The sequence below is a fragment of the Shewanella sp. Isolate8 genome (genome assembly GCF_022398495.1).
Lineage (GTDB): Bacteria > Pseudomonadota > Gammaproteobacteria > Enterobacterales > Shewanellaceae > Shewanella > Shewanella aquimarina.
Map to the genome: position 1 here is coordinate 1,439,889 of NZ_JAKEVI010000001.1, position 115,343 is coordinate 1,555,231.

Sequence of the window (115,343 nt, forward strand, 5' to 3'; positions counted from 1 at the left end):
TGCCACAGGGTATGCAGGTTACCGATGAGGCTCGTGGGTAACTCGCTGAGCGCCTTGAGTGGCAGGTTTTTAAGCGTTTCAGGCGAGTAGCGTTCAAACAGCAACGCCAGCATGATACGGCGAGGGTCTTTAATGGCCTGCTCGCCGCCGATCAGCGCCATGGGGCTCAGATGGGCGACGCGCTGGTAACCGGACACATCGGCGATCATGGCTTCACCGCCCCAGAGCTGGCGCCCATCGCCGAGGCCCGTGCCGTCGAAACTAAAGCCCAGCACCTTGTCGCTAGTCTGGTTGACGGCCATGACGCTCAGGATGTGGGCATAGTGGTGCTGCACCTGAGTGCAGGGAATGCCTAGTGCTTCCTTCTGCGCTAGCGCCCAGACTGTCGAGGCGTAGTCGGGATGTTTGTCGCTCACCAGATGTTTGGCACTGAACTGGTAGAGACGCTTAAAGGTCGCCAGGGTGTCGATAAAATATTGCTCTGCCTCCAGGCTGAAGAGATCGCCGATATGGGGGCTGAGTACCAGGTTATGATCAAACCCGAAGGCGATGCTGTTTTTCTGCTGGGCGCCCACCGCCAAGGTTTCCTGAGGCACAGCCTGTGGCAGCGCCAGGGTCAGCGGCGCATAGCCGCGCGCCAATCGAATAACCTGCAGCTTGTCATCCACCATCTGCACTACGCTGTCATCGCAGCCGTTGAGGATCTCGCGGTTGTGATCCAGCACGGCGTCGACCACCTCGCCAAGCAGCGCGAAGATATCCTCGGCATGTGTGATGATGGGCTCACCGCTGCGGTTGGCACTTGTGGCCACCAAGGGGCGGTTTAGCCTAGTGAGTAGCAGATGGTGTAAGGGCGTATAAGGTAGAAACAGCCCGAGTCGGTCTATGCCGGGGGCCACTGCCGGGCTGAGCAGATCGCAGCTGGGCGATTTTTGCAGCAGGGTGATGGGCCGCTCGGCGCTTTGCAGCAGTTGCCACTCGGCGTCACTGCCTGTCGCCAGGTTCTGGGCCATCTCAACTGAGGCGCACATCACGGCGAAGGGCTTGGCCGGACGCTGTTTGCGTCTGCGTAGTCGCTGCACCGCTTCATCATTGGTGGCATCGCACACCAGGTGAAAACCGCCCAGTCCCTTGATAGCCAGGGTCTTGCCCTGGGCAAGTAGTTCTACCGCCAGATCCAGTGCGTCGTTTCTTTCTGCCAGCGGCATTTGCCCTGCGTCTAACAGGCTTAGCTGCGGGCCGCAATTTGGGCAGCTTACTGGCTGGGCGTGGTAGCGCCTGTCCAGCGGGTCTTGATAGGCCGCGGCGCAGGCATCGCACATGGCAAATTCGGCCATGGCTGTGTTGGGCCTGTCGTAGGGCAGGGCGCGGATCAGCGTGTATCTGGGGCCGCAGTTAGTGCAGTTGGTAAAGGGGTACTGGTAGTGGCGGTTGCTGGGATCCATGATCTCATCGAGACACTCCTGACAACTGCTCTTGTCGCTCGATACCGCCACCACAGCCTTGGCGTCGGCCTGGCTGTGGGTGATTTCGAAGCTGTCACAGTCCTGTAGTGGGATCTCGACCTGGCTCAGGCTGTCGATGCGCGCCAAAGGTGGTGGTGTTTCGTTAAGCGCCTCGACGAAAGCCTTGATGGCTTGGGTTGTACCCTGTAGCTCTACGGTGACGCCCTTGCTGTGGTTGAAGGTCAGGCCCAGCAGGCCAAGCTCGGTGGCCCAGCGGTAAACGAAGGGGCGAAAACCGACCCCCTGGACGATACCTGTGATGTCCAGTCTGACTCGCTTGGTCGCCTCGATGGACGCTTGCAGCTTGGCAGACATGCTATAGCCTACGTTTCTTCAGCAGTAGGGCACCGATAGCATGGTTGTTGCCATCAATTTCCAACTGCTGGTTGTGTTTGAGGGGGAAGTTTTTGCCCACACGCAGTGCGACGCGCTGACACAATACCGGGTTAGCCCATTCGCTACCGGCCAGTGCCACCGACTTGACCCCCAGGTTAAGATCCAGATGTTCAATCCAGTTGGCTAGGTAGTCGGCGAAGGAGTCGTGCATGCCAAAGGCCAGTTTTTGGCTGTCCCTGTCGTCGGCCAGACGGAAGCTGATCAGCGTCCCCAGCGTCTTACACCAGTTGAGGCTGCGATAGGCCTCGCCGCGGGTGAGCGGATAGTCGATGCGCGGCGAGTTGCTGCCTCTATGGGCCTGGGCGGCGGCCATCAGGGCGTCGTTGAGATCGCCTACACTCAGGGAGCGGCTCTCGAGGCCCAAGATCACCGCACCAACGGCCCAGAGGGCGCTCAGGCTATGGCGCTCTGCGGGAAGTTTCAGGTCCAGCAGCCTGAGGTAGTCTTCGGGATAACGCTGCTTAAACTTCTCCAGCACCTTGCGCTGTGGGCTCTGCTCCAGCTGATGATAGATGTCGTAACCAGTCTCGGGCAGCTCGGGCAGGGCGAAGAAACGCTCGGCTTCACATTTACCGTCCAGGGTGTAGATGTGCCCGCCATGATCGCGGCTGAGATAGATGATGGCGCTGTGCTTACCTAAGCCATGCTCGAGATTGACGCTGTGCAGGGCGCACATTGCCAGCTCGTCATCACTCAGGGTACTCGGTGTCATTGCGCTGTGGCGCGTGTTCACATCGCAGCTTTGCTCAAGTAGGTAATGGCCACCCTGTTTGTCGCTGTGGCTTGCGTAGTAACTCGTGTCTTTGCCGTTGAGCAGCACAGCGTCATGTAGCGGCTGTTTGGGCGAGTCGATGCGCAGGCTGTTTGGCGCTTTCGTGTGGATCTCAGCCCATTGGCCATCGATATAGGCCAGCGCCTCACACTGGGCGGGATCGTTCAGGTAGACCCAGTCTGTGCCATGCTGGCGTAGATGCTCGGCCAGGATCACCAAGAGGCGGTTGTAGGCAAAGCAGAGATCGTACAAGGGCTGCTTGAGTTTTGGATGATCTTTGATGGGCCGCACGCAGATGAGAGGTTTCTCTATGCTCGACAGTGCCAGCACCTGAGGATCGCTGAGGTGGAACTGGGCATTTAAGGTGTTGGGATTACAGATAAGCAGGCGAGGGCGCGCCGGGCCGTCAATTGGGCTAAGGCATAGATGAACGCCGCCTGCCAGCTTGAGTTCGCCCTGGGTGAGCAGGCGCTGATACATGGCCTGAATATCACCTGCGGTGAGGCCGCGATACGCCTCATGGATGCGAAGCTCGCCGTGGCAGCAGTCACAGCCGAGATCCAGTTGGCCAAATGCTGCAGCCTGATTGTCGCCAAAGTGGGGCGCACACTGCTGGCAGAACTCCTGGGTCAATGGCTGGGTTGCCAAGGGCTCGGTACTGCCGCTTGGCGCGTCGACCAGGGCGATGCGCGAATCTGTGAGCCAGACTGAGATCAGAAAGTCCTGGGCTATCTCATCGGCCAGGGTTTCCAGCTCGCTCTGTTTGCCCTCGGCCTCGATAAAATAGGCGCCGCCCTGGTAGCCGATATGGATGTTTAGTTCACCGTAATTTAGGTATCGGTTACATAAATGCGCGTAAAGCGGCACCTGCCGTGAGCAGGTAAATTCAAATTTGATTGTCTTCATCTAGGGTTACACCGCGCTTATAAGAATCTGGAATGAGCGTTTCTATAGCCAAGTCGTTGATGCGTTCGATCTCGAATCCGAGGGACTTGAAATGGGTGAGTATTGTCGTTTCCATCAGGGGAACGGCGGCGGCGACACTCGGGGTGAGTCCCAGTGTCATAGGTTCGAGTACGGTTGGCGTACAGCCAAGTACGAAGGTTTTCGGTCTGTCTCCGACCATCTCCATCATGGTCAATGTTTGTAACATCTCCACCTCATGTGCGCTTCCTTGCCAATCGATTTCACTGGGAGCCTTGTCGAAATCGAAAAAATAGACCTCTCCTGGGCCGACGCCGTGGGCGTTGACCGTATCTACCACCACAAGATAGTCGTATTTACAGATAATGGGAATTAGCCCTTGGGCTAAGGTGCCACCATCCATCACATCGAGTTGATGCGACGGATGGCTAAAGCGATAGTTTTCTTGCAGGTAATTGACAAAATGTACGCCGATCCCTTCATCGGCGTACAGCACATTACCAATACCGAGTAACAGTATTTTCATGGCGCCCTTATTTAGTGTTTCTTAGGATGGTAGTCATAGCCAGAGACGATGGAATCTACCGAATTATGTTTAAATCTGATGCCGGTCCAAACCGCCATATAGACGTGGATCACCACAAAGATAATAAACACCCAAGTAAAGTAATGGTGCCAGATCCGTACCTGGGCCAGGCCACCCATGGCACCGGTCACCCAGGCCGCCATGTCAGCTAACATGCCGCCAAGGCCGAGATGATAGACGTTGGCGTACAGTGCCAGACCAGTGATGCAGATCAGCACCGCAATCACAGACACGGCAAAGTAGGTGACAAACTGCAAGGGGCCATACACGCCTTTCTTGTCCAGGTGTCCCATCCAGAGATAGGACTTGAGCTGCACTATCCAGCTGTTGACGCTGGTGACGTCCTTGAAGGAGCGCCGCTCAATGTCACTCTTGCTGAAGAAGAACAGGTAGGCCCTGGCAATTGTGATGGCACATAGCACGAAGCCGAAGATCAGGTGGGCAAATCTTACCCACCCCTGTACCAACACATCCGTGCTGCTCGGCGCCACCAAAAACGGCCAGGCAATATAGAAGCCTGTTATGACAAGAACCAGTATGGAGAGCGCTCGCAACCAGTGAAAAATCCTGATCGCGGCGCTGAAGATAAAGGCTCTCTCATAGGGTACATTGGTTGTAGCCATGAGTTGCTCCTTAGTTATTGCCGTTTGGGTCGATACGGAACTCACCCAGATCTTGGCCCTTATAGTCCATCACATGTACCGAACAGGCCATACAAGGGTCGAACGAGTGAATGATACGTATCACTTCCAGTGGTTTAGTCGGGTCTTCCAGCTTGAGGCCTAACAGGGATGCCTCATAGGGACCTACCTTACCGGCAGCATCCACAGGGCCCGCGTTCCAGGTGGTAGGCACCACAGCCTGATAGTTCTCGACCAGACCGTTCTTGATGCGGATCCAGTGGCTGAGCATGCCGCGTGGCGCCTCGATCATGGCGTGGCCCACATACTCCTTACTTGGATCTATCTCAGGCTGCACATAGGTGGCTTCGTCTACCAGCAGGTTGTCGATCAGCGCATCGAAGGTTTTGAGGCCCTCTTCGGCCACAATCACCGTCTGTAACATACGCGCCGCGGTGCGGCCGAGCGTAGTGAACAGGGCTTCAACCGGCAGGCCAGTGGCTTCCAGCAGGCCATTGACCGCATCGACCACTACCTTGTTACCACGGGCGTAGCTGACCAGCAGGCTAGAGAGCGGACCCACTTCCACCGGCTCGCCTTGGTAGCGAGGCGACTTCACCCAGCTGTACTTGCCGTCGCCATCTAGGGTAGGCAGCTTGCCGTAGACGGTGTCGCGCTCCACAAAACCTGTGTAGTTCGGCACTGTGGTACCGTCATAAGGATGCTGTGGCTCGTTGGCGTCATACCAGGCGTGGCTTACGTCTTCTTTAATCAAGTCTGGGTTGATGTCGGTGACATTGGCCAGATCGCCGTTCATGATCACGCCTTGGTCGAACATGTACTGACCATCGGCAAGCACGAAGTCGTTGGTGGCCAGGAAGTTCTTCACGTTGACGCCGCCCAGTACGCTAGGCTCGCCGCCGAAGGCTTCGGCCGCCATGACGATATCCGCCTTATAGGCGCGGTGAATAAAGTCGGTCACGATCGCGTGTTTTTGTTTCCACTCCTGCAGGCGGGCAGGGCTGAGCATGTCGCGCACCGAGGTGACACCACCGACGACCAGTGACTGTGGATGCGGCTGCTTACCACCGAAGATGGCCAGCATCTCGGCGGCAACGCGCTGTACTTCCAATGCCTTGAGGTAGTGTGACAGGGCGATCAGGTTCTGCTCTGGGGTAAACTTATAGGTGCCGTTGCCCCAATAGGCGTTGGCGAAGGGGCCAAGTTTACCGGTTTCGACGAAGCCCTTGACGCGCTCTTGTACCGCGCGCAGCTCTCCCTCGCCGGCGGCGATGGGGTTGTGGGTATATTTCAGGGCAACCTGGGCGGCAGCGGCCGGATCGGCGCTCAGGGCCGAGACCACATCTACCCAGTCCAGACCATGGAGGTGGTAGAAGTGCACTATGTGGTCATGCATATAGAGCGAGGTCTGCATGAGCGACCGCAGGTACTTGGCGTTCAGCGGGATCTTCACCCCTAAGGCGTTCTCCACGGCTTCGGTACCGCAGCGATAGTGTGAATAGGTACAGACACCACAGATACGCTGCACGATAAGGCCCACGTCCATCGGCGTACGACCCTTGAGGATCACCTCGATGCCGCGCCACAGAGTGGAGGAGGACCAGGCTTTTTGAACAACATTATTTTCGTCGACTTCGACCTCGATACGCAGATGGCCTTCGATACGAGTGATAGGGTCGATAACTACACGTTTGCTCATTGAATTAGTCCTCCTTCGAATTGGCAAATACGCTGGCAACAGCGTGAGCGCCGATACCTACAGCTGTGGCACCCAAGATCACTGCGCCGACGGTATCGGCCGTTGCGTCCAGCCCATGAAGGAGCTGTCTGCCAAGGGGTTTTTCAAAGTCGGCCATGTCGTCCCAGAAGTTAGGCTCGGAGCAGCCCATACATCCGTGACCCGCAAGTACTGGCCAACTGGTGTGGTGATTGAATCTTTCTGTGGGGCAGTTGTTATAGGTATAAGGCCCTTTACATCCCACCTTATAGAGGCAGTAGCCTTCTTTCGCGCCTTCATCGCCGAACTGCTCGACAAATTCACCGGCATCGAAGCGACCACGACGCTCACAGTTATCGTGAACCCGTGCGCCGTAGGCCCACTTAGGACGGTTGAACATATCCAGCGCAGGCAGTTTGCCGAACATGATGAAATACATCAGGGTGCCGACAATGTTCTTCTCGCTAGGTGGGCAGCCACCTAAGTTAACCACTGTCTTGTTAACTACCTTATCGACGCCTTTGGCGCCGGTAGGGTTAGGGGCGGCGGCCTGTACACCACCGAAGGAGGCACAGGTACCGACTGAGATGATCGCCGCGGCGCCTTCGGCGGCGTGGTGGATGATCTCAAGGCCAGTGTGACCCTTACAGCCAACGGTGAGGAAGGCACCGTTGTTGGCGGTAGGGATAGCGCCCTCTACGGCCAGCAGGTAGTTACCCTTGTAGGCTTCCAGTGCGTGTTCCAGGTTCTCTTCGGCTTGCCAACCGGCGGCGGCCATCAGGGTTTCATGGTATTCCAATGAAACGTGGTCGAAGATCAGCGAGTCGAGGTTAGGGGTATCGGCACGCACCAGAGATTCTGAGCAGCCGGTACATTCGGCCATGTGCAACCAGATCAGTGGCACCCGGTCGGCCAGCTCGGCGGCTTCGGCGACTAAGGTGCTAAAGGGGAGCGGTAACGCCAACATGGCGGTGACGGCGGCGCTCCATTTCATAAAGTCTCGGCGGGTGATGCCATGCTCTTCCATCTTGTCTTGCAATGTCTGAGCATGACGAGGCGCCAAGCGACGTAACTCTTCGAGGCGTGCTTGGCCTTGTTGATATAAGGCGGCATGTGTGTCCATGGTTAACCCTTTGTTTTCATTTTGATGCGAAAATGTAGTGGCACGATTCAGTAACTTAGTTTAGGCCTCAAATTCGGCGCGATTGTTGATGTATGTCAACATTTATAAACCTTGTGATTCGCAAGGGCTTTTAAGCTTGCATAGGTATGAGCTGGATCAAGTTTATTTAAAAACATGGGACAAAATGTCCTATTTGCTAACAATATTGGGAGTCAGCTCAAATTCTTGTGCTGTTACGCAAATGTTTGTTTTCTTTGCTTATAAATAAAATTGGTTAAAACTTCGGCTTTTTAGACCAACCTTAATTACACTTAAGGTGCGGACACGATTAAGGAGTCAGAATATGGAATCGATGAAAGTCGTTGATTATATGGATCGCCAACCGGTGTTATTACAGGCAGACATGACACTGGCGGCCGCGGTCGAAAAGCTGCTCTCACAAAAAAAATTAGGCGCAGCCGTGGTCGATGCACAGGGTCATTTGGTGGGGTTTTTGTCGCAACAAGATTGTTTAGCCGTGATGTTAAAGAGTACCTATCATTGCGATCTCACCGCCAATGTGAGTGATTGCATGCGCACCGACGTGCTGACTGTCTCTAAGGATGAGCCCATCATCAGCCTGGCCGAGCAGATGCTGCTGCCAAAGCCAAAGATCTATCCGGTGATCGACCAGGGCAGGGTGGTCGGCATCATAGACAGAAATGCCGTGTTGCGGGCGATTAACACCTCAATGCAGGAGTGTTATCTCAAGCCTGCCTAAGTTAATGCTTATGTTCACCTTTTTATCTGTCGGCCTCATACAGTAAGCCGGATAATCGGGTGAACAAATTCGCCCCTCTGGGGCGATTTTTCATATCAAAATGGCGCGTTCCTTGGTAGGATCCCGGCTTTGTGTTTTGCTATATGGGTCTTTCCTTTGAATTCGCCACGTCACCCGCTGTCTCATGCCTTCCTCAACCAGTGTTTCCAGGCCGATGCCTCTCGCATCAAGCGCCGTCTTCATCGACTGAAAAAACAAGCCGACGGCGAGCAGAAAGATGAGGCGCTGGCCCTGCTGGAGGAGCAGGCCATTGCCGCCGCGGCCAAGGTCGAGGCCCGTAGGCAGAATCGTCCCGAGATCAGCTATCCCGATGCTCTGCCGGTATCGCAAAAACGCGGCGAGATAGTTGAGGCGATAGCAGGCAATCAGGTGGTGATTGTAGCCGGTGAGACGGGCTCGGGTAAGACGACTCAGCTGCCTAAGATCTGTCTCGAACTGGGCCTGGGCACCCGCGGGCTTATCGGTCATACCCAGCCAAGACGACTGGCCGCCCGCAGCGTGGCGACTCGTGTGGCCGAAGAGTTAAACAGCCCACTGGGCGAAGTGGTGGGCTTTAAGGTGCGTTTCGCCGATGCCATCAAGCCGACCTCTTACATCAAGCTGATGACGGACGGTATCTTGCTGGCGGAACTGAGTTCAGACAAATATCTGGATCAGTACGACACTATCATTATCGATGAGGCCCACGAGCGAAGCCTGAATATCGACTTCATCCTGGGTTACCTCAAGAGCGTGCTCAAGCGCCGTCCAGATCTCAAGGTGATCATCACCTCGGCCACCATAGACGTGGAGAGATTCTCCAAGCATTTCAACAATGCGCCCGTGATCGAGGTGTCGGGCCGTACCTATCCGGTTGAGACCCGCTACCGGCCTCTGGTTCGCGAGCAGGATGAAGACTTAGATCTCACCGATGGCATCTTCGCCGCGGTAGAGGAGCTGATGGCCGAAGGGCCGGGGGATATTCTGATCTTCCTCAATGGTGAGCGAGAGATTCGTGACCTGGCCGATCAGCTCAACAGGCAGCAGTACCGTGATACCGAGATCTTGCCCCTCTATGCCCGTCTTTCCTATGGTGAGCAGTCAAAGGTATTCAAGAGCCACCGTGGCCGGCGTATCGTGCTGGCTACCAACGTGGCGGAAACCTCATTAACAGTGCCTGGCATCAAGTATGTGATCGATCCGGGTACGGCGCGCATCAGTCGTTACAGCTATCGCACTAAGGTGCAGCGCCTGCCGATTGAGCCTATCTCTCAGGCCAGTGCCAACCAGCGTCAGGGCCGTTGTGGCCGTGTGGCGCCGGGGATCTGTATTCGCCTCTACGACGAGACCGACTTTAACAATCGCCCCGAGTTTACCGATCCTGAGATCCTCAGGACCAACCTGGCGTCTGTCATATTACAGATGCTCTCTATCGGACTTGGCGATATCGAAGGCTTCCCCTTTATTCAGCCGCCCGATGCCAGATACATTCGCGACGGCTTCCTGCTGCTGGAAGAGCTGCAGTCGGTGCGCAAACAGAAGGGGCAGCTGCAACTCACCCCTCTGGGGCGTCAGCTGGCGAGTATCCCGGTCGATCCACGCCTGGCGCGCATGGTGGTGCAGGCCAAGGAGTATGGCTGTTTGCACGAAACCTTGGTGATCACAGCAGGCCTATCGATTCAAGACCCCCGCGAGCGTCCTATGGACAAGAAGCAGGCCGCCGATGAGGCTCACCGACGCTTCAGCGATAAGGACTCTGACTTTATCGCCTGGGTGAAGCTGTGGGATCACATCAAGGAGCAACAGAAGGCGTTGTCTGCCAGCCAGTTCCGCAAGCTGTGTAAGCAGGAATTTTTGGCCTACTTGCGGGTGCGTGAGTGGCAGGATCTCTATACCCAGTTACGTCAGGCGGTGCACGATCTCAAGTGGAAGCTCAACAGCGAGCCTGCCGACTATGAGCTGCTGCACAAATCTCTGTTGACCGGTCTGCTGAGTCATATCGGCTTCAAGGATAAGGACAACGAATACCTGGGGGCGCGCAACCGTAAATTCTTCGTCTTCCCCGGCTCGCCGCTGGCGAAGAAGGGGCCTAAGTGGATCATGGCTGCCGAGATGACCGAGACCTCACGTCTGTTTGCCCGCTGCTGCGCCAAGATCCAGCCGGAATGGGTCGAGCCTCTGGCCGGCCATCTGGTGAAAAAGAGTTATGTGGAGCCCCATTTCGAGGCCAAGCAGGGCAGTGTGATGGCGCTGGAAAACCAACAGCTCTATGGCCTGACCATAGTCAATCGCCGCCGGGTGCAATATGGCCCCATCGAGCCTGTCGAGGCCCGGGAGATCTTTATTCGCAGCGCGCTGGCCGAAGGGGAGCTGCGCACCAAGGAGGCGTTTTTCGTCAACAACCGTGCGCTTATCGACGATATCGAGGCGCTGGAGCACAAGTCTCGCCGCCGCGATATCTTGGTAGACGAGCAGGCGCTGGTGGATTTCTATGATGCCCGTATTCCACAGGGGATCTACAACGCGCCTAAGCTATTAACCTGGTGGAAGCAGGAGAAGAAACGTCAGCCTCATCTGTTGGATTTCGAGCGTGACGCGTTGATGAAGCGTAGCGACGATCATGTCTCGGCGCTGGACTTCCCCGACAGCTGGCATCAGGGCAACTTTAATCTGCCGCTGAGCTATCACTTCGAACCGGCCGACGTGGATGATGGCGTCTCTGTGCATCTGCCAATTGCGCTGCTGAATCAAATCGAGGCCCAGGGCTTCGACTGGCTGGTGCCTGGCCTGCGCGAAGAGAAGATCACCGCGCTGATCAAGTCCCTGCCTAAGACGCTGAGGCGTAACTTCGTGCCGGCGCCGGATTATGCCAGGGCCTGCCTGCAGGCAATGGCTAATACTAACAGCAGTAGTGAGATGAGCTTGCTCGACGCCATGTGTAAGCAACTGCTGCGTATGAGCGGCGTGCGTATCTCAGCTGATGATTTCGATCTTACTCAGCTCGCGTCCCATTTGCTGATAAATTTCAAGGTAGAAGATGATAAGGGCAAGTTGCTGGCTCAGGGCCGCGACCTTGAGCAGTTGAAGGCGCAGCTGCAGGGCAAGGTGACCCAGGCGATACGCAACGTGGCCGAGAGCGGCATAGAGCAGAACGAGCTGACTCAGTGGAGCTTTGGCGATCTGCCCAAGCAGTATGAGAAGAAGCGTGGTAACTTCCAGGTGAAGGCGTTTCCTGCGCTAGTGGATAATAAGACGAGTGTGGCGATCAAGCTGTTCGATGACGAGCATGAGGCCGGTCGTTGTCACAAGGCAGGTTTACAGCGCTTGTTGCTGCTTAACATGCCATCGCCAGTGAAACATCTGCAAAACACCCTGCCCAACAAGGCAAAGCTGGCCATGTATTTCAATCCCTTTGGCCAGGTGCAGTATCTGATCGACGATATCCTATCGGCGGCGGTGCAGCAGCTGCTCGATGAGAAGGGGCTGGATGTACGCAGCGCCGAGCAGTTCGAGCAGGCTAAAGATGTCGTGCGTCAGGATCTTAACCCTACGGCGGCCAAGATAGCCTTGCAGGTGGAGGAGATCCTGACCCTGTATCAGAAGGTGAAGAAGCGCCTCAAGGGCAAGATCAGCCTGGATATCGCCTTTGCCATGAGTGATATTCAGACCCAACTGGATAACCTGGTATTCAAGGGTTTTGTCGAGCAGTGCGGCTGGCAGCGTCTGGCGGATTTAATCCGTTATATCAAGGCGATAGATAATCGTTTAGACAAACTGCCAGTGGATCCAAACCGTGACCGCCTGCACCTGCACAGCATCAACAATGTACAGCAGACCCTGGTGGCCCAGCTGGCCAAGGTGCCTAAGAGTGCAGCCGTGCCCGAGGCGCTGCAGGAGGCGCGCTGGATGATAGAGGAGTACCGTGTCTCCTGTTTCGCCCAGGTGTTAGGCACCGCCTATCCGATTTCGGAGAAGCGCATCCTCAATCGCATCGCCGAAGCCTAATCATTGTCATAAAGACTAAGGAAGCACCCGCAACGGGTGCTTTTTTTATGCCCGTGAAAATCACGCCTACCCCCATCGATATATTTTAACGATTTAGATCACACTTTGACTTACCTATTCGCCGTTTTATGACTATGTTTTAGTTGTTTATGAATAGCTAATTTATTCATTTTGTTGCTTTCTCAATCGAAATTGCTGTGTAGGAGAAGTGATCTGAGTTTTATCTGCCGCAAAAGGATGATCCAGATCAAACCTGCATGGAATTTACCGATTTAGGGGTATACAGAATGTTAAGAAGTTATTGATACCATAAAAAACAGGAAGAAAAGTATGGTCTTTAATGTTTGATTGACACAATCCAACCAGAAGTAGACCAACTTTATCTGCTATGAAAACCGGCATGACCCGTTGGAGGATGCATGAGTTCCACATCTAATGAAGAGAAAAGTTTAGAGCTAAAAATATTTGTGTTTCTAACCGTTTTTCTTGCTCCCCTGCTGTCAGTGTTACTCGTTTCTGGTTTGGGCTTTGCTATCTGGTTTAGCCAGATACTTACTGGCCCACCAGGTGCAGGTTAACCCACTGTATTCGAACAATTATTAAGAGTGAAAATGTCAATGAGCAATGAACTTCACGTCACCAGTTTAGTGGTTCAGGTTAAGCCTGAATTTATGTCCAGTGTCAGACAGACAATCATGAAGATGGAAAACGCAGAGTTGTCTGTTAACGATGAGGTCAAGTTGGTGGTTGTGCTGGAAGGCATGACCCAGAAGGGCCTGATGGCTGATATTGAGGCGATCAACAAGATTGAGGGCGTGCTGTCCGCAGCCATGGTGTATCACCAAAGTGAAGTGCTTGAAGAGGTTGAAAAATGAAGATGAATCGACGCGAATTTATGAAGGCAAATGCGGCCATGGCCGCTGCCTCGGTGGCTGGTTTGGCCTTGCCCGCAACGGCAAGCAACCTAATTACCAGTTCAGAGCAGACTAAACTTGAGTGGAACAAGGCACCTTGTCGTTTCTGCGGTACAGGTTGTTCAGTGATCGTTGCCACCCGCGATGGCAAAGTGGTGGCCACCCATGGTGACGCCGAGAGTGAGGTGAACCGTGGTCTTAACTGTATCAAGGGTTACTTCCTGTCTAAGATCATGTATGGCAAAGACAGACTGCAGACACCTATGCTGCGTATGACCAATGGTAAATACGACAAGCACGGCGAATTTACACCGGTAAGCTGGGATACTGCCTTCGACACCATGGCTGAGAAGTGGAAAGCCACCATCAAGAAGAAGGGCCCAACCGCTATCGGTATGTTCGGCTCAGGCCAGTGGACCGTTTGGGAAGGTTATGCCGCCTCTAAGCTGATGAAGGCCGGTTTTGGCTCTAACAACATCGACCCGAACGCCCGTCACTGTATGGCGTCAGCTGTAGGTGGCTTCATGCGTACCTTCGGTATCGATGAGCCTATGGGTTGTTATGATGACATGGAAAACGCCGATGCCTTCGTGCTTTGGGGTTCTAACATGGCCGAGATGCATCCTATCCTCTGGAGCCGTGTCACCGACCGTCGTTTGAGCGCGCCTCATGTTAAGGTGTCTGTGCTGTCTACCTTCACCCACAGAAGCTTTGACCTTGCCGATCTGGGTATCGTCTTCACGCCGCAGACCGACCTGGCCATCCTAAACTTCATTGCCAACTACATCATTCAGAACGATGCGGTAAATTGGGATTTCGTCAATAAGCACGTCAACTTCCGCAAGGGTGAGACCGATATCGGCTACGGCCTGCGTCCAAGCCACCCGCTGCAACAGAAAGCCAAGAACGTTAAGACCGCAGGTAAGTCTACCCCAATCGAGTTTGACGCCTTCAAGGCCTTCGTTGCCGATTACGATGTTGCCTCTGTCAGCAAGCTTTCAGGTGTACCGGAAGATAAGCTGATTGAACTGGCTAAACTCTACGCCGATCCAAATACCAAGGTGACCTCATTCTGGACCATGGGCTTCAACCAACATACCCGTGGCGTGTGGTGTAACAACCTGATGTATAACATTCACCTGCTAACAGGTAAGATTTCGACGCCGGGTAACAGCCCATTCTCGCTGACTGGTCAGCCTTCGGCTTGTGGTACCGCCCGTGAAGTGGGTACCTTCTCGCATCGCTTACCGGCAGACCTGGTAGTGAAAAACCCAGAGCACAGAAAGATTGCCGAGAAGATCTGGAAGATCCCAGATGGCATCATTCCACCTAAGCCTGGCTATCACGCGGTTGAGCAGAACCGTCGCCTCAAAGATGGTGACATCAATGCTTACTGGGTGCAGGTGAACAACAACATGCAGGCCGGCCCGAACATTAATGAAGAAGGTCTACCTGGCTACCGTAACCCTGAAAACTTCATTGTGGTATCAGATGCTTACCCAACTGTAACCACTCAGGCTGCCGACCTTATTCTGCCTACTGCCATGTGGGTTGAGAAAGAGGGTGCCTATGGTAACGCCGAGCGTCGTACCCAGTTCTGGCATCAGATGGTGAAGGCACCTGGCGAGTCTCGCTCGGATCTGTGGCAATTGATGGAGTTCTCTAAGCGCTTCACCACAGATGAAGTTTGGCCAAAAGAAGTACTGGCGGCGAACCCTCAGTACAAGGGCAAGACACTGTTCCAGGTACTTTACCAAAACGGTAACGTGGATAAGTTCCCGCTCGAACAGGCCGATCCTAAGTACATGAACGATGAAGCCAAGCACTTTGGTTACTATGTACAAAAAGGTCTATTTGAAGAGTACGCCACCTTCGGTCGCGGCCATGGTCACGATTTGGCAGACTTCGATACCTACCACGAGGTGCACGGCCTGCGCTGGCCAGTGGTTAACGGTAAAGAGACCAAGTGGCGCTTCCGCGAAGGTAGTGACCCTTATGTGAAACCTGGTACTGGCTTCCAGTTCTACGGTAAGCCTGATGGCAAGGCGGTTATCTACGCACTGCCATACGAGCCTGCCGCCGAGTCGCCAGATGAAGAGTTCAACCTCTGGCTCTCTACCGGTCGCGTGTTGGAGCACTGGCACTCAGGTTCTATGACACAGCGTGTACCTGAGCTGTACCGCGCCTTCCCGGATGCCGTCTGCTTCATGCATCCAGATGACGCCAAGAAACGCGGCCTGCGTCGTGGCGACGAGGTGAAGGTGGTTTCTCGCCGCGGTGAGATCAAGACACGTGTCGAGACCCGTGGCCGTAACAAGCCGCCTGTCGGTCTGGTCTTTGTGCCTTGGTTCGATGCCAGCCAGCTGATTAACAAGGTGACGCTAGATGCGACGGATCCTTTGTCTAAACAGACTGACTTTAAGAAGTGCGCAGTTAAAGTAGTTAAGGCATAAGGAGAATCACCATGAAATCATTGAAACTTGTAACCTTGGCGACTCTGGTGACTCTCTCGGTCGGTGCGACCTTTAGCAGCCTGGCTGCCAGCGTGCCCGAAGAGAAGCTTGCCACCCTCAGGCAGGCGCCATTGAACACTAACCCGACACCACCTGTGATGCAGAAGGTGCGTAACACAGACGTTAAGCAGGTGCGTAACTATCCGATGCAGCCGCCGGTGATCCCTCACAAGATCGACGGCTACCAGATAGACCTTAAGGTGAATAAGTGTATGTCTTGCCACGCTCGCAAGCGTGTCGGGGATTCACAGGCACCTATGGTGAGTGTCACTCACTACATGGACAGGGAAAACAACTTCTTAGCGGATCTGTCTCCACGTCGCTATTTCTGTACTCAGTGCCATGTGCCACAGCTGGATGCGAAAACCATGGTCGATAATGAATTTATCGATATCGACCACCTGATTAAAGCTGAAGCTGTTAAGCACTAGGAGCGGCCCTATGTTAGATAAGTTGAAAAAGATCTGGCAGGTATTAAGAAAACCCAGCGTGCACTTTAGCTTAGGTTTTCTCACCTTGGGTGGCTTCGTCGCTGGGGTGATCTTCTGGGGGGGATTTAACACCGCCCTGGAAGCCACTAACCAGGAAGCCTTCTGTATCGGCTGTCACGAGATGGAAAATAACGTGTATCAGGAACTCAAGTCGACGATACACTTTACCAACCGTAGTGGTGTGCGTGCGACCTGTCCGGATTGTCACGTCCCCCATAACTGGACAGACAAGATCGCCCGTAAGATGCAGGCCTCTAAAGAAGTTTGGGGCAAGATATTCGGCACCATCAATACTCGTGACAAGTTTGAGGCCAAGCGCCGCGAATTGGCAGAGCATGAATGGGAACGACTGAAGGCCAACGATTCGCTTGAATGTCGTAACTGCCACAATTTCGACTACATGGACTTTACTCGTCAATCGACACGTGCGGCCAATATGCACTCCACGTCATTGGCCAGTGGCGAGAAGACCTGTATCGATTGTCATAAGGGTATTGCTCACCACTTACCTGATATGAAAGGGGTCGAAGGCTTCTAGTTAAGCCTGCTAGTTGGGCATTAGCGCTTAAGACACCATCTCCAAGTAAAAACGCCAGCATTCATCTCGCTGGCGTTTTTTTTGTTTGTATATGGGGTCATGCTTGCACTGTGTCGATGATCAGCTCTCTGAGCCAACGGTGGCTGGGATCGAGATCGAAATGTTTGTGCCAGAGCAGCACATAGGTGCCGGGCACCATCTCGGTGGGGATCGGCAGGGTGACCAGCTTAAATTGGCCCATCATCTCTTTGGCGTACTTAGCCGGTGAACAGAGGATAAGGTCGCTCTGCTCACACAGCTGCATGGCGCTGTTGAAGTCGGTGAGGTTAACGGCGATGTCCCGCTTGAGGTGCTTTATCTTTAGTACGTCGTCTAATAGCCAGTGGGAGATCCCGCCGAAGGTCACCTGCAGGTGGCGATATTTGAGGAAGGTACTCAGGTTCCATTCTTCGTTGAGTAGCGGATGACCTTCCCGCACCATGGCGAGCGAGTGATCCCTGGTCAGCTCGACGAAACGTAGGGCGTCGGGGAGATTGTTGACGTGCTGCAGCGAGCGCTCGTCCCACTCCCGGCAGGCGATGCCAAGATCTGTGTCGCATCTTAGCAGGCGCTCCATGCTCTCGCTGTGCCAGGTGTGGCTGTCTAGGGTGATCTTAGGCGCCTGCTTGAGCAGCTTAGGCATGAAACGCGGGTAGGTCAGCGAGTAGGCGGTCTCCACCAGCTCGAGGCGAAAGCGTCTGTGGCTCTTGGAAGGATCGAAGTCGCTTGGCCGAGTGAGGGAGGAGACCTGACTCAAGATCTGACGGATCTCTGGCCCCAGCTGTTTGGCCTTGGGCGTCGGGCGCAGGCCATGTGCTGTGCGCTCGAACAGCTGGTCGTCGAAGGATTCTCTGAGCTTGTTGAGCTGCTTGCTGACCGCCGACTGGCTAAGATGCAGGCGCTCTGCTGCGGCGGTGACGCTCTGCTCCTCGAGCAACACCTCCAGCAGGGGAAGCAGGTTAAAGTCGAATGCTTTCAATGGGAATTCCGTTAGGGGATGGCGTTAACTGCTGCCATGATAGCCAGCTGGCAGGTTTTTAGGTAGCCCTATCTCAAAGTTTGCCTATTTATCTGTTTATCTACCTATTTACCTATTTACCTAGGGCCATGGAGTTGGTTATGCTCGGCGATTCCACGGTGTTTGCCTTTGGCTGTGTTTGCCTTTGGCTGTGTATGCCTAATCTGGCATTAATCTAGCGCGCCGGGAAATAAGTTGGACGCTGACGCGTTGTCAGTCTGGTAATGTAATGGAAGCGCTAGTGTGAACTAGTGCGCGGCGTGAGGGTTAACTCATGCCAAATCAACGGAATTTGTAATGATGAAAAAGATACTGCTTGTAGGTTTGACCTCTCTGACTCTATGTTCGCCGCTGGCCTTTGCCAGAGACGATGTCGGCAACTATAACATCGCTTCTGTGCTGAATTCAGATATGGCCAAGTCAAAGCTGGGTAGCGACATCAGCTTCTACTTTGGTGAGCAGGCCTATGGCGAGCCACTACAGAAACTGGGTGAGCTGAAGACCAATAAGAAGACCAATGCGTTTAATAAATCCGACCAGGAAGCCTGTGAATGGGTGTTTCTGTCGGCGATGATTGCACTTAAAAACAGTGCCGTGAAGCAGGGCGGCAACGCAGTGGTGAATATCAAGTCTAACTATAAGAACAACCTGACCTCGAGCGAAGAGACCTTCCAGTGTGGCGCCGGCGCCCTGATGGCCGGGGTTGCGCTCACAGGTGAGGTGGTTAAGCTGCCCGAGAGTGCTAGTTCTGATAGCGCTAAGCCCGAAAACATTAAATAAATCGTTTGATAGCCAAGGCCCGTCTTGAGTTATGATTCTTGGTTTAGGGCTATTGGGTTGAGGCTTTTCGTTCAAAATAATAAAAACGCCAGCAAATGCTGGCGTTTTTTGTGCTTATTGATTAGTCGCTAACGATTGGGTATGCGCTAGGCGCGCATCGCCTTCTCGCCGCGGCACAGACCGACCACTCCTGAGCGGGAGACCTCGATCACCTTAGTGACCTCGCCGATGGCGGCGATGAAGGCGTCGAGCTTATCCGAGGTACCGGCCATCTGAATGGTGTAGAGCTCGGAGGTGACATCCACTATCTGACCGCGGAAGATATCGGCGGTGCGTTTCACCTCTTCGCGACCCGCGCCCTTGGCTTTCACCTTGATCAGCGCCAGTTCGCGCTCAATATGGCTGGACTCGGTAATGTTAGATACCTTGAGAATGTCGATAAGCTTATGCAGCTGCTTCTCAATCTGCTCCAGCACCGCCTCGTCGGCTACTAAGGTGATGTTAAGTCTGGACAGGGTGACATCGTCCGTGGGCGCCACCGTCAGGCTCTCGATGTTATAACCGCGCTGAGAGAAAAGGCCTACCACACGGGATAGGGCGCCGGGCTGGTTTTCGAGTAATACAGAAATAATTCGACGCATTAGCTTTTCTCCGTCTTGCTTAGCCACATTTCATTCATCCCGCCACCGCGGATCTGCATTGGGTAGACATGCTCTGTCTCATCGACGCTGATGTCGACAAAGACCAGCTTGTCCTTCATGGCTAGGGCCTTCTCTAGCCCGGCTTCCAGCTCGGCAGGGTCGCTGATGGTCATGCCCACGTGGCCGTAGGCCTCGGCTATCTTGGCGAAGTTCGGCACTGAGTCCATGTAGGAGTGGGAGTGACGACCCGAGTAGATCATATCCTGCCACTGCTTCACCATACCGAGGAAACGGTTGTTTAAGTTGATGATTTTGACCGGCGTATCGTATTGTAGGGCGGTGGATAGCTCCTGAATATTCATCTGAATCGAGCCATCGCCCGTGACACAGATAACCGTCTCGTCCGGCTTGGCCATCTTCACCCCCATGGCGGCCGGTAAGCCAAAGCCCATGGTGCCCAGGCCGCCCGAGTTGATCCAGCGTCTTGGCTTGTTGAAGGGGTAGTAGAGGGCGGCAAACATCTGGTGCTGGCCCACGTCAGAGGCCACATAGGCATCGCCATTGGTCAGCTTGTGCAGTGTCTCGATCACCTGCTGTGGCTTAATGCGCTCGCTGCTCTTGTCATAGGCCAGGCTGTTGCGGCTGCGCCATTGGTTGATCTCGCTCCACCAGTAGTCGATGGCGCCTTCATCGTTTTTCATCGATGGCTCATCGTCCAGCAGGGCTAGCATGTCGTCGAGCACGCTGTCGGCCGAGCCGACGATGGGGATATCCACCCTGACCGTCTTCGAGATGGAAGAGGGGTCGATGTCGATATGCAGTATGGTGGCGTTGGGGCAATATTTTTCCACATTATTAGTGGTGCGATCGTCGAACCTCACGCCGATGCCGAAGATAAGGTCGGCATTGTGCATCGCCATGTTGGCCTCATAGCAGCCATGCATGCCGAGCATGCCGACGCTGTTGGCGTGGGTGCCGGGAAAGGCGCCCAATCCCATTAGGGTGCTGACGACCGGCAGGCCGAGTCTATCCGAAAGCTTAAGTATTTGCTGGTCTGCGCCCGAGATCACCGCGCCGCCGCCCACATAGAGTACAGGCTTCTTGGCCTTTAGCAGGGCCTGCAGGCCGCGGCGGATCTGTCCCTTATGACCCGAGGTGGTCGGGTTATAAGAGCGCATGTTGATCGCCTCTGGATACTGGTATTCGTGCAATATTTGCGGGTTGAGGCAATCCTTGGGAATGTCTACCACCACTGGGCCGGGACGACCGGTAGAGGCGATGTAGAAGGCCTTCTTGATGATGGCCGGAATATCCTTGGCGTCTGTCACCAGGAAGCTGTGTTTCACCACGGGGCGGGAGATACCTATCATGTCGCATTCCTGGAAGGCATCATTACCTATTAAGTTGCTGGGTACCTGACCCGAGAGAACAACTAAAGGGATGGAGTCCATGTAGGCGGTGGCGATGCCTGTGATGGCATTGGTGGCGCCTGGGCCAGAGGTAACCAGTACCACGCCCACCTTGCCGGTGGCGCGGGCATAGCCATCAGCCATGTGTACGGCCGCCTGTTCGTGGCGCACGAGAATATGTTCTATGCCGGATTTTTGGTGCAGGGCATCGTAAATATCGAGTACCGAGCCACCTGGGTAGCCGAAAATGTGTTTAACGCCTTCATCGATTAATGATCGGACGATCATGCTGGCGCCGGAAAGTTTTTCCATTGGTGATCCCTCTTAAGTTACCGCGACGGTATGCAGTATCTTGATACAGCGACGGTAATCGCTCTAAACATAGAGTCTGGAGGGTAATCCAGACTCGCGCTTCACCCTAAAGCGGTCGGCTTGGGGTGACTGTTGCCAATGAACAGAATTTCATCATATTCAATAGATGAATGAATTCAAGCCTTTTATGAGCAATCTATGCCAAGTTGAGTAAAACTCAACATCGACACGCTCTCGAAGCAGTCTAGAGTGACTGTTTGATGGGCTTTGGACGGCGTTTATAGCGTCAAGACGGGCGAATTAGACTTTAGTCTCAGTGATCGCCGCCTTGAAGAGGGCGGCGATCACACAGAGTTTCATGGTTATAACGATTTTTGCTGGGAATGCGCCAGAAACTGACAAAGACCGACCAATAGCACGGCACCTAGCATCAGCGCCGAGAAGGGCACTGCGGTGCCCGTGTAGAAGAGTGCCAGCAGCGGCCCGGCCAGGGCGCCAAAGCCAAATCTCAATGTGCCGATCACCGCGGTTGCCGTGCCGGTTTCCTGCTGAAACTTCATCAGCACTATGGCGTCGGCATTGACCGACATCACCCCAAGGAAACCCATGAAGGGAATAAGCGCCGCGACGGTAAAATGATAGCTGAGGCCGAGCAGGTTAACGCTCAGCAGGCACAGACCAGCGACGGTCGCCAGCAGAGTAGATACCTTGAGCATACGCCGCGAGCCATATTTGACCACGATGCGACTGTTGATCACATTGGCCAGCATCAGGGCACCGACATTGGTGCTGAAGAGGATGGCAAACAGGCTCTTATCCAGCGCAAACACCTCCATATAGACAAACGGCGAGGCGGTGAGGTAGCAGAAAAACGCAAACGAGGTCATCACGCCGCTGGCGATATGCAACTTGACGCCGGGTTTGGTAAACACCACCGCATAGGCGCCGAAGAAGGAGCGCTGGCTACGTGCGCCCGAATGAGTATCGCTAGGCATCCGCAGCTTGGTCAGTACTAGAACCAGCAGCAAGCTGGCATAGAAGGCCAAAATGAAGAAGATCAGGTGCCAATCACCCAGCTCGAGGATCAGACTGCCCATGGTGGGCGCAATAAGCGGTGCCAGCATCATGATCAGGCTGACATAGGACATCCCCTTGGCGGTATTCTTGCCATAGACCTCTTTGATGTAGCCGGGGACTACTACCGTGGCGGCGGCGCCGATGAAGGCCTGAATGAATCTTAGGCCCAGGAACACCTCGACGCTGGTGACGAAGGCCAGTGCCAGACTGATCAAGCCAAAGCCGGTTAAGCCGAACAGCACCAAGGGGCGGCGACCGATGCGGTCGGCAATGGGGCCGAAGGTAAGCATACCCATGGCATAGCCGGCCAGATAGAGACTCAAAGATTGCTGCACCGTGGTGACACTGGAATGAAAGCTGCTGGCCAGGGTCGACATGGCCGGCAGGTACATGTCGATCGCCAGCGGTGTTATGGCCACTATGGCCGATAACATGGGGATCAATAGGGTGAGATTAGGGATACCCTGGGTTTGGATAGGCTCAGATGACGGGATCGACGCTTTGTTCACTCATACCTCTTGTGACCGATTTAAGACAATTTGTGGGGGTGATAACAGGTGATGGGGATGTTATCTGGGAGAAGATCGATTGTACGGGATCTCTCAGGACAAAGGCCAATGCTTTATTGTGCTTTGGCCTCTGGCTGAGGAGGCGATTTGTAACAAAACCTTGCTGCAGGCATTGACGGTGTTGATCGCCTGATTGGCTAAAAGCTCAGTTCAAAGCCCAGTTCAAAAAGCTCCGCTTATAGCTCGGCTTAGATGTTGGCCTAGATGTTGGCCTAGATGTTGGCTTAGATGTTGGCTTAGATATCGGCCTGAAAGGGTAAATCCAACCGACGCTGACTGACCCGCTCGTTAGCGACAGCGCTGACCATGTGATTACGCTCGACCTTGACCCAGTGATCGCTCTCATCTGTGGGGGGCTCAGAGCAGATGATGATACAGGCATCGTCATTATCATGGGGCACAAAGTCGATACCCTCTTGGCAAAGGCGGACTTCTCCCCGACCAAAGAAGAGCGAGGCGGGTTTGACCCCTTCGAGGGTAGCGAAGCGGGTCACGACCGTGTGCCTGCCGTCGGTGACCGCAAAGTTGATGAAGGCGTTGGTATCTGCGCCGGCAGCCTTACGCAGCGTCATGATAGTGGCTATGGTTTCCTCCATCGCCTGTTCCAGCTGACTCAGACTGGCCTGCTCGGCAAATTCCAGCTTATCCATGAAGAGGGCGAAGGCATATTCCGAATCTGTGTTGCCCTTGATCAGGCTAAAGGCCCGATCCGAGAGCTGATTGAGCAGTTGACGACGAAACTTATCGAACTGATCCAGGCGGCCGTTGTGCATCCACAGATAATGCATGCAGGAGAAGGGGTGGCAGTTCGCCTGGCTAACCGGCATCCCCTTGGAGGCATCGCGCACGTGGGCAAAGTAGTGTTGCGTCTCCACCTTCTCGGCAATCATCTTGAGGTTGCGATTACTCCAGGCGGGGTCCACATTCACAAACGTCGCCGGGATGGGGTCATCCTGGGTGGGGTACCAGCCCAGGCCAAAGCCATCGGCGTTGGTGGGCACCTTACGCTTCTGAGCATACTTGCTCTGCATCACCAGTGAGTTGGAGGCCTGAAAGATCAGGGGAGACATCAAGGCCTTCGGGCCGCTATAGGTTAAAAATCTGCACATGGACTCTTTATCCAAAATCATACCGAGTCAAAATTTAGCGCGAATCATGCAAGTGACAAAGATAAATTTACACCAGAGCCAAATTTTCTATCTGCCTGTCGTTAAACTGTTATCTTGAGGCCATGAATTCATCTTATCCCCGCCTTAGCTTTGCGCCATTTATAGCCTGTTTGTTTTCCTTTGTGAGGAGCTTACTTGGGCGTACACAGGGCAAGAATTAGCGAATGAAAAACAACATGAAAAAAACGGTAATAGCACTGCTAGTGGCGACAATGGGGCTGGCGGCGCGAGCGGTAAGCCGCTGCTGATCATAGGCAATGAGGTGAGCGGCAGCACCAGCATGTATCGGCTGTCATTGCAGCGATAGTGCACTGTGACGTCAGCAGCTTATGTAAGCAACTTATGCAAGAACTGATATAAGAACTGATATAGGAACTTATGTAATCGAGTTAGGTTGAAGCTGATTTATAGATGAGTATAGGCGCCTAAGGGCGCCTTTTTTGTCGGTTATTGCTGGAGCAGGGCGAAGCTCTCACCACTGTCTAGCCAGGTGGGATATTTTTTCATGACCGCGTTAAAGGCTGTGCTTTGCAGATGAGCGTTTAACCAGGCGCGCACCTTAGGGTAGGGAGCTTGTTGCCACCAGTGATTATCGACGTGGGCGAACTGGCGCACGAAGGGGAAGATGGCATAGTCAGCTATACTAGCAGCGTCTGACACGAGCTGGTCATGTTCGCTTAGCCTGGCTTCTAACAGGGCAATGAATCGCTCGCCCTGGGCGCGATAATCTTCTTGGCTCTGCTCTGGGTGGCGATCGGCGTATTTATACTTGTCTAGCCAGGGCTTAAAGCTATTATCGTTTGCATCGATCAGTGCCATGGCGGCTTGTTGCAGGCTAGGCTCATGGGTGAGAAGTAGGGCGTGTTTTCCCTGCTTGGCGAGCGCCCATTGCATGATGGCCAGGCTTTCGTCGACCACCCGGCCATCTTCTAAGATCAATACAGGTACTGTGCCCTTGGGGCTGGCCGCTAACATAGGCTCAGGCTTATGTTTGAGTACTATCTCTCTTAATTCCACCTCTTGCCCGGCCAGATACAGGCCCAGGCGGGCACGCATGGCGTAGGGACAACGACGAAACGAATATAAAATGGGGTAGGCCATGGGGTCTCCTTGATTGCTGGCGCTATTCTTCATGGCTTTGGCCTAAATCGCAAGTCCGTTTGCTATTACACTCTTTGGCTGAAAATACCCTTACTTTTTCTGCCTGTTTGTTTAACTGTGATTAAGGTAGAATTCGCCTCCATTTTGCGCTCTGGGTCACTTTGGGTAACCCTTTAAGTGTGAGAGCGTCTATTCATGCACTGGGGATTAAGCCTCAGCGAGCAGTTAAGAGGTTGATATGTCTCAGTTTGTAGTATGTGCGTTATATAAGTTTGTCTCTCTGCCGGATTTTGAGGCCCTGCAGCAGCCTTTGCTGAAGCAGATGGAAGCCTTAGGGATTAAGGGCACCTTGTTGCTGGCCAGCGAAGGGATCAACGGCACGGTCGCCGGCAGCCAGGCAGGTATCAACAGTCTACTGGCCTGGTTAGATGGCCAACCAGGGCTGGATAACATAGTCCATAAACTTTCCTTCGACGATGAAATGCCTTTCTATCGCACGAAAGTGAAGCTGAAGAAAGAGATAGTCACCATGGGGGTCGAAGGCATAGATCCCCGTAAGGTAGTCGGCACCTATGTTAAGCCCAAGGACTGGAACAAGTTGATCTCAGATCCCGAGGTGCTACTTATCGACACCCGCAACGACTATGAAGTCAACATAGGCACCTTCAAGAATGCGGTCGATCCTAAGACGGCAACCTTCAGAGAGTTTCCCGAATACGTGAAGCAGAACCTGGATCCTAAGCAGCATAAGAAGGTGGCCATGTTCTGTACTGGCGGCATCCGCTGTGAGAAATCAACGGCTTACCTGAAAGAGCAGGGGTTCGATGAGGTCTATCACCTAGAGGGTGGCGTGCTCAAGTATCTGGAAGAGGTGCAGCCCGAGGAGAGTCTCTGGGAAGGTGAATGTTTCGTGTTCGACAATCGCGTTGCGGTCAATCATCAGCTGGAGAAGGGCCAGTACGATCAGTGTAATGCCTGCCGTCTGCCGATCACAGAGGAAGACAAGCAGAGCGAGCATTATGTGCAGGGCGTGAGTTGCCCGCATTGCATCGACAAGCTATCCGATAAGCAGCGTAAGCGTTTCGTCGAGCGTGAGCGTCAGGTGCAACTCGCCAAGTCGCGTGGCGAGAGTCATATCGGCAGCGACGTGAAGCAGGTGATCGAGCAGCGCCGTCAGCACAAGGTCGAGCGCAAACAGCGTCAGCAGCCGGAAGGCTAAAAGAAGTCACCGACTCTGCACGACTAGCGCTGAACCTTGGTAAAAATCGGCGCGGCAATGCCCGTGAATACAATGGCCGTGAATATTTGTGGCTGATATTTGTGGCTGATATTTGTGCGCGAATATTTGTGATTAATGGCGAACAGCTTCTATACTTAAAGGGCTGCTAGAGATGAGTTGCATCGGGCGACCTGTCTGCTTGATGAGCAGTATTGGTGAAGATGTAGATAGCCTTTCAGTTTTTAGAGAGTCTGAGCCAATGTATTCAGAGTAAGAAGCAAAGGCGAGTGTTGTGTTATGCAATGCTCGCTTTTTTATTGGCCGCTTTTTACTCGCTAGCGAATCTTATTTGCCCATAGCGAATCTTGTTCCCCCATAGCGAGTCGTGTGGTTTATTTTCCGCCGTGTCTTTTGCGCCCTGAGCCCTAAGGCTTGAGCCTGAGCCAGCCCTACTGAGTGATAGCGAGTCCTTGTCTGCTTGTAGGCTAGAGCTCGGCGTGCTCGTCGGCTATTAGCCTTTTTACCATTCGACAAAATATCGCATCCAATAGACTTATCTCGCCAATTTGCAGCTGGTTATAAGTTGCCTGACAACTATTTCACTTCTTTTGCATCACCGACTAACTGCTTGCGCTTTTTCTGATCCCATCTTGCTCTTATTAGGCTTCGGCTAATGCCCACTTAAGTTGTTATTTCTAAGCGTCTTAAAGGGGGCGAGGGGCTAAGGCACCACGCCCCACATGTAATTTATTTTCATCTTGCCATTTACTTAGCCTGCTAAATAAATATAATGCTTAGCTTGCTAAGTAATTTGCCAGGTGTCACAAGCTTAACGAGGAGGGCGAGATGACAGAGGAAAATCAAGATAGGGCCGAGTCATCCAACGCGGAGCGTGTGGCCAGGCTGGCACGTTTATGGCGCATGGTCGCCGATGCAGAGCTTGCGCCCCTAGGTCTGACCCATAGCCGTTGGGTCGTGCTTTGGAAACTCTATCGCATGGGGCAGGAAACCAGTCAGAAGGCGCTGGCCGAGGCGCTTGAGATAGAGTTGGCGTCCTTAATGCGCACCCTGAGTCAGCTGGAGCAGCAGGCCCTTATAGAGCGTCACTGCTGCGAGCATGACAAGCGCGTGCGTCGCGTCTCCCTGACCCAGGCAGGCCTGGATCTGCTGGCCTTCATTCGACAGCGCATTATCGACCTGCGCGCCGAGCTCTATGCCGGAATCGGTGCCGAAGAGTTAAAGGTCTTCGAGTCGGTACTCAATCGCATTACAGATAACGCCTTCAATAAATTACATCCAACCGCCACAGATAAAGAGGAAAAGTAGTCAGCATGACACCGGATCAGCAATTTGCCCGTTTAGTTAAGTTTGCCAGTATTGGCTTCATCCTGTTGTTTGGTTATTTCCTGGTGGCCGATCTTAAGATGCCCTTGACCACCCAGGCGATGGCGACCCGCACCATTACCCAGGTTGCCCCTCAGGTGAGTGGCCGGGTCGTGTCGGTAGAGGTCAGCAACAACCAGAAGGTGAAGCAAGGCGATCTGCTGTTTAGTTTGGATGCCACCCCCTTTCTGCTGGCCCAGGAACAGGCCGAGTTGGCCCTGGAGCAGGCGAGACAAAATAACGCCGAGTTGGATGCGGCCATTGCCGCCGCCAGTGCGGAGGTGAATGCCAAGGAGATTGCCTATGCGCTTAAGCAGCGAGAGGCTAAGCGTATTCAGTCTCTCTATGCTAACCAGAGTGTGTCTCAGCAGATGATCGACCAGGCGCAGACAGAGGTGAAGGCAAGCCGTTCTCAGCTCTTGGCCGCCAAGGCACAGCTTACCAAGGTGCAGACGCTCAGAGGCTTGCCAGGTGAAGACAATCTCAAGTTGCGTCAGGCCAAGAACCGTCTGTCTCAGGCAAGGTTGGCCCTGAGCTATACCCAGATCCGTGCGCAGCATGATGGTGTGGTGACCAATGTACAGCTGGCCTCGGGCAACATAGTTAATCAGTCGACGCCTGTCATGGCGCTGCTGCTGGACAATGTCGATGTAATAGCCGACTTTCGTGAGAAGAACCTGCGTCATATCACTCCAGGTGCGATCGCGCTGGTGGCCTTCGATGGTCGTCCCGGTGAGCTGTTCAGCGCCAGCGTAAGCAGTGTCGATGCCGGTGTGAGTCAGGCCCAGTTCGATGCCAATGGACGCCTGGCCACGCCAGCTCAGTCAAATCGTTGGGTGCGCGATGCCCAGCGTTTTCGTCTCCACCTCGAGTTAGCGCCCGATGTGGAGATCACCCTGCCTGCTGGGGCTAAGGCGACCGTGCAGCTACAGTCTAACAATGCTGTTTATGAGTTGCTGGCGAAGATGCAGATCAAGTTCATCAGCCTGCTGCATTACATCTACTAGGGGCGCCTTGTGTTAGTTCGTCATCACGCGCTTAGCCGTAACGACCTGCGCCAGTGTTTGCGTATTGCCACTGGTGCCACCCTGGGCTTTCTCAGCTGTAAGGTGCTGGAGTTCAACTACGGGGTCTTCTTTACCGTGCTGCCCATGTTGTTACTTGGCATTCTGCCCAAGATGTCGATGCATGTGGTACGTCAGGTAATGGCCTCCTCTGTCATCGCCATCTTGGAGGTGGCGCTGCTGGCCGAGTATCTGGAGTCCTACCCCTTGTTGATGGCCATGGTGGCCTTCTTACTGTTTCTCTATCGTTTCGCCTGCATGTCACGCGGCAGCCTGTTTCTGTTCGGTGCCACTGGGGTGATCAGCCTGAGTATCATGCTGCATTTTGCCAGTTATCCGGATACCGATGTGGTTGAGCTGGCAAACAATAACTTTATGGGCTGCGCGTTTTCTATCCTGATCGCCTACCTGATGATGTATCTGTTTCCCGACGTCGATGCACGGGCGCCTATGGCAGCCATGCCTAAGGCGCCCCATCGCATGCGTCATGAGGCACTGATGGGGGCAACCATCGCCACCATCTCCTTTGTAGTGTTTCAGGTGTTTGATCTGCGTGATTCTCTGGCGGCCCAGGCGACGACCCTGTTGCTGCTCTTTCCCATGCACTGGAACGGCGCCCTGGGGTACGCCAGACGCCGCGCCATTGGGACAGTGCTGGGGGTGAGTTGTGGTGTCTTGATGCAGTTGCTGCTCTATACCTGGGCTCATGAGCTGGTGCTCTTGCTGCCGCTGTTCTGGTTGGTGACTCTGTTGTTTAGTCAGGCTCACGTGACCGAGGCGATGGGTTCCGGTGTTGGATTTGGCGCCATGACCACCTTGGGCACCCTCTATGGGCAAAACCTGACACCGAATAACGATTTGATCTATAGCAGCTTCTATCGCGCTTCCAGTATCTTAGGCGCCATCGTCTTGACCCTGATGGCCTGTTATCTGGTGCACCTGCTGCTTAATCGATTCGAGGCGACGCGCTTCGGCCATTAATCCTCGGCCACAAGTCTTCGGCCATTAATCTTCGGGTTTCTTAGCCGATGCCTTCTCCTGCTCGCTACCCCGGCCGAGTACACCCTTGAGCAGATCCATTGGTAGCGGGAAGAGGATGGTAGAGTTCTTCTCGCCGGCGATCTCTGTGAGGGTCTGCAGGTAACGCAGCAAGATGGCGTTGGGGGACTTTTTCAGGTTCTGCGCCGCTTCCACTAGCTTGGTTGAGGCTTCCATTTCCCCCGAGGCATGGATCACCTTGGCGCGTCTGATCCGCTCGGCTTCGGCTTGTTTGGCAATGGCGCGCACCATGGTCTCGTTGAGATCCACATGTTTTATCTCGACATTAGAGACCTTGATCCCCCAGCCGTCGGTGCGGCTATCTAGGATGGACTGAATGTCGGTGTTGAGCATGTCACGATTGGCCAGCATCTCATCGAGCTCGTGTTGCCCCAGTACAGAGCGCAATGTGGTCTGCGCCAGCTGCGAGGTGGCCTGCAGATAATCTTCCACGTTGATGATCGCCTTCTGGGCATCGATCACCCGAAAGTAGATCACCGCATTGACCTGTACCGAGACGTTGTCGCGACTGATCACATCCTGAGTCGGCACATCCATCACCACGGTGCGCAGATCCACGCGCACCATTTGTTGTATCAGGGGGATCACTATGATGAGGCCTGGGCCCTTGACCCGGTAGAAGCGTCCCAACATGAAGATCACCCCGCGCTCATATTCGCGCAATATCTTGAAGGTGCTGATCAGCAGTGACACCAGCAGGAAGATAAGGGCGACGAAGAACAGCTGGGTATTGTAGGCTAAGGCTTCCATGGTTACCTCCTAAGGATTGTCTGAATCGGGCTGGGTCGCCTTTGGTGTGACGATCAGGGTGAGCTTGTCGCGCCCAAGCACCAGCACCGTTTCTCCGGTCTGGGTCTGGGTGTCGGATCTGGCCTGCCAACATTCGCCGCCCAGGGTAACTAGGCCGTACTTCTCAAAGCCCTTGACGACTCGGGCACTGGCGCCGATGAGCAGATCGTCACCGCTGACGTTGGCGGCCTTGCGGGCCTTCCAAAGGCTGGAGAGTACCCAGAGGGAGAAGCCCGAGGCGGTGACAGTCACCGCAGCGATGAGCGGCAGCGAGATGGCGAGATCGCCAGCCTGTGCATCGATAAGAAACAGTGAGCCCAGGGCGAAGGCTGCGATGCCGCCAAGGCCCAGAATACCGAAGCTGGGCACCATAGACTCGGCAATGATAAGCGCTATGCCCAGCAGGATGAGCCCGAGTCCGGCATAGTTAACCGGTAGCAGCTGAAAGGCGTAGAGGGCGACTAAGAGGGCGATACCGCCGGTGACACCGGCGACACCTATGCCAGGGCTGTAAAACTCCAGCAGCAGGCCATAGATGCCGATTAGCATCAGGATATAGGCGATGTTGGGATCGGTAATGGTCGCTATGACACGGTTGCGCCAGCTCTGCTGGTGGGGCACTAATTTGGCTCCGGCCAGCGACAGGGATTGAGTCTCGCCGTCTATCACCAGGTTAAAGCCGTCGAGTTTCGCCACGAGTTCTTCGGGATCGGCGGCGATCAGCTCTATCACATTCTGGGCGAGCGCCTCATCTGAGGTGAGGGTGGCGGCGTCGATGACGGCTTTCTCGGCAAATTCGACGTTGCGGTTTCTGAGTTTCGCGAGAGAGCGAATATAGGCCACGGCATCGTTGAGCACCTTATGGGCCATGGCATCTTGGTTGTCTCTGGGGGGGGCCTGTGGCGCCGATTCGCCTGTGTCATCCTCTTGCGCGCCTGGCTTTTGGCTGGCTTTTCCTGATGAGCCGCGCTCCTTAGCACCTGAGCCTGGGCCAGAGTCTTGAGGCGAGGAGGGCATACCCAGCTGCACTGGTGTGGCGGCGCCAAGTGTGGTGGCCGGTGCCATGGCGGCGATATGGCAGGCGTAGAGCATGTAGGTGCCGGCGCTCATCGCCCTGGCACCCGGCGGCGCCACCAGACAGGCGATAGGGATCTCGGATGCAAGGATCGCCTGATTGATACTTCTCAGACTGGTGACTAGCCCCCCCGGGGTGTCTAATACTATCATGATCAGCGGCGGTCTCTGGTCTCTTGGCAAGCGATTGGCATGGTCTATCTCTTCGCTGAGATACTCGCCTATGGCCGGGCCTATGGCGCCGCTAAATTGTAGCAGGGGGATCGCCTGGGGCGTGATATCTACTGAGGGGGAGTCATTTTGCTGCGCGCCAGTCTCTGCCTTAGACACGGCCGTTTCCAGGCTCAGCAGGATCAGCAAGAGCAGGGGGATAAAACTTAGTAGACGCAAGTTTAAATACTGCATAACGACTCCCAATATCCCTTTAAGTTTAGACGATTTCCCATTGGCGATAATTCTTGGGGATATTTGATTTGGCGGCTTGTCTTTTATGCTGAGTGTGTTATTTTTCTCGGCTTTTTTCATGGGCGGGAGCGCTTAGCATGTTTGTTGGATTCGATTATGGCAGCGCCAACTGCGCCGTCGGCATTATGGAAGGGAATCAGGTACGCCTCTTGCCTCTCGCGGGAGATTCTCACTACCTGGTATCGACCCTGTATGCCTTCGATCGAGAGCTGATCGCCGAGGCCGTCTATCAGCAGCTTCATAGTGACGTAAAGGCCGAGTATGCCAAGCTGCGCTCGGCCCAGTTAAGCCGTGCCCGCCATGCCCGTCAGGCGCTGGATTTGGGCAGGGATGAACAGGCGGTGTTTGTCGGTGAGCAGGCGGTGGCCCATTATCTTGAGATGCCCGAAGAGGGCTTCTATGTGCGCTCGCCCAAGTCTTTCCTCGGCGCGACAGGTTTGCGAGCGGATCAAATAGCCCTGTTCGAAGATATCGTTACCCTGATGATGATGCATATCAAGGCCTTAGCGGATAAACAACTGGGGGCCAAGGGCTGTGCCACCCACGCGGTGATCGGTCGCCCGGTAAACTTCCAGGGGATAGGCGGCGAGGAGAGCAATCGTCAGGCCGAAGCCATCCTGGCGCTGGCGGCTAAACGCGCCGGCTTTATCGAGGTGAGTTTCCTGTTTGAGCCATTGGCGGCGGGAATGGATTTCGAGGCCAGCCTGACTCAGGATAAGACGGTACTTGTGGTGGATGTGGGCGGCGGTACCACAGACTGCTCTGTGGTGAAGATGGGACCGTCTCATATGGCAAAGGCCGATCGCAGTGCGGATTTTCTCGGCCACAGCGGGCAACGCATAGGGGGTAACGATTTGGATATCGCCCTGGCCATGAAGGCCTTTATGCCCCATTTGGGACTGGGCTCTCAGATGGTTAATGGCCTGCCGGTACCCAGTCAGCCCTTTTGGAACGCGGTGGCGGTCAACGACATCAGTGCCCAGCGCGATTTTGCCAGCCTGACGACCCGTAAGATGATTGAGGAGCTGATCAAGGATGCCGAGCGCTCGGATCTGCTGTCGCGCCTGCTCAAGGTGCAGCGTGACCAGCTCGGCTATCGCTTGGTTCGCAGCGCAGAGGGCGCCAAAATTGCCCTGTCGGACAGTGCGACCACTCAGACGAGTCTGGATTATGTCGATGCGGCGCTGAGCGCCGAGGTAGACCAGCAAGGTTTCGTTGATGCGATCGCCCAGCCTGTGAGCCTGATTCAGTCCTTGATGGCCGAGGCGATGGCGCAGGCCCAAGGCGAATTAACCCAGTCACAAGCGGATATCATCTATGTGACCGGTGGTACGGCAAAGAGCCCGGCGATTTACCAGAAGATTGCGCAGATGTATCCTGATACTGAGATAGTGGTCGGCGATCATTTTGGTAGTGTGACCGCCGGACTGACGCGCTGGGCGCAGAAGGTGTTTGGTTAACGCAATAAGGTGTTAGGGCGTCAAGGCAATAAGACCACAAAACAACGAGACAACAAGGAATGAAGATGAAAGCTTGGATTGGAATGATGGGTGTTGCGGCAATGACCCTGCTAACAGGCTGCGGCGATGACGTGGGCAAGGTGAGTCTAGGGGTCTTTACCACTAAGGATGTGATCATCGAGGCCAGGCAAGATCCTAAGATCTCCGGGGTGACCTGTCATATCAGCCGTATCGAGGCGAACCTGGATTTTGCCGACCCGTCAGATATGGGCATAGCCTGTCGCCAGACAGGGCCTATTCTGCCAGCGGATCTTGCCAACATAGACAAGAGTCACGGCGGTGAGGTGGTGTTTAAGGCCTCCCTGAGCATCTTGTTCAAATCGCTTAAGGTGAGACGTATCTATGACGCCGACAATCAGACGCTGATCTATCTCTCCTATTCCACCAAGGAAACAGATGGCAGCCATAAGCACAGCCTGTCGACCGTGCCGCTCTATGGCACCCAGGCCTGGCAGGCGCCCGCAGCAAGGCCTGCGACGCAAGCGCCTAACTAATACCAATCGTAATAAATAATTGATCATTCTAGCTTGTTAAAACGCTCGATAACTGTATTAGTATTTTTAATTGTAGAATAACTACTTATCTAAAAATCCTGCTTTGTTCTCAAGCGTTTTTCCTGCGCTATTTCTGATCACATGTTTACTGTGATTGGTATAAATTGTATTAGCAAGCAATATTAATCGAAGAAAAACGCCGTCATCTCTGACGGCGTTTTTTATGGAATCAAGCTGGGTTAGGGCTAAGCAAGTTAAGCAAGCTAAGCTGATGGCCCCTCACCGGCAGTGCCTTGCAAAACCGCATTATAGCGGGCAAAACCTGCCTCGAGATCTTTGATGAGATCTTCAGGGTTTTCCAGGCCTACATGCAATCGAATCAATGGTTTGCTGCTGTCCCACTGGGTAGCGGTGCGCAACTTGTCGATGCCGAAGACGCCCAAGATCAGGCTCTCGTAACCGCCCCAGGAGAAGCCCATCTTGAAATGCTGCATGTTTTCCACGAAGGCGGTGACTGCCTTAATGTTGCCGCGCTTGAGCACGAAGGAGAAGAGGCCGTTTGAGGCGCTGAAATCCCGCTCAAAAAATTCATGCCCAGGGCAGGTGTCGAAGGCGGGATGGCGCAGATGATCAACCTCGGGGCGTGTGGCCAGCCAGTTGGCGACCTCGAGGCCATTCTTCTCATGTTGGGCCATACGTACGCCCAGGGTACGCAGGCCGCGGCTGGCGAGATAGATATCGTCTGCCGAGGTGCATTGTCCCATCAGGTAGCTGTTTTCCCTCAGTTGGTCCCAATGGGCCTGGTTGGCGGTGGCCGTGCCCAGCATCACATCCGAGTGACCGACGATATATTTGGTCGCCGCCTGAATCGAGATATCGACGCCCAGCTCGAAGGGACGACAATTGATTGGCGATGCCCAGGTGTTGTCCAGCATCACCACCATATTATGTTTATGGGCGATGGCGCTCAGGGTCGGCACATCCTGCACCTCCAGTGTGATGGAGCCTGGAGACTCGAGAAACAGCACCTTGGTGTTGGGGCGGATAAGCGCCTCAATGCCATCACCTATGAGGGGATCATAGTAAGTCGTTTCTATGCCGAAGCCCTTGAGTAGCTTGTCGCACAGATCCCGCGTGGGTTCATAGGCGGTGTCGACCATCAAGAGATGATCGCCCGCCTTGAGGAAGGAGAGCAGGGCACCAGAGATGGCCGCCGAGCCAGAGGGATAGAGGGCTGTGCCGACGCCACCTTCGAGTTCGGCAATCGCCGCCTGAAAGGCGAAGTGGGTAGGGGTACCGCGGCGACCATAGAACATCTCGCCGTTGGCGCGGTTCTTGGTGGCGTGGCGCATCTCTTCTATGGTGTCGAACACCACGGTGGAGGCGCGAAACACAGGCGGGTTGATCACCCCCTTGCTCCATTTCTTGTCGCGGCCGACGCTGACTATTTTGGTTTCTCTTTTCATCCCATACTCTCGTGTTGGCAACTAAGTGTAGCCATCTTAACATCTATACGTCTAAATGAAAGTGAGATTTATTGGAGTCGTTTCCGCTTTTCCCGAGCCTTATTAGTCCTGAACCCTTATTAGGCCTCCAGCGGCAGACGGACATGGATAACCACCCCGACGGCCTGACCATCCTGCATCAGGTTCTCTGCGCGTATGCTGCCCTTATGAAAATCTGTGATCAAGCGGGCGATATAGAGGCCGAGTCCCAGGTGAGGCTTGTCCTGCGCCTTCTGCGCGCGCACAGATACCATGGACTCGAAGATCTGCTCGCCCATGTTGGCGGGTAGCGAAGGCCCCAGGTTACTCACGCTCAGTAGCGCCTGACGGCCCTTTGCCTTGAGCGACACCTTAATCGGCGTATCACTCTGACTGAACTCGATGGCGTTGGCGATCAGCTTGTCCATCAGCTGGGCGATATACTCGGGCACCCCGCGCATGGTCATGGGCTCCTTGTCGATCTCCAGCTCAAATACCTGATTGGCGTAGGTCATCTGATAACCCTGCATACAACCTGAGATCACCTTGGAGAGGGGGAAGTTGTCCACCTCGGCGTCGGTCAGTGCCTCTTCGAGGCGGGTGGCTTCGCTCATGTTGTTGAGGATCATGTTGAGTCGGCTCACCCCTTCGTGGGCTCTGTCCACATACTTTTGATGCTGGGGCGGCAGATCCTGGCTGTTGAGGTGCTCAAGCGACGAGCGTACCACGGCCACAGGGGTTCGCAGCTCATGGCCCAGGCGTGAAGACATATTCTCCAGATAGTGGGTATATTGGCTCAGGCGCCCGACTATGCTGGCAAAGCTGCGGCTAAGATCGCCGATTTCATCGCGCACCTTGGAGCCGACGATCGCCTTTCTGATCCTGCCTTGGCTGTCGATGGCCTGTTCGGCATCGTCTCTTAGCTTACGAATACGGCTGGAGATGCTGGAGGCGAAGAAGAAGAGGGCCAGGGTGCCCATGCTCATAATGGTCAAGATGACGTTGAACAGTTTCTCCAGCGCCTTGTTACGCAGGGTGCGGATGCCGTGGGTGGTCTCTTCGGCGATTACTACGCCCATCACGTCATCGTCTATCCAGATAGGGCTGGCGGCGGCCAGGATCACCGCCTTGCCGTCTGGGGTTAGGCGCCAGGTGGAGCCAAATTGGCCGGCCAGTGCCTTGCGGATATGGCTGCCCTCGAGCACGGTAGAGTCCTTGAGTGAGTCGACGAAATGCTTAGGCGGGGTGGTCAGAATGCGATAGTAGAGCGGGTGCAGGAACTGCTGCTTAAAGCGGCCCCAGAAGGTATCCGGCGTCTGTTCGGTCGCCGTCTGCGCCCATACATTGGTGCTGCTGTATATGTCGCCCGATTTTGCCAATACCCGGCCGTGGCGGTCCACCACCCAGATCCGTGAGCTGTTATGGCTCATCCCCTTGATGATGCTCTCGATCTCAGGTGAGGGCACGAGCACAGTACCGAGCTTGCTGACATCATCTGTGGCCGAGGTGCCGACTATCGCCTCGACATTACGTTTCTTCCTGTCGTTGACATCGACGATGGCAAAGCCCAGCTTGCTGCCCACCATCTCCAGCGGCATCCTCAGCTCGATATTGTAGCCTTTGTCGGTTTTCAGCCACTTGCCCTGAATGCGCACCTCTGGGGTGACCGGCTGTGACTTACGGGGATCGGCGGGTAGTTCGAAGGCGCTGATCCAGCCGTCGCGTATGGTGGCCACGATATAGCGGCGAAATTGGCCATCGGGCGCCAGGGTGGCGATGGCCAGATGATCGTTGTTGTCGATGCGCAGGCTGTTGGTGCCGCGGTAGATCACCTTAGGATCTGTCACCTCGAAATAACCATAGAGGTAACCGGCATACTTACCCACCATGTGGGTAAAACGGATGTTGAGCGGCTTGCCGTCATCGGCCTTAAACAGCTGATGGTCGGCGCCGTAGGTCAGGGCGCGATGACGATTATCGGCCCATTCGCCCAGCTTGCCGTCCAGATGGATAGGGCCGGTTAACGGGTAGGCGTAGAGATCCCGCCCCTTCTTGACCTGTGACAGAAAACTCGCCTGCTTGTCGAACAGCTTAGGGCGTTCATGCAGGGCGGTGGCTAGCGCCTGGGTCGTGCCTTCTAGGGTCTTCTCCTGGCCGTGGCGCAGGTATTTTTCCATCTCCCACACATATTGGTAGCCAAGCCAGGGCAGGCAGAGCAGGAAGAGAGAGAGTATGGCGACCTTAGTGCGCAGGCCGATGGGCAGATTAAACATGCTTAGTCTTGGGTATCCCAGCGGTAGCCCATGCCGTAGACGGTATCGATGCAATCGAACTCTGGGTCTTGGCTGATAAATTTCTTGCGGATCCGCTTCACGTGGGAGGTGATGGTACTGTCATCCACATAGATCTTGGCATCTTGCATCAATGCCTGGCGGCTACGCACGTGGCCGGGGCGCTTGGCCAGGGCGTGCACCATCCAAAATTCGGTGACCGTCAGCTCGATAGGCTGCTGCTTCCAGTAGACCTGGATGCGGTTGACATCTATGGTCAGGTTACCGTGCTCTATCATGCCATCTTGCGGGTTGGCACCATTTTGGATGTCCGAGCGCCTAAATAGTGCGGCCAGGCGAGCGATCAGATGGGGGAAGCTGACGTCTTTGCTCAGGTAGTCATCGGCGCCCAGTCTCAGGCCGCAGACGGTGTCGAAGTCACTGTCTCTAGCGGTCAAAAAGATGATAGGCAAAGTATTCGACATGGCCCTGAGCGACTGGCACAGGGTAAAGCCACCGTCTATCTCATCTTCCAGGCCGATATCGATGATTGCTAAATCGGGCAGACGAGTGTTGAAGGCCTCCATGGCGCTGGGGCGATTGGCGTACGCCTGCACAAAGTAGCCTTGCTGTTGCAGCACCTCTTTGTAGTTTTCGCGGATAGCCGCCTCATCTTCAACTATTGCAATACGCTTCATGATCCATCCATTACAGCTTAGTGTTTCTGGAGTGTGACTATACAGCAAAATATCTGGGAGAAAAGTGGCCCGGGACAAATGCCATTTTCTTGCCACATTTGGTCTGCGCATCGTCATTTTTGCACCCCTGACTTGCCATTTCACTCAGGTTTAATGACCTCATCGACAGGAACCACAAGGTTCTGATTAAACCCATCCATGTCAACTTGAGGATTTTCCCATGAAGAAGCAGATCATCGCCGCATTAATCAGTGTTTCATTATTTGGCAGCTCAATGGCTTTCGCTGCCCCCGCAACTCAAGCGACGCAAACGACAAACAGCAGCTCGACAGATGAAGAGGCGCTTATCGGTGTTGGCTCAGGCATAGTGCTGGGCGCCGTGGTAGCCGGCCCTGTGGGCGCGATTATCGGCGCCTTTACCGGTGGCATGATAGGCAAGACGGTGGCCAACGACAGCGAGATCAAGCAGCAGCAGGCCGCATTGGCCGAGAAGGAGAGTCGCCTGATGGCGCTCAAGCAGCAAAACGAGGCGCTGCTGACGGTGCAGCAGGAGTATCAAGAGGCCAAGGTAGAACTGGCTCAGCTCAGACAACATCAGGGCACTCGCCTGGAAGAGCTGGCCCTAGGCCTCAACGTGCAGTTTAAGACAGGCTCTTCTACCGTCGAGCCTCACTTTAAGGGGCAGCTGGATGAGGTGGCCGATGCCATGGCAATCTCGCCCCAGCTCAAGCTGGATTTGACAGGTTACGCCGATAGACGCGGCGACAGCAGCTACAACCAGGCGTTGTCTGAGCAGCGCGTCGCCGAGGTAAGAAGTTACCTGGTATCTAAAGGCGTGGATGAGGCCAGGCTCGATGCCAAGGCCTATGGTGCCAGCGCACCGGTTAAGGATGAGCAGAGCTTCGAAAATGATTTCTTCGATCGCCGCGTGACCATCAAGTTGCTGCCTGGCGATACCGCCCTGGCTTCAAACTAGATTTTGCACCATGAAGCAACGCGTAAAAGGAGAAATAAGATGTTGCCACGCCCGTATTTCAGGATGAACCAGACCGACCTTTGCCCCCCGAGGGGGGCGTTTTTTTCTTGCCAGCGTCTGGTACTTGCCGCCTTGGTGTTAAGTGTTACTGCGCTCAGCTCGGCGGCGCCTGCCTTTGGGCGCATGAGTCAGCTATCCGAACCTAATGTGCAAGGTGCCATATTTGACGAGCAGCTGCACCATTTTGACCTACCGGTAGCCGACGAACCTATTCTGGGGCAGGGCGTGCTCGAGTATCGTCTAAATGGCGTTCAATTGGGCAAAGGCTTGCCGCCGACGGCGCTTGCGGTGGATACCCAGGTGCAGATGAACATCTCCGGCTGGATCAATCGGGTGTCGGTGAAGCAGGTGTTTGTGAACGACACTGCCCACTGGCTTAACGGCCGCTATCAGTTCCCGCTACCCCATGATGCGGCGGTCGACAGCCTCAAGTTGCATATTGGTCAGCGGGTGATCGTCGGCGAGATCCAGCCCAAGGAGGTGGCCAGACAAACCTTCGAGCAGGCCAAAGTAGAGGGCAAGAAGGCGAGCCTGGTGAGCCAGCAAAGACCCAATATCTTCACCTCTGAGGTGGCTAATCTCGGGCCGGGAGAGGCGTTGGTCGTTGAGATCGCCTATCAACAGCAGGTGCGCTATCAAGATGGCGAGTTTAGCCTGCGTTTTCCTACGGCCATCACCCCGAGATACTTTCCTAAGGGGCAGGCTCCAGACTTAGAACAAGCGCCAGTTAACGATGCACAAGGACTTAACGCCCTGAATGAGGGCGCACAGAGCGATGAGCAGAAGCTCTATCTGGATGTGGTACTGGATGCGGGTATGGCCATCAGCCGACTGGAGACCCCTTATCATCAGATGCGCCAAACCCAGCTTGGCGGCACCAAGATAGGCCTGAATCTCACCTCTAGCCTCAGGCCTGACAGAGACTTTCTGCTCAAGTGGCGCCCACAGCTTGCCGAGCAGCCAAGCGCCGTGATGTTTGCTCAGCTGGGCAAGACACATCAACCGCTAGCCGTTTCATCCGCTGGTAATGATGAGGCGCAGAGCTACGAGCAAGGCATGCAAAAACTTGCTCAGCAAGACAGCTACGCCCTGGTCATGCTGATGCCGCCTCAGGATAAGGCACGCCTGCGTCTACCAAGAGAGTTAACTTTGGTTATCGACACCTCGGGCTCCATGACCGGCGACTCTATCGCGCAGGCAAAGTCGGCTATCTTAAATGCCTTAGCCGGGCTGAGTAGTCAGGACACCTTCAATGTGATCGCCTTTGACAGCAGCGTGCGTAGCCTGTCGCCGGTGGCGCTTTCGGCCACCGCCGCGAACCTGGGCAAGGCCAACCTGTTTGTGCAGAGTCTTGAGGCCGATGGCGGCACAGAGATGGCGCCGGCGCTGCTGCGGGCACTGAGTCAGCCGGACACAGGCGTCTCGTCCATTGCTTCATCGGGGAGACCCGAGCGGTTGAAGCAGGTGGTGTTTATTACCGATGGCGCCGTGGGCAACGAGGCGTCGCTGTTTGCGCTTATCGCCGCCAATATCGGACATCAGCGTCTGTTTACCGTAGGGATAGGTTCGGCGCCGAATGGTTACTTCATGGAGCGTGCCGCCAGGGCGGGACGTGGCACCTATACCTATGTGGGCAAGATCAGTGAGGTGGACGCTAAGATAGGCGAACTGCTGGAAAAAATTGAATCGCCACAAATAAGCGATGTGACACTGACCCTGGATGATGGCTCTATTCCCGACTACTGGCCAGTACAGATTGGCGATCTCTATGCCCATGAGCCCATCATGGTAGCGATGAGGTTAACCCCTGCGGAGCGAGCCCGAAGTGATGCCCTGATCATCTCGGGCGATCTCGATGGCAAGCACTGGCAGCGTCGTTTGGCCTTGGTGGGGGGCGAGAAGCCAAGGGGAATCGATCTCATCTGGGCGCGCAATCAAATTGCCAGCCTGCAACTGAGCAAGAATGTGCAGAACCAAGCCGCGATAAAAGAGCGTGTCACCCGACTGGCGATGGATTATCACCTGGTCAGCCCCTACACCAGCCTGGTGGCGGTGGATAAAACCCCTTCACGCCCCGAAGCGATGGACGCCTTGGAGCTGTTTAAACCCGCACCTATGCCTGTGCAGTCTCAGTGGCCGCAAACCGCTACCGAGAGCCGTCTCTATCTGGCGCTGGGGGCCATGATGTTGCTGCTGATTGGCGCCTATTGGGTGAGTTATCTTCCCTGCTTGCAGGGGCTGTGGCGTAGACGCCAGGAGGCCTGATGATGAATCGTCGCAGACGCCTGGGACTCAGGCATGTTTTGCTTCTGACAGCCTTGATGGCGGCCATGACACTGATCTTTAAAGGAGGTTATATGCAAGCCAAGGCACATTTTGCTCAGTTCCTCATTGAGCGGGCATGGGATAGAACCCTAGTGGACCGTAAAGCCCACAAGCCATGGAGCTGGGCCGATACCTACCCGATAGCTAAATTGCATTTTGGCGACGAGCAGGGGCGGCGCCGTGGTGCGCCCCTCTACGTGCTGGCGGGCGCCTCGGGGCGTAATCTGGCCTTCGGGCCTGCCGCGATCCTGGCGGATAATCAGATCAATCACTGGGGCAACACGGTTATCGCCGGTCACAGGGATACTCATTTCGCCAGGCTCGAGGGGATCTACCCGGGGCAGGTGATTACCCTGCAGGATGCCTCGGCGCAGGTAGTGAATTATCGCGTGCTGGGGACTCAGGTGGTGGATGAACAAGATACGGCGCTGCTGGCTCAGGAAGATGCCCTGCGCTTGACCTTAGTGACCTGCTACCCCTTCGATAGCTTAGGCGGGCAGAGCCGCCAGCGTTTCGTGGTGATTGCCGAGCCTATGGCGGGGGAGGCGGTGGCGACGCGTTTACCCGCGTCGTCAGAGCCAACCCAGTCATCGGGTCGACTCCAATCGTAGGGATTAGAGGGGCATTACCCGATTTCGGCCCAAGTTTTTGGCGTCATAGAGGAAACTATCAGTGCGCTCGATAAGCGATTCGAAGGTGTCATTTGGCTGCCATTCGCTAACCCCGAAAGAGGCGCTAATCTTATCGATTGTCTGATTCTTGCGTCTGTCCTTTAGGGAGATCTTCTCCAGGGCCCGGCGCATGGCATCGGCCAGATGGCGGGCCTTGCGTTGATGGCTGTTGGGCACGATGAGGGCAAACTCTTCGCCGCCATAGCGATATAGCTTGACCCCGTCACGGCAGGATTCGCTGAGGCGCTTCGCCACCGCCTTTAACACGTTGTCGCCGAGATGGTGGCCATAGGTGTCGTTGAAATTCTTGAAATGGTCCACATCGGCCAAGATCAGGCAGGTGCCTTCAGGGCTCTGAGCCAGTACGCCCTTGAGATCCTGGTCGAAGGCGCGGCGGTTGAGCACGCCGGTGAGGGCGTCATGGTAAACGTCTTGTTCCGATTGTTTCAGGGCTTCTCTCAGTGCGGCGATCTCTTCCTGGGCCTTGTCTAGGCGACCGGTAAAATACTCTGTACTCTGGCGTATATCATCGGATTCTTTCACCAGATCCCGTACCAGCCCCAATACCTTCTCCAGGCTCAGACCTTCCTCCTCGATGCGATTGAGACGGTTGAAGTTGCTGTCGACCTTCTGTTGAAACGCCGTAGCGTCTTGGTTGGTATCCTTGATCGACTGTGACAGCTCTATGGTCATGGCCTCCAGATTCTGGCGCATGTTGAGCACGTTAACCTCGCTGGGATCGGCAATATGCTCGCGGTAGAGCAGCTCGGCCGTGACCGGCGGGCAGGTGTTATGCTCATTGACTATCTTGTCCATCTTGGTGATGAGTTCGGGGTTTTGCTGGCCGACGTAGGCATACCACAGTGCATAGTTGGTGGGGGTCGTCGGGATCTGATGCTTGAGCATCAAGGGGACCGCTTTCTTAAGGTTGATAGCGGCTTCGCGTAGCAAATCTTTGCTCATTTCGACTCCAGGATAAGGTGAGCTCGGCGGTGCCAAATCGGTTTCGGCGCAGCAAAACAGGTCTTAGGGCGCAAGTTGGCAGGTCGTTTTCTTAAAGGGTGGCTATGTAAAGCATAGCCACCAAGTCGACTCCCTGCCTTTCTATACTAGTGAGCCTTAATGCAGACTTTGTTGATTTGGCGCCCATTTTAACCAATCGGGATCCAGTTTGGGCTGCAGGCTAAAGATCTGATGCTGACCGATGCGATTTTGCTCCGTGGTCGCCGATTGGGTTGCCACGCCAATACCACCGGCGATGATGGTCTCAAGGGAGCCGGTTTCGATCTGTGCGCCGGAGAAGAGGCCGAGATCGACCTTGATACCCGACAAATCCCAGAACTGACTGCTCTGATTGATCAGATGACGATACCCGCTGGCCACCTGAGCTGTCATCTCGACTTGGGTGCCAGTGGAGGACAGTCGTACCTGCTTGACTTCGCCTATTTTGATACCGCGGAAGATGATAGGGGTGCCTATCTTGACCGAGCCCAGGTTGTCATCCACCAGAGTGAAGGTGAGTGCATCTTGGGCGAGTAATGCCGGGGACTCGACGCTGCCCATAAAGTCATGCACTATGTTGCCACTCTCACCCGGCAGTACGGACACATAGGGGCCAGTAATTAGGGTCTCGGCGGCCGTGATGCCTGAGAGGGAGATATTGGCGTCGACGATAAAGTATTGGGCATCGTCGGCCAGGAAAGGCGCTGCGTAGTCGCCATAGAGGTAGGCATCGACGCTGACACTGTGCAAGTCTTGGGATAGTTTAACCCTCTCGACTTGCCCTATCTGATGGCCCTGATAGCGGATCGGCGCGTGGGCACTCAGGCGTGTGCTGGCATCGAAAACTATGCTGATGGGCGTTGCCTTAGCGCGGGCCAAGGTCTCTGAGCCATAGAGGTGGCTCTGGTTACCGATATCGTCTTTGTCCAGCAGCCCAAGGGATACGCTGCCCTTTAATGCGCCCTCTAGCGGCGCTACATCCAGCTTGACGCCATTTAGGCTGGCATCGACGCTCAGGGCACCGTTACGCCAGAAGATGGTGCTTGGCTTAACCAGCGAGGCGAACTGCTTGTCGATACCCAGCTCGATGGCAAAGTCTTCGTTGCTGGCACGCCAGTTGACTCCTTGCACCTCACCGATCTGCATCTTCTTATAGTAGATAGGGGAGTGGGCGGCGAGCCCGGCACCATCCGGACTCGCAAGCACTATCTTGAGGCGATTCTGCTTAGCGAGGTAACCCTCGGCCTGCTTGGCATTGGCAAACAGCGGCAGTGCTCTCTCAGGATTGACGGCTTTCTTACTGCGGCCCTGGATCAGGCTGATGGCGCCTTTGGTGAGGGTGGACAGATCCCGGGTATTGACCTTGATGCCGTCCAGGGAGGCGTCGATCGCCAGGGCCGATTCGGCAACGAAGTAGCTACCCTGATGGATCAGCTTGGCAAATTCGGGCCAGATCTGGATGCGGTAGGCCAGGCCGGAAAAGTCAGGTTTAAACTCGACGCCGTCGACCTGACCTATGGGCAGTTGTTTATAGCGCACCTCGGCGCCTGCGCTGATCCCTGGGTTTTCCTCGGCGCTCAGGCTGAGCAACAGTGGCGGCTGTGTGTGCTGCGGTGCCTTAGCCAGCAGTGGGTAGCTGGCCTGATGTTCGCCGCTGCCGGGCATGAAGGCTACCACATTCCCGGTAACCAGTCGGCTGGCATGCTTGATGCCGCTAAGCGATAGATCGGCACCTTCGAGCCAGAATTGACTGTCTGTGCCGAGAAGCTCGGCATATTGAGTGGCGATATTTGCATCGAAGGTCACGCCTGACTCGGTTAGCTGGGTGTGGGTGATCTGGCCTATGGTGATGCCGCGATAGACGATGTCGGCGCCTGTGCTTAGGCTATCTGCGTCATCGGCCGTGAGGCTGAAGCTAATGCCGCCCAGGGCATGCTCTTTATCCTCGAAGATGGTGAAGGTCTGATTGACGTTCGCCTGCTCGCTGCTGCTTTGTGAAGAGAAACTGACGCCACCGGCGAGGATGGCCGAGAGGCTCTCTGTCTTAACCTTGATGCCAGATAGCGAGGCGTCCAGCGCCAGCCCGGAGACATTCCAGAAGCGTGAGTCCTGTTTTACTAGGTGGGCATACTTCTTCTCTATGTAAGCATTGAAGAGGATGCTGTCGTCGTTCACCAGGCGATAGCTGACTATTTTTCCGACCGGGATCTGACGGTAAAACACCTGAGAGCCCACATCCAAAGAGCCGAGGGATGGGCTGGTGAGTTCGATCATCAAACCATCTGAGCCAGGAGCCACCGGCGGGGCCTGATCTTCGGCGGTAAACTCGTTCTTGTAATCGCCTTCGCCTGGCTGGATGGCGATATAGTTACCCGAGAAGAGGGCGTCTAGCCCTTCTACACCCGTGATCGATGCCTTAGGGGTCACCAGCCAGAACTTGGTCTCATCGCGTAGGAAGGGGGTCGAGCGATAATCCATCAGCAGATCCACATAAACGCCCTGGAGTTGATCGTCGATACTGATATCAACCACCTTACCCACGGTTAATCCCTGGTATCTGACCAGCGTCTTACCCACGTCTATCCCTGTGGCGCTGGGGAAATGGATGCGCACTTCGACGCCGGACTCACGAATGCTCTTGATCCCGAGCCAAGCTCCCAGGGCCAAAGCGATCAGAGGAAGTAGCCAGATGGGAGAGAAGAGTTTTTTCTTAACGACTTTTGGTGTTTCAATTTGTGTCATCTTTCGATTCCAATCGGTCCCAGAGTAAACGCGTGTCTAATACTTTTGCGGCCAGCTGTGTTAACAGAATCACCAAGGCGAAGGCGGTGGCCGCAGGCGCCGGCTTGGCATCCCAAATCTGTCCCATGTTAATGAGCGCCGCGGTAATGGAGATCACAAACAGATCCAGCATGGACCAGCGACCTATCCATTCGATGATATGAAAGCCAGCCATGAGTGTTTTTTTCGAGATCGGCAGGCGATAGCTGATCGCCGTCAGGTAAAGCGCCAGGCCAAAAATTTTCAACATAGGCACTAAGATACTGGCGGTAAACAGAATAATGGCAATAGGTAAAAGGTCTAGGTACACCAGGTGGTTAATGCCGCTGAAGATGGTGTCCTGGCGTACCTGCCCCTGACTGGTCATGATGGTGATGGGGTAGAGATTCGCCGGAAACAGCAAGATGGCGGCGGTGATCAGCAGTGCCCAGCTCTTCTGCACACTGGTGCGATCCCGGCTCTGCACCGCCTGTCCGCAGCGTGGACAGCTGCCCTGATCGAGATGGCACAGAAACTTACAGGTAGGGCAGTTGGTCAGCCCCAATGATTCGCCCTGGGGAGGCCTGCTGAGCTTACTCATCCAGTACGCTCCACATATGCTCTATGTCATATTCCCGTTGCATGAAGATCACCATGATAAACAACATGGTGAAACAGAAGGTGCCGATTCCGAAATAGAGATCGGTGTAATCTGAGAGCTGAAATACCGAGACGAATATGCTGATCATGTAGATCTCAAGCATGGAGAGCTGCGCCAATAAACTGTGCTGTTTCAGCAGCTTCTTATAGATATTGCGAAAGAAAGGGATCTTGAGTCGGTATTTTACGATCAGCACCTGGGTGAGTATCGACAAAATAAGCAGGCCAGGGGCGATCACCGCCGCCACCAATACGGCAATGCCCACGATCCAATAGCCCTGAGCGGCCACGGCCATGGCGCCTCCGGCTATGGTGGTGGTGCGAATGCTGCCGAGAAAATGCATCTCGAGCACAGGAAAAAAGTTGGCGGGAAAATAGAGCACCAGCGCAGTGATACACAGGGCTAACATGCCGTTGACGGAGCAGTAGGGGGTATCATAGAGATTGGTATGGCAGCGTGGGCAGAGGGCCCGCACCCCAGTTGGCAAGGCGCGTTTTCTCACGACCAGATCGCAAGCACGGCAAAGAACGATACTCTTATCTAACACCTCTGTTTTCATATCTGTTCTGGGGCGCTTCCTGTCATCTAAGGCTATATCAATAGTGAGAATTTCTTGATATAGACCAGTAATCTATTGCCTATAAGATATTACTATAGTCAATCTATTGAAATACCTAGGGCCTGTTGATCTTTGCTGTTTGTTTTTGCAGCAATTTGTAGGTGGTTTATACAAGGCAGAGCCTGTGTTGTGTAGTATTCTAAACCAACGGGCGATAACGCAGTAGAAATGGCCTACAAAAGCTGCCCAAAGGGTTCATCTAAACGCGCGCTGCACTTTGTTGCTCGCCATTCACATAGAGTAACTATGCTTCATGACTCTCGCCTCGCGCAAAATGCGTTTAGATTGAACAAAAATTAAACTTGAAAGATCAACAGGCCCTAATAAGGTGGCTCCCAAATCCGGAGCTAATAGTTGCGCAGATTCTAACAGATAAAGTTTGAGACTTGCATAAGAAGTTGTATTTATGAGATTCTACAACTGTATATAAAAACAGTGTGAGGGCGAATATGGCAGTTATAACGAAATTTGTCGTAGTCAGAGAAGGGGTGGAGAAGATGACATTCACATCTAAGAAGGAGGCGGATGCCTACGATAAGATGCTCGATATCGCGGATAATCTTCTTCCTTTTATTGAGCAAGTTGATTTAGGCTTAGATGAAAATGCATTAGAACAACTTTGTTTCTACATGGCAGAACATAAAGATCAGCTCATGGGACTCTTGAAAGGCGGCGCAGCAACTAAGGCTGCACCGGCAAAGAAACCCGCCAAGAAAGCTGAAACGAAAACATAAATTGTTAGGAAATTTGTATGAGTACACCTTGTTACACGACGCTTACCCGTCAAGTTGAAGCCCTGTTTAGCGGCGAAGATAACCTCGTCGCGGCGATGGCAAACTTCTCGGCGCTGCTCAACGAGCATCTGGATGATATTAACTGGGTCGGCTTCTATCTGCTGCAAGGTGATCAGCTGGTGCTGGGCCCCTTCCAAGGCAAAGTGGCTTGTACCCGTATTCCGGTGGGGAAGGGAGTATGTGGCACGGCGGCCCAGAGTGATACCACTCAGCGCATCGAAGATGTCCATGCTTTCGACGGCCACATCGCCTGTGATGCCGCCAGTAACTCGGAAATTGTGATCCCACTGCGCCGTGACGGTCAGGTGATCGGCGTACTCGATATTGATAGCCCCTCCTTCTCTCGCTTCGACGAGGCGGATCAATTGGGGCTAGAGTCCTGCGTAAAAAGTCTGGAAAAGGCTTTATTTGCTTAAACTACAACCAATTTTGCACAATTGATGGTCGCTTTCGTCTGGCGCGCCCTTATAATAGGCCGCTTGATGAATTCAAAAACACGCCGTGAGATTTTTCATTAGTTGAAATGAATACATGGCGTTTATTGACTGTAATTGATAAGGTATGTTGGATTGTGTGGTCGCCGCCTAGCGGCATGTAAGCGACCCGATGTCTAACCAATATGAACGACACGCCAGTGCCGACGTTAACCCGGCGAGGTGATAGTCCCTTTTAAACTGTGGAAGTAATGATGGAATCAACAGAAAAGTTGACCGACACCAACGCAATTCTTGCGTATTTATATGAAACATTTCCTTTATGCTTTATCGCTGAAGGTGAAACTAAGCCTCTAAAAATAGGATTGTTTCAAGACTTGGCTGAAAGGTTAGCTGATGATTCTAAAGTCAGTAAAACGCAATTAAGAATCGCCTTACGCCGTTACACCAGTAGCTGGCGTTACCTGAAAGGGGTTAAGGCTGGGGCACAGCGTGTCGATCTCGACGGCAACGAGTGTGGCGAGCTTGAGCAAGAGCATATTGACCATGCACAGGCTACACTGAAGGAGAGTCAAGAGAAGGCTAAGGCAAAGCGTGCTGCGAAAGCGGCGGCAGAAAAGGCTGAGAAGCCTGGTCCTAAGTCTGAGAAGAAAGCCTTCAAGAAGCCACAGCCTAAGCGCAGCAGCAAACCAGCGCCTAAAGCGGCTAAGCCACAGGTTGAAGCCAAGGATTTAACCCCGGCAACACTGACCGAGTTGAAACCAAATCAACGCGTGAGTGTCAAACTAGGTAAATCACCTGTTGCAGGTGTTGTCCTGGACATCAAGAAAGAAGATGTTCAAGTACAGTTAGATTCAGGATTGACGGTAAAAGTCCCGGTAGAGCATATCCTGTTATAACTGTTCATCGTTTAAAAGGAGTAACTTGTTGATGCGAAAACTCACTCTGGCAGCATCCATTGCCAGCATCTTTGTAGGATTCTCGGCATGGGCACTGACGCCCAGTATTCCATCTAGCGAGTTGCCCTCTCTAACGCAAGAGCCGCAACATAAAGTAGCGAGCAAGCGAGTGACGGGTCTGTTCACTCGCGCCCATTATCATAGATTCGATCTGGACGATGCCTTCTCCGAGCAGGTGTTCGAGCGTTACCTTAAGCAGCTCGATTATCGCCGCAATGTCTTGCTTCAGAGTGATATCGACAGTTTCAAGCCTTATGCGACCCAATTTGACGACATGCTGAAAAGCGGTGATCTCACCGCCGCCTACAAGATCTTCGATCTGGTGCAGCAGCGTCGTTATGACCGCTTCGCCTACGCCTTATCTCTGCTCGACAAAGAGATGGACTTCAACGCCCCCGGCGACAGCTATCAGTACGACAGAGACGAAGCCGCCTGGCCAAAAGATGAGGCCGAGCTCAATGAGCTGTGGCGTCAACGCGTCAAGTACGATGCCTTAAACCTTAAGCTGACCGGTAAAAACTGGGATGAGATCGTTAAGGTGCTCGAGAAGCGCTATAACAATGCCATCAAGCGTCTTAGCCAGACCAAGAGTGAAGATGTCTTCCAAGGTGTGATGAACGCCTTCTCTCGCAGCGTCGAGCCGCACACCAGTTACCTGTCGCCACGCAACGCCGAACGTTTCCAGATGGAGATGAACCTGAGCCTCGAAGGCATAGGCGCAGTGTTGCAAATGGATGACGACTACACAGTGATCAAGAGCCTGGTGGCTGGCGGCCCCGCGGCCAACAGCGAAAAGCTGGCACCGGAAGATCGTATCGTGGGTGTCGGCCAGGAAGGTAAAGAGATAGTCGATGTGATCGGCTGGCGACTGGATGACGTGGTCGAGCTGATCAAAGGGCCTAAGGGCAGTAAGGTCATTCTGCAGATCCTGCCTAAGAAGGGCGGCTCTTCTGCCAAGCCAATCGACGTGACCATAGTACGTGACAAGATCCGTTTAGAAGATCGCGCCGCGACCTCAGAGGTGATCGAGCCTGAAACCGGTAATTATGCCGGCCGCAAGGTTGGGGTGATTAAGATCCCAGGTTTCTACATGAACCTGTCTCAAGATGTCACCAAAGAGTTAGTCAAGCTCAAAGAGGCCAAGGTTGAAGGTGTTGTTATTGACCTGCGCGGTAATGGCGGCGGTGCATTAACCGAGGCGACGCTGTTAACAGGCCTGTTTATCGAGCAAGGCCCTGTGGTGCAGATCCGTGATGCTAACGGTAAGGTGTCGCAAAATCGCGACAACGACGGCCGTGTGACCTATTCAGGACCGCTCACCGTGATGGTAGACCGTTACAGCGCCTCGGCGTCAGAGATCTTCGCCGCCGCGTTACAAGACTATGATCGCGCGCTTATCGTGGGTGAGTCGACCTTTGGTAAGGGCACAGTGCAGCAGCATAAGAGCCTGGGCCGTATCTATGATATGTATGACAAGCCTATCGGCCATGTGCAGTACACCATCGCCAAGTTCTACCGTATCAACGGCGGTAGCACTCAGCTCAAAGGTGTGACACCGGATATTCCGTTCCCGAGTGCACTCGAGCCGGGCGAATACGGTGAAGCCGAGGAAGCCAACGCCTTGCCTTGGGATAAGGTGCCTGTGGCCCAATACGGTACGCTTGGGGATATTACCCCTGAGCTAGTGACCAACCTCGATTCGCGTCACCAGCAACGTATCAAGAAAGATGTTGAATTTGGCTATATCGATCAAGATATTGCCGAGTTTAAGAAGAGCCACAAAGAAACCAGCGTCTCTCTGGTAGAGAAAGAGCGTGTGGCCGAGCGCGAAGCGAATGATGAGAAGCAACTTGTTCGCCTCAACGAGCGCCGTGCGGTGGCAGGCCTAGAGGCACTTAAGTCTCTGGATGACGCCGAAGAAGATGTGAAGGCGCCGGACGCATTTCTCGACGAGACAGTCTATATCACTCTGGATTTAGTGGATATGGAAAGAGTGGCTAAAAACCAGGCGAAATAATATTGAGCCAAATTTTTTAAAAACGCGCTATTGGCGCGTTTTTTTATAATCTTTTCAGATGAGGGAATCTAAATGGCACAGGTTAAGGCCAAATATTTAAAAGACTATCGCGCACCGGATTTCACAATTTCTCATGTGGAGCTCTCTTTCGTGCTCGATGGTGCCAATACTCAGGTCACCGCGGTGAGTCAGGTGAAGCGTTTAAACGACGCCGCCCAGACGTTGGAGCTTGATGGTGAAGGGCTGAGCGTGAGCCAGCTACTGCTTAATGGTAAGACTCATGATTATCGCGTCACCGATGGCCAGTTAAGCATAGAAACCGACTTAGCTGACTTCGAACTGACCATAGTGACTAAGCTGGATCCCCAGGCTAACCTGGCGCTAGAAGGCCTATACATGTCAGATGGCGCCTATTGTACTCAGTGTGAGGCAGAGGGTTTCAGACGCATCACCTATTTCCTGGATCGCCCCGATGTACTGGCGGTCTACAAGGTGCGTATCGAAGCCGACAAGGCGGCGTTTCCTTACCTCTTGAGTAACGGTAACCGCGTCGACACTGGCGATCTTGAAGGCGGGCGTCACTTTGTTTGCTGGGAAGATCCTTTCCCGAAACCGGCATACCTGTTTGCCCTGGTAGCAGGGGACTTCGATCTGCTGGACGATAGCTTTACCACCAAGAGTGGCCGCGAGGTTGCGCTGCAGGTCTTTGTCGACAAGGGCAATCTGCACAAGGCACACCACGCCATGGCATCGCTGAAGAAGTCGATGGCCTGGGACGAGAGCCGCTTCGATCTCGAATACGATCTGGATATCTACATGATAGTCGCGGTGGATTTCTTCAACATGGGCGCCATGGAGAATAAGGGCCTCAACGTGTTCAACACTAAATATGTGTTGGCGGACAAAGACTCGGCGACGGATGAGGATTACCACGGCATCGAGTCGGTAGTGGGGCACGAGTATTTCCATAACTGGACGGGCAACCGTGTCACCTGCCGTGACTGGTTCCAGTTGAGCCTCAAAGAGGGCCTGACAGTGTTTCGCGATCAGGAGTTTAGCTCAGATGTGGGCTCAAGGGCGGTCAACCGTATCCATGCCATTAAGGTTATAAAGAACCAGCAGTTTGCCGAAGATAGCGGCCCTATGGCCCATGCGATTCGTCCCGAGTCTGTGATTGAGATGAATAACTTCTATACCGTCACTGTGTATAACAAGGGCGCAGAAGTGATCCGCATGATGCACACCCTCTTGGGTGAGCAGGGCTTCTTGGCCGGAATGAAGTGTTACTTCGAGCGCCACGATGGTCAGGCGGTCACCTGTGATGATTTCGTCGAGGCGATGGAAGATGCCAGCGGCGTGGATCTGACTCAGTTCAGACGCTGGTATAGTCAATCTGGTACCCCAGAACTCACGGTTGAGGAGCGCTATGACGTCGAAAAACAGGAATATCGCCTGAGTCTGCGTCAACATACGCCACCGACGCCGGAGCAGAGTGAGAAGTTGCCGCTGCACATTCCGCTCGATCTTGAGCTTATCGGCAGCGATGGCCGCTCGCTCCTTAGCCAGGTCTTTAGCATCACAGAGGCCGAGCAAGAGCTGGTGTTTAGTGACATGAGCGAGCAACCTGTGCCTTCGCTGCTGCAAAACTTCTCGGCGCCGGTGAGGCTCAACTTCGACTATAGCGTGGATCAGCTGATCCATCTGATGCGTTACGCCAGCAGCGAGGTGGCTAAATGGGAGGCCTCGGCGGCACTCTTTAGTCAGGCGGTTTGGCAGAATGTGGCGCACCTTAAGGCGCAAAGGGCGATGTACGTCGACCCTCGTTTGGTCGATGGCGTCAAAGGTTTGCTGCTAGACGAGCAATTGGATCAGGCGCTGCTCGCCGAGGTGCTTAAGTTCCCAAGCCTGAATACCCTGGTAGAGCAGGTGAGCCGAGTGGATCTCGACGCCCTGGCATCGGCCCGCGAATTTATGCTGGAGGAGATCGCCTCTGGTTGTGAAGATGAGTTGCTGGCTCGTTATCGTGAGCTCTTATCTTTTGACAGCGCCGGAGCAAGGGCCCTTAAGAATGCTTGTCTGGGACTATTGCTACAGACCTCGGATGCGCATCAGAGCCTGGCTCAGCGCCAATATGAGCAGGCAGCTAACATGACAGATAGCTTGGGCGCGCTGGCTGCGCTTAACCTTGAGCAGTCTGAGTTACGTACCAGCCTGCTGCAAGATTTTCAGCAAAAATGGGCCGACACCCCCTTGGTAATGGATAAATGGCTGACCCTGGAGGCGTGCTGCCCGGGTGAAGATCGCTGTGATGCACTGCGTGAGCTGACCCAGCACAGCGCCTTTAGCTTCGCCAACCCCAACCGGGTACGCTCCTTGATAGGCGCCTTTGCGGCGGCCAATCCTGAGGTGTTCCATCGCATCGACGGCAGCGGCTATCGTTTCCTGACCGAGGCGATCATCAAGCTCAATACCCTGAACCCTCAGGTAGCGGCACGTATCATTACACCACTTATTCAGTTTAAGAAGTTTGATGAGCAGCGCCAGAAGCTAATGCGAGCAGCCCTGGAAGAGATTTTGGCCTTACCGAATCTGTCGAAAGACCTCTATGAGAAGGTGTCTAAGGCCCTAGCTTAGCGCTCTTAGCCTAAGACCTTAGATTACGGTGCTAGATAAGCGCCTAGCCTATGCGCTAGCGATTGGCCTAAGATAGAGTGGGCGGGGTGCTTGGCATCTCGCCCCTTTTACTGTTAGATGATAGATTATGATGATATTTACCTTTCCCATGCAGGTGAGTTACCAGGAGTTTCTCATTTATTATCAAGGCAGTATTGATAAGATTGAGGTGAAAGACAGTTCTGGTAAGACACTGTGGATCCACGCCCGTCACTTCAGACCCTTTCTGACTACTTCCGGTATCAGGGGTTACTTTCGTCTACAACTCGATGATGAGGGTAAACTGGTTTCCCTCACCCAGCTTTAAGTTTTTTAGAGTATATACTTCAAACGAGTGATTTCGTTTCATCTCTGCCTCAGTTCACTAGGATACAAGTTTAATTACCTGTTTATGCTTGCTTTTTCAACGGACGTTTTTCATCTGGTACGACTTGTTATAAAGGATTTAAATCGTGTGTTTGAATTTACGTAAGCCCTTTAGCTTAAGTGTACAAATATCAAGGTAATTTTCTGTTTTTTCGCCTTGCTCATCACCCCTAAATGCTGTAACAATGGTGTTACCTGTACGCTAACAAGATGTTGGCCACCATTCCTATAACAAAGAATCCAGCAGGTTACGGAGAAGAGCTAAAATGAAAAACGTTAAAAATGGCTTTAACAAGTCAGCGCTAGCTTTGGGGATCGTCGCAGCGTTGAGTATTGGAGCGACATCAGGCGTGCAAGCCGTGTCGTTCGATTGGGGAGAAGTGCAAGGCTCGTTCGATTCAACATTTAGTGCCGGTGCAAGCTGGCGTGTTGAGGAGCGAGACTGGGATAATCAGATTGGTAAGGTGAATCACCCGCGCTTCGACTGGTCAAATTATTCTGCATTCGGTAACACTAAATATACCTCGGCCGAGATTTGGGCTCAGCCGGGTTCTTACTCGAGCAATGGTGACTTGAGTAACATGCTCTATTCTCAGGGTGACGTAACCTCAATGGTGTTCAAGGGATTGCATGAACTGTCGCTTAAGTATGAAAATTTCGGTCTGTTTGCCCGTGGCATGTACTTCTACGATCAGAAGGCCAACAACGGCAGCTATGGCTACAGCGACCCGATAACCGGCAAGGAGTATGACCCTTGTGCCGACTCGGAAGCCTCTAAGGTGCAGTGTAAAGATGTGCGCCTGTTAGATGCCTTTATCTATGGCGATTTCGATTTCAACGACGGTGCTAACCCACTGAGCGTTCGTATCGGTAACCAGGTAGTGTCATGGGGCGAAAGCACACTAATTCCGCACGGTATCGGGGTGATCAACCCGGTCGATCTTAACATCCTTAATGCGCCGGGCGCCGAGCTTAAAGAAGCCTTTAGGCCACAAGGCATGATTTGGGCGTCACTCGGTGTAACAGAGTCTCTTTCTGTCGAAGCCTTCTATCAATATGATTGGGAGCCAGTTTGGGTGCCCACCCCAGGCTCATACTTCTCGACTAACGATTTTGCCGGTTACGGCGGCTACTCGCAAAATGCCCAGCTTGGCTTTAATGCCAACCCTGACATCAACCTAGAGTTCCTGATAGACGAGTATCAGAAGCTGGCGGCCATGGTGGCATCGGGTCAGTATGATGCGGCGACACTGGGTTCATTGGCGTTAGCCTACCCGACTAAGGTGACCCTGATGCAAGATCAGGCGAGCGCCAGCGATTCGGGTCAGTACGGTATCAAGCTGGGTTATTACGCACCTGAGCTGGGCGAGACTGAGTTTGGCTTCTACTACATGAACTATCATAGCCGTCGTCCGTTGATCAGCGGCACAGCGGCGAACTTTACCCAGGAAGCGATAGGTCAAGACTTAGCGACCCTGGCAGCCCTTGGGGCTACCGGCGGCACTGTGGATCGTCAAACCTTGCTGGGGCTGGAAACCTTCTCAAAGGCGCAGATCGAATACCCAGAAGATATCAAGCTATACGGCTTTAGCTTCAATACCCTGATTGGCGATACCTCTGTTGCCGGTGAAATTGCCCATCGCCAGGATGAGCCGCTGCAGATTGATGATGTTGAACTCCTGTTTGCCGCTATGCCACAGCAGCTGGCAAATGCCGGGCTTCGTCCAGATCTAGACGGTATCTCACAGGTTAAGGGTATCGGCTCAGGCGAAGCCGCAGAAGGCTATATCCGCCGCGATACCACTCAGGCACAGGTAACCTTTACCCATCTGTTCGGTCCGACACTGGGCATGGATAATCTGGTGATGCTGGCCGAGGTAGGTGGCGTTTGGATCCATGACATGCCAGGCTTCGATGAGCTGCGTCTCAATGGTCCTGGCACGGCGCGTTCGGGCGGTAACCCAGATATGCCTGGTATCATCGAGGCGGTACATAACGGCCCTGAAACGAATCCTTTCCCAACGGATTTTGCCTGGGGTTATCGTTTAGTCGCCAAGGCCGATTACAACAACCTGTTTGCCGGTGTAAACATGTCGCCGCGCATCATCTTCTCCCATGATGTTGACGGGATCACCCCAGATCCTATGTTCCTGTTCACCGAAGGTAAGAAGTCCGTCGCTATTGGCGTGAACTTCGATTATCAGAGTCGTTGGGGCGCAGATTTCTCATACAACTCCTTCTTCGGTGGTGTCGGCACGACGAATCTGATGTCAGATCGCGATTATGTGTCGTTTAACATCAAGTATTCAATCTAATTCACAAGGACAATAAGAATGAAAAAACTAACACTATTGTCGGCTGCTGTGATTGTCGCATTGACCGCACCAACAGCCTTTGCGAAAGTTTCAGAGGCGCAGGCGGCCAAGCTTGGCACCGAACTCACGCCACTTGGCGGTGAAAAGGAGGGCAACGCCGATGGTTCTATTCCGGCTTGGGATGGTGGTATCACTAAACCTGTCGCCGGCTACGAGAAGGGAATGCATCATCCCGATCCTTTCCCGAACGACAAGATTGAATTTACCATTACCAATGCTAACAAGGCGCAGTACAAAGACTACCTGACCCCAGGTCAGATGAAGTTGTTCGAACTGTACCCTGATACCTACAAGATGAATGTCTACCAGACACGTCGTACCGCTTCCGTGCCTCAGTTTGTCTACGACGCAACCAAGGCCAATGCCACACGTGCCGAGCTAGTGGCAGACGGCAACGGGATCTCTGGTGCCTCAATTGGCGTGCCTTTCCCGGTGCCACAAAATGGGCTTGAAGCCATCTGGAACCATGTGCTGCGTTTCCGTGGCGTAGACGTGGAGACGGCCCGTAGTCAGGCGGCACCAACGGCATCTGGTGGTTACACCCTGGTGGAAACCGCCGAAGAGATCCGCTTTCAATATTCGCGTCCTGAGATGACGTTGGATAAGTTAAAAGAGTCTAATACCCTGTTCTACTTTAAGCAGGTGGTGACTCAGCCGGCACGTCTGGCGGGTACTGCCCTACTGGTTAAAGAAACCATGGATCAGGAAGCACTGCCACGTCAGGCCTGGACTTATAACACAGGACAGCGCCGCGTTCGTAAGGCGCCAAACGTTGCCTTCGATACGCCGGGCACCGTATCTGATGGTCTGCGCACCACAGATGATTTCGATATGTTTAACGGCTCACCCGTTCGATACAACTGGGAGCTTGTGGGTAAGAAGGAGATCTACATTCCTTACAACGACTACAAGTTGCACTCAGACAAGCTGAAATATGAGCAGATCCTCAAGCCAGGTCATATCAACCCAGATTATGTGCGCTGGGAGAAGCACCGTGTATGGGAAGTTAAGGCACAGCTTAAGGATGGTATGCGTCACATCTACAAGACCCGCGTCTTCTATCTCGATGAGGACTCTTGGCAGGTGGCTATGGCAGACATGTATGACAACCGTGATGAGCTTTATCGCGTAGCCGTGGCACACGCCATCAACTACTACGAAGTGCCGACTCACTGGACCACACTTGAAGTGATCCACGATCTGCAGTCTCGTCGTTACCTGGCCATGGGTCTGGATAACGAGGGTCGTATGTATAACTTCGATGCCAAGCTGAGCGAAGCGAACTTTACGCCAGCGGCATTGAGACGTGCTGGCATCCGTTAAGCACTCGTTCGTTAAGGACTTTTTTAAGCACTTATTTTTAAGTACTTTTTAAGAACTTAGGGGAGAGGGGCCTGTTGGCCCCTCATTTTACGAAAGGAAGTTTGTATGTGGTTTAGCATGCTTCGGCTTGTCGCTTTATCTTCTCTGTGTTTTGTCACCCTAGCCGGGGCCCAAGCGGCAACCGAGGTGGCATCTTCCGATATTCAGCCGCTGGCGACACAATCCTTGGTATTGGATATTGCCAAGCAGGGAGAAACTATGATAGCCGTGGGCGATCGTGGTCATCTATTTCGTTTTACCGACAGCTGGCAGCAGGTGATCTCACCGAGTCGCGCCTTGCTGACCAAGGCGACGCTGCTGACGCCAGAACTGGGGTGGGCTGTGGGTCACGATGCCACCATCTTACATACCCAGGACGGGGGCAAGAGCTGGGTGGCGCAGATGCGTTCCCCCGAGATTGAAAAGCCTTTCCTGGATGTGCTCTTCTTCGACGCCAACCATGGCATAGCGATTGGCGCCTATGGACTCTTCTATCGCACCCAGGATGGCGGTAAACAGTGGCAGCAGGAGTTTCATACCGAGCTCTTATACGAAGAGGATCAGGCCTATCTCGATGAACTCAAGGCGGAAGATGAAAGCCTGTATCTAAAAGAGCGCAGTACATTATTACCCCACTTTAATCGTGTGGTGCGTCTAGCCGATGACCGCCTGTTGATGGTGGGTGAACTTGGTCTGGCGGCCGAGTCACAAGACAATGGCCTTAGCTGGCAGCGTATCGAGTTTCCCTATGAGGGCTCGCTGTTTAATATCTTAGTGGCCAAGCAGGGGATCTATGTGCTTGGCCTGCGTGGACATCTTTTTAAGAGCGCCGGCGACCTAGAGCAGTGGCAGGCGATCGAGCTGCCTTCCAAGTCGACGCTGAATGGTGGAATTGTGCTGAGTGACGATAAGGTCAGGCTGGTCGGCAATGGCGGCGTGGTGATCGACGTAACCGCCGATGATGGCGTGACTAAGGTGACCCAGCGTCAGGGGGAAAACCTGGTGGCTATCGGCCAGGATAAGTCAGGTACACTCTGGATTGCCGGTACCAAAGGCTTAGTTGCATTACAACAAAAATAATAAGGCCATGGCATGTTAGATAAATTAGTTAATGGATTAGAATCCTTCCTGTTTCGGCAACGGGCCTATGTGATATTCGCCTTCTTGCTGGCAACCCTGTTTCTCGGCTTTCAGGCCAGCCATCTGAAGATGGATGCGGCGTTCGTTAAGAATATCCCGCTTAATCATAGCTATATGCAGACTTATCTGAAGCATCAGAAGCAGTTTGGCGGCGCAAATAGCATCATGGTGGCGGTGGAAGATACCAGTGGCAACATCTTTAACCCAAACTTTTTCGATACCTTAAAGCAGGTACACGACCAGCTGTTCTTCATTCCTGGTGTCGATCGTGCCCAGGTTAAATCACTCTATTCGCCATCGACCCGATTTACCGAGGTGGTAGAAGATGGTTTCGCAGGCGGCCCGGTGATCCCGGCTGACTTCTCTACCACGCCTGCCGGGCTTGAGGTGGTGCGCAGTAATATCGAGAAGGCGGGTATCGTCGGGCGTCTTATCGCCGAAAATTACTCGGCGGCCATGGTGACAGCTCAGCTGATGGATTTCGATCCGCAAACCGGTGAGCCACTCGATACCCTGGCCTTTGCCAGTCAGCTCGAGAAGGAGCTGCGGGGCCAATATGAAAATGACAAGATAAAGGTTCATATCATTGGCTTTGCCAAGATGGCCGGTGACGTCGCCGAAGGGGCCAAGGGGGTCGTGCTCTTCTTTGCCATCGCCATCTTAGTGACCGCAGTGATGGTGTATCTCTTCTCCCACTCGATCAAGCTGACCCTGCTGCCGCTGGTGTGTAGTTTGGTGGCCGTGGTCTGGCAGCTGGGCTTGCTGACTGTGGTCGGCTTCGGTCTGGATCCCATGTCGATTCTCATCCCCTTCCTGGTGTTTGCCATCGGGGTGAGTCACGGGGTGCAGATGATCAACGCCGTCAGACGCCGCGTGGGTGAGGGGGAAACGACTAAGGCGGCCGCCGCGCTCGCCTTCCGTAGCCTTCTGATCCCTGGTGGGGTCGCGCTGCTCTCAGATACCGTGGGCTTCATGACGCTGCTGGCTATTGACATCGGCATCATCCGCGAGCTGGCGATCTCGGCCTCTCTGGGGGTGGCGGTGATCATCCTGACCAACCTGGTGCTGTTGCCGCTGCTGATCTCCTTTACCGAGGTTAAGGCGCTGCCAACGAAGTCGAACGGCAAGGTGGATGCGCTTTGGCGTAAGCTGTCCAATTTCGCGACACCTAAGTATGCGATGGTCGTGTTGATTGCCACCGTCGCCCTCTACGGCCTGGGGCTACAGCAGGCAAGCAAGATGAAGATTGGCGATCTGCAGGGTGGTGCGCCGGCACTGCATTTCGACAGCCGCTACAACCAGGACACCTTCTATATTACCGATCACTTCTCTATTACGACGGACGTGATGACGGTGATCGTCGAGGCCTTTCCCGAGGCCTGTACCTACCATGATGTGCTGACGCAAATCGATGAGTTCGAATGGCAGGTGGCTAATACCCCCGGTGTCGAGTCGACCGCCAGCCTGGCGTCTATCGCCAAGCGGGTTAACGCAGGTTTCAACGAGGGTAACCCTAAGTGGCAGGTGCTGCCACGCACCACCGCAAGTCTGGTGCAGGCGGTAGGGCAGATCCCGACCACCTCGGGTTTGCTAGACGGTAACTGCTCTGTAATGCCTGTCTATCTGTTCCTTAAAGATCATAAGGCGGAGACCATTGAGCTGGTGATCGATAAGGTCAAGACGCTGTCTGCCAAGATGGATAACGACAAGCTCAAGTTTAAGCTGGCTTCTGGCCCGGTTGGGGTAATGGCCGCGACCAACGAGGCGGTGGCCGAGGCACAGCTGCCTATGATGCTCTATGTCTATGGCGCCGTGTTTGTCCTCTGTCTCATCAGTTTCAGATCGATTCGCGCGACAGTGGCGGTGATCCTACCGCTCTATGTGGTATCGACCCTGGCACAGGCGCTGATGACACAGCTCGATATCGGTCTGGCGGTGAGCACGCTGCCGGTGATCGCCTTGGGTGTCGGTATCGGCGTCGACTATGGTATCTATATCCTCTCGACCATGGCGGTTAAGCTCAGAGACGGCATGCCGGTGCAGACAGCCTATCATCAGGCACTGATTGAGCGGGGCAGTGCGGTGATCTTCACCGGCCTGACACTGGCGATTGGCGTTAGTACCTGGTTCTTCTCGGCCCTTAAGTTCCAAATGGACATGGGCATACTGTTAACTTTCATGTTTTTGGTGAATATGTTGGGGGCAATAATTATTTTGCCTGCGATAGGCGCTATTTTCTGGCGTAAGCCGCGATAGCAGACTGAAAGAGAGAGCATTGGCTCTCTCTTTTTTTGCATAGTTACGCTCACTTTACGATTGTTTTTTCATCATGCACTCCGATATGGCCGCAAAACCCCGGGGGATGAGGATCTACCACTAAAATAGTTCTCGAAAATTGGCACATTTAGTAATAAACTTCGCGCTATGACTTAGGTCACATAATTAGATTTGGCCTGTCATATGCTCAAGCATCCATAAAATTACAAAAACGCTGCCATAGACCCTAAAGGAAACAGCAACATGGCCTTGAAAGATGCAATGCCTTCAGTACTACTCGAGAACGTAGTCAGCCTAATTCATTCGAAAGTTCCCAATACACAAGCCAAACAAGTTGAACAGTTCGCAACTTGTATTTATGCCCACATGTCGAAAGATGACTTGCAGCACCGCAATGACAGTGATCTTTACGGCGCCGTCCTCAGCCTTTGGAATGCCGCGAACAAGACGCCTGTCGGCGAGACCCATATTCGTGTGTTTAACCCGAGTCAATCTAAGCATGGTTGGAAATCATCCCACTCAATCATCGAGGTGATTCAACCAGATATGCCTTTCCTTGTTGACTCTGTAGGCATGGCGCTTAACCGCATGGGCATCACCACTCACATGATGTTGCACACGCCGTTAACCGTGAAGCGTGATCAGGGCGTGATCACTGGTGTTAGCTACAACGACGATAAGGATGAGAGCAACGACAAGGTTGCCGTGTTCCTGATCGAAGTCGACAGACTGAGCAGCGATGCCGATATCAAGAGCCTGGAGAAAGAGATCCAATCTGTATTGGGTGATGTGGCTGCATCGGTCAACGACTGGCAGGCGATGTCTAACAAGCTAAGCGAGACCATCGCCGAGCTGGCAGACCGTCCTTTCCCGGGTAAGAAGCGTGATCTGGATGAGGCCATCAACTTCCTCACCTATCTCAACAACCATCATTTCACCCTGCTGGGCTACCGCCGTTATGACCTGCACAAGGTCGAAGGTGATCTCGAGCTGTTGCCAGTTAACGAGACCAGCCTTGGTCTGATGAATGTACCGGGTAAGCCTAAGAGTTCTAAGGGACTCATGCTCTCTAGCCTGTCAGATACCGCACGTAAAGAAGCGCTCGACAACAGCCTGCTTATTTTGACCAAGAGCACAGAGAAGAGCCGTGTACACCGCCCGGCCTATGTCGACTATATCGGCATCAAGCGTTTCGACGAGCAGGGTAACGTGATCGGTGAAGACAGATTCATCGGTCTGTATGCCTCAAACCTTTATAACCGCAGCCCTCGTGAGATCCCGCTGCTGGCAGAAAAACTGCAGCGCGTACTGGACGACTCAGGTCTGACGCCGCACTCGCACGACTACAAGGCCTTGATGCACATTCTGGAAACCTTGCCACGCGATGAGCTGGTTCAGGCGCGTGAATCAGAATTGGCCAGCATGGCTCACGGTGTTCTGGAGATGCAAGATCGTGACAAACTCAAGCTGTTTGTGCGCAAGGATGGCTTTGGTCGTTTCCTCTCTTGCCTGGTTTACGTCTCTAAAGACAGATACAACACTAAGCTGCGTGAAGATACTCAACGTATTCTGGCACAGCACTTCAACACTAAAGAAGATGTTGAATTTACAACTTATTTCTCTGAGTCTACGCTCGCGCGTACTCACTATATAGTCAAAGTCGATAATAATATTACGGATGTAGATGTGGCTGCCATCGAAAACAATCTAATTGAAGCTGCGCGTTCATGGGAAGACAAGTTAAACACAGCGCTGATCACTGCCCAAGGCGAAGAGTCTGGCAACCGTTTGGTCAAACGTTATGTGAATGCGTTTCCACGCAGCTACAAAGAAGATGTGTTGCCTAGCTCTGCCGTGGTGGATATCGAGCACTTAGAAGCGTTGGATGATGATCATAAGCTTGGCATGCTCTTCTATCAGCCACAGGAAACGGCACTTAAAGACAACAAGGTACGTCTGAAACTATTCCATAAAGATGAGCCAATCCATCTGTCTGATGTATTGCCCATGCTGGAAAACTTCGGCCTACGCGTGATCAACGAACGTCCCTATGAAGTGATGACCGCCGATGGTTCAACCTTCTGGATCTTGGACTTCTTGATGACAGTACAAGGCGCGGCGGTCGATAATCTGGCCGATAGCCAAGACAGATTCCAGACGGCCCTGTCTCAGGTATGGCGTAAAGAATTAGAAGATGACGGCTTTAACCGTCTGGTATTGGCAACTGGCCTCTCTGGCCGCGAAGTCTCTGTACTGCGTGCCTATGCTAAGTATATGCGTCAGATCGATGCGACCTTCAGTCAGGCCTATATCGAAGAGACCTTCAGCAGCTATCCACAAATTGCCGATCTCTTGGTGAAGATGTTTATCCGTAAGTTCAACCCTAAGCTGAAGACACGCACACTGTCTAAGTTTGTTGAACAGATCGATATGCGTCTGGAAGAGGTGTCTAGCCTGGATGACGACCGTATCATCCGTCGTTACCTGGATCTGATCAACGCCACTCTGCGTACCAACTTCTATCAGGTGTTGCCAGACGGTAACAACAAGCCTTACGTGTCATTCAAGTTCTCACCGGAAGAGATCCCTGAGATGCCGCGTCCGCTGCCTAAGTTTGAGATCTTCGTCTACTCACCAAGGGTAGAGGGTGTTCACTTGCGTGGTGGCAAGGTCGCACGTGGTGGTCTGCGCTGGTCTGACCGTCGTGAAGACTTCCGTACCGAGGTACTGGGTCTGGTGAAAGCGCAGCAGGTGAAGAACACTGTAATTGTGCCTGTGGGCGCCAAGGGTGGCTTCGTCTGTAAGCAACTGCCGACCGAAGGTGGCCGCGATGCCTTCTTCACCGAAGGCCAAGAGTGCTACCGTCTGTTTATCCGCGGTCTGCTGGATATCTCTGACAACATCATCGAAGGCGAAATCGTTCCTCCTGCGAACGTGGTACGTCACGATGAAGACGATCCATACCTGGTTGTGGCCGCCGATAAGGGTACCGCGACCTTCTCAGATATCGCCAACGCCATCTCTGAAGAGTATGGCTTCTGGTTAGGTGACGCCTTCGCATCGGGTGGTAGTAACGGTTACGACCACAAGAAGATGGGTATCACTGCCCGCGGTGCATGGGAATCGGTTAAGCGTCACTTCCGCGAAATAGGTATAGACTGTCAGACCACAGATTTCACCTGTTTGGCAATCGGTGACATGGCCGGTGACGTATTCGGTAACGGTATGCTGCTCTCTGAGCACACTCGTCTGGTGACTGCATTTAACCATATGCACATCTTTATCGACCCGAATCCAGATGCGGCCAGCAGCTATAAAGAGCGTGCACGTCTGTTTGAGATGCCACGTTCAAGCTGGGAAGATTACAACAAGGACTTGATCTCTAAGGGCGGCGGAATATTCCTGCGCTCGGCCAAGTCGATCACCCTGACGCCAGAAATGAAGAAGATGCTGGACACCAAGAAGGCATCGATGACACCAAACGAGCTGCTTAAAGAATTGCTCAAGATGAAGGTGGATCTGATCTGGAACGGGGGTATCGGTACCTACATCAAGGCGACCAGCGAGACACACGCCGAGGTGGGTGACCGCGCCAACGACGCACTGCGTGTCAACGGTAACGAGGTTCAGGCGCGCATCATAGGCGAGGGTGGTAACCTAGGTTGTACCCAGCTTGGCCGTATCGAATATGCTGCCAATGGTGGCCGCATGAACACCGACTTCGTCGATAACGTGGGTGGTGTGGATTGTTCGGACAACGAAGTTAACATCAAGATCTTGCTTAACGCCATGGTGGCCGAAGGTGAGATGACAGTTAAACAGCGTAACCGTCTGCTGGTTGAGATGACTGACGAAGTCAGCCGCATCGTACTGCAAGACTGTAAGGATCAGACCCGCACCATCTCTGTGACTCAGGTGCGCGGCGCCGAGCAGTTGAAAGAGCAGATCCGCTTCATCCATTACCTGGAGAAGGAAGACAAGCTCGATAGAGCACTCGAGTTCCTGCCAAGTGATGACGAGCTGGCAGAGCGCCTAGCAAACGGTAAGTCACTGACTCGCCCTGAGCTATCTGTACTTGTGGCCTACGCCAAGATGGTATTGAAAGAGCAACTGCTGACGCCGGAAATTACCGACGATTCATTCTTGAGTCAGCTGCTTATCGAATACTTCCCTCGTCAGCTACAGGAGAAGTACAGCGAGCGTATGGTCAACCATCCGCTGCGCGCCGAGATCATCGCGACCTCGCTGGCCAACGAGTTGGTTAACGACATGGGCTTGAATTTCGTTCAGCGTATGCAAGATGAGACAGGTGCCTCAGTCGCCGAAGCCGCTATCTGCTACACTATGGCCCGTGAAGTATTTGGTTTAGCTGATTTAACTAAATCGATCACGGCGCTAAACGGTGTGGTGCCTGCTGTGGTTCAAGGCGAGATGCTGCATCAGTTGCGTCGTAATCTACGCCGCGCGTGTCGTTGGTTCTTACGTCATCGTAACCGTAACCAAAGCATCGAGCAGGTTGTGGCCTTCTTTAGCCCAGTGTTCCAGGAACTTCGTCAGAATGTTCACCAGTATCTGGTGGAAGATGAAGTCAACGGCATCCGCGCCGAGATTGCAGCGCTGGTGAAAGAAGGTGTACCAGAACAGGTTGCGACCGATGTCGTGAACATGAGTACACTGTTCTCGGCGCTGGACATCTCGCAAATTGCCGAGCTGGAAGACAAGCCTGTGGCCTTGGTTGCCGAGACCTACTACAAGTTAGGTGCTCGTATCGACCTGCACTGGTTCCTCGAGCAGATCAGTGCGCAGCCTGTGGCGAACCACTGGCAAGCGCTGGCGAGAGCGGCATTTAGGGAAGAGCTTGATTGGCAACAACGTTCACTGAGTTCTGCAGTGCTACGTACCTGCCCATCGGTTTGTGATGCTGACGCCATTATCGATCAGTGGGTCGAATCCAATCAGGGCTTATTGGAGAGATGGTTCCACATGCTTGCAGACTTTAAGACCTCGCAGACCCACGAGTTTGCGAAGTTCTCAGTCGCCCTACGTGAGCTGAATCTGTTGATCCTTCATTGCGAAGGTCAATCGTAAAAAATAAAAATTAGTTATGAGCCCTGGCAATCGCCGGGGCTTTTTTCGGTCTAGGAGAATGCATGTTTTACAAAATCGCACAGAAAGTGATGTTTCAGATGGATCCCGAGAAGGCGCATAACCTTGCTATAGGCGGTCTGAAATCAACTGCGAATTCGCCATTAAACTGCTTTTATGCACAGAAGCTGCAAGCGGCACCTGTCGAGTTTATGGGATTGACCTTTCCTAATCCTGTCGGCCTAGCCGCCGGTATGGATAAGGACGGCGAGTGTATCGATGCGTTCCACGCCATGGGTTTTGGCCATGTGGAAGTGGGCACTGTGACTCCGCGTCCACAGCCGGGGAATGATCAGCCACGCCTATTTCGTTTAAAGCCTGCCAAGGCGATTATCAATCGCATGGGCTTTAACAATAAGGGTGTCGATAACCTGGTGGCAAACCTGAAGGCGGCCAAGTCGGGTGCCATGGTTGGGGTGAATATCGGCAAGAACAAGGATACGCCGGTAGAGCAGGGTAAAGAAGATTACCTTATCTGTATGGAAAAGGTTTACCCTTATGCTGCCTATATTGCGGTAAATATTTCATCGCCAAATACCCCGGGTCTGCGCAGTTTGCAGTATGGGGATCTGCTTGATGATCTATTGGGATCATTAAAAGCCAAGCAGAAAGATCTTGCCGAACGTCACGGTAAGTATGTGCCGATCGCGTTGAAAATTGCGCCGGATCTTGAGCCAGAAGAGATAGAGAAGATTGCCGAGTCGCTCATTCGTAACGAGTTCGATGGTGCTATCGCCACCAACACCACGCTGACCCGCGACGGTGTCAGCGGCTTGGTGAATTCTAATGAAGCCGGTGGACTAAGTGGTAAGCCTTTGAATTCATTGTCAACAAAAGTAATTAAACAGCTGGCCGATTGCTTAAAGGGCCAGGTGCCTATCATAGGCGTTGGCGGTATTAATAGTGCTGCCGACGCGTTAGATAAGTTGGATGCGGGCGCAACTATGGTACAAATTTATTCTGGTTTTATTTATCGTGGACCAGAATTAATTAAAGAGATCGTCGATGCATATCGCGTCAAGAGTAAATAAGATCTTCATTTAGATCTAAAAACGATCGCGCGATCTTAATTAGATCGCGTTTGATCGCAATAACATGTTGTTATCTATATCATATTTGTAATATTTTTTTTGATATTGGCTGAAATATCATCTATTATCGAGCTGTATTAAGGTATATAGGTACACGTTATGTTATTAATGCCACAAAGGGATTGGCAATGGATATATAACGATTCGTATGGGGTTTTAAGCGTTTCGTTAGGTGCGGATATGGAATTTCTGACTCCCTATAAAACGAAAGCACTTATTCCTGATGCCCTGGCAACCACGGAGTTTAATGTCGATCACGCTAAATTCTATATTGAGTTTATTGAGCGTATTGGTAAGTCATTAAATATTGCCGACGCGGTGAGGGTACAGCTGGCACTTAATGCTACCGCGGCCCATTTTCTGTTAAAACCTCAGATGCCTAAGTCGTGGTTTTTTGAGACTTCTGCCGTCTGTGTCTACAGTGAACTGGGTAAGGTGTTTCAGTTGAAATGCCAAGGCGAAGTCGTGCAGGTTCTGGTGGTTGAGTCTAATATTCAGGCCTCCTTGGTGATGTTGTTATCGCCCGAATTGCGCCTGAGTGATAGCAAGGCGATGCGCCAGTTCGATTGCATTAAGGTGATGAACGATAGATTACATCCCTTAAAGGCGAATCGTCAGATCGCCGCGGCTTAATAAGCAAGACAAAATTTAATCGAATGGGGAGCTGAGGCTCCCTATTTTTATGCCTGATGTTTTTGATCTATTTATTTTATTGCAATCATCGACCGTAAATCATTTTTTCGATCCATCAGGTTTGCCTCTCTTTTACTTTCTAATATCTTCTCCTATTCATCACTGATACTTAACTGTCTGTTTTATGATCATTTGTTGAGTTTTGAATCGATAGATTAAAACTTAAAATAAATTCTCATTCATTAGCGGGAGCAAGGCAGGCCTAACTGCAGGTGTCACAGTTTATTGTTTTCAAATGATAGTCTGAAATTCTAGATAGCATGGCGCGCCAAGTTAACTTGGCTTTTCAAATATAGCCAGATGCACTGAGCATGGTGGTTTAATAAGCGTAAGAAATAAGATGATGGGGTGAGCATAAGAAATTGGTTGTGTGAGCCGGATGTTAACTGGGCGGCATACCGTCGACGACTGTCATCGTATGTATGGCAGACTTAAGCGTGATTTGACTGAAGTTTTTGAATTGGTTGCGGGAGCCGGATTTGAACTGGGCGGCATACCGTCGACGACTGTCGTCGTATGTATGGCAGACTTAAGCGTGATTTGACTGAAGGTTTTGAATTGGTTGCGGGTACGGATTTGAACTGGGCGGCATACCGTCGACGACTGTCGTCGTATGTGTGGCAGACTTAAATAGCGTGATTTGACTGAAGTTTTTGAATTGGTTGCGGGAGCCGGATTTGAACTGGGCGGCATACCGTCGACGACTGTCTTCGTATGTATGGCAGGCTTAAATTAGGTGATTTGAATTATGTTTTTGAATTGGTTGCGGGAGCCGGATTTGAACCGACGACCTTCGGGTTATGAGCCCGACGAGCTACCAAACTGCTCCATCCCGCGTCCGTAAGAAATGCTGTAGTTGTTTTGATTCTTGCTACAAAGAAATTGGTTGCGGGAGCCGGATTTGAACCGACGACCTTCGGGTTATGAGCCCGACGAGCTACCAARCTGCTCCATCCCGCGTCCGTAAGAAACGCTGTAGTTGTTTTGATTCTTGCTACGAAAGAAATTGGTTGCGGGAGCCGGATTTGAACCGACGACCTTCGGGTTATGAGCCCGACGAGCTACCAAGCTGCTCCATCCCGCGTCCGGATGTTTACTCTAACCTCTGTCGCGCCAACAGCCTTAATTGCTGTTAAGTACTCAGTGCGTCAAAGCGGGGCGAACTATATCGACATGTGCGTTGCAATGCAAGTCGGCGTCGTGAATTTCTTACCAAGCGTTTATTTATCAGGCAAAGTGCTGGCTTAACGCGCAAACCAGGAAATTTTAAACCTTCATTTGGCAGAACTTTTTATCATTTACTCTGAGGACAAGGTATAATGACGGATTGATTTTTGAAGTGTGTCTATCTATCCATGTTGAATTTTTTTGCCGCAGCCCCAAGAGGCTATGAGTACGCCCTGTCGTTGGAACTGGCAGAGCTAGGCGCCGCCGAGATAAAGGAAAGCGTTGCCGGCGTCTATTTCTCTGCGCCCCTTAATCTGGCTTACCGTATAACCCTATGGTCGCGACTCGCCAGCCGTATCATTTTAGTGATCTATAAGGGGCCCTGTGAGAATCCCGAGCAGCTTTACAATGCGGCTTATTGCATCGACTGGCAGACCCATTTCTCCAATAAGAGCAGCTTTAGCATAGATTTTCATGGTGTGGGTGGCTTTATTAAGAACTCACAGTTTGGCGCGCTTAAGATAAAAGATGCTGTGGTTGACCGTTTTCGTGACGATGGCTGCCCACGTCCCGATGTGGCCCGTGTCGATGCCGACTTTAAAATAGATGCTCATTATCGCCGCGGCCAGATTACTCTGGGGATTAACTTCTCCGGGTCTGCGCTGCATCAGCGCGGTTATCGCTCCACCACGGGGGAGGCACCGCTAAAAGAAAATCTGGCGGCAAACATGCTGGTGCGTAGCGGCTGGCAACAGGCGCCTAAAGATCTGCTCGACCCCTTCTGCGGTAGTGGCACCATATTAATTGAGGCGGCCATGATGGCTTGCGATATCGCCCCGGCGCTGCAGCGTCGCCGTTTCGGTTTCGAGCATTGGCTACGCCATCAAGATCCCGACTGGCAGGAGCTGCTTAGTGAGGCCAAGGCCCGCGCTTCTATCGGTACCAAGCGCTGTGAGATCAAGTTTTATGGATCGGATATCGATTCGCGTCTGGTGGCGCTGGCCAAACGTAACGCGCAAAACGCTGGCGTTGCCGAGCTTATCGAGTTTTCAGTATCTAACGCCCTCAATGTGACGCCGCCGGTGGAGCAGGGCTATCTGATCACCAACCCGCCTTATGGTGAGCGTCTGGGCAATGTCACTTCGCTGTTGCAGCTCTACTATCAACTGGGTGATAAACTCAAGGCCGAATTTGGTGGCTGGCAGGTGGCGGTACTTAACAGCGACATCGAACTCCTCTCTGCTCTTAAGCTTAAAGCCGACAAGCAGATGAAGATGTATAACGGCGCGCTTGAGTGTGCCTTTAACCTCTATACGCTGCATGCAAACAGCACCCGTCGTCTCGATCCTAGCCAGGTGTTGAGCCAGGGCGGTGAGGTGAGCGAGGTCGCCACGGCCTTTAGTAACCGTATCAAGAAAAATCATAAGCAGCTAAGCAAATGGGCTCAGCGCGAGGGGATAGACAGCTATCGCCTCTACGACGCCGATATTCCAGAGTACAATGTGGCGGTAGATATCTATCTGGATCATGTGGTGATCCAGGAGTATTCGGCGCCTAAGTCGATTCCCGAGGCGGTGACTAAGCGTCGTCTGACAGATGTCTTACTGGTGCTGCCGCAGGCCATCGGCGTCGACCCCAATAAGATTATTCTCAAGACCCGTGAGCGTCAGAAGGGCACCAACCAATATCAGAAGTTGGATGCCACTAAGCTCGAGTTGGTCACCAGTGAGTACGGCGCCAAGTTTAAGCTCAACTTGAGAGACTACCTGGATACAGGCCTGTTTTTGGATCATCGACTCACCCGTAAGCTAGTGGGCGAGAAGGCGAAAGACAGAGACGTGCTCAACCTGTTTGCCTATACCGGCAGCGCCTCGGTTCACGCCGCCCTGGGTGGTGCCAAGTCGGTGACTACGGTCGATATGTCTAACACCTACCTTAACTGGGCGCAGGATAACTTTGAATTAAACGGCCTAAAGGGCAAGCAGTATCAGTTTATTCAGGGCGATTGCCTGCAGTGGATAGATGACTGCGATACCCAGTATGACCTGATTTTTATCGACCCACCGACTTTTTCTAACTCCAAGCGGATGGAAGACTCTTTCGATGTGCAGCGTGATCATGTCAAGTTGTTGACCGCGTTGGTCAAGCTGTTACGTCTGGGCGGAGAGATCCTGTTTTCCAACAACAAGCGCAAATTTAAGATGGATAGCGAGGCGTTAAGCGCGCTTGGCTTGTCGATCACTAATTTGGATAAGCAGACACTACCGCTGGACTATAAGCGTAATCCGCACATTCATAACACCTGGTTGATTCAGCATGCCTAACACCAGCGCCTTTATTCTTTTTCATACCGATGCCTGCCATCTTTGCGAGCAGGCTCAGGCGCTTATCAGTGCGCTGAATATCGATTTTGTCTTGCAGGATATCTGCGATGACGAGCAACTGGCGCAGCGCTACGGCGTGCGTATCCCAGTGCTGTTACGTCAGGCCGATGGCGCCGAGTTAGGCTGGCCTTTCGACAACGAGCAGTTGCAACAATTTACAGGAGCATAAATTGAGTCTGGTTCGTATAAATAACGGCTCATTGGCCTATGGCTACACCCCCTTACTGCAAAATGCTGACTTTACCATAGAGCCGGGCGAGCGCGTCTGTATCGTGGGCCGCAACGGCGCCGGTAAATCGAGCCTGATGAAGGTGATCGGTGGTGAGGTGTTACTCGACGATGGCGAGTTTAATATCGCCACAGATGTTAAGGTCAGCCGACTGCAGCAGGACCCGCCTAAGGCGGAACAGGGCACTGTTTATGCCTATATCTCGGCAGGTTTGCAGGAGGTGGGTGAGAAGCTAGAGCGTTATCATCAGCTGTCACATGATGTTGCCCACGCCGATTCCCAAGAGATGGAGCGCCTGCTCAAGCAGATGGAGCGTCTGCAGGCAGATCTTGATCATCTCAACGGCTGGCAGCTCGATACCCGCATCAATCAGACCTGTGAATTGCTGGGACTGGACGCCGATGCGAGCCTGGCTAGCCTGTCTGGCGGCTGGCAGCGCAAGGTGGCGTTGGCGCGCGCCCTGGTGAGCGAGCCGGATCTGCTGCTGCTCGACGAGCCTACCAACCATCTGGATATCGACACTATTGAATGGCTGGAAGAGTTTCTGCTTAATTATCGCGGCGCCATCGTCTTTATCAGTCACGACCGTGGCTTCATTCAGCGCATGGCGACCCGTATCGTGGATCTCGACCGCGGTGTGGTAACCTCCTGGCCAGGCGACTATCAGACTTATCTTGATGGTAAGGCGGAGTGGCTGAGGGTGGAAGAGGAGAAAAACGCCCAATTCGACAAGAAGCTGGCCGAAGAAGAGGCCTGGATTCGCCAAGGGATCAAGGCGCGTCGTACCCGCAACGAGGGGCGCGTACGGGCGCTTAAAGCGCTGCGTATGGAGCGTATGGAACGTATCAATCGTCAGGGTGGCGCCAAGATGCAGGTGGCCGATACCGAGCGTTCGGGTAAGCTGGTATTCGATATCAAAGATCTAAATTACAACCTGCCAGACAAGAACCTGGTGAAGAATTTTACCACCTCTGTGATGCGCGGTGATCGCATCGCACTCATCGGTCCTAACGGCTGTGGTAAGTCGACCCTGATCAAGCTATTGATTGGTCAGCTCGCGCCTCAGTCGGGGGAGGTGAAGGTCGGTACCAAGTTGGAAGTGGCTTATTTTGACCAGTATCGTGAGGCGCTTGATCCGGAAAAAACCGTTGAAGACAACGTAGGTGAAGGCAAGAAGACGGTCACGATCAATGGTCAGGACAGACATATTTTAAGCTACCTGCAGGATTTCCTGTTTTCACCCATGCGCGCCCGCACGCCGGTGAAGGCACTTTCCGGTGGGGAGAAGAATCGGTTACTGCTGGCGCGTCTACTGCTCAGGCCGGCAAACCTGATCATTCTCGATGAACCGACAAACGATCTTGATATTGAGACCTTAGAGTTGCTAGAGTCGCTGTTGACCGATTATCAGGGCACTCTGTTGTTGGTGAGTCACGACCGTGCCTTTATCGACAACACTGTCACCAGCTCCTGGTGGTTCACCGGTAACGGTGGCTGGAGTGAATATGTCGGCGGCTATCAAGATGCCGTGTCTCAGGGGGCAAAATTTTATTCTGAGGAACCAGTTGCCAAGGACGCTGTCCAACCCAAGGTTGCCGAGCCGGTTAAAAAGACCGCCGCTAAGGCAGAGAAGAAACTTTCTTATAAATTACAGAGAGAACTCGATGCCTTGCCTGCCAAGATGGAGCAACTCGAAACCGAGATAGAAAGCTTGCAGGCGGTCATCAATGAACCCGATTTTTATACCCAAGCACAAGATCTGGTCAGTAGTCGATTAAATGAACTGGCGGCACTGGAGCAGGAATTGGAAGTGTGTTTCGAACGTTGGGAAGAGCTAGAAGCTCTCAAATAGACGATAGAATAATAGGAAAAGTACATGAAGTTGAAGTTTGATAGAGCCATCTCTTTAGTTGCCGCCGGAGTGATCACCGCGCTGCAGACGGCTCATGCTGCACCTGTCTATGAGATCCAGAATATCGATGACTATGATCTAAACGGCACGCTAGAGTCGACCATCAACGGCTACGGCATGTTTGTCAATCAGCAAGATAAGATGGTAGGTATCTCTAAGGGTAAGAAGAAGCTTGAGGTAGACGACGAGACTGGTGGCGCTATCGATATCGAAGATGGCATCCCGCCCGAGCAGCTGGTGTCTTACTCTATCAACAAGCCTATCATTGCCAATAACTTCACCTTCAATGCCGACGGCAATGGAGCGAGCGGCAGCTGGATCCCAACCTTCGATTCGGTTTTTGGCACGACTCACCCTAAAGATACCGACGAAGCCTTGCCGGAGACCATTAACTCCATCAATGCCTATTATTACGGCATCAACAACAATGGCATAAAGGTCGGTAGCTATACCGCCCCTGAGCTGAAAACCGAATATACAGGTGAGACAGAAGGTCAGGAGTACTGGTACTACCGTGAATTTGAGGAGCGTGGCTTCCTCAAGACCGCCGAGGGGACTGACATCGCCCTAGTACCGCCTTATACCGTCTACAGTAAGGATGATACCGATGTGATCATGGGTGGTGTGTCGGTTGCAACCGCGATCAACGACAATAACCTTATTACGGGTTACGCGACCACAGATCTGGCCAAGTCGAGTAAGACACGGGTCGATAACTGTATTACCGATGAGACCTATCCTATCGACGTCTGTGTGCAGAAGGATCAATATCCAGATAGTAACAATATACGCCGTATTCTATATCAGACGCGCGGGTTTGTGTGGCAGTTTGATGGCACAGATGTGACACCAACCGAGCTACCGCTGGGACTTGAGTCGACCTCAGACAGCGTGTTTACCGCTCAAGGTCTTGGTGTTAATAGCCTGGGAGTTGTCGCTGGCCGCTCTCATGTTTACCGTAACGATGATAAGGATAAGCTGGCGTTCGATGCCGCCTATTGGAAGAAAGATGCTCAAGGTGATTACCAATATCACTGGGTGAAGATGACTAACGATCAGCTCTCCTCCGTTGCTTATGACATCAACGATAATGGTATCTTGGTGGGTAGCTACCGTCGCTACATCGAAGGCTATCAGCGTGACAAGTTCTTCTATCTGGATACAAACGCCGAAGATCCCACCTTCGTTACCCCTAATGATTTCTATGAGGTGATGTCCGACCGTAGCTCTCGTCCACGAGATATTAACAACAAAGATCAGGTAGTGGGTTTCGTGGAAGTGACCTCAGAGAAAGAGAAGCCACGTATGAAGGGCGCCTTTCTGTATGACAAGGCAAGCGATGAGTTTAGTGTCATCGATGATCTTCTTGTGTGTGAATCGAAAGGCTATGTCAAAGATGATGCCGGTAAGTGGACCCGGAACAAGGTCGAGGTGGTCGACGGTGACGGTAAGACGCTCTACTACGATAGTGAGATCCGCATCGTAGAGGCTAGCAGCATTAACGATGATGGCACCATAGTGGGTACCGCCTTCATCCGTAAGCCTTCTTACCAATATGATGAAGATGGCAACTTGGTTATAGGTGAGAATGGTAAACCATTGTTCGAACTCAACGCCAACGGTCAGCCGGTAACGGCCTACCTGCCGCGTATGGTGGTGCTTAAGCCAACGACATCAGGTTCGGCTTGTGATGTGAAGGAGAATGATGACTCGGGTAATGGTAACTATGAGCGCAAAGGCGCCGCCAGTTTTGCCTGGTTGTTGCTATTGCCTCTGCTCTGGTTGAGACGCCGAGCTCGGGTCTAAGGGCCATTAGAACTTATTGAACTAAAAATCGGGGCTTATGCCCCGATTTTTTATTAATAAGGAACTCATGCGTTTAAATAATAACCCTTTCGAAAGGTAAATTTTTGATTGATCTCGTGATGAAAAAGTTCTATTTCTATGGATGAGGCTTCGGCCTTTAGGATTTGAGAACAGAGGATGCTTGCATGAAAAGACAAAAAAGAGATCGTCTCGATAGAGCTTTTTCAAAGGGATTCCAGGCCGGGATAGGTGGCCGCTCGAAGGATAACTGTCCTTATTCTACTTTAGACTCTAAATCACAATGGCTCGGAGGGTGGCGCGAAGGCGTCGATGGCCGTCTCAGCGGCCTGTTCAACAAGTGATTTAGCTGTTTGCCCTCTGTTTAGAGGGCATTTTCATATCTAGCGCAATGATAATTGCTTAGAAGCTTGAGGTATCGGTAAAGATACCGACTTTTAGATCTGTGGCTGAATAGATCTCGCGGCCATCCACTTCCATCACGGCATCTGCGATACCCATGACTAGCTTTCTATAGACCTTACGCTTGATGGTTAATTTGTAGGTGACTTTCTTGGCATCGGGCAGTACCTGGCCGGTGAATTTCACTTCGCCAACACCCAGTGCGCGACCTTTACCCTGGGCACCTTCCCAACCGAGGAAGAAGCCAACCAGCTGCCACATGGCGTCAAGGCCCAGACAGCCTGGCATCACGGGATCTGTCTCGAAATGGCAATCGAAGAACCAGAGTGATGGATCGATATCCAGTTCAGCTACAATTTCCCCCTTACCAAATTCACCACCGTCATCGTTGATCTTAGTGATGCGATCTATCATCAACATATTGTCGATAGGCAGGCGTGGCGAGTTGGCGCCAAAAAGATTACCGTGGCCGCAGGCGACTAATTCTTCTTTACTGAAACTGTTAGCTTTATTCATTGTTAACTTCACTCTAGCAATTTGAGTCGCCAAGGTTAGCTAACACGTGTACGCCAAACAACTCCGATCAGCTAGAAAGTTTCAGTTTCTGGAGCAAGTTGGCAAAAAAAGATCGCTCTTCATCGGGATAACCCGCGAGTCCTTCTAATCGCGCCTGCACCATGCCATATAGGCTTTCCTCGGGGAACTGGCCATTGTCATCGCGGCTGCCGGCGGGTTTGTTCATCAAGATGGCCACGGCCTGGTCGGTATGCTCGACTTGGTACAGGTGAAACTCTTTTGCCTCTACGGCGGCGATGACCGCCGGGGCCAGGTTGAGTTGCTGAACGTTGGAGGCGGGGATGATCACCCCCTGAGTCCCAGTGAGGCCACGACGTTGGCACAGATCGAAGAAGCCTTCGATCTTCTCGTTGACGCCGCCGATGGCTTGCACCTGACCAAACTGATCTATCGCGCCGGTTGCGGCGATACCTTGGTCAATCGGCTGCTCGGCGATTGCCGACATCAGGGCGCAGTACTCCGCGAGCGAGGCGCTGTCGCCATCGATCTCCTGGTAAGACTGCTCGAATACTATGTTGGCATTAAGGTGCAATGGTGCATCTTTACCGAAGATACGGTAGAGGCAGGAGGTGAGGATCATCAAGCCCTTGGCGTGTATGTTGCCACCCAAATCTACCTTACGTTCGATATCGGCCACTTCACCGTCACCATAATGCACTGCAGCGGTGATCCTCGCCGGTTCGCCATAGGTATATTCGGCGGCGTCTAACACGGTCAGGCCGTTGATCTGGCCAATCATGGCGCCTTTGGTCGGTAGGTTAATAAAGTTATCATCGAAGCTCTGTGCCGACAGGCTCTGAGATGCATTGTGGCGGGCCTGGTGTCTGGCGAGGGCCAGGGTCACACTGTCACCATTTAGCGCCTTGCTGTTGCCGTAGAGGCTGGCCTGAACCATAAGCTGGCTTATTCCTTGAGTCTCCAGGCTCAGATGGCGCTGATGCTCCGCCAGGCGGGCACTGTGATTAAACAGTGGTGCCAAGGCCGATTGCGTTAAGGAGAGCCCATTGGCGTTAGCAATCTCCATCAGGTAATTGCCATAATCCAACTCACTAAATTCATTGAGATCTATTTCATCCACTAATTCACCCAGCAGCGGAAAGGCTGCGGGAAAGTTGCGCTCCTCCAGGTAGCTGACACTATATAAGCTGCTACTGCCTACCAGAATGATCTTGCTGTGTAGGGGGATGGCCGGCCAGCCAGAGTGTAGCGGATACTCACCGCTGTGGGCGGCCTCTATCACCAACTCCCATAGGGCCTCGCGTTTCCACAGTGACTCGGCGCAGATAAACAGGTAATCGCAGTCGGCTAGGGCGCCGGGGTGATAGATATTTGGGTTATGACTATCGAGATGGCCGATGAGATCCCGGCGTTTAATGGCCCCGCTCAAATAGCGATAGGGCTTGCCCGCCTGGCAAAGGCATTCTTCTCCGGCTTCTGTCTGCCACGCCAGGCCGGCATCAGGTGCCTGGCGATTAAGGTAGTGAGTGGGCCTGTTGCCTTGATAGTCAACTAATGCCTTTATCAACGCCAGCCTATCGATACCGCTTTGGTCGGCCAGGTACATATGTTGGCCCTTTGCCTTAGCCAATAGGTTGAAGGCGTCTAGGGTGCGCTCCTGGCCGAGGAGGCGACTGTGAAGATTTGGCTTAAGCTGGTCAACCTGGGGTAAGTCAAATTGGGGCGATAAAGCGGTGGCGTCGATGGAATGTGCGATCATTTCTGGGGTGAATTATTGAAACATGGGCTGATGTTAGCACAGATTAGCCAAGGCTCGATCTTTGTTTCGAGGCGAGATTCCTAAGATTTCTATTTGTTGTGGTGATTTGTCGACAATCTTAGTGGGTTTACTTGGAGGCTGTCGTTAGCCAACACCCATTCTCAAGTGCGCGTAAGAGTCGATGTGGCGGGTCGATTAGCCTGTACGGTTTAAATCTAGATGACGGTTTAATGACCTGGTTTAAGGTCGTTTTCTGTCCTGCCTTGTATCGAATTCGTTACGACTTTAGTCGAAAAACAAGCCTTTTTGTCGACAATTTTCGGTGTTTGGCTTGAGAAAGGTGAATTTGGCGGCTATATTGTCGACAACTAATTGTTTGACGGCGATCACAATAATCATGACCCGATACAGCCAAACGCCCGTGACAACGGCAGATAAAACCTTCTATCAACTCAGGCAAGACATTGTCGAAGGGGTGATAGCGGCGGGCGCTAAGCTGAGTGAGACAGAATTGTCGACAACTTATGGGGTTAGCCGAGCAGTGATCCGCGAGGCGATCAATCGTCTCGAATCTTGTCATATCGTCGAGCGCCGCGCCAACGTAGGGGCCAGAGTGGTGGCCTTGAGTGAGGAGGGGCTGCTGGCGCTGTATGAGATCCGTGAATCCCTAGAGGGCATGGCGGCGCGCCTGGCAGCGAAGAACATGAGTGATGAAGAGATAGCCGAGCTCGAAGCCCTGCTTATCAGCCACTTTCAAGACGTCAAACAAGGCGAATCCTATTACCAAGAGGCCGGCGATGTGGATTTTCATTACCGCATCATTCTGGGCAGCAAGAACAAGCATCTTATCTCTATGCTGTTCGACGGCATCTATCATCTGGTGCGTATGTACCGCGTACAGCTTGGCATGGCGGGCCCCAGAGTCACTACCGCCTACGATGAGCACAGACACATAGTGCAGGCGATCGCCAATCGCGATCAGGAGCTGGCCGAGATGCTGATGCGCAGACATATCACCTATTCAAGAAACAACATCAGAAACAAACTCTCATCAATTCAGTCATAAGAGGAAGCGAGCATGAGCGCAGGAAAGAAATTCCGTCAGGCCTTGGCCGACAATAAGCCGTTACAGATTGTCGGTACCATTAATGCCTACACGGCCATGATGGCCAAGCAGATAGGCCACAAGGCCATCTATCTCTCAGGCGGCGGGGTGGCAAACGCCTCTTATGGTCTGCCAGATCTGGGGATGACCTCGTTAAACGATGTGATTGCGGATGTGCAGCGTATCACCTCGGCCTGCGATCTGCCGCTACTGGTGGATATCGATACCGGCTGGGGCGGGGCATTTAATATCGCCAAGACCATCAAAGACATGGAAAAGGCCGGTGCGGCGGCCGTACACATGGAAGACCAGGTGGCTCAGAAGCGTTGTGGTCATCGCCCTAACAAAGAGATCGTCTCGGTTGACGAGATGGTCGATCGCATCAAGGCGGCGGTAGATGCACGCACAGACCCAGACTTCTTCATCATGGCCCGCACCGATGCGTTCGCCCAGGAAGGACTAGAGGCGGCCATCGAACGTGCCAAGGCCTATGTGGCTGCCGGCGCCGACGGTATCTTCGCCGAGGCAGTTAAAACAGAGGAGCATTACCGCGCCTTTGCCGAGGCCTTAGATGTGCCCATCTTGGCTAATATCACCGAATTTGGTCAGACAGAGCTGTGGAATCGCGAGCAGCTGGGACAGTGGGGCGCAGCCATGGTGCTCTACCCGCTAAGTGCCTTTAGAGCCATGAATAAGGCGGCGGAGACTGTTTATCAGACCATTCTGCGCGACGGCGACCAGAAGGCGGTACTCGATACCATGCAGACCCGTATGGAGCTTTATGACTATCTCGGTTATCACGACTACGAGCAGAAGCTCGACAGCCTGTTTGCCGAAGGCAAGAACAAGTAACACCTAAGGGCCCGCCCTGGGTGGGCCAAATTGACAGCATACCCCCTACAACCTAGATAATGCAGTACTAGGGATAGACAAAAATATAATAGGAAGACGTTATGGTAGATAAAAAATTAGGCGGCGCCGGACTACGTGGACAGAGTGCGGGCGAAACAGCGTTATGTACAGTGGGCAAATCAGGCTCAGGCTTAACCTATTGTGGCTATGATGTGTCGGATCTGGCCGACAACGCCACCTTCGAAGAGGTTGCATACCTACTTTTTAATGGCGAACTGCCCAATGCGGCTCAGCTCGATGCCTATAAGAGCCAGCTGATGTCGATGCGCGACCTGCCGCAGACTCTGAAAGAGGTGCTGCAACGTATTCCGGCCGATGCTCATCCAATGGACGTGATGCGTACGGGCTGTTCTTTCCTGGGTAACCTGGAGCCAGAGACAGATTTCAGCCAGCAGCATAAAGCGGCTAACCGTCTGCTAGCGGCGTTCCCTGCCATCATGTGTTACTGGTATCGTTTCAGCCATGACGGCGTCGAGATCGACTGCGTGACCGACGAAGACTCGCTAGGCGGTCACTTCCTTAAGTTGCTGAACGGCAAGACGCCTTCGGATCAACATCGCCGCGTGATGGATGTGTCGTTGATTCTGTATGCTGAGCATGAGTTCAACGCCTCAACCTTCACCGCGCGCGTCTGTGCATCGACCCTGTCTGACATGTTCTCTTGTATTACCGGTGCTATCGGCTCGCTACGCGGCCCGCTGCACGGTGGTGCTAACGAGGCGGCGATGGAGATGATCCAGAAGTTTAGTTCGCCAGAAGATGCCAAGGTGCAGATGGCCGGCATGCTAGAGCGTAAAGAGAAGATCATGGGCTTTGGTCATGCCATCTATCGCGAATCAGACCCGCGTAACGTGATCATCAAGGCCTGGTCTGAGAAGCTGGCGAAAGAGTTCGGCGACACCTCACTCTACGATATCTCTGTGGCCTGTGAAGAGTATATGTGGGACACCAAGAAGCTGTTCTGTAACGCCGATTTCTTCCACGCGTCTGCCTATCACTTCATGGGGATCCCAACCAAGTTGTTCACCCCTATCTTCGTCTGCTCACGCCTGACAGGCTGGGCGGCCCACGTGATGGAGCAGCGCGCTAACAATCGCATCATCAGACCAAGTGCGGATTATATCGGCTCTGCGCCGCGTAAAGTGGTACCAATCAGCGAAAGATAAGCCTAGATACCAGCCCCTATGCCTTTAAAGGCTCAGGGGCTGTTTTGGTTTGCTTGCTTTAACTCTTAAATCGTTTGGATGATTTTATGAACTCTCTACATCGTAAACCGCTTCCCGGCAGCGCGCTCGATTACTTTGATACTCGCAGCGCTGTCGAGGCCTTAAGCGCTGGCGCCTATGACAAACTGCCCTATACAGCTAAGGTGCTGGCTGAAAACCTGGTAAGGCGCTGCGAACCTGAATTGCTAAATGACGCCCTGAGCCAACTCATCGAGCGTAAGCGTGATCTCGATTTCCCCTGGTATCCGGCGCGCGTGGTATGCCACGATATTCTCGGCCAGACGGCACTGGTCGACCTGGCTGGCCTACGTGATGCCATCGCCGAGAAGGGGGGGGATCCCTCAAAGGTTAACCCCGTGGTGCCGACTCAGCTGATCGTGGATCACTCGCTGGCGGTTGAACATGCGGGCTTTGAAAAAGATGCCTTCGAGAAGAACCGCGCGATTGAAGATCGCCGTAACGAAGACAGATTCCATTTCATCAACTGGACCAAGACGGCCTTTAAGAATGTCGATGTGATCCAGCCTGGCAACGGCATCATGCACCAGATCAACCTGGAAAAGATGTCACCGGTGATCCAGGCCCGTGACGGCGTGGCCTTCCCCGACACCTTAGTGGGTACCGACAGCCATACGCCTCACGTGGATGCGTTGGGCGTTATCGCCATCGGCGTGGGCGGCCTGGAAGCCGAGAACGTCATGTTGGGCCGCCCATCTTACATGCGTCTGCCGGATATTGTCGGTGTCGAGCTGACGGGTAAGCGTCAGAGCGGCATCACGGCGACGGATATCGTGTTGGCACTGACCGAATTTTTACGTAAGGAGAAGGTGGTTTCTGCCTATCTCGAATTCTTCGGTGAAGGGGCTGCGGATCTCACCCTTGGGGATCGTGCGACTATTTCTAATATGACGCCTGAATTTGGCGCCTCGGCGGGCATGTTCTATATCGACCAGCAGACCATCGACTATCTCACCATCACAGGCCGTGACAGTGAGCAGGTTAAGCTGGTGGAAAACTACGCCAAGACCACAGGCCTGTGGGCCGACAGCCTGAAAGAAGCTGAGTATGAAAGGGTACTGACCTTCGATCTCTCCAGCGTAGTGCGTAACATCGCCGGTCCTTCGAATCCACACCGCCGCGTGGCAACCAGCGAGCTGGCCAGTCAAGGCATCGCCGGTGTGGTCGAGCAGGATGAGAAGCTGATGCCAGATGGCGCAGTGATCATCGCCGCCATCACCAGCTGTACCAACACAAGTAACCCAAGAAACGTGATCGCCGCGGGTTTGCTCGCCAAGAAGGCCAATGAGCTTGGCTTAGTGCGCAAGCCCTGGGTGAAAACCTCTTTCGCGCCTGGCTCTAAGGTGGCCGAGCTTTACCTGAAAGATGCGGGGCTTCTGCCTGAGCTTGAGCAACTGGGCTTTGGTATCGTCGGTTTTGCCTGTACCACCTGTAACGGCATGAGCGGCGCGCTGGATCCTGTTATTCAGCAAGAGGTGATAGATAGAGACCTCTATGCCACTGCGGTATTGTCGGGTAACCGTAACTTCGACGGCCGCATCCACCCTTATGCCAAGCAGGCGTTTCTGGCCTCGCCGCCATTGGTGGTGGCCTATGCCATCGCGGGTACCATCAGATTCGATATCGAGAAAGATATCTTAGGTCATGATGACAAGGGCGAGCCGATTCGCCTCAAGGATATCTGGCCGAGCGATGAGGAGATCGATGCCATCGTCAAGGCGAGCGTGAAGCCGCAGCAATTTAGGGATATCTATACCCCTATGTTCGACTTGGCGGTGGACTATGGCGAAGATGTCAATCCGCTGTATGACTGGCGTCCAAAGAGTACCTATATTCGTCGTCCTCCTTACTGGGAAGGCGCGCTTGCCGGTGAACGTACCCTGAAGGGGATGCGTCCGCTGGCGGTACTAGGCGATAACATCACCACAGATCACCTCTCGCCTTCAAACGCCATCTTGGCCAGCAGCGCCGCCGGCGAATACCTGGCGAAGATGGGCCTACCCGAGGTGGACTTTAACTCTTATGCGACCCATAGGGGCGATCACCTCACGGCTCAGCGTGCGACCTTTGCCAACCCTAAGCTGATCAATGAGATGGCGCTGGTGGACGGCGAAGTGAAGCAAGGCTCACTGACTCGTCTCGAGCCAGAAGGTGAGGTGATGCGCATGTGGGAGGCGATCGAGACCTATATGGATCGTAAGCAGCCGCTGATCATTATCGCAGGCGCCGACTATGGCCAAGGCTCTTCCCGTGACTGGGCGGCCAAAGGGGTGCGATTGGCCGGTGTTGAGGCGATTGTCGCCGAAGGCTTTGAGCGTATTCATCGTACCAACTTGGTCGGTATGGGCGTACTGCCGCTGGAGTTCAAGGTCGGTGAAAACCGTCACACCTATGGCATAGATGGCAGCGAGACCTTCGATGTGATTGGCTCGCCGACACCTAGGGCAGATCTGACGCTGGTGATCACTCGTCAAAATGGCGAGCGTGTCGAGGTGCCTGTGACCTGTCGCTTAGATACGGCCGATGAGGTACTTGTCTATCAGGCAGGCGGTGTGTTGCAGCGCTTCGCGCAGGACTTCCTCGAAGCGAATACCTAAGGCAGTCATAGCGGGTAGGGCAGATGTGTCCTGCCCGCTTTTTCAAGGATAAGCCAATGAAACAGATGAAAATTCCGGCAACCTATATGCGCGGCGGCACCAGCAAGGGGGTCTTTTTTGCGTTAAAGGATCTGCCTTTAAATGCCCAGCAGCCGGGCCCTGCCCGTGATGCTTTATTGCTTCGGGTGATCGGCAGTCCAGATCCCTACGGTAAGCAGACAGACGGCATGGGTGGTGCCACATCCAGCACCAGTAAGACGGTGATTCTGGCTAAGAGTCAGCGCGATGACCATGATGTCGATTACCTCTTCGGTCAGGTAGCAATAGACAAACCCTTCGTCGACTGGAGTGGTAACTGCGGCAATCTGACGGCGGCGGTTGGCGCCTTCGCTATCAGTCAGGGATTGGTGGACAAGGCTAAGCTTCCTGATAATGGCACCGCCGTGGTGCGGATCTGGCAGGCCAACATCAACAAGACCATCATCGCCCATGTGCCTATGGTGGACGGTGAGGTGCAGGAGCTGGGAGATTTTGAGCTCGATGGCGTGACCTTCCCGGCCGCTGAGGTGCAGGTGGATTTTGTAGACCCAGCAGACGGCGAGGGGGATATGTTCCCCACAGGTAACCTGGTCGATAAGCTTGAGGTGCCGGGCGAGCCGGTTTTCGATGCGACATTCATTAATGCCGGTATCCCAACTATCTTCCTCAAGGCGGAGCAGCTCGGTTACCAGGGCACAGAACTTCAGGAGGCGATCAACGGCGATGCGGCCGCGCTTGAGCGTTTCGAAACCATACGCGCACACGGCGCCCTCAAGATGGGGCTGATAGAGTCGCTCGGCGAGGCGGCGGGTCGTCAGCACACGCCCAAGATAGCCTTTGTTGCGCCTGCTAAGGCCTATACCTCCTCCAGTGGCAAGGCGATTTCGGCAGATGAGATCGATCTGCACGTGCGCGCCCTGTCTATGGGTAAGCTTCATCATGCCATGATGGGCACCGCAGCGGTGGCTATTGGCACGGCGGCTTCGATTCCCGGCACCTTAGTGAATCAGGCGGCTGGCGGTCAGGCTAGTGAGAGCGTGCGTTTTGGCCATCCCTCTGGCACCCTCAAGGTGGGGGCCAAAGCCAGAGAACAGGCAGGCAAGTGGCAGGTCGAAAAGGTCAGTATGAGCCGTAGTGCCCGCGTCTTGATGCAGGGCTGGGTCTGTGTCCCTGAGTCGTTAGGCTAGCGGCCTGCTGAGTCGATAAATCGAGTTGATAAAAAAGGATGCTGCGGCATCCTTTCTCGCTTCTATGGGCTAGTGCATTAATGCTTTAGTATGATTGGGCGCCGATGGCTGTGGAACGAGTGCTATAATTGAGGCTTAAGCTTTGCTGCGGATAAAAATAGTTCACTTATAATTCATATGCTTAGTTGAACTTAATTTCCGCTCGCTTCTTTATCCCATTTGGGATAAATTACCAAGTGTTGCCCACATGCCGTATATGTGGGCCGAGTATTCGCTGAAGGGTAGATTCACGTTGATTTCTGTATTTTTAGTTGATGACCATGAGTTAGTGAGAACAGGCATCCGCCGCATCCTGGAGGATGAACGCGGTATCAAGGTTGTCGGTGAAGCAGGGGATGGCGAATCTGCCGTGCAGTGGTGCCGCAATAACGAAGCAGATGTGATCCTGATGGACATGAATATGCCAGGCATAGGCGGACTCGAGGCGACGCGGAAGATCTTGCGCTATCAATCCCATGCTAAGATCATCGTCCTGACCATACATACCGAAGATCCTTTCCCGACTAAGGTGATGCAGGCCGGTGCCTCAGGCTATCTCACCAAGGGGGCAACGCCACCCGAGGTGATACAGGCGATTCGTCAGGTGGCCCATGGTCAGCGCTATCTGTCACCTGAGATCGCTCAGCAGATGGCTCTGAGTCAGTTTAATCAGTCGGAAGATAACCCGTTTAAGTCACTGTCTGAACGCGAATTGCAGATCATGATGATGATCACCAATGGCGAACGTGTGAGTGACATCTCCGAGCAGCTCAACCTGAGCCCCAAGACGGTCAACAGCTATCGATATCGTTTATTTGCCAAGCTTGGGATCAGTGGCGATGTCGAGCTGACCAGGCTGGCGATCCGTTATAAGATGTTGGATACTGGCCAATTCTAATTTGTTAACCTGCGCGATGATGGGCTCGATGTGACAGACAGCTTCAATGCGACCCAATTTTTAAAAACCGTTTCTTCCTCCGCCGGCGTCTACCGTATGTATGACGCCGATGGTGTCGTCATCTATGTGGGCAAGGCGAAAGATCTCAAGAAACGCCTAAGCTCCTATTTCAGACGTAATCTCCCTAACGTAAAGACTCAGGCACTGGTGTCTCACATCGCCAACATCGATGTGACCCTGACCCCCAGCGAGACAGATGCACTGATCCTGGAAAACGATTACATCAAGCAGTACATGCCCAGATACAATGTGCTGCTCAGAGACGATAAGTCTTACCCCTATATCTTCTTGAGTGGCCATCGACATCCAAGACTGGCCTATCACCGTGGGCCTCAGCGGGAGAAGGGCCAGTATTTTGGGCCTTATCCTAACGGCGGCGCGGTGAGAGAGAGCCTGCATCTGATGCAGAAGCTGTTTCCTATCCGTCAGTGTGACGATCTTTACTATAAGGCGCGTTCTCGTCCCTGCCTGCAATATCAAATCGCCCGCTGCAGCGCCCCCTGTGTGGGTAAGGTAAGCGATGAGGATTATGCCGAGCAAGTGAAGTTGGCGAGCCTGTTTCTGCGGGGCAAGGATCAGCAGGTGATCGCCACCTTAGTTGCTAAGATGGAACAGGCGGCGATGGCGCTCGATTATGAAGAAGCCGCCCGTTATCGCGACCAGATCAGTGCGCTGCGCCGCGTCGCCGAGCAGCAGGAGGTCTCCAGCGATTCCGGTGACATGGATGTGATTGGCGCCTACTATGCGTCGGGGATCGCTTGTTTTCATCTGCTGTTTATTCGCAGCGGTAAGATCTTCGGTAGTCGCAGCTATTATCCTAGTGTGCCCGACGAGACAGAGGTCAGCGAGGTACTGCGCGCCTTCATGTTGCAGTTTTATCTGAATCTCGACAGCCAGCGGACATTGCCACGGGAGATAGTGGTCAGCCACGAGTTTGACGATATTCATGAGCTCGAAGATGCCATCGCTCAGGCTTCTAACAAGCGTCTGCTGATCAAGACCAAGGTGCGTAGCGAGCGTGCCAGTTTCTTGCGTATCGCCGATGCCAACGCCAAAAATGCGGTTGAGACGCGGCTGTCTCATCAAAATACCGTCGAAGAGCGTTTCCTATTGTTAGAAGAAGCGCTGGAGCAGAGCCAGGCGATCAATCGCATGGAATGTTTCGATATCAGCCATACCATGGGCGAGAGCACGGTAGCCTCCTGTGTGGTCTTTAACCGCGAAGGTCCGGCCAAGGGGGAATATCGCCGTTATAATATTAATGGCATCACCCCGGGGGATGATTATGCGGCGATGAAACAGGCGATCGTCCGCCGCTTCGACAAGATAGAGGCGGACGGTAAGATACCCGATATCCTGTTTATCGATGGTGGTATGGGGCAGCTGAGAATTGCCCAGAAGGTGGTGAATGAAAAGTTTGCCCATCTGGATGTTGCGCCGACACTTATCGGCGTGGCCAAGGGGGAGGGGCGTAAGCCTGGACTCGAGACTCTCATCTATGGCGAAAACGAGGTGGCCTTTAGTTTGCCGGCAGATTCAGGTGCGCTGCACCTGATTCAACACATTCGCGATGAGTCGCATCGTTTTGCCATCACAGGCCATCGTAACAAACGTCAGAAGACGCGTAATACCTCGACACTCGAGTCTATCCCGGGTGTCGGACCAAAGCGTCGTAAGGCGCTGTTGCAATACCTCGGGGGATTACAGCAAGTTAAGGGAGCCAGCGTAGCGCAGTTGTCTAAAGTGCCGGGCATTAGCCTAGAAATGGCACAAACAATACATGATGCGTTGCGAGGGTGAGAAAATTAAGGCAAGATTGGCGCTGCTTTTAGATAATTGGTTTTCACATGCCGTTTAATGTACCGATAGCTCTCACATTTTTTAGATTAATATTACTACCTGTTTTTGTAGTGCTTTTTTACGTGCCCTATAGCTGGTCACCCTTTGCGGCAGCCTTCGTTTTCTGGCTGGCGGCGGTGACCGACGCATTAGATGGCTATGCGGCGCGAAAATTACAGCAATCGACCCGATTCGGTGCATTTTTGGACCCGGTGGCCGACAAGATCATGGTCACTACGGCGTTGGTACTCTTGGTCGCCGAATATCAGAATATCTGGTTGACCTTGCCTGCGCTGTTTATGATTGGCCGCGAGATAGTGATCTCTGCATTGCGTGAATGGATGGCCGAGATAGGGAAGCGCGGTGCGGTGGCTGTGTCCTGGATAGGTAAATATAAGACGGCGGCGCAGATGGTGGCCATCATAGGTCTGATCTGGAAGCCCAATGATTTTCTGACTTATACGGCTATGGCGCTGTTTTATGTGGCGGCTATCCTAACGTTTTGGTCTATGGTGAGCTACATTATGGCCGCCTGGGCAGATCTTACCGACGAATCGAACAATTAAAATGCAATGCGATCACTTAGTGTGCAAACAGTGCATTAAGGTGAAATAGGGCGTTGACACTTGAGGGTAAATCGGTAGAATGCCATTCCGCAGTCAGGGGAAACATTGGTAAGACGCTGACGCGAAATAAGATGAAACAGGCGACATTAGCTCAGTTGGTAGAGCGATACCTTGCCAAGGTATAGGTCATCGGTTCGAACCCGATATGTCGCTCCAATCTTAGCCTAAGGCGCGATGGCAGAATGGCTATGCTGCGGATTGCAAATCCGTCGATCTCGGTTCGACTCCGGGTCGCGCCTCCACTTTATGTTTTAGTGCAACTATGCGGTAAAACACACTTTGCCCGAGTGGTGGAATTGGTAGACACAAGGGATTTAAAATCCCTCGCTGGTAACAGCGTGCCGGTTCAAGTCCGGCCTCGGGTACCATCATTTGATGACAAAAAGGCCTCAACGTAAGTTGGGGCCTTTTTGTTTGTGAACAAACTCTGTTTACCCATTATAAATCATAGCCTTATCTTACTTTTATCATGTAATTGTTGGGGGTTGGGTAAGTTAGGGGAGTTGCGAATAAGCCCCGAATAAGCCCCGAAGGGCGTGGCCAACAGGCCTATCTGCTGTGTTGTGCTTCTTGCAAAGGACTTGGGCCATTAGCCGCGAACCGCGCCTGCATCCAGGTCTGTAAGCCGACGCAGAGCACACATGGGACCTGTTTGCACCTTCCTCAGTAATACAACGAACGAATTGTTTAATGGATCCATTATTAAGGTCGTGAATCTATATGCGTAAAATGAGCGGGTTTACCCTGATTGAGTTAGTCGTGGTGATAGTGGTGTTGGCTATTCTGGCGGTGGTTGCATTGCCCAGATTTGTTTCATTGAGCCAGGATGCCCACGACAGTGCGGCGAAAGGGACATTTTCTGCCTTTACCTCAGGTGTGTCACTCTATCACAGCTGTTGGGCCGCTTCTGGGGCCAGCGGCCAAGTGGTAGATCTAGCCTGCTTTGGCGACGGTACAATTGACTCGACCACCACAGGTTATCCATTGGGTAAGACGACGCAAACCGGCGGCAACAATGGTACCCAGTTGCAAGGTGATTTCTGTCGTCAGCTTTGGGAAGGTTTGTTAGATAACAGCGACCACCAGTTGGCATCTCATGATGACGCGTCATTTGGCGGTTCGACCGATATTATCTATTGGTACTCAGGTGGGGACCTAAGCCTCAGTAACACCTATTGTTACTTTAACTATATTCGTGACAACCGTGAAAAAGGGAACGAAAACTGGCAACTAAGGTATTACCCAGCTACGGGGAAAACCCTAATCACACGCTCTACCCTGAGTTGATAGCCCACTCCACCCAGCATTAATTGCCGCTCTAATCCGCTGTATCAACATGCCCGGTTTGTATGGACCGGGCATTAGCTTATAAAAAATCCGTCTTTAGTCACCTAGGTTGGCTTGAGATCTATGAGCCATAATTATCCAAGGAGGTATTTATGGCTTTGAGATGCATTTTCATATTGCTTCTGCTGTGCTGGTCTAGCCTGGTTGTAGCCGACGAGCGACTCGCCGCAGCAAATCAGGCGTTGCTTAATCAGATTGAGGTGATTCATCTTGCCGATGCTTCCAGCGAGTTTGACCATTATCGTCAACAGCTAGCGGCAGAGAAGCCGTTGCCCCCCGAAAAGCTCTATCCCATTGCAGAGGCGGCAGCCAAATTCTGGCAGCGTCAGGGGATACCGACCGGAAATTTTTCCTTTGAGCTTAAGGATCCCTTTGCCGCGGTGATCGCCAGCGAGCCCCAAGTGCCAGACTATCTGATGTTGAGTAATCGGGTGCGTTATCTGTTGTGGTTGGTCGGTCATGAAACATGGTCGCCACTGGCCGTGGAAGGCTGGTTAAGGCTTGGCGATAGCCATAGGGCGATCCCAGAGATAAGAGCGCGCCTGCAGGCCCTTGGCGACTACCCCCAGGGCGATACCAGTGAGCAGTATTTTGATGAGACGTTAAAAGAGGCGCTGATTAAGTTTCAGACCCGCCACGGCCTTAAGCCCGATGCCATTATTGGCCCCGCCACCTTGGGTTGGCTTAATCGCACCCCAAGAGCGCGCGCGCAGCTGCTAGCGTTTAATTTTATTGGCCGGGCTAAATATCTTGCTGGCATAGGGGAGCGTTATCTGCTGATCAACATCCCCGCCTACGAGATGTGGCTGGTGGATGACAATCGCGTGGCACTTAAATCTAAGGTGATCGTCGGTAAGCCCTACCGCCCGACGCCCATTATCAGTGGTGAAATAAAAAATTTGGTACTCAATCCCAGTTGGCGGGTGCCCCGTCGCTTGTTAACCCATGATCTGCTGCCCAAGGTGAGGGAGGATGGCAGTTATATCAGCAGCCGAAATTTTGAGGTGTTTAATTATCAGGGAGAGCGTGTCATTAAGAGTGACGATGAGTGGCGCGACATCGCCAAGGGCAAATTTCCCTACCGTCTGGTGCAAAAGCCTGGAGTTGGCAATACGCTAGGGCGCTATAAGTTCTTCTTTCCTAATGAGTATAGCGTTTATCTCCATGACACCTCAGACAAGGCCTTGTTCCAACGTAGTGACAGGGCGCTCTCATCGGGTTGTATTCGGATTGAAAAGGTTGAGCAGTTAGCCAACTGGATGGCTTCGCATCTGGTGCGTGATAAGCAGACCTGGGTGCGCATGCAAATTGAGCGAGATAAAACTCAATGGTTTGCCTTCGATGCTGGCCTGCCGATACATCTGGTGTATTGGACCTCGTGGCTGGACGGCGACAATGTTGCCCAGTTCAGGGACGACATATACAAAAAGAATCAAAATATTAGCCTGAGTCTTCAGGCAGCTAAATAGCCGCTAGCCCAGTGTTTATCAGGCTTAGGCATCAACTAACACTTGATCTCCCCGCTATTTAAGGTTAATTTGTCCGCTGTTTTGGTTAAAAAGTAAACGGTGGTGTTGATGTGACGATAGTTTGTCCTGCGCGTAGGCAGTTGTTATTAGGCCTAGGTGGTGTAGCAATGTTTTCTATGGTGCCGTCTAAAGCTCGAGCGAGCCGCTCGACACAAGGAGTAAGAACCTTAGGGTTTTACAATCGACACACTGGAGAACGGGGGCAGGGAAGCTATTGGATTGATGGTGATTATCAAACAAATACCTTGAATGATTTTAATCACCTGTTGCGAGATCATCGTCAAAACGAAACGGCGCCCATGGATAAGCGTCTATTCGATCTACTGTTCTCGCTGAAGCAGACCTTACAGGTTGATGAAGACTTTCATGTGATCTCAGGTTATCGTTCGCCTAAGACCAATCAAATGCTGGCCAGTCGCAGTTCAGGTGTTGCGAAGAAGAGTTATCACATGAAGGGGATGGCGATGGATATCGCGTTGCCAGACGTCAACCTTAAAGATTTGCGTGATGCGGCGATCTCCCTTAAACTCGGTGGAGTAGGCTATTACCCAAGCTCGGGGTTTGTGCACGTCGACACCGGCCCGGTCCGAACCTGGTAAGCTAAATGCCGGCGTTAACTCACTTAAGGTTTGTTAAAGCCGGATCACTGTGCTAGTATTCGCTCGCTTTAAATGAGGTCATCGTTGGTCGAAAACGATGGCCACCTATATTACTATTGATTTAAGTGAGTAAATTATGTCTTACACAATTACCGCACAAACCCGCACTGAAGTTGGGAAAGGTTCGAGCCGCCGCCTACGTCATGCTGGTAAAGTTCCTGCAGTTATCTATGGTGCGGGCAAAGAAGCCGTTTCTATCGAATTCGAACACCGTTCAATCATCAACATCCAAACTAACGATGATTTCTACAACAACGACATCACTATCGTTCTAGACGGTAAAGAAGTTAAAGTTCGTGTTCAAGCTATGCAACGTCACGCGTTCAAGCCTATGATCGAGCACGTGGATTTCAAATTCGCTTAATGGCGAGTCTGAAATAAAAAAAGCGCCCTGGTGGCGCTTTTTTTATGCCTCTAAGCCGCAGGTTCGGATTCCGAAAGCTTCTCCGGGCAGCTGGCAATCACTATTGGCTCGCCCTGTTCGTTGAGCTCCTCCAAGGTAACATTAAAGCCCCAAAGCCTGTGCAGGTGTTTGACCACCTCCTGGCAGCTTTTGTCCAGAGGAATGCGATTGATGGGGATGTAGCGTAGGGTCAAGGAGCGATCGCCAGAGATGGCCACGCTTTGCACCTGAATGTTGGGTTCAAGATTTGACAGATTGTACTGCTGGGACAGTGTCTGACGGATCTCCTGATAACCCAGGTCATCATGAATCGCCGAAATGCTGAGGTAGTTCTTCTTGTCATCGTCTAAGATGCTGAAAAACTTGAACTGACGAATGATGTTAGGCGACATATATTGGCTGATAAAGCTCTCGTCTTTAAAGTTTTCCATGGCGAAGTGCAGGGTATCTAGCCAGTTGCTGCCGGCGATATCGGGAAACCAACGCTTATCCTCTTCGGTGGGTGACTCGCAGATGCGGCGGATGTCGACAAACATGTTAAAGCCCAGGGCATAGGGGTTGATGCCTGAGTAGTAGGGGCTGTTATAGCTCGGCTGGGCGATCACATTGGTATGGTTTTTCAAGAACTCTATCATGAAGCGGTCGGAGACCAGCCCCTCGTCGTAGAGGTGGTTGAGAATAGTGTAGTGCCAGAAGGTAGCCCAGCCCTCGTTCATCACCTGAGTCTGCCTCTGAGGATAGAAATACTGCCCCATCTTGCGTACGATCCGCACTATCTCCCGTTGCCAGGGCTCGAGCAGGGGCGCATTCTTTTCGATGAAGTAGAGAATATTCTCCTGGGGCTCGGCGGGAAAATTGGGCGCAGCCTGCTGTTTCTGGGTGTCAGGGGTCAGTGGAATGGTGCGCCAGAGATCGTTAACCTGGCTCTGCAGGTAAGCCTCACGTTCCTTCTGACGGACCTTTTCTTCTTTGAGAGAGATCTCGCTGGGGCGCTTATAGCGATCCACACCATAGTTCATCAGTGCATGACAGGAGTCCAATACCAGCTCTACCTGCTCCTCGCCATAGCGCTCCTCACACTCTCTGACATAGTTTTTGGCAAACACCAGATAGTCGATGATCGAGCTGGCGTCCGTCCAGGTCTTAAACAGATAGTTGCTCTTGAAGAAGCTGTTGTGGCCGAAACAGGCGTGGGCCATCACCAGCGCCTGCATGGTAATGGTGTTCTCCTCCATTAGGTAGGCGATGCAGGGATCTGAGTTAATCACTATCTCGTAGGCCAGGCCCATCTGGCCGCGCTTATAACCTTGCTCGGTTTCGATAAACTTCTTGCCAAAAGACCAATGGGTATAGCCTATGGGCATGCCTATGCCCGCATAGGCGTCCATCATCTGTTCGGCGGTGATCACCTCTATCTGGTTTTTGTAGGTGTCCAGGCGGTAGTGATCCGCCACGCGTTCGATCTCAGTAAGGTAAGTTTCTAATAGCTCGAAGGTCCAGTCTGGTCCATCATTTAATACAGTGCGCTTCTTTTTTGAACTCATAAGGCCCCCTAAACAGCTTGTTTCTTAAACAGTTCTCTAAATACAGGGTAAATGTCCTCGGCCTGCTTAATGTGCTGAACTGCAATATTGTCGTGAGTCTTCTGTAGTCCTTCATATTCGCGCCACAGGGTTTGATGGGCGCGGTTGGTGATCTCGATATAGCTAAAGTAACGCACCACGGGCAGTAACTTGTGTTCCAGCAACTGCCGACAGGTGGGGGAGTCATCGGCCCAGTTATCACCGTCCGACGCCTGGGCGGCATAGATGTTCCATTCACTCTCGGGGTAACGCTCTCGCTGGATCTCATGCATCAGCTTGAGGGCGCTGGAGACTATGGTGCCGCCGGTTTCCTGGGAGTAGAAAAACTCGTGCTCGTCCACCTCTTTCGCCTGAGTGTGGTGTCGGATATAAACCACCTCTAGATTTTTATAGGTACGGGTAAGAAACAGATAGAGCAGGATATAGAAGCGTTTGGCCATATCTTTGGTGGCCTGATCCATGGAGCCAGACACATCCATGAGACAAAACATCACCGCCTGGCTAGAGGGGACCTCGCGTTTGGCGAAGTTGTTGTACCTGAGATCGAAGGTGTCGATGAAAGGTACCTTGGCGATCTTAGCCTCTAACTCTGCTATCTGCTCTTTCAGGGCGATGATCTTCTCAGCTTCCGAGCCGGGGGTTTGCTCAAGGGCCTCTAGCTCCGCCTTGAGCTCATTCAGCAGCGCCTTCTTCGAGGAGGACATGGCGATTCGACGGGCCAGTGATGAGCGTAGCGAGCGAATGATGTTGATGTTGGCCGGCACGCCATCGTTGGTAAAACCGGCGCGATAGGTTTGATACTCCACTAGCTTGTTGAGGCGATTGCGCTGCAGGTTTGGTAGTTCCAGATCTTCAAACAGCAACTCGAGGTATTCATCTTTAGAGATCTGAAATACGAAGTCATCCTGGCCTTCGCCGGAATTGGACGCATCTCCCTGACCGCTGCCTTGGCCGCCACCTTGAGGGGGTCGTTCAACCTTGTCACCGCGGGAGAATTGATCGTTGCCTGGGTGAACGCGCTCGCGCATGCCGCCCTGTCCCTGATGAAAGGTTGGTTCGCTGATATCCCTAGTCGGGATACTAATCTTCTCGCCCTTATCTATGTCGGTCACGCTGCGCCGGGTCACGGCGTCACTGACGGCCTTCTTGATTTGTTGCTTATAGCGGTTGATAAAACGTTGACGATTTACTGTACTCTTTCCCTTAGTATTCAATCTTCTATCGATAAAATTAGCCATGCGCACCTCCCAAGACTAGCGGGGAGCAAGCTCCCCGTGTACGGGTGATCAAGATGATTTACGAACCCGTAAATACCACTCAGACAGGAGTCTGACCTGTTTCTTGGTGTAGCCTTTCTCCATCATGCGATTAACAAAGTCGTCGTGTTTACGCTGGTCGTCTGTAGAGGTCTTGGTGTTGAAGGAGATGACCGGCAGAAGATCTTCCGTGTTGGAGAACATCTTCTTCTCGATCACTGTGCGTAGCTTCTCATAGCTGGTCCATAGTGGATTTGAGCCCTCGTTGTTGGCCCTGGCACGCAGCACGAAGTTAACTATCTCGTTGCGGAAGTCTTTCGGGTTACTGATCCCCGCTGGCTTCTCTATCTTCTCCAGCTCGGCATTGAGCGCGGCGCGATCGAACAGCTGGCCTGTCTCTGGATCCCGATACTCCTGATCCTGGATCCAGAAGTCGGCATAGGTGACATAACGGTCGAAGATATTCTGGCCATATTCCGAATAGGATTCCAGATAGGCGGTCTGGATCTCTTTACCGATAAACTCGATATATTTAGGGGTGAGATAACCTTTTAAAAACTCCATGTAACGCTCAGCCGTTTCGGCAGGGAACTGTTCCTGTTCGATCTGACGTTCTAGCACATAGAAGAGGTGCACAGGATTGGCGGCGATCTCGCTATGGTCGAAGTTAAACACCTTTGAGAGGATCTTAAAGGCGAAACGGGTCGATAGCCCTTGCATCCCCTCATCGACGCCGGCATAGTCGCGATATTCTTGATAAGACTTGGCCTTGGGATCGGTATCTTTGAGGCTCTCACCATCATAGACCCGCATCTTAGAGTAGATAGAAGAGTTTTCTGGCGCCTTGATACGCGACAGTACGCTAAACTGCGCCAGCGTCTCCAGGGTATAGGGCGCACATGGTGCCTGAGCCAACTCTGAGTTGGTCAGCAGTTTCTCGTAGATCTGTATCTCTTCTGACACTCGCAGGCAGTAGGGCACTTTGACTATGTAGACCCTATCCAGGAAGGCTTCGTTGGTCTTGTTGTTTCTAAAGCTGGTCCACTCCGACTCGTTGGAGTGCGCCAATATGATGCCGTTGAAGGGCAGGGCCGACAGGCCTTCGGTGCCGTTGTAGTTGCCTTCCTGGGTGGCGGTCAGCAAGGGGTGCAGCACCTTGATCGGCGCCTTAAACATCTCGACGAACTCCATCAGGCCTTGGTTGGCACGGCACAGGGCGCCCGAGTAGGAGTAGGCATCGGCGTCATGCTGGGCGTAGTGCTCGAGCTGGCGAATGTCGACCTTACCCACCAGAGAGGAGATATCCTGGTTGTTCTCATCGCCGGGCTCTGTCTTGGCGATCCCCACCTGATCTAGAATGGCGGGGAAGACCTTGACCACCTTAAACTGGGAGATATCGCCGCCAAACTCATGCAGGCGCTTCACCGCCCAGGGCGACATGATGGTCTTTAGGTAGCGCTCTGGGATATTGTACTCGCGCTTAAGCAGCTCTCCATCTTCCTCTGGATTAAACAGGCAGAAGGGATGGTCGTTGACCGGGCTGCGTTCCCCTTTGGCGCTCAAGACATAGATGGGAACGTGTTGCATCAGCGACTTGAGCTTCTCGGCCAGAGATGACTTACCACCGCCCACAGGGCCGAGCAGATAAAGGATCTGTTTAGATTCTTCCAGCCCCTGAGCCGAGTGCTTGAGGTAGGCGACGATCTGCTCGATCGCGTCTTCCATACCATAGAAGTCTTTAAAGGCGGGATAGCGAGAGATAAGTCTGTTGGAGAAGATGCGGCTGAGCACAGGATCTTTAGAGGTGTCTATGACCTCTGGCTTGCCGATGGCGGTCAGCAAACGCTCGGCCGCCGATGCGTAGGCGATCCTGTCTTCTTTACAGATAGCCAGGAACTCTTGTAGCGAATATTCTTCGTCTAGTTTTTTTTCATAGCGCTGTTGATAATGCTCGAAAATGCCCATGTTCCACCCCCTGAAAAGCCAACGATATGTCTTAAGGGACAACTGAAAATCAGTGACCTACTACTAATAATAGTCTGTAAACGAGATCTGCGTATCAAAAAAGACAATAAAAACAATGACAAACAGTTGCAAATGCAATAGTTGCAACTGTTGCGGATGATTTGTGTGGGTTTGTGTGTAACCTTTTTAGGGGGCTAGCTCTTCCTCGGATACAAAGCAAACACAGGTATCTAAAATGCGTATTAGATAGCGGAAGTTCTGAGTCGTTGGCGGGTTTTATCTCACCGTAAACATGGCCGTATTTGCAAAGATGTACTGTTTCTTAGGCAATAAAAAAGGAGCCGAGAGGCTCCTTTTACACTGGGTCGAAAGATTAAGCAGCGAAGTTGCTGTTAACGAATTCCCAGTTAACCAGGTTCCAGAACGCTGCCATGTAGTCAGGACGAACGTTACGGTAATCGATGTAGTAAGCGTGCTCCCAAACATCAACAGTCAGAAGGGGGGTAACACCTTCTTCAGTCAGTGGGGTTGCAGCGTTGCTAGTGTTTACGATGGCCAGGCTACCGTCAGCCTTCTTCACTAACCAAGTCCAGGCGCTACCGAAGTTGTTAACGGCTGCATCGGTGAACTGTGCCTTGAATGCATCGAAAGAACCGAAGGCTGCGTCGATAGCTGCGGCGATGTCGCCAGTAGCTGCGCCGCCAGCGTTAGGCGCTAGACAGTTCCAGTAGAAAGTGTGGTTCCAGATTTGAGCTGCGTTGTTGAAGATGCCGCCAGTAGAAGTCTTAACGATCTCTTCTAGGCTTTTCTCGGCAAGTTCAGTACCTTCAACAAGACCATTTAGTTTCACTACATAAGTGTTGTGATGCTTACCATAGTGGTACTCGATGGTTTCCTGGGAAATATGGGGCTCGAGTGCGTTCTTCGCATAAGGCAGTGCTGGTAATTCAAAAGCCATGTTTTTTCTCCATTGACATTCAATTGTCTTTTTAGGTTTGCTCACAGATGCACATTCTACCTGATAAAGTTGTGATGTGAATCATTGTTTGTTTGATTTTTTCGATTAATTCAATCGGTATCCTAACTCAGTGAATAACCCTGAAAAAAGTAGGTTTTCGTTATCTGTGAACCTAGCGTACAATAGACTAAATTTGTTGACGTAGCTTTGCTGCAAAATTTAGGAAAGAAGATGGACACAAACGAAACTGTAGAAAAAATCAAACAGCAAATTGCTGAAAATCCTATCATCGTATATATGAAAGGGTCTCCTAAGCTACCTAGCTGTGGATTTTCTTCGCAAGTGGCGCAGATCATGATTAACTGCGGTGCTCAATTTGCCTATGTTGATATTTTGCAGCATCCCGATATCCGTGCCGAGCTGCCTAAATACGCGAACTGGCCTACTTTCCCACAGCTTTGGGTTGAAGGCGAGCTGATCGGCGGTTGCGACATCCTGACCGAAATGTACCAGAAGGGTGAGCTACAAACCCTGATCGCCGATACGGCGGCAAAATATGCAGATCAAGAGGGTGAGGCCTAATCACTGCTAAGGCATAGTCACAGCTAAGGCCTAGCCATAGTGATTTTGACTTCAGTCAGCTTGATATGTAAAAAAGCCCTTCGCATGAAGGGCTTTTTTGTGGCTGTTTGGAAGTCTTTAGGCGACTTCCTGCTCCTGATTGGCGTGAACCTCAGGCAGCAAGAGGTTCATGGTGATGGCCACTATGCCACATAGGCTTATACCTGTGAGACTGAAAGAGCCGATACCAAATGCCATACCGCCGATACCAAAGACCAGGGTGACACCCACGATGCAGAGGTTTCTTGGCTCGCTGAGATCGACGTGATTCTTAATCAGCGAATTAAGGCCGACGGCGGCGATCGAACCGAACAACAGACACATGATGCCGCCCATCACAGGCACGGGAATGGTCTGCATGAGGGCGCCGAGCTTGCCGATAAAGGCCAGCAAGATGGCGGTGATGGCGGTCCAGGTCATAATGGCTGGATTAAAGGCCTTGGTCAGGGTCACTGCGCCAGTCACCTCAGAGTAGGTGGTGTTTGGCGGTCCACCGAGTGCCGATGCGGCAATGGTAGCGATGCCGTCACCGCTCAGGGTGCGATGCAGGCCGGGCTTCTTCATATAGTCTTTGCCGGTGACGTTAGAGATCGCCAGGATATCGCCGATATGTTCGACGGCCGGGGCGATGGCAACGGGTATCATGAAGGCGATGGCATGCCAGTTAAACTCAGGCGCCACAAAGTTTGGCATGGCCAGCCAGCTTGCCTGGGCAACCGGGGAAAAATCTACCACACCGAAGAAGAGGCTGAGGCCATAACCGACTATGATGCCCGCCAAAATCGGCATCAGCTTAACGATACCCTTGGCAAAGATCGCCACTGTGATAGTGGTCAGCAGTGAGGCGAGCGAGATTAGCAGCGCATGTTCGGCGTCGACCAATACCAGGGCGCCATCACCACTCTTGCCCAGGGCCATGTTCACGGCGACCGGTGCCAGACCAAGACCGATCACTATGATCACCGGGCCGACGACAACCGGCGGTAGAAGGCGCTTGATGAAGGCATCGCCTCTAAATTTAACTAAGGTCGCCAGTATCAGATACACGCATCCAGCCGCCATCAGGCCACCCATGGTCGCGGGAATGCCCCAGGTCTGTACACCGTAGAGGATGGGAGCGATGAAGGCGAAGGAGGAGGCGAGAAAGATGGGGACTTGGCGTTTGGTCACGAGCTGAAAGAGCAAGGTGCCTATGCCGGCGGTAAAGAGGGCGACGTTGGTATCGAGCCCGGTTAACAGCGGCATCAATACTAAGGCGCCAAAGGCGACAAATAGCATCTGCGCGCCCTGTAGGGGGATTGCTAAACGTTTCATTGTTATTCTCTTTTTATGGCTAAACCGCACAATGTTAACGTCTTGCTAGCATATTTGCACTTATCTTGATCACATTCTCCGGCCTGCCTCGTCAATGGCGGGCAAAAAAGCGAATTTGCCCCTATTTGCAGACAGGCATGGTCAAGGCTTATGTGTTACACTGCCGCCATTGTATTCGTGAATAGATATAGATACGGATGTTTAAGAGTTTTTTATCTGTGATGCTTGCCGGTGCGCTTTGCGCCGCGAGCCTTAATGTAGCGGCCGTCGAGGTGACCGAGCTGGATAGAAGTGCGATTAAGATCGCCGACCGTAGCCAGCAGGTGAAGAATCAGGCGCTACGCCAGGCGATGGAAGAGGTGGTGTTGAAAAATACCGGCGATCGCATGGCCCTTAGCGAACCCCTGGTGGCTCAGGCTATTGCTCAGCCTACCGCCTATATTCGCCAGTTCGGATATCTGGAGCAGGGTGGCGAGCAGTATCTGCAGGCCTCGTTCGACCATAGCAAGATCATCAGTCTGTTGCGTGAGGCTAAGTTACCCGTGTGGGGCAAGCAACGACCACTAACACTCTTGTGGTTGGCCCAGGAAAATGAAGGCAAGCGTGAGCTACTCAATGACGCCTCAATGTTGGAGAGCCGTAGCCAGATTGCCAACCTCTCTCAGACCCGTGGCGTTCCTATGTTGTTGCCTATGATGGATCTGGATGATGCCATGGCCATCAGTGTCACCGATGTGCGCGGCATGTTTGCCGATACCGTGGCTAAGGCCAGTCAGCGTTATGGCAGTGACTATTTTGCCATGGTGTCACTGGACACTTTGCCCGACGAACTGGTGAATATTCAGCTCGCCCTCTATCCGACAAGCAGCGATCAGCCTTTATTTAACCCTTTGAGCACGCTGTCGACCCAGGTGAAGGGGATGGATGTGGCAGTCTCGGAGATCTTTGGGGCGATCAGTCAATACTATGTGGCACGTTATGCCATCGCCGATAGCGGTGAGGCCAACAGTACCCGGCTTACCTTTGTTGAGATCACCGACCGTCAGCAGCTGCTGGATATCGAGAAGTACCTGCATCAACTCAGCGCGGTTAAGTCAGTGTCGCTGACCAAGGTTCAGGGGATCAGCGCCGAGTTTTCTTTGGAGCTCTTCGGCAGCGAGGAAGATCTATATCGTTTGATCAGCCTGGAGCCCAAGATCCGCAGTATGGAGCCGGCAAACGGTTCGGCTCTGTTAGATAATCCCAATTTGTTAAACAGCCAGTCTGAATTGGGCGGCGATGAGATGGTGGATCCGTTATCATCGTCACAGACTCCGCGCCATGAGTATATTTGGCAAGGACGTTAAGGTAAGCTGGGCGCCTAATGGTAATAGGCTGAGTGCTAAATTAGGTCGCCCAGGCAATACACACATAAGATAAGATCGAGATCCCTATACGTGTCACCCCATTCTCCGGTACAACTTTCTTTACCCGTCTATCTGCCCGACGATGAGACCTTCAACAGTTATTATCCAGCGGCCGGCAATGACGAGCTGATCCAGAGCTTACAGGCATGTGCCGAAGGGCGAGCCGACAAGGCGGTATATCTGTGGGGGCCGGTCAAAGCCGGGCGTACCCACCTGATGCACGCCACCTGTGCCAGAGCCAATGAGCTCAATCGCAGCAGCTTCTATCTGCCACTGGGTATTCATGCCAGTATCTCTACCGAGCTGTTAGAGGGGCTGGAACAGTTGGATCTCGTTTGTATAGATGATATCGATGCCATAGCCGGACATCCCCTGTGGGAAGAGGCGCTATTCGATCTCTATAACCGGGTGGCTGAGCACAAGCGCTGCGCCCTGGTGGTGAGTGCCAGTGCAACGGCCAGCGATGCGGGATTTGCCTTGCCGGATCTGGTGTCTCGCATGCAGTGGGGGCTGACCTATCAGCTGCAACCTATGGCCGATGAGGAAAAGCTGGCCGCGCTGCAACGCCGTGCGGCGATGCGTGGATTGCAGTTACCGGAAGATGTGGGCCGTTTCCTGCTCAATCGGTTGGCGCGGGATCTGCGTACCCTCTTCGACGTGCTCGACCGCTTGGATAAGGCTTCTCTGGTGCATCAGCGTAAGTTAACCATTCCCTTCGTGAAAGAGATGCTGCGCTTGTAGCACTTGTTTCGCTGCCGGGGTAAAGAATCACTGAAGATTACCCATAAAAAAGGCACCTTAAGGTGCCTTTTTCGGTATCTGTGTATGCTATTTCTTTCGCTTCTTCAGTCCAAGCCCTAATTCCCGGCCGCGGATACGTGCGTAGAAGGGCAGAGTGAACATCAGGAGGGTCAGCAGCGCTACCTCACAGATGGCGAAGACCAGCGCCGTCTCGGTGACATAGAGCAAGGTCAGTCCATGCAACATGTAGAGGCAGATGATGAAGCTCGCCCAGGCGTAGGTGTAGGGTTGGCCGGTCAAGATCCCCTTAAGCGGTGCCAGCAGGGGCAAGATCCACAGCAGGCTGAAGATCATTGAGTATTGACCAGTCAATCCTTGATTGCCGAACCAGGCGGTCATCATCAGTAGCAGTGCCACATAGGCGGCGCGGCTAATTTGAAACAGTGTCTTTGAGCTCATATGAACTTTCAGCCTTAAAGAATGGCGAGTACGTTTTCTGGGGGTCTACCGATCGCAGCCTTACCGTTAGCCAGTACGATAGGACGCTCGATAAGCTTAGGGGTGTCGACCATGGCCTGGATAAGTGCCTCATCATCGGTGACTGCGGCCAGGTTTTGCGCCTTGTATTCCTCTTCCTTGGTGCGCATCAGCTCACGTGGCGCCAGGCCGAGTTTATCTAGGATGCTGCGGATCTCTACCTTAGTCAGCGGCGTCTTAAGGTACTCGATTACTTGGATGTCGCAGGCTTTCTCTTCAAGCAACGCCAGGGTCTGGCGGCTTTTAGAGCAACGAGGGTTATGAATTATGCTTACTTGCGTCATGGCAGTTCTATCCATATCTAGAAATTTGCCGTCATTCTACTGCAAAATGTGAGCCGAGTCACAGGGCCTTGGCTCACCTTTATTGGTTTAAAGCAGTTTGTGATTGCTTTAGAGCAGTTCGAGTTGCTTCTTAGATTGCTTGAACTGGCGGATCCTGGCCTCAATTTTTGCCAGCTGCAGCGGATTTTTCTCCGACAAACGGTAGGCAAAGTTGAGCTGATCGATGGCGCCATCATAGTCGGCGGCCAGCGCCATGGTCTCCGCCTTGGCAAAATGCTCCATGGCACGGTTGCCGGTCTGCTTATAGGCGTCGCTCAGCAGCTGTAGCGGCAGCTGATTCTGCTTATCCAGGAAGATCATATCCTCCAGCAGGGGAATGGCCTGCTTCGCTTGACCGCTCTCGATCAGCGCATTGGCCAGGTTGATATTGATCACCTGAGAGGTGGGCTTTAGCTTACGCTCTCGTGTGAGTAGATCGATCGCCTGTTGGTGTTCATGCCTTTCAAGCAAGAGATCTGTCTTAGTATCGATATAAAACAGGTTGTTGGGATCCTTAGCGAGTAGCTGGTCTATGATGACCTCAGATTCCTTGGCCTTGTCTGCACGCAGCAGGGCAAGTGCCTTACCGTACAGGGCCGCCTCCTCAAACTCGTAGCTGTGCTTCCTGATCTGGTCGTTAAACAGGGCGAGCGCCGCCTCTTCGCTGTAACTGGAGAAGCGCACCTGAATACGCGCCTTGGCCAGCTGAAAATCCAGGTTATCGGGCACATATCTGTGGGGATATTGCGCCGCCCGGTTTCTGGCCTCTGCGATACGTGATTCTGGTAGCGGGTGGGTCAGCAACATCTGTGGCGGCTTGGTGGTAAAGCGGTAGCGAGTGGCTAGCTTGGAAAAGAAGTCTGCCGCGCCGTTAGGATCGAACCCCGCGTCCACCAGGATCTGCATGCCGATACGGTCTGCCTCCTTCTCGTGTAGGCGGGTGTAGTTGATCTGTGCCTGAGTCGCCAGTGCCTGAGTGGTCGCCATGGCGGCCATCCCCACCTGAGGTGCGGCAATGGTGAGCAAAATTGCGCCGAGCAGGCCCGCGATAGTTGCGGGAGAACTCTTCTGCTGCGCCTCGAGAGAGCGCGCCAGGTGTCTCTGGGTCACGTGGGTGATCTCGTGGCCCAGTACCGAGGCTATCTGGCTCTCGTTATCGGCATTGAGGAACAATCCCGTATGCACGCCCACATGGCCGCCGAAGAAGGCGAAAGCGTTGATCTCATCGTTTCTTAGCAAGAAGAAATAGAAGGGAGTCTTCACGCCAGTCGCATGGGCCACCAGACGGTTACCCAGCTCGGTTAGGTATTGATTGAGCACAGGATCGTTAAGCATGGGCGCCGATGAGCGGATCACCCGCATATAGGCGTCGCCGTAACTGTTTTCCTTCTCCAGGCTAAAGGTGTTCACCGCCGCGGTGCCTAGATCCGGCAGATCATTATTGGCAAATCCTAAGGGGACGATAGAGAACAGGGCCATCGACAAGGCGCCGGCAACCAGGGATTTTGCTTTGTTAACTTTACTCAAACTTATCCTTAGCGATTATAGATAACTGGGTCTGTTTAGTTGGAACCACAGCAAGCTAATTAGTTCCGTTTGTCTGGCAGATGTGGCAAGCGAGTTGCTGCCATTGTTCGCTTGTGGTTTCACTGGAGACTTAGGATAATAGCCCGAGTTTGCCTTTAGCAAGATCATTATGACTTTTATTGACTTAACCCACTACCGATGTCCACTGGCCTTAGTTAAGCTAAAGATGGCTCTCAAGCAGTTGCCCGGTGGCGAAGTGCTGCGGGTACAGCTTAAAGACAGTGGTTCGCGCCAGGATGTGCCCAGGTTCCTTGAGAAGGCCAACTGGCAATATGTTGAAATACAAAATGATGCTGAGCTCTTGGAGCTGTCGATAACGCGAGGCGATTAGTTTTACCTGAGTAAGGTACCTTAGTCAGGTTTAGGTATCGGGCCAGGTTAGGCTAGGTAAAGAGAGACCCACAGGCGCCGATTAATTATTTTTCATGATGCTCGATATTGCAGAGCCTATATTACAAGGCCTATGTGACAAACTTTATGTTGCAAGCCTTGCGTTGTAAATCCAATCTTGCCTGCTTAAGGTGGCCCATTGGGCACCTGTTTACAGGGCGGCAGATCTTGGTTTCTAAATTAGGAAGAGTAGATGTTTTCATTCATTACCAATTGGTATAAAGAGAGATTTAGTGATCCCCAAGCGGTGACCCTGATGCTGATTTTGCTGGGGATCGCCCTGACCATCTATTTTGCAGGCGGACTATTGGCTCCCTTGCTGGTCGCCCTGGTGCTGGCATTTCTGCTCGAATGGCCGGTCGCCCAGATGGTCAAGATTGGCATCAATCGCACCACAGGCGCCTCTCTGGTACTCGTGCTATTTGTTGGGGTGATGCTGCTGATCACCTTTGGCTTAGTGCCCAGCATCTGGCGCCAGGGGGTAGCCCTGGTGACGGATCTGCCGACCATGTTGGATAAGGGGTTAATCACCCTCAAAGGGTTAGTCGATCAGTATCCGCAATTCTTAAGTGTGGAGCAGCTCGATGCCTCTGTCGGCGAGCTTAAGAAGTTGCTGGATACCCAGCACATACTGGATCTGGGTAAACAGTTGATCGGTTACTCTGCCTCGCTGTTGGTACTCATGGTCTACGCCATCTTGGTGCCCCTGTTGGTGTTCTTCTTCCTCAAGGATAAAGATGAGCTGATCCGGGGCAGTAAGCGTTTCATCCCCGCCAACCGCGACCTGGCCCGTAAGGTATGGCTGGAGATGAATCAGCAGATCTTTAACTACATTCGCGGCAAGGTGATTGAGATTGTGATCATCGGCGCCGCCAGTTATATTTTCTTCGCCGTCATGGATCTGCGCTATGCCGCGCTGCTCGGCGTGTTCACCGGCTTCTCCGTGTTAATCCCCTATGTGGGGGCGACACTGGTGACCCTGCCGATCGCCCTGGTTGCCTTCTTCCAGTGGGGGATCAGCCCGGAATTTGGCTATCTGATGCTGGGGTACGGTATCATTCAGGCGCTCGATGGTAACCTGCTGGTGCCCATCCTCTTCTCCGATGCGGTGGATCTGCACCCAGTGTTTATCATCGCGGCCGTCTTGGTTTTCGGTGGGCTCTGGGGAGTTTGGGGGGTATTCTTCGCCATTCCGCTTGCCTCCTTGGTGAAGGCGGTGGTTAACGCCTGGCCTAAGGCCGATAAACCTGAGGCCGAAACAGAGCAGGGCGCCGTCTAAACTCAATCGAAATCCTAAAGGAGCCATAAGGCTCCTTTTATGTCACCGCACCTGGCCGCCATTTTCAGCTATAGGCTGATTGGCTTGCTATTTTAAAGCCTGTTTTGCGGTTGCCGCCAGGGCGCGGTAGACCAGTGTGGTCTGTTTGGCCTTAATGTTCCAGTGCTGCCAGTAGAGGGGCACCTTCATGGTGCAGTCAGGGGCGATGAGCTTAAGCGCGCCGCTTTGCAGCAGCGGCTTGGCCTGTAGATGACCCACCAGGCCATAACCCATGCCGAGTAATATCGCCTCGAGAAAGCTCTCGGAAGAGGGGATCTGATGCTCCTGCCATTGCTCAGGTTCTATGGCAAAATGCTCCCCTAAGAATTTTTCATGCAGCTTATCTTTGGTGGAAAACACCACGGCCGGTGCCTGACGCAGGCGGCTCTGTGTCACGCCGCCTGTAAAGTAGTCTTCAATAAAGTCCTGGGTCGCGACGCACAGGTACTCCATCTGGCCAAGATATTCGCTTGAGCAACCGGCCAATGGCGCTTCTGTGGTCGTCACGCAGCCAACCGCCTCGCCGCTTTTGAGTAGATGGTGAGTGTAAGACTCATCATCGACAATCAGCTCCAGCAGCCAGCGGTGGCGCTTAAACAGCTCGGCGAGGGCCGGGAGAAACCAGGTGGCGAGACTGTCGGCATTGACGGCGATCTTCACCACGGTGGGCAGCGAAGGGTCATCGGCGTCTATCTCGGCGCTCAGCTCGCTCTCCAGCAAACTCACCTGAGCATAGTGTCTGAGCAGGCGTTTGCCCATAGGGGTCGCCTGTACCGGATTACTGCGAATAAGCAGGGTCTGGCCGACTCGCTCTTCCAGCGCCTTGATCCGCTGGGACACCGCCGATTGGGTGATAAACAGTGCCTTGGCGGCACGTTCGAAGCCGCCTTCGGCGATCACTACACTCAGGGCTTTCAGGTGGGCGTAATCCAGCATCGAAACATCCAAATTATCATTATAAGTTTGACTAATGATACATTAAATTTATTAGCTAGGTTTATTTTTAGAAGCTAGCTATGCTTGCGCCCTGAAATTAGTCGTGGTTCTTTTTGGAGTTTTCTCGTGCAAGCATTCATTCAGGGGATTGGGGTCGGTGGTAGCCTAATCATCGCCGTTGGGGCGCAAAATGCCTTCGTATTGAAACAAGGGTTAAAGCGGGCCCATTCATTGCCTATCGCCGCACTGTGTTCTTTTATCGATGCCGTGATGATCACTGCAGGTGTGGCGGGCCTGGGACATTTGATTCTGGCCTTTCCTTTAATCAAGGATATCGCGAGCCTAGGTGGGGCGGCCTTCCTGCTGGTCTATGGCGGACGGGCCTTACAGGCCTCTTTCCATGCACAAGGCCTGGATACCGAGTCGACTCAGGGGGCTGATACGCTGAGGGCTGCACTGTTAACGACCCTGGGGATCAGCCTGCTTAACCCGCATCTGTATCTGGATACCGTGGTGTTGCTGGGTAGCATCAGTACCCAGTTTGAGCAGGAGGACAGGCATCTGTTTGGCGCCGGCGCCGTACTGGCCTCTTTTGTGTGGTTCTTTGCCCTTAGCCTAGGCGCAAGGTACCTAAGCCCCTTGTTCAAGCGACCCAAGGCATGGTGTTACTTAGACAGGTTCATCTTCCTCACCATGTGGAGCATAGCTGCGGCGCTGTTGTGGCCCTATGTTAGCGCCTTCTTTGGTTGATATTTAGCTAGGCGAATACTTCTGAGCTAACTACTTAAATGAGCAAATACTTAAATGATTTAGTACAGTAATGAGTGAGTAGAGTATTGAGTTAGTACAGTGACGAGGTTAGCCAGACAGGTTAACTAATAATAAAAAAGCCGGCATTGCCGGCTTTTTTGTCGAAAATGAGCGTGTGCTAGCTATTTTCCTGAATATAATTCAAGACAACCTCATGGTGGTCTTTGGTCTTAAACTTATTAAACACATGGGCCACCTTACCGTCTTGACCTATCAGGAAGCTGAGGCGGTGAATGCCGTCATAGATCTTACCCATAAATTTCTTCTCACCCCAGACACCGAAGGCGTCGGCAACGCTATGATCTTCATCGCTGAGCAGGCTGAAATTCAGCTCATGCTTATCGGCGAAGCGGGCAAGCTTGGCCACTGGGTCCGGGCTGATGCCAAATACGGTGACCTTCTGAGTGTCGAGGTTTGGTTTGCTGTCTCTTAAGCCGCAGGCCTGCACTGTGCAGCCGGGGGTCAGGGCCTTTGGATAAAAATAGACCAGTACAGGGCCCTGTTTGAGGGCATCGCTGAGGGAGACTGTCTCATCGGCCTGGTTTTGTAGGGTAAAGTTAGGCGCCATTTCGCCCTGGGTTAAGGTTTTCATAGGTCATCCTTAGGTTGTGTTTCGATACCCTGCATACGTTCGATATGGCAGCTTAGGTTCATCTCTTCGGCGAGGGCGGCGATATTTTGTTCGAGTTTTTCGATATCCACCTTCTCTGGCACATTGATGGTTAAGAAGACATTTTGCACCGGCTCGCCGTCTGATGTCTCTTCGGCATGGGAGCGCACGGCGGCCAGATCCAGCGAACGATCGGCCAGGAACTGGGTGATACGCTTCATGGTGCCACGCTGGTCCTTACCGTTAAAGGTCACTTCCAGGCGTGAAACATAGTTTGGCGGCGTATGCTGTGAGCAGCGTTTCATTACCGTTAGCAGCCCAAGCTCGACACTCAGGGCAGGGAGGCTGGCTTCCATCTTAGTGATCGATGCCCAGGCGCCTGAAATCATCATGATCAAGGTAAACTCACCACCAAAGAGGGCCATACGGCTATCGACGATATCGCAATCGCATTCGCTTGCGAGTCTGGCAAATTTACTGACGATACCAGGACGATCAGAACCCAGTGCGGTAACGACCAGATGATTGGACATGAAATTCCCCCATTGATTGGTAACTCGTTGTACAAATAAGCGTCGATTGACATTTTCGGCGTTTTTTAAGGAGGCTTATGCTATCACAAGTTATCAGTTTTGAGATCCCTGTCGTGATAAAGAGTCAAACATTTGACCTATGGGGAGCGGTGTTATCATTCTCTGTGATCTAGGGATACTTATGCTTGTTTTTACCTGTGAGCATCAGTACCATAGCCAGTCCTGAATCCTTGGGGAAATCACATGATAAACGGAAGCATCGTAGCCTTAATCACACCCATGAATCGTGATGGCTCAGTCGATTATGCAAGTCTCGAGAAGTTGGTTGAGTACCATATTGAACAGGGTACTGACGCCATCGTTGCCGTCGGCACGACCGGCGAATCTGCCACTTTACCTCTTTCAGAACATATTGAAGTGGTTGCCCACACGGTAAAATTTGCCGCCGGACGCGTTCCTGTTATCGGTGGTAACGGCGCAAATGCCACCGCCGAAGCGATCGAGCTGACCAAGGCGCAGGCCAATCTTGGGGTGGCCGCCATGTTAGGCGTGACGCCTTACTATAACAAGCCGACACCTAAAGGCTTGGTGGCCCATTATCGCGCCGTCGCGGCCGCGACCGATATTCCACAAATTCTTTACAACGTGCCCGGCCGTACCTCGGTGGATATGTTGCCTGAAACCGTCGCCCAGCTGGTCGAGGTGCCAAACATCATCGGCCTAAAAGAGGCGACCGGCGATCTCAGCCGCGTGGCAAAGCTGCGTGAGCTTTGTGGTGATGACTTCATGCTCTATAGCGGTGATGACGCGACGGCCCGTGAGTTTCTGACCCTGGGTGGCAATGGCGTGATCTCTGTGGCGAATAACATAGTGCCTAAGCAGTTTAAGCTGATGTGCGACGCGGCCCTTAAGGGCGATCTCGAAGGTGCCCTCAAGGCTGAGGCGCCAATGAAAGAGCTGTTCGGCGCGCTCTTCTGTGAAGCCAATCCTATCCCTGTGAAATGGGCGGCGCACCGTATGGGCTTGATCAGTCAAGGACATATTCGCTTGCCATTAACGGAACTTTCCGAGCAATATCATGGTCTGTTGCTAGAAGCGATGAAGAATGCCGGAATAGAGGTTCAATAATTAGATGCTAAAGCAAGTTACTCCAATCTTACTGGTTGCCGCCGTAACGGCCTGCAGCACGCCTATCGACAGACGTCAGGCCAATGGCAATGACGAATATGCCACTGTGACGGCTGCGCCTAAACTGGTGATCCCAGAAGGGTTGAATCAGCCGAAATATAACACCGAATACGATATTCCTGAGGTTGGCAGTAAGGTCGATAAGACCTTAGTTGGCAAGAAACTCGATATTCGTCCACCGCTACAGGTACTGCCGATGGCAGAAGGTACCCATGTGGAAGAGTCTAGCGACAGCATCAAGATCGTGGTCGAGTCTATCGATAACGATATCGACCTGCGCAGCGAGCTGTTCGGCATCTTGGATGAATATTTTAGTCAGCACGAGATCAAGATCCTCAAAGAGGATAGAGAAACCGGTGTTATCGAAACTGATTGGATTGAAAATCAAGAAGTTATCGACTCATCTATGTGGGGTGCCGACGAGGTTTACTCGGTACGTCAACGCTATCGTTTCACCGTCAATGTGCGTCCACATGGCCGTAGCGGTAACCTTTCTATCGAATTGATTGATCACGAAGAGAGCTTCGATGGTAAGGCGCAGGATATCCTGCTGACCGGTGAAGATAAGCGTCGCTATACGGTTGATATGCTTAACAACACCATCGCCTACATGAGCGTGAAGCGTGCGAAGGCGATCAAGGCCAAGCGCCTGCGTGAGAGCTTGGGCATCGAGGTAGACTTGGTGAAGGCTCCAACTGTGGCCGAAGATGAGACGCCAGTGCAGAGCTACTGGTTGGCAGATGCCAGCTACAGCCGTACCTGGGATCGTCTGCGAATCGTATTGCCAGAGCTAGGCTTTGAAATCGTCGATATGGATAGCAACAAGGGGCTTTATTATATCAACGTGAGCGATGATTCAGGTTTCTGGAGTTCATTGTGGAGCGATAAGAAGCTGCCGATGGAAGAAGGGTCCTATCGCCTGCAAATTGAGCAAGATAAGCGTGATAATGCCAAGACTCGCATCTACCTGAAAGACAAGGAAGATGCTCCGGTGAGTAATGCTGTGGTCGAGGCCGTATACGATGGCATGGCCGAGCTGATGAGTGAAGACCGCAAAGTCAGATAGACTCAGATAAGCTTATCCAAATAAAAAGAGGCCATGAGGCCTCTTTTTTGTTTCTCCTCTTCAGTCTAGCGCGCCATAAAGTGGCTGGAAGCATGCCGCTATTCGTTAGCCGTGCTTTCGCAGTCCTTTAAATACGCTTTGTGCGTAAGCGTTAGTCCCTCTGTGTTGGGCATCATGGAGCTATTCAGCCTGTTTCCCACATCGTGTTCCTGCGCCCCGTTTCCTGTGGCGGCCGATGGCGAGCCAAGCATCTATGCCATATAGTTAGTGATATTATCAGTCATTAGATTGACGGAAATGTTTAACCGAGGTTGAGATGCCAGCTAAGGTGCCACTGCAGGATGTAGACGCAAAATATCTGAAGATTATCAGTGAGTTTGCTATCGACATGCTCTCGCTAAGCGGGGTAGATGAGATCCTTTGGCACCTGGCACAAAATGTGGTTTCCCAGCTTGGGTTTGATGATGTGGTCGTCTACCTGCTGGATCCTGCGCGGGGCGTCTTGATGCAGAAGGCCAGCTTCGGCGATAAGAACCCTAGCGGTCATGAGATCCTCGCGCCTATCGAACTCAAGCTGGGGGAGGGCGTTGTCGGCACAGTGGCTAAGACCAAACAACCCTTGCTCGTCGGTGATACCCGGCAGTTTCCTAACTATATCGTCGATGACGCCCCCAGGCTTTCAGAGCTTGCGGTGCCCATGTTGATGGATGGTGAACTGATAGGGGTGATAGACACCGAGCATCCTAAGAAGAATTTTTACACCTCTCAGCATGAGCGCATCTTGTTTGCCCTTGCCTCCATCGCTGCGCTGAAGATCCACAGGGCCAACAATCTGGTGACACTGCAAAAGCGGGTGGCGGATCTGGAATATGCCAGTAAGATCCAAGACACCCTGTTTGCCATCGCGGAGATCATCTTCGAGACCGACTCGATTAAAGCCTTCTACCAAAGGCTACACGCCTGTATCGCCCGCCTGATCAAGGCGGATAACTTCTATGTCGCGCTACTGAGTGAAGATGGCCAAAGGCTGCACTTTCCCTATCATGTGGATCAATATGACCAGCTCGCCGAAGATACCGAATTGCCGCTGTTACCCTCATGCCTTGGGATCACCGCCTACACGCTGCTGAGAAACAACCCACTCCTGGTGGACGAGGCGCAGATTAAGGCCTTGGTGGATCAGGGAGAGATAACGATCAATGGCGCTATGCCAAGGGCCTGGCTCGGTGTACCCTTCGGCGATGAGGCGTTTCGCGGTATCTTAGTGGTGCAGAGTTATCAAGGCGGCTATCGCTATAGTGACGCAGACCAAAGGCTGCTGGTGTTTTGCGCCAAACATATACGCAATGCCATTAGCCGTATGAATGTTAAGGCCAACCTGACTCAGATGGCCCTCTATGATGGCTTAACTAAGCTACCCAATCGCATGCTTTTTATCGACCGCTTAAATCAGGCGATCGCTAAGCTCAATGAAGCCGCTGAAAATGGCGTTTCTGCCAAAGGGCTCGGCCTAGTGCTGCTCGACATAGATCACTTTAAGGCCGTGAACGATACCTATGGCCATCATTTAGGAGATGAGCTGCTAAAGGTGTTTGCACAGCGCACAGAGGCAGCTATCGCGAGCCAGGACACCATTTGTCGGCTGGGGGGGGATCAATTTGGCCTGCTCTTGATGGGTATCGACTCTGAATCTGAGTGCCTTGCGCGGGTCGAAGCCCTGCGTGAGCAGATGCAGGCGGTGTTGGATCTTGGCGGGATCTCTATCGCGCTGTCGGTTAGCCTGGGGCTGGTGACCTGCTTCTCATCCGGGATGCGGGCGTCAGATCTGCTGCGCAGGGGCGATCAGGCGCTGCTTAGGGCAAAATTGATGGGGCGGCAGCGTCTTTGTGTGTTCAGCAGTGGTGAGCAGACCGAGCTGCAAGAGACGCAGATTTGTCAGGAGTTTCAGCAGGCCGCCGCCCAGGAGGAACTCTATTTCAGCTTTCAACCTCAATACCGGCTCAAGGATGGCAAACTGATCGGCGCCGAGGCGCTGCTGCGCTGGGAGCATCCCAGATATGGAATCATTTCGCCCCGGCGATTATTGGCGCCGCTGCGCCGCCAGGGGGCCCTTCAGCTGGTCGATGCTGTGGTCGCCAGGCTTATACTGGCCCATCTCAAACGCTATCACGGCACCTATCCTGAGGACTTTCGCGTGAGCGTGAATCTCGCCAGTGACGGCAGTGCTCTGTTTGATGAACTGGAGGGGATGGTAACAAAGGGGGAGGATCTGGCCAAATTCTTGGGCTTAGAGATCCCGGAGGCCAGCATAGTCGCCGGCTTCGACAAGGTGAAGCACTGTATTGCCAGGGCAAAGTCCCTCGGCGTACTGGTGAGCCTGGATGACGCGGGCGCCAGCCATGCAAGCTTTGGGTATTTGCAGACACTCAGGTTCGATCGCCTCAAGATAGCCCAGGGACTCATCAGTCCCATGAAGATGGCATACGATAACCAAATGATCTTAGAGACCATCATCAATCTCGCCAGCAGCTTGAATATCGATACTCTG

Annotated in this window: 90 protein-coding genes and 6 tRNA genes (2 of these 96 cut by a window edge); 59 read left to right on the plus strand and 37 right to left on the minus strand. The window is 53.0% G+C overall.

What is annotated here, in order from left to right:
• The 6 genes in view from hypF to hyaA are tightly spaced (at most 11 nt apart) and all read right to left on the minus strand, a layout consistent with a single transcriptional unit that may run on beyond the window.
• Nucleotides 1-1,820, minus strand: the 5' portion of a protein-coding gene (gene hypF / locus L1D43_RS06410) for a carbamoyltransferase HypF (protein WP_239850379.1). 544 nt of this gene lie to the left of the window's left edge; 1,820 of the gene's 2,364 nt are visible here — the first part of the coding sequence; it begins with the start codon at nt 1,818-1,820; its stop codon lies off the left edge, out of view.
• Nucleotide 1,821: 1 nt separating this feature from the next.
• Nucleotides 1,822-3,579 carry a NiFe hydrogenase gene (locus L1D43_RS06415; protein WP_239850380.1) on the minus strand — a complete coding sequence of 586 codons (1,758 nt, stop codon included), beginning with the start codon at nt 3,577-3,579 and terminating at the stop codon, nt 1,822-1,824.
• Nucleotides 3,560-4,123, minus strand: a complete 564-nt coding sequence (locus L1D43_RS06420; RefSeq protein ID WP_239850381.1) for a HyaD/HybD family hydrogenase maturation endopeptidase — start codon at nt 4,121-4,123, stop codon at nt 3,560-3,562. Before L1D43_RS06420 ends, L1D43_RS06415 begins: the two co-directional genes overlap by 20 nt.
• Before the next feature lie 11 nt (nt 4,124-4,134).
• Nucleotides 4,135-4,806, minus strand: coding sequence for a Ni/Fe-hydrogenase, b-type cytochrome subunit (cybH, locus tag L1D43_RS06425; protein WP_041511453.1), 672 nt, complete (start codon nt 4,804-4,806; stop codon nt 4,135-4,137).
• Nucleotides 4,807-4,816: 10 nt separating this feature from the next.
• Nucleotides 4,817-6,523 (minus strand): nickel-dependent hydrogenase large subunit, encoded by a 1,707-nt coding sequence (gene hyaB / locus L1D43_RS06430; protein ID WP_041511452.1) that lies wholly within the window; start codon nt 6,521-6,523, stop codon nt 4,817-4,819.
• A 4-nt stretch (nt 6,524-6,527) separates the two neighbouring features.
• A complete protein-coding gene (gene hyaA / locus L1D43_RS06435) occupies nt 6,528-7,664 on the minus strand; it encodes a nickel-dependent hydrogenase small subunit (protein ID WP_041511451.1) in 1,137 nt (378 codons plus the stop codon).
• Nucleotides 7,665-8,007: 343 nt separating this feature from the next.
• Between hyaA and L1D43_RS06440 the strand changes: the two genes are divergently transcribed.
• The 7 genes from L1D43_RS06440 (at nt 8,008) to L1D43_RS06470 (ending at nt 16,924) form a co-directional block, all read left to right on the plus strand.
• Entirely contained in the window at nt 8,008-8,424 is a 417-nt protein-coding gene (locus tag L1D43_RS06440) for a CBS domain-containing protein (protein ID WP_011865564.1), read from the plus strand.
• 156 nt (nt 8,425-8,580) lie between these two features.
• On the plus strand, nt 8,581-12,468 hold the full coding sequence (gene hrpA, locus L1D43_RS06445) for an ATP-dependent RNA helicase HrpA (RefSeq protein WP_239850382.1): 3,888 nt from the start codon (nt 8,581-8,583) through the stop codon (nt 12,466-12,468).
• Nucleotides 12,469-12,887: 419 nt separating this feature from the next.
• Nucleotides 12,888-13,046 carry a periplasmic nitrate reductase, NapE protein gene (locus L1D43_RS06450; RefSeq protein WP_239850383.1) on the plus strand — a complete coding sequence of 53 codons (159 nt, stop codon included), beginning with the start codon at nt 12,888-12,890 and terminating at the stop codon, nt 13,044-13,046.
• A 39-nt stretch (nt 13,047-13,085) separates the two neighbouring features.
• Nucleotides 13,086-13,343 (plus strand): chaperone NapD, encoded by a 258-nt coding sequence (locus L1D43_RS06455; protein ID WP_041406610.1) that lies wholly within the window; start codon nt 13,086-13,088, stop codon nt 13,341-13,343.
• Nucleotides 13,344-13,345: 2 nt separating this feature from the next.
• Nucleotides 13,346-15,835: a nitrate reductase catalytic subunit NapA gene (napA, locus tag L1D43_RS06460; protein ID WP_239851058.1), complete on the plus strand. Its 2,490-nt coding sequence runs from the start codon at nt 13,346-13,348 to the stop codon at nt 15,833-15,835.
• Between the two features lie 11 nt (nt 15,836-15,846).
• Complete coding sequence (locus L1D43_RS06465) at nt 15,847-16,326, plus strand: nitrate reductase cytochrome c-type subunit (protein WP_239850384.1); 480 nt, start codon at nt 15,847-15,849, stop codon at nt 16,324-16,326.
• A gap of 10 nt (nt 16,327-16,336) precedes the next feature.
• Nucleotides 16,337-16,924 (plus strand): cytochrome c3 family protein, encoded by a 588-nt coding sequence (locus tag L1D43_RS06470; protein ID WP_160793176.1) that lies wholly within the window; start codon nt 16,337-16,339, stop codon nt 16,922-16,924.
• Between the two features lie 97 nt (nt 16,925-17,021).
• Here L1D43_RS06470 and L1D43_RS06475 read toward each other — a convergent pair whose 3' ends face one another.
• On the minus strand, nt 17,022-17,942 hold the full coding sequence (locus L1D43_RS06475) for a LysR family transcriptional regulator (RefSeq protein WP_239850385.1): 921 nt from the start codon (nt 17,940-17,942) through the stop codon (nt 17,022-17,024).
• A gap of 336 nt (nt 17,943-18,278) precedes the next feature.
• Here L1D43_RS06475 and L1D43_RS06480 point away from each other — a divergent pair, with 336 nt between their 5' ends.
• Nucleotides 18,279-18,761, plus strand: coding sequence for an excinuclease (locus tag L1D43_RS06480; protein WP_345773697.1), 483 nt, complete (start codon nt 18,279-18,281; stop codon nt 18,759-18,761).
• A gap of 146 nt (nt 18,762-18,907) precedes the next feature.
• On the opposite strand, the gene ilvN is transcribed toward L1D43_RS06480, so the two are convergent.
• The 5 genes from ilvN to L1D43_RS06505 all read right to left on the minus strand — a co-directional run bounded on the left by ilvN (nt 18,908) and on the right by L1D43_RS06505 (nt 25,039).
• Nucleotides 18,908-19,402 carry an acetolactate synthase small subunit gene (ilvN, locus tag L1D43_RS06485; protein ID WP_011865573.1) on the minus strand — a complete coding sequence of 165 codons (495 nt, stop codon included), beginning with the start codon at nt 19,400-19,402 and terminating at the stop codon, nt 18,908-18,910.
• On the minus strand, nt 19,402-21,123 hold the full coding sequence (locus L1D43_RS06490) for an acetolactate synthase 3 large subunit (protein ID WP_239850386.1): 1,722 nt from the start codon (nt 21,121-21,123) through the stop codon (nt 19,402-19,404). Before L1D43_RS06490 ends, ilvN begins: the two co-directional genes overlap by 1 nt.
• A 362-nt stretch (nt 21,124-21,485) precedes the next feature.
• Nucleotides 21,486-22,709: a multidrug effflux MFS transporter gene (locus L1D43_RS06495; protein ID WP_239850387.1), complete on the minus strand. Its 1,224-nt coding sequence runs from the start codon at nt 22,707-22,709 to the stop codon at nt 21,486-21,488.
• 296 nt (nt 22,710-23,005) lie between these two features.
• Nucleotides 23,006-23,878 (minus strand): class II glutamine amidotransferase, encoded by an 873-nt coding sequence (locus L1D43_RS06500; RefSeq protein ID WP_239850388.1) that lies wholly within the window; start codon nt 23,876-23,878, stop codon nt 23,006-23,008.
• A 507-nt stretch (nt 23,879-24,385) separates the two neighbouring features.
• Nucleotides 24,386-25,039, minus strand: coding sequence for a glutathione S-transferase (locus L1D43_RS06505; protein ID WP_239850389.1), 654 nt, complete (start codon nt 25,037-25,039; stop codon nt 24,386-24,388).
• Nucleotides 25,040-25,277: 238 nt separating this feature from the next.
• Here L1D43_RS06505 and L1D43_RS06510 point away from each other — a divergent pair, with 238 nt between their 5' ends.
• From L1D43_RS06510 to L1D43_RS06525, 4 genes are all read left to right on the plus strand, one after another.
• Nucleotides 25,278-26,258 carry a rhodanese-related sulfurtransferase gene (locus L1D43_RS06510; protein ID WP_239850390.1) on the plus strand — a complete coding sequence of 327 codons (981 nt, stop codon included), beginning with the start codon at nt 25,278-25,280 and terminating at the stop codon, nt 26,256-26,258.
• Nucleotides 26,259-27,104: 846 nt separating this feature from the next.
• On the plus strand, nt 27,105-27,584 hold the full coding sequence (gene slyA / locus L1D43_RS06515) for a transcriptional regulator SlyA (RefSeq protein ID WP_239850391.1): 480 nt from the start codon (nt 27,105-27,107) through the stop codon (nt 27,582-27,584).
• Nucleotides 27,585-27,589: 5 nt separating this feature from the next.
• Nucleotides 27,590-28,648, plus strand: coding sequence for an HlyD family secretion protein (locus L1D43_RS06520; RefSeq protein ID WP_239850392.1), 1,059 nt, complete (start codon nt 27,590-27,592; stop codon nt 28,646-28,648).
• A 9-nt stretch (nt 28,649-28,657) separates the two neighbouring features.
• The gene (locus L1D43_RS06525) at nt 28,658-29,686 is read left to right on the plus strand and encodes a DUF2955 domain-containing protein (protein ID WP_041511438.1); all 1,029 of its coding nucleotides are present in this window, start codon (nt 28,658-28,660) and stop codon (nt 29,684-29,686) included.
• A 24-nt stretch (nt 29,687-29,710) separates the two neighbouring features.
• Here L1D43_RS06525 and L1D43_RS06530 read toward each other — a convergent pair whose 3' ends face one another.
• Entirely contained in the window at nt 29,711-30,514 is an 804-nt protein-coding gene (locus L1D43_RS06530) for a slipin family protein (protein ID WP_239850393.1), read from the minus strand.
• A gap of 9 nt (nt 30,515-30,523) precedes the next feature.
• Complete coding sequence (locus tag L1D43_RS06535; RefSeq protein WP_239850394.1) at nt 30,524-32,032, minus strand: nodulation protein NfeD; 1,509 nt, start codon at nt 32,030-32,032, stop codon at nt 30,524-30,526.
• A 137-nt stretch (nt 32,033-32,169) separates the two neighbouring features.
• Between L1D43_RS06535 and yegD the strand changes: the two genes are divergently transcribed.
• Both yegD and L1D43_RS06545 read left to right on the plus strand, forming a co-directional pair.
• Nucleotides 32,170-33,552: a molecular chaperone gene (gene yegD / locus L1D43_RS06540; RefSeq protein WP_239850395.1), complete on the plus strand. Its 1,383-nt coding sequence runs from the start codon at nt 32,170-32,172 to the stop codon at nt 33,550-33,552.
• Between the two features lie 59 nt (nt 33,553-33,611).
• Nucleotides 33,612-34,106 carry a CreA family protein gene (locus L1D43_RS06545; RefSeq protein WP_239850396.1) on the plus strand — a complete coding sequence of 165 codons (495 nt, stop codon included), beginning with the start codon at nt 33,612-33,614 and terminating at the stop codon, nt 34,104-34,106.
• A gap of 263 nt (nt 34,107-34,369) precedes the next feature.
• Here the strand turns inward: L1D43_RS06545 and L1D43_RS06550 are convergent, their stop codons facing one another.
• From L1D43_RS06550 to pdsR, 3 genes are all read right to left on the minus strand, one after another.
• Nucleotides 34,370-35,572 carry a cystathionine beta-lyase gene (locus L1D43_RS06550; protein ID WP_239850397.1) on the minus strand — a complete coding sequence of 401 codons (1,203 nt, stop codon included), beginning with the start codon at nt 35,570-35,572 and terminating at the stop codon, nt 34,370-34,372.
• Nucleotides 35,573-35,691: 119 nt separating this feature from the next.
• Entirely contained in the window at nt 35,692-37,863 is a 2,172-nt protein-coding gene (gene pdsS / locus L1D43_RS06555; protein ID WP_239850398.1) for a proteobacterial dedicated sortase system histidine kinase, read from the minus strand.
• A gap of 2 nt (nt 37,864-37,865) precedes the next feature.
• Entirely contained in the window at nt 37,866-38,558 is a 693-nt protein-coding gene (pdsR, locus tag L1D43_RS06560; RefSeq protein ID WP_011865589.1) for a proteobacterial dedicated sortase system response regulator, read from the minus strand.
• 220 nt (nt 38,559-38,778) lie between these two features.
• Between pdsR and pdsO the strand changes: the two genes are divergently transcribed.
• Genes pdsO through L1D43_RS06575 form a run of 3 tightly spaced genes read left to right on the plus strand, consistent with a single transcriptional unit; the run spans nt 38,779 to nt 42,530 of the window.
• Complete coding sequence (gene pdsO / locus L1D43_RS06565) at nt 38,779-39,534, plus strand: sortase-associated OmpA-like protein PdsO (protein ID WP_239850399.1); 756 nt, start codon at nt 38,779-38,781, stop codon at nt 39,532-39,534.
• A gap of 39 nt (nt 39,535-39,573) precedes the next feature.
• Nucleotides 39,574-41,859: a marine proteobacterial sortase target protein gene (locus tag L1D43_RS06570; protein WP_239850400.1), complete on the plus strand. Its 2,286-nt coding sequence runs from the start codon at nt 39,574-39,576 to the stop codon at nt 41,857-41,859.
• Nucleotides 41,859-42,530 carry a class GN sortase gene (locus tag L1D43_RS06575; protein ID WP_239850401.1) on the plus strand — a complete coding sequence of 224 codons (672 nt, stop codon included), beginning with the start codon at nt 41,859-41,861 and terminating at the stop codon, nt 42,528-42,530. Before L1D43_RS06570 ends, L1D43_RS06575 begins: the two co-directional genes overlap by 1 nt.
• Before the next feature lie 3 nt (nt 42,531-42,533).
• Here the strand turns inward: L1D43_RS06575 and L1D43_RS06580 are convergent, their stop codons facing one another.
• The 4 genes from L1D43_RS06580 to L1D43_RS06595 form a co-directional block, all read right to left on the minus strand.
• Nucleotides 42,534-43,553, minus strand: a complete 1,020-nt coding sequence (locus L1D43_RS06580) for a GGDEF domain-containing protein (RefSeq protein ID WP_239850402.1) — start codon at nt 43,551-43,553, stop codon at nt 42,534-42,536.
• 156 nt (nt 43,554-43,709) lie between these two features.
• Nucleotides 43,710-46,334 (minus strand): MlaD family protein, encoded by a 2,625-nt coding sequence (locus L1D43_RS06585; protein WP_239850403.1) that lies wholly within the window; start codon nt 46,332-46,334, stop codon nt 43,710-43,712.
• On the minus strand, nt 46,321-46,953 hold the full coding sequence (locus L1D43_RS06590; protein ID WP_239850404.1) for a paraquat-inducible protein A: 633 nt from the start codon (nt 46,951-46,953) through the stop codon (nt 46,321-46,323). Before L1D43_RS06590 ends, L1D43_RS06585 begins: the two co-directional genes overlap by 14 nt.
• Nucleotides 46,946-47,572 carry a paraquat-inducible protein A gene (locus tag L1D43_RS06595; protein ID WP_239850405.1) on the minus strand — a complete coding sequence of 209 codons (627 nt, stop codon included), beginning with the start codon at nt 47,570-47,572 and terminating at the stop codon, nt 46,946-46,948. The genes L1D43_RS06590 and L1D43_RS06595 overlap by 8 nt, the downstream gene beginning before the upstream one ends.
• 509 nt (nt 47,573-48,081) lie before the next feature.
• Between L1D43_RS06595 and L1D43_RS06600 the strand changes: the two genes are divergently transcribed.
• From L1D43_RS06600 to L1D43_RS06660, 13 genes are all read left to right on the plus strand, one after another.
• Nucleotides 48,082-48,366 carry a YebG family protein gene (locus L1D43_RS06600; protein ID WP_041511398.1) on the plus strand — a complete coding sequence of 95 codons (285 nt, stop codon included), beginning with the start codon at nt 48,082-48,084 and terminating at the stop codon, nt 48,364-48,366.
• Between the two features lie 17 nt (nt 48,367-48,383).
• A complete protein-coding gene (locus L1D43_RS06605) occupies nt 48,384-48,842 on the plus strand; it encodes a GAF domain-containing protein (protein ID WP_239850406.1) in 459 nt (152 codons plus the stop codon).
• A 272-nt stretch (nt 48,843-49,114) separates the two neighbouring features.
• Nucleotides 49,115-49,759 (plus strand): RNA chaperone ProQ, encoded by a 645-nt coding sequence (gene proQ, locus L1D43_RS06610; protein ID WP_041511396.1) that lies wholly within the window; start codon nt 49,115-49,117, stop codon nt 49,757-49,759.
• Nucleotides 49,760-49,790: 31 nt separating this feature from the next.
• A complete protein-coding gene (gene prc / locus L1D43_RS06615) occupies nt 49,791-51,836 on the plus strand; it encodes a carboxy terminal-processing peptidase (protein ID WP_239850407.1) in 2,046 nt (681 codons plus the stop codon).
• A 72-nt stretch (nt 51,837-51,908) separates the two neighbouring features.
• Nucleotides 51,909-54,470, plus strand: a complete 2,562-nt coding sequence (gene pepN, locus L1D43_RS06620) for an aminopeptidase N (protein ID WP_239850408.1) — start codon at nt 51,909-51,911, stop codon at nt 54,468-54,470.
• 130 nt (nt 54,471-54,600) lie between these two features.
• Nucleotides 54,601-54,816: a DUF2835 domain-containing protein gene (locus L1D43_RS06625; protein WP_239851069.1), complete on the plus strand. Its 216-nt coding sequence runs from the start codon at nt 54,601-54,603 to the stop codon at nt 54,814-54,816.
• A gap of 325 nt (nt 54,817-55,141) precedes the next feature.
• On the plus strand, nt 55,142-57,190 hold the full coding sequence (locus L1D43_RS06630) for a DUF1302 domain-containing protein (RefSeq protein ID WP_041511393.1): 2,049 nt from the start codon (nt 55,142-55,144) through the stop codon (nt 57,188-57,190).
• Between the two features lie 18 nt (nt 57,191-57,208).
• A complete protein-coding gene (locus L1D43_RS06635; protein ID WP_239850409.1) occupies nt 57,209-58,573 on the plus strand; it encodes a DUF1329 domain-containing protein in 1,365 nt (454 codons plus the stop codon).
• A gap of 105 nt (nt 58,574-58,678) precedes the next feature.
• Entirely contained in the window at nt 58,679-59,692 is a 1,014-nt protein-coding gene (locus L1D43_RS06640) for a hypothetical protein (protein WP_239850410.1), read from the plus strand.
• A gap of 12 nt (nt 59,693-59,704) precedes the next feature.
• A complete protein-coding gene (locus tag L1D43_RS06645; protein ID WP_239850411.1) occupies nt 59,705-62,008 on the plus strand; it encodes an MMPL family transporter in 2,304 nt (767 codons plus the stop codon).
• Nucleotides 62,009-62,272: 264 nt separating this feature from the next.
• The gene (locus tag L1D43_RS06650; protein WP_239850412.1) at nt 62,273-67,117 is read left to right on the plus strand and encodes an NAD-glutamate dehydrogenase; all 4,845 of its coding nucleotides are present in this window, start codon (nt 62,273-62,275) and stop codon (nt 67,115-67,117) included.
• A gap of 62 nt (nt 67,118-67,179) precedes the next feature.
• Nucleotides 67,180-68,205, plus strand: a complete 1,026-nt coding sequence (gene pyrD, locus L1D43_RS06655; protein WP_041511388.1) for a quinone-dependent dihydroorotate dehydrogenase — start codon at nt 67,180-67,182, stop codon at nt 68,203-68,205.
• A gap of 159 nt (nt 68,206-68,364) precedes the next feature.
• Nucleotides 68,365-68,898 carry a cell division protein ZapC gene (locus tag L1D43_RS06660; protein ID WP_239850413.1) on the plus strand — a complete coding sequence of 178 codons (534 nt, stop codon included), beginning with the start codon at nt 68,365-68,367 and terminating at the stop codon, nt 68,896-68,898.
• Nucleotides 68,899-69,718: 820 nt separating this feature from the next.
• Here the strand turns inward: L1D43_RS06660 and L1D43_RS06665 are convergent.
• The 3 genes from L1D43_RS06665 to L1D43_RS06675 form a co-directional block, all read right to left on the minus strand.
• Nucleotides 69,719-69,795: transfer RNA gene (locus L1D43_RS06665), tRNA-Met, on the minus strand.
• Between the two features lie 46 nt (nt 69,796-69,841).
• Nucleotides 69,842-69,918 (minus strand) — tRNA-Met (locus L1D43_RS06670).
• A gap of 47 nt (nt 69,919-69,965) precedes the next feature.
• Nucleotides 69,966-70,042: transfer RNA gene (locus L1D43_RS06675), tRNA-Met, on the minus strand.
• A 271-nt stretch (nt 70,043-70,313) separates the two neighbouring features.
• Between L1D43_RS06675 and rlmKL the strand changes: the two genes are divergently transcribed.
• The 5 genes from rlmKL to rmf all read left to right on the plus strand — a co-directional run bounded on the left by rlmKL (nt 70,314) and on the right by rmf (nt 76,818).
• The gene (gene rlmKL, locus L1D43_RS06680) at nt 70,314-72,449 is read left to right on the plus strand and encodes a bifunctional 23S rRNA (guanine(2069)-N(7))-methyltransferase RlmK/23S rRNA (guanine(2445)-N(2))-methyltransferase RlmL (RefSeq protein ID WP_239850414.1); all 2,136 of its coding nucleotides are present in this window, start codon (nt 70,314-70,316) and stop codon (nt 72,447-72,449) included.
• A complete protein-coding gene (locus L1D43_RS06685; RefSeq protein ID WP_239850415.1) occupies nt 72,442-72,678 on the plus strand; it encodes a glutaredoxin family protein in 237 nt (78 codons plus the stop codon). Before rlmKL ends, L1D43_RS06685 begins: the two co-directional genes overlap by 8 nt.
• Nucleotide 72,679: 1 nt before the next feature.
• Nucleotides 72,680-74,590 carry an ABC transporter ATP-binding protein gene (locus L1D43_RS06690; protein ID WP_239850416.1) on the plus strand — a complete coding sequence of 637 codons (1,911 nt, stop codon included), beginning with the start codon at nt 72,680-72,682 and terminating at the stop codon, nt 74,588-74,590.
• 24 nt (nt 74,591-74,614) lie between these two features.
• Nucleotides 74,615-76,456 carry a DUF3466 family protein gene (locus tag L1D43_RS06695; protein WP_239850417.1) on the plus strand — a complete coding sequence of 614 codons (1,842 nt, stop codon included), beginning with the start codon at nt 74,615-74,617 and terminating at the stop codon, nt 76,454-76,456.
• A gap of 185 nt (nt 76,457-76,641) precedes the next feature.
• A complete protein-coding gene (rmf, locus tag L1D43_RS06700; RefSeq protein ID WP_082035666.1) occupies nt 76,642-76,818 on the plus strand; it encodes a ribosome modulation factor in 177 nt (58 codons plus the stop codon).
• A gap of 58 nt (nt 76,819-76,876) precedes the next feature.
• On the opposite strand, the gene fabA is transcribed toward rmf, so the two are convergent.
• The gene (gene fabA, locus L1D43_RS06705) at nt 76,877-77,392 is read right to left on the minus strand and encodes a bifunctional 3-hydroxydecanoyl-ACP dehydratase/trans-2-decenoyl-ACP isomerase (protein ID WP_041511383.1); all 516 of its coding nucleotides are present in this window, start codon (nt 77,390-77,392) and stop codon (nt 76,877-76,879) included.
• 67 nt (nt 77,393-77,459) lie between these two features.
• Complete coding sequence (locus tag L1D43_RS06710; protein WP_239850418.1) at nt 77,460-79,169, minus strand: S16 family serine protease; 1,710 nt, start codon at nt 79,167-79,169, stop codon at nt 77,460-77,462.
• A 397-nt stretch (nt 79,170-79,566) separates the two neighbouring features.
• Here L1D43_RS06710 and L1D43_RS06715 point away from each other — a divergent pair, with 397 nt between their 5' ends.
• The 15 genes from L1D43_RS06715 (at nt 79,567) to rplY (ending at nt 93,614) form a co-directional block, all read left to right on the plus strand.
• Entirely contained in the window at nt 79,567-80,235 is a 669-nt protein-coding gene (locus tag L1D43_RS06715; RefSeq protein WP_041511381.1) for a GntR family transcriptional regulator, read from the plus strand.
• 12 nt (nt 80,236-80,247) lie between these two features.
• On the plus strand, nt 80,248-81,126 hold the full coding sequence (gene prpB, locus L1D43_RS06720; protein WP_239850419.1) for a methylisocitrate lyase: 879 nt from the start codon (nt 80,248-80,250) through the stop codon (nt 81,124-81,126).
• 101 nt (nt 81,127-81,227) lie between these two features.
• Entirely contained in the window at nt 81,228-82,352 is a 1,125-nt protein-coding gene (prpC, locus tag L1D43_RS06725; RefSeq protein WP_239850420.1) for a 2-methylcitrate synthase, read from the plus strand.
• 86 nt (nt 82,353-82,438) lie between these two features.
• On the plus strand, nt 82,439-85,027 hold the full coding sequence (gene acnD / locus L1D43_RS06730; protein WP_239850421.1) for a Fe/S-dependent 2-methylisocitrate dehydratase AcnD: 2,589 nt from the start codon (nt 82,439-82,441) through the stop codon (nt 85,025-85,027).
• 56 nt (nt 85,028-85,083) lie between these two features.
• Nucleotides 85,084-86,253: a 2-methylaconitate cis-trans isomerase PrpF gene (gene prpF / locus L1D43_RS06735; RefSeq protein WP_239850422.1), complete on the plus strand. Its 1,170-nt coding sequence runs from the start codon at nt 85,084-85,086 to the stop codon at nt 86,251-86,253.
• A gap of 292 nt (nt 86,254-86,545) precedes the next feature.
• Nucleotides 86,546-87,190, plus strand: a complete 645-nt coding sequence (gene uvrY / locus L1D43_RS06740; protein ID WP_041407121.1) for a UvrY/SirA/GacA family response regulator transcription factor — start codon at nt 86,546-86,548, stop codon at nt 87,188-87,190.
• 30 nt (nt 87,191-87,220) lie between these two features.
• Complete coding sequence (gene uvrC, locus L1D43_RS06745) at nt 87,221-89,050, plus strand: excinuclease ABC subunit UvrC (RefSeq protein ID WP_239850423.1); 1,830 nt, start codon at nt 87,221-87,223, stop codon at nt 89,048-89,050.
• A 47-nt stretch (nt 89,051-89,097) separates the two neighbouring features.
• Complete coding sequence (gene pgsA, locus L1D43_RS06750; RefSeq protein ID WP_041511375.1) at nt 89,098-89,655, plus strand: CDP-diacylglycerol--glycerol-3-phosphate 3-phosphatidyltransferase; 558 nt, start codon at nt 89,098-89,100, stop codon at nt 89,653-89,655.
• A 140-nt stretch (nt 89,656-89,795) separates the two neighbouring features.
• Nucleotides 89,796-89,871: transfer RNA gene (locus L1D43_RS06755), tRNA-Gly, on the plus strand.
• 12 nt (nt 89,872-89,883) lie between these two features.
• Nucleotides 89,884-89,957: transfer RNA gene (locus L1D43_RS06760), tRNA-Cys, on the plus strand.
• A 39-nt stretch (nt 89,958-89,996) separates the two neighbouring features.
• Nucleotides 89,997-90,083 (plus strand) — tRNA-Leu (locus tag L1D43_RS06765).
• A gap of 352 nt (nt 90,084-90,435) precedes the next feature.
• Nucleotides 90,436-91,002 carry a prepilin-type N-terminal cleavage/methylation domain-containing protein gene (locus L1D43_RS06770; protein ID WP_239850424.1) on the plus strand — a complete coding sequence of 189 codons (567 nt, stop codon included), beginning with the start codon at nt 90,436-90,438 and terminating at the stop codon, nt 91,000-91,002.
• Between the two features lie 152 nt (nt 91,003-91,154).
• Nucleotides 91,155-92,531, plus strand: a complete 1,377-nt coding sequence (locus tag L1D43_RS06775; RefSeq protein WP_239850425.1) for a L,D-transpeptidase family protein — start codon at nt 91,155-91,157, stop codon at nt 92,529-92,531.
• Nucleotides 92,532-92,641: 110 nt separating this feature from the next.
• Nucleotides 92,642-93,190: a DUF882 domain-containing protein gene (locus tag L1D43_RS06780; protein ID WP_239850426.1), complete on the plus strand. Its 549-nt coding sequence runs from the start codon at nt 92,642-92,644 to the stop codon at nt 93,188-93,190.
• Between the two features lie 136 nt (nt 93,191-93,326).
• Nucleotides 93,327-93,614, plus strand: coding sequence for a 50S ribosomal protein L25 (gene rplY, locus L1D43_RS06785; RefSeq protein WP_041511371.1), 288 nt, complete (start codon nt 93,327-93,329; stop codon nt 93,612-93,614).
• A gap of 50 nt (nt 93,615-93,664) precedes the next feature.
• Here the strand turns inward: rplY and L1D43_RS06790 are convergent, their stop codons facing one another.
• The 4 genes from L1D43_RS06790 to sodB form a co-directional block, all read right to left on the minus strand.
• A complete protein-coding gene (locus L1D43_RS06790; protein ID WP_239850427.1) occupies nt 93,665-95,197 on the minus strand; it encodes a SpoVR family protein in 1,533 nt (510 codons plus the stop codon).
• An 8-nt stretch (nt 95,198-95,205) separates the two neighbouring features.
• On the minus strand, nt 95,206-96,474 hold the full coding sequence (locus tag L1D43_RS06795; RefSeq protein ID WP_041511369.1) for a YeaH/YhbH family protein: 1,269 nt from the start codon (nt 96,472-96,474) through the stop codon (nt 95,206-95,208).
• A 48-nt stretch (nt 96,475-96,522) separates the two neighbouring features.
• Entirely contained in the window at nt 96,523-98,457 is a 1,935-nt protein-coding gene (locus tag L1D43_RS06800) for a PrkA family serine protein kinase (protein ID WP_041511368.1), read from the minus strand.
• A gap of 373 nt (nt 98,458-98,830) precedes the next feature.
• Nucleotides 98,831-99,415, minus strand: coding sequence for a superoxide dismutase [Fe] (sodB, locus tag L1D43_RS06805; RefSeq protein ID WP_239850428.1), 585 nt, complete (start codon nt 99,413-99,415; stop codon nt 98,831-98,833).
• A 231-nt stretch (nt 99,416-99,646) separates the two neighbouring features.
• Between sodB and L1D43_RS06810 the strand changes: the two genes are divergently transcribed.
• The gene (locus L1D43_RS06810) at nt 99,647-99,997 is read left to right on the plus strand and encodes a Grx4 family monothiol glutaredoxin (RefSeq protein WP_011865633.1); all 351 of its coding nucleotides are present in this window, start codon (nt 99,647-99,649) and stop codon (nt 99,995-99,997) included.
• 117 nt (nt 99,998-100,114) lie between these two features.
• On the opposite strand, the gene L1D43_RS06815 is transcribed toward L1D43_RS06810, so the two are convergent.
• A complete protein-coding gene (locus tag L1D43_RS06815) occupies nt 100,115-101,350 on the minus strand; it encodes a uracil-xanthine permease family protein (protein WP_041511366.1) in 1,236 nt (411 codons plus the stop codon).
• Between the two features lie 197 nt (nt 101,351-101,547).
• Between L1D43_RS06815 and L1D43_RS06820 the strand changes: the two genes are divergently transcribed.
• Nucleotides 101,548-102,696, plus strand: coding sequence for a DUF2066 domain-containing protein (locus L1D43_RS06820; protein ID WP_239850429.1), 1,149 nt, complete (start codon nt 101,548-101,550; stop codon nt 102,694-102,696).
• Between the two features lie 90 nt (nt 102,697-102,786).
• Nucleotides 102,787-103,497: a DnaA inactivator Hda gene (gene hda, locus L1D43_RS06825; protein WP_041511365.1), complete on the plus strand. Its 711-nt coding sequence runs from the start codon at nt 102,787-102,789 to the stop codon at nt 103,495-103,497.
• An 87-nt stretch (nt 103,498-103,584) separates the two neighbouring features.
• Here the strand turns inward: hda and L1D43_RS06830 are convergent, their stop codons facing one another.
• The 3 genes from L1D43_RS06830 to L1D43_RS06840 form a co-directional block, all read right to left on the minus strand.
• Nucleotides 103,585-103,956 (minus strand): DUF2069 domain-containing protein, encoded by a 372-nt coding sequence (locus tag L1D43_RS06830; protein WP_239850430.1) that lies wholly within the window; start codon nt 103,954-103,956, stop codon nt 103,585-103,587.
• 14 nt (nt 103,957-103,970) lie between these two features.
• On the minus strand, nt 103,971-104,318 hold the full coding sequence (gene arsC, locus L1D43_RS06835; protein WP_239850431.1) for an arsenate reductase (glutaredoxin): 348 nt from the start codon (nt 104,316-104,318) through the stop codon (nt 103,971-103,973).
• A gap of 108 nt (nt 104,319-104,426) precedes the next feature.
• On the minus strand, nt 104,427-105,836 hold the full coding sequence (locus L1D43_RS06840) for a M48 family metalloprotease (RefSeq protein WP_239851071.1): 1,410 nt from the start codon (nt 105,834-105,836) through the stop codon (nt 104,427-104,429).
• A 217-nt stretch (nt 105,837-106,053) separates the two neighbouring features.
• Between L1D43_RS06840 and L1D43_RS06845 the strand changes: the two genes are divergently transcribed.
• Nucleotides 106,054-106,275, plus strand: a complete 222-nt coding sequence (locus L1D43_RS06845; protein ID WP_239850432.1) for a sulfurtransferase TusA family protein — start codon at nt 106,054-106,056, stop codon at nt 106,273-106,275.
• A gap of 252 nt (nt 106,276-106,527) precedes the next feature.
• Complete coding sequence (locus tag L1D43_RS06850; RefSeq protein WP_239850433.1) at nt 106,528-107,613, plus strand: AI-2E family transporter; 1,086 nt, start codon at nt 106,528-106,530, stop codon at nt 107,611-107,613.
• 87 nt (nt 107,614-107,700) lie between these two features.
• Here L1D43_RS06850 and L1D43_RS06855 read toward each other — a convergent pair whose 3' ends face one another.
• Nucleotides 107,701-108,588, minus strand: coding sequence for a LysR family transcriptional regulator ArgP (locus L1D43_RS06855; RefSeq protein ID WP_239850434.1), 888 nt, complete (start codon nt 108,586-108,588; stop codon nt 107,701-107,703).
• Between the two features lie 126 nt (nt 108,589-108,714).
• Here L1D43_RS06855 and L1D43_RS06860 point away from each other — a divergent pair, with 126 nt between their 5' ends.
• Nucleotides 108,715-109,338: a LysE/ArgO family amino acid transporter gene (locus L1D43_RS06860; protein ID WP_239850435.1), complete on the plus strand. Its 624-nt coding sequence runs from the start codon at nt 108,715-108,717 to the stop codon at nt 109,336-109,338.
• Nucleotides 109,339-109,516: 178 nt separating this feature from the next.
• On the opposite strand, the gene bcp is transcribed toward L1D43_RS06860, so the two are convergent.
• Nucleotides 109,517-109,990: a thioredoxin-dependent thiol peroxidase gene (gene bcp, locus L1D43_RS06865; RefSeq protein WP_239850436.1), complete on the minus strand. Its 474-nt coding sequence runs from the start codon at nt 109,988-109,990 to the stop codon at nt 109,517-109,519.
• Nucleotides 109,987-110,541 carry an ACT domain-containing protein gene (locus L1D43_RS06870; RefSeq protein WP_041511358.1) on the minus strand — a complete coding sequence of 185 codons (555 nt, stop codon included), beginning with the start codon at nt 110,539-110,541 and terminating at the stop codon, nt 109,987-109,989. Before L1D43_RS06870 ends, bcp begins: the two co-directional genes overlap by 4 nt.
• Before the next feature lie 243 nt (nt 110,542-110,784).
• Between L1D43_RS06870 and dapA the strand changes: the two genes are divergently transcribed.
• From dapA to L1D43_RS06885, 3 genes are all read left to right on the plus strand, one after another.
• Nucleotides 110,785-111,669: a 4-hydroxy-tetrahydrodipicolinate synthase gene (dapA, locus tag L1D43_RS06875; RefSeq protein WP_239850437.1), complete on the plus strand. Its 885-nt coding sequence runs from the start codon at nt 110,785-110,787 to the stop codon at nt 111,667-111,669.
• A 4-nt stretch (nt 111,670-111,673) separates the two neighbouring features.
• Nucleotides 111,674-112,795, plus strand: coding sequence for an outer membrane protein assembly factor BamC (gene bamC / locus L1D43_RS06880; RefSeq protein ID WP_239850438.1), 1,122 nt, complete (start codon nt 111,674-111,676; stop codon nt 112,793-112,795).
• A 316-nt stretch (nt 112,796-113,111) separates the two neighbouring features.
• Nucleotides 113,112-115,343 carry the 5' portion of an EAL domain-containing protein gene (locus L1D43_RS06885; RefSeq protein ID WP_239850439.1) on the plus strand. 141 nt of this gene lie beyond the right edge of the window, so only the first 2,232 of its 2,373 coding nucleotides appear in the window; the start codon lies at nt 113,112-113,114; its stop codon lies beyond the right edge, outside the window.

What these genes read in the sequence shown, in the direction of transcription:
- L1D43_RS06415 (WP_239850380.1), bottom strand. Translation starts at nt 3,579, where the DNA reads ATGAAGACAATCAAATTTGAATTTACCTGCTCACGGCAGGTGCCGCTT.
- L1D43_RS06420 (WP_239850381.1), bottom strand. Translation starts at nt 4,123, where the DNA reads ATGAAAATACTGTTACTCGGTATTGGTAATGTGCTGTACGCCGATGAA.
- cybH (WP_041511453.1), bottom strand. Translation starts at nt 4,806, where the DNA reads ATGGCTACAACCAATGTACCCTATGAGAGAGCCTTTATCTTCAGCGCC.
- hyaB (WP_041511452.1), bottom strand. Translation starts at nt 6,523, where the DNA reads ATGAGCAAACGTGTAGTTATCGACCCTATCACTCGTATCGAAGGCCAT.
- hyaA (WP_041511451.1), bottom strand. Translation starts at nt 7,664, where the DNA reads ATGGACACACATGCCGCCTTATATCAACAAGGCCAAGCACGCCTCGAA.
- L1D43_RS06440 (WP_011865564.1), top strand. Translation starts at nt 8,008, where the DNA reads ATGGAATCGATGAAAGTCGTTGATTATATGGATCGCCAACCGGTGTTA.
- L1D43_RS06450 (WP_239850383.1), top strand. Translation starts at nt 12,888, where the DNA reads ATGAGTTCCACATCTAATGAAGAGAAAAGTTTAGAGCTAAAAATATTT.
- L1D43_RS06455 (WP_041406610.1), top strand. Translation starts at nt 13,086, where the DNA reads ATGAGCAATGAACTTCACGTCACCAGTTTAGTGGTTCAGGTTAAGCCT.
- napA (WP_239851058.1), top strand. Translation starts at nt 13,346, where the DNA reads ATGAATCGACGCGAATTTATGAAGGCAAATGCGGCCATGGCCGCTGCC.
- L1D43_RS06465 (WP_239850384.1), top strand. Translation starts at nt 15,847, where the DNA reads ATGAAATCATTGAAACTTGTAACCTTGGCGACTCTGGTGACTCTCTCG.
- L1D43_RS06470 (WP_160793176.1), top strand. Translation starts at nt 16,337, where the DNA reads ATGTTAGATAAGTTGAAAAAGATCTGGCAGGTATTAAGAAAACCCAGC.
- L1D43_RS06480 (WP_345773697.1), top strand. Translation starts at nt 18,279, where the DNA reads ATGATGAAAAAGATACTGCTTGTAGGTTTGACCTCTCTGACTCTATGT.
- ilvN (WP_011865573.1), bottom strand. Translation starts at nt 19,402, where the DNA reads ATGCGTCGAATTATTTCTGTATTACTCGAAAACCAGCCCGGCGCCCTA.
- L1D43_RS06490 (WP_239850386.1), bottom strand. Translation starts at nt 21,123, where the DNA reads ATGGAAAAACTTTCCGGCGCCAGCATGATCGTCCGATCATTAATCGAT.
- L1D43_RS06500 (WP_239850388.1), bottom strand. Translation starts at nt 23,878, where the DNA reads ATGTGCAGATTTTTAACCTATAGCGGCCCGAAGGCCTTGATGTCTCCC.
- L1D43_RS06505 (WP_239850389.1), bottom strand. Translation starts at nt 25,039, where the DNA reads ATGGCCTACCCCATTTTATATTCGTTTCGTCGTTGTCCCTACGCCATG.
- L1D43_RS06510 (WP_239850390.1), top strand. Translation starts at nt 25,278, where the DNA reads ATGTCTCAGTTTGTAGTATGTGCGTTATATAAGTTTGTCTCTCTGCCG.
- slyA (WP_239850391.1), top strand. Translation starts at nt 27,105, where the DNA reads ATGACAGAGGAAAATCAAGATAGGGCCGAGTCATCCAACGCGGAGCGT.
- L1D43_RS06520 (WP_239850392.1), top strand. Translation starts at nt 27,590, where the DNA reads ATGACACCGGATCAGCAATTTGCCCGTTTAGTTAAGTTTGCCAGTATT.
- L1D43_RS06530 (WP_239850393.1), bottom strand. Translation starts at nt 30,514, where the DNA reads ATGGAAGCCTTAGCCTACAATACCCAGCTGTTCTTCGTCGCCCTTATC.
- L1D43_RS06535 (WP_239850394.1), bottom strand. Translation starts at nt 32,032, where the DNA reads ATGCAGTATTTAAACTTGCGTCTACTAAGTTTTATCCCCCTGCTCTTG.
- yegD (WP_239850395.1), top strand. Translation starts at nt 32,170, where the DNA reads ATGTTTGTTGGATTCGATTATGGCAGCGCCAACTGCGCCGTCGGCATT.
- L1D43_RS06545 (WP_239850396.1), top strand. Translation starts at nt 33,612, where the DNA reads ATGAAGATGAAAGCTTGGATTGGAATGATGGGTGTTGCGGCAATGACC.
- L1D43_RS06550 (WP_239850397.1), bottom strand. Translation starts at nt 35,572, where the DNA reads ATGAAAAGAGAAACCAAAATAGTCAGCGTCGGCCGCGACAAGAAATGG.
- pdsS (WP_239850398.1), bottom strand. Translation starts at nt 37,863, where the DNA reads ATGTTTAATCTGCCCATCGGCCTGCGCACTAAGGTCGCCATACTCTCT.
- pdsR (WP_011865589.1), bottom strand. Translation starts at nt 38,558, where the DNA reads ATGAAGCGTATTGCAATAGTTGAAGATGAGGCGGCTATCCGCGAAAAC.
- pdsO (WP_239850399.1), top strand. Translation starts at nt 38,779, where the DNA reads ATGAAGAAGCAGATCATCGCCGCATTAATCAGTGTTTCATTATTTGGC.
- L1D43_RS06570 (WP_239850400.1), top strand. Translation starts at nt 39,574, where the DNA reads ATGTTGCCACGCCCGTATTTCAGGATGAACCAGACCGACCTTTGCCCC.
- L1D43_RS06575 (WP_239850401.1), top strand. Translation starts at nt 41,859, where the DNA reads ATGATGAATCGTCGCAGACGCCTGGGACTCAGGCATGTTTTGCTTCTG.
- L1D43_RS06580 (WP_239850402.1), bottom strand. Translation starts at nt 43,553, where the DNA reads ATGAGCAAAGATTTGCTACGCGAAGCCGCTATCAACCTTAAGAAAGCG.
- L1D43_RS06585 (WP_239850403.1), bottom strand. Translation starts at nt 46,334, where the DNA reads ATGACACAAATTGAAACACCAAAAGTCGTTAAGAAAAAACTCTTCTCT.
- L1D43_RS06590 (WP_239850404.1), bottom strand. Translation starts at nt 46,953, where the DNA reads ATGAGTAAGCTCAGCAGGCCTCCCCAGGGCGAATCATTGGGGCTGACC.
- L1D43_RS06595 (WP_239850405.1), bottom strand. Translation starts at nt 47,572, where the DNA reads ATGAAAACAGAGGTGTTAGATAAGAGTATCGTTCTTTGCCGTGCTTGC.
- L1D43_RS06600 (WP_041511398.1), top strand. Translation starts at nt 48,082, where the DNA reads ATGGCAGTTATAACGAAATTTGTCGTAGTCAGAGAAGGGGTGGAGAAG.
- L1D43_RS06605 (WP_239850406.1), top strand. Translation starts at nt 48,384, where the DNA reads ATGAGTACACCTTGTTACACGACGCTTACCCGTCAAGTTGAAGCCCTG.
- proQ (WP_041511396.1), top strand. Translation starts at nt 49,115, where the DNA reads ATGGAATCAACAGAAAAGTTGACCGACACCAACGCAATTCTTGCGTAT.
- prc (WP_239850407.1), top strand. Translation starts at nt 49,791, where the DNA reads ATGCGAAAACTCACTCTGGCAGCATCCATTGCCAGCATCTTTGTAGGA.
- pepN (WP_239850408.1), top strand. Translation starts at nt 51,909, where the DNA reads ATGGCACAGGTTAAGGCCAAATATTTAAAAGACTATCGCGCACCGGAT.
- L1D43_RS06625 (WP_239851069.1), top strand. Translation starts at nt 54,601, where the DNA reads ATGATATTTACCTTTCCCATGCAGGTGAGTTACCAGGAGTTTCTCATT.
- L1D43_RS06630 (WP_041511393.1), top strand. Translation starts at nt 55,142, where the DNA reads ATGAAAAACGTTAAAAATGGCTTTAACAAGTCAGCGCTAGCTTTGGGG.
- L1D43_RS06635 (WP_239850409.1), top strand. Translation starts at nt 57,209, where the DNA reads ATGAAAAAACTAACACTATTGTCGGCTGCTGTGATTGTCGCATTGACC.
- L1D43_RS06640 (WP_239850410.1), top strand. Translation starts at nt 58,679, where the DNA reads ATGTGGTTTAGCATGCTTCGGCTTGTCGCTTTATCTTCTCTGTGTTTT.
- L1D43_RS06645 (WP_239850411.1), top strand. Translation starts at nt 59,705, where the DNA reads ATGTTAGATAAATTAGTTAATGGATTAGAATCCTTCCTGTTTCGGCAA.
- L1D43_RS06650 (WP_239850412.1), top strand. Translation starts at nt 62,273, where the DNA reads ATGGCCTTGAAAGATGCAATGCCTTCAGTACTACTCGAGAACGTAGTC.
- pyrD (WP_041511388.1), top strand. Translation starts at nt 67,180, where the DNA reads ATGTTTTACAAAATCGCACAGAAAGTGATGTTTCAGATGGATCCCGAG.
- L1D43_RS06660 (WP_239850413.1), top strand. Translation starts at nt 68,365, where the DNA reads ATGTTATTAATGCCACAAAGGGATTGGCAATGGATATATAACGATTCG.
- rlmKL (WP_239850414.1), top strand. Translation starts at nt 70,314, where the DNA reads ATGTTGAATTTTTTTGCCGCAGCCCCAAGAGGCTATGAGTACGCCCTG.
- L1D43_RS06685 (WP_239850415.1), top strand. Translation starts at nt 72,442, where the DNA reads ATGCCTAACACCAGCGCCTTTATTCTTTTTCATACCGATGCCTGCCAT.
- L1D43_RS06695 (WP_239850417.1), top strand. Translation starts at nt 74,615, where the DNA reads ATGAAGTTGAAGTTTGATAGAGCCATCTCTTTAGTTGCCGCCGGAGTG.
- rmf (WP_082035666.1), top strand. Translation starts at nt 76,642, where the DNA reads ATGAAAAGACAAAAAAGAGATCGTCTCGATAGAGCTTTTTCAAAGGGA.
- fabA (WP_041511383.1), bottom strand. Translation starts at nt 77,392, where the DNA reads ATGAATAAAGCTAACAGTTTCAGTAAAGAAGAATTAGTCGCCTGCGGC.
- L1D43_RS06710 (WP_239850418.1), bottom strand. Translation starts at nt 79,169, where the DNA reads ATGATCGCACATTCCATCGACGCCACCGCTTTATCGCCCCAATTTGAC.
- L1D43_RS06715 (WP_041511381.1), top strand. Translation starts at nt 79,567, where the DNA reads ATGACCCGATACAGCCAAACGCCCGTGACAACGGCAGATAAAACCTTC.
- prpB (WP_239850419.1), top strand. Translation starts at nt 80,248, where the DNA reads ATGAGCGCAGGAAAGAAATTCCGTCAGGCCTTGGCCGACAATAAGCCG.
- prpC (WP_239850420.1), top strand. Translation starts at nt 81,228, where the DNA reads ATGGTAGATAAAAAATTAGGCGGCGCCGGACTACGTGGACAGAGTGCG.
- acnD (WP_239850421.1), top strand. Translation starts at nt 82,439, where the DNA reads ATGAACTCTCTACATCGTAAACCGCTTCCCGGCAGCGCGCTCGATTAC.
- prpF (WP_239850422.1), top strand. Translation starts at nt 85,084, where the DNA reads ATGAAACAGATGAAAATTCCGGCAACCTATATGCGCGGCGGCACCAGC.
- pgsA (WP_041511375.1), top strand. Translation starts at nt 89,098, where the DNA reads ATGCCGTTTAATGTACCGATAGCTCTCACATTTTTTAGATTAATATTA.
- L1D43_RS06770 (WP_239850424.1), top strand. Translation starts at nt 90,436, where the DNA reads ATGCGTAAAATGAGCGGGTTTACCCTGATTGAGTTAGTCGTGGTGATA.
- L1D43_RS06775 (WP_239850425.1), top strand. Translation starts at nt 91,155, where the DNA reads ATGGCTTTGAGATGCATTTTCATATTGCTTCTGCTGTGCTGGTCTAGC.
- rplY (WP_041511371.1), top strand. Translation starts at nt 93,327, where the DNA reads ATGTCTTACACAATTACCGCACAAACCCGCACTGAAGTTGGGAAAGGT.
- L1D43_RS06790 (WP_239850427.1), bottom strand. Translation starts at nt 95,197, where the DNA reads ATGAGTTCAAAAAAGAAGCGCACTGTATTAAATGATGGACCAGACTGG.
- L1D43_RS06795 (WP_041511369.1), bottom strand. Translation starts at nt 96,474, where the DNA reads ATGGCTAATTTTATCGATAGAAGATTGAATACTAAGGGAAAGAGTACA.
- L1D43_RS06800 (WP_041511368.1), bottom strand. Translation starts at nt 98,457, where the DNA reads ATGGGCATTTTCGAGCATTATCAACAGCGCTATGAAAAAAAACTAGAC.
- sodB (WP_239850428.1), bottom strand. Translation starts at nt 99,415, where the DNA reads ATGGCTTTTGAATTACCAGCACTGCCTTATGCGAAGAACGCACTCGAG.
- L1D43_RS06810 (WP_011865633.1), top strand. Translation starts at nt 99,647, where the DNA reads ATGGACACAAACGAAACTGTAGAAAAAATCAAACAGCAAATTGCTGAA.
- L1D43_RS06815 (WP_041511366.1), bottom strand. Translation starts at nt 101,350, where the DNA reads ATGAAACGTTTAGCAATCCCCCTACAGGGCGCGCAGATGCTATTTGTC.
- L1D43_RS06820 (WP_239850429.1), top strand. Translation starts at nt 101,548, where the DNA reads ATGTTTAAGAGTTTTTTATCTGTGATGCTTGCCGGTGCGCTTTGCGCC.
- L1D43_RS06830 (WP_239850430.1), bottom strand. Translation starts at nt 103,956, where the DNA reads ATGAGCTCAAAGACACTGTTTCAAATTAGCCGCGCCGCCTATGTGGCA.
- arsC (WP_239850431.1), bottom strand. Translation starts at nt 104,318, where the DNA reads ATGACGCAAGTAAGCATAATTCATAACCCTCGTTGCTCTAAAAGCCGC.
- L1D43_RS06840 (WP_239851071.1), bottom strand. Translation starts at nt 105,836, where the DNA reads ATGGCCCTGTTCTCTATCGTCCCCTTAGGATTTGCCAATAATGATCTG.
- L1D43_RS06845 (WP_239850432.1), top strand. Translation starts at nt 106,054, where the DNA reads ATGACTTTTATTGACTTAACCCACTACCGATGTCCACTGGCCTTAGTT.
- L1D43_RS06850 (WP_239850433.1), top strand. Translation starts at nt 106,528, where the DNA reads ATGTTTTCATTCATTACCAATTGGTATAAAGAGAGATTTAGTGATCCC.
- L1D43_RS06855 (WP_239850434.1), bottom strand. Translation starts at nt 108,588, where the DNA reads ATGCTGGATTACGCCCACCTGAAAGCCCTGAGTGTAGTGATCGCCGAA.
- bcp (WP_239850436.1), bottom strand. Translation starts at nt 109,990, where the DNA reads ATGAAAACCTTAACCCAGGGCGAAATGGCGCCTAACTTTACCCTACAA.
- L1D43_RS06870 (WP_041511358.1), bottom strand. Translation starts at nt 110,541, where the DNA reads ATGTCCAATCATCTGGTCGTTACCGCACTGGGTTCTGATCGTCCTGGT.
- dapA (WP_239850437.1), top strand. Translation starts at nt 110,785, where the DNA reads ATGATAAACGGAAGCATCGTAGCCTTAATCACACCCATGAATCGTGAT.
- bamC (WP_239850438.1), top strand. Translation starts at nt 111,674, where the DNA reads ATGCTAAAGCAAGTTACTCCAATCTTACTGGTTGCCGCCGTAACGGCC.